Annotated in this window: 95 protein-coding genes and 3 pseudogenes (2 of these 98 running past the window's edge); 27 read left to right on the top strand and 71 right to left on the bottom strand. The window is 73.0% G+C overall.

The annotated features are described in order from the left end of the window. Nucleotides 1–789: the 3' portion of an N-acetylglucosamine kinase gene (locus ACSMXW_RS35240; RefSeq protein WP_485802435.1), read on the top strand. It extends 117 nt beyond the left edge of the window; only the last 789 of its 906 coding nucleotides appear in the window; the start codon falls outside the window, past its left edge; it ends in the stop codon at nucleotides 787–789. A 179-nt stretch (nucleotides 790–968) separates the two neighbouring features. Here ACSMXW_RS35240 and ACSMXW_RS35235 read toward each other — a convergent pair whose 3' ends face one another. Next, on the bottom strand, nucleotides 969–2,678 hold the full coding sequence (locus tag ACSMXW_RS35235; RefSeq protein ID WP_485802433.1) for a glycoside hydrolase family 9 protein: 1,710 nt from the start codon (nucleotides 2,676–2,678) through the stop codon (nucleotides 969–971). Between the two features lie 179 nt (nucleotides 2,679–2,857). Between ACSMXW_RS35235 and ACSMXW_RS35230 the strand changes: the two genes are divergently transcribed. Further along, nucleotides 2,858–3,613, top strand: coding sequence for a ThuA domain-containing protein (locus tag ACSMXW_RS35230; protein ID WP_485802431.1), 756 nt, complete (start codon nucleotides 2,858–2,860; stop codon nucleotides 3,611–3,613). 178 nt (nucleotides 3,614–3,791) lie between these two features. Here ACSMXW_RS35230 and ACSMXW_RS35225 read toward each other — a convergent pair whose 3' ends face one another. The 9 genes from ACSMXW_RS35225 to glgA form a co-directional block, all read right to left on the bottom strand. Next, complete coding sequence (locus ACSMXW_RS35225) at nucleotides 3,792–5,177, bottom strand: MFS transporter (RefSeq protein ID WP_485802429.1); 1,386 nt, start codon at nucleotides 5,175–5,177, stop codon at nucleotides 3,792–3,794. Continuing rightward, the gene (locus ACSMXW_RS35220; RefSeq protein ID WP_485802427.1) at nucleotides 5,177–6,442 is read right to left on the bottom strand and encodes an amidohydrolase family protein; all 1,266 of its coding nucleotides are present in this window, start codon (nucleotides 6,440–6,442) and stop codon (nucleotides 5,177–5,179) included. The genes ACSMXW_RS35225 and ACSMXW_RS35220 overlap by 1 nt, the downstream gene beginning before the upstream one ends. A 28-nt stretch (nucleotides 6,443–6,470) precedes the next feature. After that, nucleotides 6,471–7,469: an aldo/keto reductase gene (locus ACSMXW_RS35215; RefSeq protein WP_485802426.1), complete on the bottom strand. Its 999-nt coding sequence runs from the start codon at nucleotides 7,467–7,469 to the stop codon at nucleotides 6,471–6,473. 32 nt (nucleotides 7,470–7,501) lie between these two features. After that, nucleotides 7,502–8,233: an SCO6745 family protein gene (locus tag ACSMXW_RS35210; RefSeq protein WP_485802424.1), complete on the bottom strand. Its 732-nt coding sequence runs from the start codon at nucleotides 8,231–8,233 to the stop codon at nucleotides 7,502–7,504. Nucleotides 8,234–8,550: 317 nt separating this feature from the next. Continuing rightward, nucleotides 8,551–9,495, bottom strand: a complete 945-nt coding sequence (locus ACSMXW_RS35205; protein WP_485802422.1) for a TIGR03619 family F420-dependent LLM class oxidoreductase — start codon at nucleotides 9,493–9,495, stop codon at nucleotides 8,551–8,553. Between the two features lie 71 nt (nucleotides 9,496–9,566). Beyond that, the gene (locus tag ACSMXW_RS35200) at nucleotides 9,567–10,823 is read right to left on the bottom strand and encodes an MFS transporter (protein WP_485802420.1); all 1,257 of its coding nucleotides are present in this window, start codon (nucleotides 10,821–10,823) and stop codon (nucleotides 9,567–9,569) included. 232 nt (nucleotides 10,824–11,055) lie between these two features. Continuing rightward, a complete protein-coding gene (locus ACSMXW_RS35195) occupies nucleotides 11,056–12,768 on the bottom strand; it encodes an ABC transporter family substrate-binding protein (protein WP_485802418.1) in 1,713 nt (570 codons plus the stop codon). A gap of 153 nt (nucleotides 12,769–12,921) precedes the next feature. Then, on the bottom strand, nucleotides 12,922–13,335 hold the full coding sequence (locus tag ACSMXW_RS35190; protein WP_485802416.1) for a hypothetical protein: 414 nt from the start codon (nucleotides 13,333–13,335) through the stop codon (nucleotides 12,922–12,924). Between the two features lie 43 nt (nucleotides 13,336–13,378). Next, a complete protein-coding gene (gene glgA, locus ACSMXW_RS35185) occupies nucleotides 13,379–14,629 on the bottom strand; it encodes a glycogen synthase (RefSeq protein ID WP_485802415.1) in 1,251 nt (416 codons plus the stop codon). A gap of 396 nt (nucleotides 14,630–15,025) precedes the next feature. On the opposite strand from glgA, the gene ACSMXW_RS35180 reads away from it, so the two are divergent. Then, on the top strand, nucleotides 15,026–16,390 hold the full coding sequence (locus tag ACSMXW_RS35180) for a helix-turn-helix domain-containing protein (protein ID WP_485802414.1): 1,365 nt from the start codon (nucleotides 15,026–15,028) through the stop codon (nucleotides 16,388–16,390). Here ACSMXW_RS35180 and glgB read toward each other — a convergent pair. The 25 genes from glgB to ACSMXW_RS35055 form a co-directional block, all read right to left on the bottom strand. Continuing rightward, entirely contained in the window at nucleotides 16,378–18,813 is a 2,436-nt protein-coding gene (gene glgB / locus ACSMXW_RS35175; protein WP_485802412.1) for a 1,4-alpha-glucan branching protein GlgB, read from the bottom strand. The two genes, ACSMXW_RS35180 and glgB, sit on opposite strands and share 13 nt — an antisense overlap. A gap of 43 nt (nucleotides 18,814–18,856) precedes the next feature. Next, a complete protein-coding gene (locus ACSMXW_RS35170) occupies nucleotides 18,857–20,356 on the bottom strand; it encodes a maltokinase N-terminal cap-like domain-containing protein (RefSeq protein ID WP_485802410.1) in 1,500 nt (499 codons plus the stop codon). After that, on the bottom strand, nucleotides 20,353–20,823 hold the full coding sequence (locus ACSMXW_RS35165; RefSeq protein ID WP_485802408.1) for a nuclear transport factor 2 family protein: 471 nt from the start codon (nucleotides 20,821–20,823) through the stop codon (nucleotides 20,353–20,355). The genes ACSMXW_RS35170 and ACSMXW_RS35165 overlap by 4 nt, the downstream gene beginning before the upstream one ends. A 138-nt stretch (nucleotides 20,824–20,961) precedes the next feature. Then, on the bottom strand, nucleotides 20,962–22,461 hold the full coding sequence (locus ACSMXW_RS35160; protein WP_485802406.1) for an MFS transporter: 1,500 nt from the start codon (nucleotides 22,459–22,461) through the stop codon (nucleotides 20,962–20,964). A 15-nt stretch (nucleotides 22,462–22,476) separates the two neighbouring features. Beyond that, the gene (locus ACSMXW_RS35155) at nucleotides 22,477–22,977 is read right to left on the bottom strand and encodes a nuclear transport factor 2 family protein (protein WP_485802404.1); all 501 of its coding nucleotides are present in this window, start codon (nucleotides 22,975–22,977) and stop codon (nucleotides 22,477–22,479) included. After that, complete coding sequence (locus tag ACSMXW_RS35150; protein WP_485802403.1) at nucleotides 22,974–23,870, bottom strand: alpha/beta hydrolase; 897 nt, start codon at nucleotides 23,868–23,870, stop codon at nucleotides 22,974–22,976. The genes ACSMXW_RS35155 and ACSMXW_RS35150 overlap by 4 nt, the downstream gene beginning before the upstream one ends. Next, the gene (locus ACSMXW_RS35145; protein WP_485802402.1) at nucleotides 23,857–25,917 is read right to left on the bottom strand and encodes an alpha-1,4-glucan--maltose-1-phosphate maltosyltransferase; all 2,061 of its coding nucleotides are present in this window, start codon (nucleotides 25,915–25,917) and stop codon (nucleotides 23,857–23,859) included. The genes ACSMXW_RS35150 and ACSMXW_RS35145 overlap by 14 nt, the downstream gene beginning before the upstream one ends. Continuing rightward, nucleotides 25,914–26,699 carry a TMEM175 family protein gene (locus ACSMXW_RS35140; RefSeq protein ID WP_485802401.1) on the bottom strand — a complete coding sequence of 262 codons (786 nt, stop codon included), beginning with the start codon at nucleotides 26,697–26,699 and terminating at the stop codon, nucleotides 25,914–25,916. Before ACSMXW_RS35140 ends, ACSMXW_RS35145 begins: the two co-directional genes overlap by 4 nt. 34 nt (nucleotides 26,700–26,733) lie before the next feature. After that, nucleotides 26,734–27,435, bottom strand: coding sequence for an SDR family oxidoreductase (locus tag ACSMXW_RS35135; protein ID WP_485802400.1), 702 nt, complete (start codon nucleotides 27,433–27,435; stop codon nucleotides 26,734–26,736). Beyond that, the gene (locus tag ACSMXW_RS35130; protein ID WP_485802399.1) at nucleotides 27,432–28,139 is read right to left on the bottom strand and encodes an EthD domain-containing protein; all 708 of its coding nucleotides are present in this window, start codon (nucleotides 28,137–28,139) and stop codon (nucleotides 27,432–27,434) included. Before ACSMXW_RS35130 ends, ACSMXW_RS35135 begins: the two co-directional genes overlap by 4 nt. Nucleotides 28,140–28,162: 23 nt before the next feature. Further along, nucleotides 28,163–28,756: a DJ-1/PfpI family protein gene (locus tag ACSMXW_RS35125; protein ID WP_485802398.1), complete on the bottom strand. Its 594-nt coding sequence runs from the start codon at nucleotides 28,754–28,756 to the stop codon at nucleotides 28,163–28,165. 33 nt (nucleotides 28,757–28,789) lie between these two features. Then, nucleotides 28,790–30,460: a thiamine pyrophosphate-binding protein gene (locus ACSMXW_RS35120; RefSeq protein ID WP_485802396.1), complete on the bottom strand. Its 1,671-nt coding sequence runs from the start codon at nucleotides 30,458–30,460 to the stop codon at nucleotides 28,790–28,792. A gap of 39 nt (nucleotides 30,461–30,499) precedes the next feature. Further along, the gene (locus ACSMXW_RS35115; RefSeq protein WP_485802395.1) at nucleotides 30,500–31,327 is read right to left on the bottom strand and encodes a type 1 glutamine amidotransferase domain-containing protein; all 828 of its coding nucleotides are present in this window, start codon (nucleotides 31,325–31,327) and stop codon (nucleotides 30,500–30,502) included. 154 nt (nucleotides 31,328–31,481) lie between these two features. Further along, nucleotides 31,482–31,790 carry a muconolactone Delta-isomerase gene (locus tag ACSMXW_RS35110; protein WP_485802393.1) on the bottom strand — a complete coding sequence of 103 codons (309 nt, stop codon included), beginning with the start codon at nucleotides 31,788–31,790 and terminating at the stop codon, nucleotides 31,482–31,484. Between the two features lie 73 nt (nucleotides 31,791–31,863). Then, nucleotides 31,864–32,901, bottom strand: coding sequence for an ankyrin repeat domain-containing protein (locus ACSMXW_RS35105; protein ID WP_485802391.1), 1,038 nt, complete (start codon nucleotides 32,899–32,901; stop codon nucleotides 31,864–31,866). Then, entirely contained in the window at nucleotides 32,898–33,356 is a 459-nt protein-coding gene (locus ACSMXW_RS35100; RefSeq protein ID WP_485802389.1) for a nuclear transport factor 2 family protein, read from the bottom strand. Before ACSMXW_RS35100 ends, ACSMXW_RS35105 begins: the two co-directional genes overlap by 4 nt. A gap of 94 nt (nucleotides 33,357–33,450) precedes the next feature. Then, a complete protein-coding gene (locus ACSMXW_RS35095; RefSeq protein WP_485802388.1) occupies nucleotides 33,451–35,607 on the bottom strand; it encodes an AGE family epimerase/isomerase in 2,157 nt (718 codons plus the stop codon). After that, nucleotides 35,604–37,748, bottom strand: coding sequence for a glycogen debranching protein GlgX (gene glgX / locus ACSMXW_RS35090; RefSeq protein WP_485802386.1), 2,145 nt, complete (start codon nucleotides 37,746–37,748; stop codon nucleotides 35,604–35,606). Before glgX ends, ACSMXW_RS35095 begins: the two co-directional genes overlap by 4 nt. A gap of 319 nt (nucleotides 37,749–38,067) precedes the next feature. Continuing rightward, on the bottom strand, nucleotides 38,068–38,766 hold the full coding sequence (locus ACSMXW_RS35085) for an SDR family oxidoreductase (protein WP_485802384.1): 699 nt from the start codon (nucleotides 38,764–38,766) through the stop codon (nucleotides 38,068–38,070). Between the two features lie 28 nt (nucleotides 38,767–38,794). Further along, on the bottom strand, nucleotides 38,795–40,120 hold the full coding sequence (locus tag ACSMXW_RS35080; protein ID WP_485802382.1) for a nucleotidyltransferase family protein: 1,326 nt from the start codon (nucleotides 40,118–40,120) through the stop codon (nucleotides 38,795–38,797). 374 nt (nucleotides 40,121–40,494) lie between these two features. Further along, a complete protein-coding gene (locus tag ACSMXW_RS35075) occupies nucleotides 40,495–41,550 on the bottom strand; it encodes a bile acid:sodium symporter family protein (protein WP_485802380.1) in 1,056 nt (351 codons plus the stop codon). Between the two features lie 200 nt (nucleotides 41,551–41,750). After that, nucleotides 41,751–42,617 (bottom strand): isocitrate lyase/PEP mutase family protein, encoded by an 867-nt coding sequence (locus tag ACSMXW_RS35070; RefSeq protein ID WP_485802378.1) that lies wholly within the window; start codon nucleotides 42,615–42,617, stop codon nucleotides 41,751–41,753. A 682-nt stretch (nucleotides 42,618–43,299) separates the two neighbouring features. Then, complete coding sequence (locus ACSMXW_RS35065; RefSeq protein WP_485802376.1) at nucleotides 43,300–43,482, bottom strand: hypothetical protein; 183 nt, start codon at nucleotides 43,480–43,482, stop codon at nucleotides 43,300–43,302. A 95-nt stretch (nucleotides 43,483–43,577) separates the two neighbouring features. Continuing rightward, nucleotides 43,578–45,089, bottom strand: a complete 1,512-nt coding sequence (locus tag ACSMXW_RS35060; RefSeq protein WP_485802374.1) for a SulP family inorganic anion transporter — start codon at nucleotides 45,087–45,089, stop codon at nucleotides 43,578–43,580. Between the two features lie 73 nt (nucleotides 45,090–45,162). Beyond that, nucleotides 45,163–45,756 carry a carbonic anhydrase gene (locus ACSMXW_RS35055; protein ID WP_485802372.1) on the bottom strand — a complete coding sequence of 198 codons (594 nt, stop codon included), beginning with the start codon at nucleotides 45,754–45,756 and terminating at the stop codon, nucleotides 45,163–45,165. 893 nt (nucleotides 45,757–46,649) lie between these two features. Between ACSMXW_RS35055 and ACSMXW_RS35050 the strand changes: the two genes are divergently transcribed. Then, nucleotides 46,650–48,227 (top strand): MFS transporter, encoded by a 1,578-nt coding sequence (locus tag ACSMXW_RS35050; RefSeq protein ID WP_485802371.1) that lies wholly within the window; start codon nucleotides 46,650–46,652, stop codon nucleotides 48,225–48,227. Between the two features lie 92 nt (nucleotides 48,228–48,319). Here ACSMXW_RS35050 and ACSMXW_RS35045 read toward each other — a convergent pair whose 3' ends face one another. The 4 genes from ACSMXW_RS35045 to lnt form a co-directional block, all read right to left on the bottom strand. Then, on the bottom strand, nucleotides 48,320–50,494 hold the full coding sequence (locus tag ACSMXW_RS35045; RefSeq protein WP_485802370.1) for a helix-turn-helix domain-containing protein: 2,175 nt from the start codon (nucleotides 50,492–50,494) through the stop codon (nucleotides 48,320–48,322). Nucleotides 50,495–50,710: 216 nt separating this feature from the next. After that, nucleotides 50,711–51,544, bottom strand: coding sequence for a 3-hydroxybutyrate dehydrogenase (locus ACSMXW_RS35040; protein WP_485802369.1), 834 nt, complete (start codon nucleotides 51,542–51,544; stop codon nucleotides 50,711–50,713). Between the two features lie 76 nt (nucleotides 51,545–51,620). Further along, entirely contained in the window at nucleotides 51,621–52,100 is a 480-nt protein-coding gene (locus ACSMXW_RS35035; protein ID WP_485802367.1) for an NUDIX hydrolase, read from the bottom strand. A gap of 9 nt (nucleotides 52,101–52,109) precedes the next feature. Beyond that, complete coding sequence (lnt, locus tag ACSMXW_RS35030; RefSeq protein WP_485802365.1) at nucleotides 52,110–53,795, bottom strand: apolipoprotein N-acyltransferase; 1,686 nt, start codon at nucleotides 53,793–53,795, stop codon at nucleotides 52,110–52,112. A gap of 301 nt (nucleotides 53,796–54,096) precedes the next feature. On the opposite strand from lnt, the gene ACSMXW_RS35025 reads away from it, so the two are divergent. Further along, nucleotides 54,097–55,137 carry an O-antigen ligase family protein gene (locus ACSMXW_RS35025; protein WP_485802363.1) on the top strand — a complete coding sequence of 347 codons (1,041 nt, stop codon included), beginning with the start codon at nucleotides 54,097–54,099 and terminating at the stop codon, nucleotides 55,135–55,137. 230 nt (nucleotides 55,138–55,367) lie between these two features. Here ACSMXW_RS35025 and ACSMXW_RS35020 read toward each other — a convergent pair whose 3' ends face one another. Both ACSMXW_RS35020 and ACSMXW_RS35015 read right to left on the bottom strand, forming a co-directional pair. Beyond that, on the bottom strand, nucleotides 55,368–55,922 hold the full coding sequence (locus tag ACSMXW_RS35020; RefSeq protein WP_485802361.1) for a hypothetical protein: 555 nt from the start codon (nucleotides 55,920–55,922) through the stop codon (nucleotides 55,368–55,370). A gap of 67 nt (nucleotides 55,923–55,989) precedes the next feature. After that, nucleotides 55,990–56,784 (bottom strand): glutamate racemase, encoded by a 795-nt coding sequence (locus tag ACSMXW_RS35015; RefSeq protein WP_485802360.1) that lies wholly within the window; start codon nucleotides 56,782–56,784, stop codon nucleotides 55,990–55,992. Nucleotides 56,785–57,149: 365 nt separating this feature from the next. Between ACSMXW_RS35015 and ACSMXW_RS35010 the strand changes: the two genes are divergently transcribed. The 5 genes from ACSMXW_RS35010 to ACSMXW_RS34990 all read left to right on the top strand — a co-directional run bounded on the left by ACSMXW_RS35010 (nucleotide 57,150) and on the right by ACSMXW_RS34990 (nucleotide 63,735). Beyond that, on the top strand, nucleotides 57,150–58,367 hold the full coding sequence (locus tag ACSMXW_RS35010; RefSeq protein ID WP_485802358.1) for a glycosyltransferase: 1,218 nt from the start codon (nucleotides 57,150–57,152) through the stop codon (nucleotides 58,365–58,367). Between the two features lie 542 nt (nucleotides 58,368–58,909). Then, nucleotides 58,910–59,410, top strand: a complete 501-nt coding sequence (locus ACSMXW_RS35005) for a DUF6643 family protein (RefSeq protein WP_485802356.1) — start codon at nucleotides 58,910–58,912, stop codon at nucleotides 59,408–59,410. 56 nt (nucleotides 59,411–59,466) lie between these two features. Continuing rightward, nucleotides 59,467–60,291, top strand: a complete 825-nt coding sequence (locus ACSMXW_RS35000) for an MOSC domain-containing protein (RefSeq protein WP_485802354.1) — start codon at nucleotides 59,467–59,469, stop codon at nucleotides 60,289–60,291. A gap of 265 nt (nucleotides 60,292–60,556) precedes the next feature. Further along, nucleotides 60,557–61,162 carry an Rv1733c family protein gene (locus tag ACSMXW_RS34995; protein WP_485802353.1) on the top strand — a complete coding sequence of 202 codons (606 nt, stop codon included), beginning with the start codon at nucleotides 60,557–60,559 and terminating at the stop codon, nucleotides 61,160–61,162. Nucleotides 61,163–61,284: 122 nt separating this feature from the next. Then, a complete protein-coding gene (locus ACSMXW_RS34990; protein ID WP_485802352.1) occupies nucleotides 61,285–63,735 on the top strand; it encodes a right-handed parallel beta-helix repeat-containing protein in 2,451 nt (816 codons plus the stop codon). Nucleotides 63,736–64,294: 559 nt separating this feature from the next. Here ACSMXW_RS34990 and ACSMXW_RS34985 read toward each other — a convergent pair. Further along, entirely contained in the window at nucleotides 64,295–66,622 is a 2,328-nt protein-coding gene (locus ACSMXW_RS34985) for a hypothetical protein (protein WP_485808498.1), read from the bottom strand. A gap of 436 nt (nucleotides 66,623–67,058) precedes the next feature. On the opposite strand from ACSMXW_RS34985, the gene ACSMXW_RS34980 reads away from it, so the two are divergent. Further along, nucleotides 67,059–67,970, top strand: a complete 912-nt coding sequence (locus ACSMXW_RS34980) for a DeoR/GlpR family DNA-binding transcription regulator (RefSeq protein ID WP_485802351.1) — start codon at nucleotides 67,059–67,061, stop codon at nucleotides 67,968–67,970. A 250-nt stretch (nucleotides 67,971–68,220) separates the two neighbouring features. Here the strand turns inward: ACSMXW_RS34980 and ACSMXW_RS34975 are convergent, their stop codons facing one another. After that, a complete protein-coding gene (locus ACSMXW_RS34975) occupies nucleotides 68,221–69,366 on the bottom strand; it encodes a PLP-dependent cysteine synthase family protein (RefSeq protein ID WP_485802349.1) in 1,146 nt (381 codons plus the stop codon). 351 nt (nucleotides 69,367–69,717) lie between these two features. Between ACSMXW_RS34975 and ACSMXW_RS34970 the strand changes: the two genes are divergently transcribed. Then, a complete protein-coding gene (locus ACSMXW_RS34970; protein ID WP_485802348.1) occupies nucleotides 69,718–70,035 on the top strand; it encodes a hypothetical protein in 318 nt (105 codons plus the stop codon). 443 nt (nucleotides 70,036–70,478) lie between these two features. After that, on the top strand, nucleotides 70,479–71,036 hold the full coding sequence (locus ACSMXW_RS34965; RefSeq protein WP_485802346.1) for an ATP-binding protein: 558 nt from the start codon (nucleotides 70,479–70,481) through the stop codon (nucleotides 71,034–71,036). Nucleotides 71,037–71,260: 224 nt separating this feature from the next. Here ACSMXW_RS34965 and ACSMXW_RS34960 read toward each other — a convergent pair whose 3' ends face one another. Then, the gene (locus ACSMXW_RS34960) at nucleotides 71,261–71,539 is read right to left on the bottom strand and encodes an SHOCT domain-containing protein (protein WP_485802344.1); all 279 of its coding nucleotides are present in this window, start codon (nucleotides 71,537–71,539) and stop codon (nucleotides 71,261–71,263) included. A 410-nt stretch (nucleotides 71,540–71,949) separates the two neighbouring features. On the opposite strand from ACSMXW_RS34960, the gene ACSMXW_RS34955 reads away from it, so the two are divergent. Together ACSMXW_RS34955 and ACSMXW_RS34950 are read left to right on the top strand one after the other, a co-directional pair. Next, complete coding sequence (locus ACSMXW_RS34955) at nucleotides 71,950–72,534, top strand: DUF4865 family protein (protein ID WP_485802342.1); 585 nt, start codon at nucleotides 71,950–71,952, stop codon at nucleotides 72,532–72,534. A gap of 231 nt (nucleotides 72,535–72,765) precedes the next feature. After that, complete coding sequence (locus tag ACSMXW_RS34950; RefSeq protein WP_485808496.1) at nucleotides 72,766–73,713, top strand: phosphotriesterase family protein; 948 nt, start codon at nucleotides 72,766–72,768, stop codon at nucleotides 73,711–73,713. Nucleotides 73,714–73,789: 76 nt separating this feature from the next. On the opposite strand, the gene ACSMXW_RS34945 is transcribed toward ACSMXW_RS34950, so the two are convergent. Further along, nucleotides 73,790–75,025, bottom strand: a complete 1,236-nt coding sequence (locus tag ACSMXW_RS34945) for an ROK family protein (RefSeq protein WP_485802340.1) — start codon at nucleotides 75,023–75,025, stop codon at nucleotides 73,790–73,792. Nucleotides 75,026–75,445: 420 nt separating this feature from the next. Continuing rightward, nucleotides 75,446–76,189, bottom strand: a complete 744-nt coding sequence (locus ACSMXW_RS34940) for an alpha-ketoglutarate-dependent dioxygenase AlkB (RefSeq protein WP_485802338.1) — start codon at nucleotides 76,187–76,189, stop codon at nucleotides 75,446–75,448. Between the two features lie 186 nt (nucleotides 76,190–76,375). On the opposite strand from ACSMXW_RS34940, the gene ACSMXW_RS34935 reads away from it, so the two are divergent. Next, nucleotides 76,376–77,170, top strand: coding sequence for an ArsR/SmtB family transcription factor (locus ACSMXW_RS34935; protein ID WP_485802336.1), 795 nt, complete (start codon nucleotides 76,376–76,378; stop codon nucleotides 77,168–77,170). A 253-nt stretch (nucleotides 77,171–77,423) separates the two neighbouring features. Here ACSMXW_RS34935 and ACSMXW_RS34930 read toward each other — a convergent pair whose 3' ends face one another. Together ACSMXW_RS34930 and ACSMXW_RS34925 are read right to left on the bottom strand one after the other, a co-directional pair. Next, nucleotides 77,424–78,296 carry a class II fructose-bisphosphate aldolase gene (locus ACSMXW_RS34930; protein WP_485802334.1) on the bottom strand — a complete coding sequence of 291 codons (873 nt, stop codon included), beginning with the start codon at nucleotides 78,294–78,296 and terminating at the stop codon, nucleotides 77,424–77,426. A gap of 210 nt (nucleotides 78,297–78,506) precedes the next feature. Next, on the bottom strand, nucleotides 78,507–79,397 hold the full coding sequence (locus ACSMXW_RS34925) for an SIS domain-containing protein (protein WP_485802332.1): 891 nt from the start codon (nucleotides 79,395–79,397) through the stop codon (nucleotides 78,507–78,509). A 370-nt stretch (nucleotides 79,398–79,767) separates the two neighbouring features. Between ACSMXW_RS34925 and ACSMXW_RS34920 the strand changes: the two genes are divergently transcribed. The 3 genes from ACSMXW_RS34920 (at nucleotide 79,768) to ACSMXW_RS34910 (ending at nucleotide 83,375) form a co-directional block, all read left to right on the top strand. Beyond that, complete coding sequence (locus ACSMXW_RS34920) at nucleotides 79,768–80,550, top strand: DeoR/GlpR family DNA-binding transcription regulator (RefSeq protein ID WP_485802330.1); 783 nt, start codon at nucleotides 79,768–79,770, stop codon at nucleotides 80,548–80,550. 408 nt (nucleotides 80,551–80,958) lie between these two features. Beyond that, nucleotides 80,959–82,461, top strand: a complete 1,503-nt coding sequence (locus tag ACSMXW_RS34915; protein ID WP_485802328.1) for an MFS transporter — start codon at nucleotides 80,959–80,961, stop codon at nucleotides 82,459–82,461. Between the two features lie 185 nt (nucleotides 82,462–82,646). After that, a complete protein-coding gene (locus ACSMXW_RS34910; protein ID WP_485802326.1) occupies nucleotides 82,647–83,375 on the top strand; it encodes a maleylpyruvate isomerase family mycothiol-dependent enzyme in 729 nt (242 codons plus the stop codon). A gap of 184 nt (nucleotides 83,376–83,559) precedes the next feature. On the opposite strand, the gene ACSMXW_RS34905 is transcribed toward ACSMXW_RS34910, so the two are convergent. The 3 genes from ACSMXW_RS34905 to ACSMXW_RS34895 form a co-directional block, all read right to left on the bottom strand. Beyond that, nucleotides 83,560–84,225 carry a response regulator transcription factor gene (locus ACSMXW_RS34905; RefSeq protein ID WP_485802324.1) on the bottom strand — a complete coding sequence of 222 codons (666 nt, stop codon included), beginning with the start codon at nucleotides 84,223–84,225 and terminating at the stop codon, nucleotides 83,560–83,562. Beyond that, nucleotides 84,222–85,766, bottom strand: coding sequence for a sensor histidine kinase (locus ACSMXW_RS34900; protein ID WP_485802322.1), 1,545 nt, complete (start codon nucleotides 85,764–85,766; stop codon nucleotides 84,222–84,224). Before ACSMXW_RS34900 ends, ACSMXW_RS34905 begins: the two co-directional genes overlap by 4 nt. Before the next feature lie 487 nt (nucleotides 85,767–86,253). After that, complete coding sequence (locus tag ACSMXW_RS34895; RefSeq protein ID WP_485802320.1) at nucleotides 86,254–87,456, bottom strand: geranylgeranyl reductase family protein; 1,203 nt, start codon at nucleotides 87,454–87,456, stop codon at nucleotides 86,254–86,256. A gap of 355 nt (nucleotides 87,457–87,811) precedes the next feature. Here ACSMXW_RS34895 and ACSMXW_RS34890 point away from each other — a divergent pair, with 355 nt between their 5' ends. Both ACSMXW_RS34890 and ACSMXW_RS34885 read left to right on the top strand, forming a co-directional pair. After that, nucleotides 87,812–89,164: a M20/M25/M40 family metallo-hydrolase gene (locus ACSMXW_RS34890; RefSeq protein ID WP_485802318.1), complete on the top strand. Its 1,353-nt coding sequence runs from the start codon at nucleotides 87,812–87,814 to the stop codon at nucleotides 89,162–89,164. A gap of 654 nt (nucleotides 89,165–89,818) precedes the next feature. Then, nucleotides 89,819–90,448, top strand: a pseudogene (locus ACSMXW_RS34885) (MBL fold metallo-hydrolase); the annotation flags it as partial. 98 nt (nucleotides 90,449–90,546) lie between these two features. Here the strand turns inward: ACSMXW_RS34885 and ACSMXW_RS34880 are convergent. From ACSMXW_RS34880 to ACSMXW_RS34845, 8 genes and pseudogenes are all read right to left on the bottom strand, one after another. After that, nucleotides 90,547–91,581 carry an NUDIX hydrolase gene (locus ACSMXW_RS34880; RefSeq protein ID WP_485802316.1) on the bottom strand — a complete coding sequence of 345 codons (1,035 nt, stop codon included), beginning with the start codon at nucleotides 91,579–91,581 and terminating at the stop codon, nucleotides 90,547–90,549. Between the two features lie 192 nt (nucleotides 91,582–91,773). Continuing rightward, complete coding sequence (locus ACSMXW_RS34875; protein ID WP_485802315.1) at nucleotides 91,774–91,992, bottom strand: holin; 219 nt, start codon at nucleotides 91,990–91,992, stop codon at nucleotides 91,774–91,776. Between the two features lie 448 nt (nucleotides 91,993–92,440). After that, nucleotides 92,441–92,998: pseudogene (locus tag ACSMXW_RS34870) on the bottom strand (glycoside hydrolase family 25 protein); the annotation flags it as partial. 311 nt (nucleotides 92,999–93,309) lie between these two features. Beyond that, entirely contained in the window at nucleotides 93,310–95,049 is a 1,740-nt protein-coding gene (locus ACSMXW_RS34865; protein ID WP_485802314.1) for a right-handed parallel beta-helix repeat-containing protein, read from the bottom strand. A gap of 58 nt (nucleotides 95,050–95,107) precedes the next feature. After that, the gene (locus ACSMXW_RS34860; protein WP_485802313.1) at nucleotides 95,108–95,983 is read right to left on the bottom strand and encodes a DUF6807 domain-containing protein; all 876 of its coding nucleotides are present in this window, start codon (nucleotides 95,981–95,983) and stop codon (nucleotides 95,108–95,110) included. Between the two features lie 189 nt (nucleotides 95,984–96,172). Continuing rightward, entirely contained in the window at nucleotides 96,173–96,373 is a 201-nt protein-coding gene (locus ACSMXW_RS34855; protein ID WP_485802311.1) for a hypothetical protein, read from the bottom strand. 15 nt (nucleotides 96,374–96,388) lie between these two features. Further along, complete coding sequence (locus ACSMXW_RS34850; protein WP_485802309.1) at nucleotides 96,389–97,408, bottom strand: extracellular solute-binding protein; 1,020 nt, start codon at nucleotides 97,406–97,408, stop codon at nucleotides 96,389–96,391. A 291-nt stretch (nucleotides 97,409–97,699) separates the two neighbouring features. Continuing rightward, a complete protein-coding gene (locus ACSMXW_RS34845; RefSeq protein ID WP_485802307.1) occupies nucleotides 97,700–98,728 on the bottom strand; it encodes a LacI family DNA-binding transcriptional regulator in 1,029 nt (342 codons plus the stop codon). Nucleotides 98,729–98,967: 239 nt separating this feature from the next. Between ACSMXW_RS34845 and ACSMXW_RS34840 the strand changes: the two genes are divergently transcribed. The 5 genes from ACSMXW_RS34840 (at nucleotide 98,968) to ACSMXW_RS34820 (ending at nucleotide 103,190) form a co-directional block, all read left to right on the top strand. Beyond that, entirely contained in the window at nucleotides 98,968–99,180 is a 213-nt protein-coding gene (locus tag ACSMXW_RS34840; RefSeq protein ID WP_485802305.1) for a hypothetical protein, read from the top strand. Nucleotides 99,181–99,247: 67 nt separating this feature from the next. Next, a complete protein-coding gene (locus ACSMXW_RS34835) occupies nucleotides 99,248–99,418 on the top strand; it encodes a hypothetical protein (RefSeq protein WP_485802304.1) in 171 nt (56 codons plus the stop codon). 241 nt (nucleotides 99,419–99,659) lie between these two features. Next, nucleotides 99,660–100,811 (top strand): acetamidase/formamidase family protein, encoded by a 1,152-nt coding sequence (locus tag ACSMXW_RS34830; RefSeq protein ID WP_485802302.1) that lies wholly within the window; start codon nucleotides 99,660–99,662, stop codon nucleotides 100,809–100,811. Between the two features lie 258 nt (nucleotides 100,812–101,069). Then, complete coding sequence (locus tag ACSMXW_RS34825; protein ID WP_485802301.1) at nucleotides 101,070–101,828, top strand: DUF899 family protein; 759 nt, start codon at nucleotides 101,070–101,072, stop codon at nucleotides 101,826–101,828. A 651-nt stretch (nucleotides 101,829–102,479) separates the two neighbouring features. Then, nucleotides 102,480–103,190: a hypothetical protein gene (locus ACSMXW_RS34820; protein ID WP_485802299.1), complete on the top strand. Its 711-nt coding sequence runs from the start codon at nucleotides 102,480–102,482 to the stop codon at nucleotides 103,188–103,190. 25 nt (nucleotides 103,191–103,215) lie between these two features. Here ACSMXW_RS34820 and ACSMXW_RS34815 read toward each other — a convergent pair whose 3' ends face one another. The 4 genes from ACSMXW_RS34815 to ACSMXW_RS34800 all read right to left on the bottom strand — a co-directional run bounded on the left by ACSMXW_RS34815 (nucleotide 103,216) and on the right by ACSMXW_RS34800 (nucleotide 107,518). Next, nucleotides 103,216–104,139, bottom strand: a complete 924-nt coding sequence (locus tag ACSMXW_RS34815; RefSeq protein WP_485802297.1) for a carbohydrate ABC transporter permease — start codon at nucleotides 104,137–104,139, stop codon at nucleotides 103,216–103,218. Beyond that, entirely contained in the window at nucleotides 104,136–105,047 is a 912-nt protein-coding gene (locus tag ACSMXW_RS34810; protein ID WP_485802295.1) for a carbohydrate ABC transporter permease, read from the bottom strand. The genes ACSMXW_RS34815 and ACSMXW_RS34810 overlap by 4 nt, the downstream gene beginning before the upstream one ends. Before the next feature lie 52 nt (nucleotides 105,048–105,099). Next, complete coding sequence (locus ACSMXW_RS34805) at nucleotides 105,100–106,365, bottom strand: ABC transporter substrate-binding protein (protein WP_485802294.1); 1,266 nt, start codon at nucleotides 106,363–106,365, stop codon at nucleotides 105,100–105,102. A 193-nt stretch (nucleotides 106,366–106,558) separates the two neighbouring features. Then, on the bottom strand, nucleotides 106,559–107,518 hold the full coding sequence (locus ACSMXW_RS34800) for an ROK family protein (protein ID WP_485802292.1): 960 nt from the start codon (nucleotides 107,516–107,518) through the stop codon (nucleotides 106,559–106,561). A gap of 134 nt (nucleotides 107,519–107,652) precedes the next feature. Here ACSMXW_RS34800 and ACSMXW_RS34795 point away from each other — a divergent pair, with 134 nt between their 5' ends. After that, nucleotides 107,653–108,699 carry a LacI family DNA-binding transcriptional regulator gene (locus ACSMXW_RS34795; protein ID WP_485802290.1) on the top strand — a complete coding sequence of 349 codons (1,047 nt, stop codon included), beginning with the start codon at nucleotides 107,653–107,655 and terminating at the stop codon, nucleotides 108,697–108,699. Nucleotides 108,700–109,150: 451 nt separating this feature from the next. On the opposite strand, the pseudogene ACSMXW_RS34790 reads toward ACSMXW_RS34795, so the two are convergent. The 8 genes and pseudogenes from ACSMXW_RS34790 to ACSMXW_RS34755 all read right to left on the bottom strand — a co-directional run. Continuing rightward, nucleotides 109,151–109,428: pseudogene (locus ACSMXW_RS34790) on the bottom strand (protein kinase domain-containing protein); the annotation flags it as partial. Nucleotides 109,429–109,431: 3 nt separating this feature from the next. Beyond that, the gene (locus tag ACSMXW_RS34785) at nucleotides 109,432–109,578 is read right to left on the bottom strand and encodes a hypothetical protein (RefSeq protein WP_485802289.1); all 147 of its coding nucleotides are present in this window, start codon (nucleotides 109,576–109,578) and stop codon (nucleotides 109,432–109,434) included. 116 nt (nucleotides 109,579–109,694) lie between these two features. After that, a complete protein-coding gene (locus ACSMXW_RS34780) occupies nucleotides 109,695–110,960 on the bottom strand; it encodes a DUF6986 family protein (protein ID WP_485802287.1) in 1,266 nt (421 codons plus the stop codon). A 466-nt stretch (nucleotides 110,961–111,426) separates the two neighbouring features. Continuing rightward, on the bottom strand, nucleotides 111,427–112,389 hold the full coding sequence (locus tag ACSMXW_RS34775) for an electron transfer flavoprotein subunit alpha/FixB family protein (RefSeq protein WP_485802285.1): 963 nt from the start codon (nucleotides 112,387–112,389) through the stop codon (nucleotides 111,427–111,429). Nucleotides 112,390–112,492: 103 nt separating this feature from the next. After that, nucleotides 112,493–113,278, bottom strand: a complete 786-nt coding sequence (locus ACSMXW_RS34770; RefSeq protein WP_485802284.1) for an electron transfer flavoprotein subunit beta/FixA family protein — start codon at nucleotides 113,276–113,278, stop codon at nucleotides 112,493–112,495. Nucleotides 113,279–113,527: 249 nt separating this feature from the next. After that, on the bottom strand, nucleotides 113,528–114,043 hold the full coding sequence (locus ACSMXW_RS34765; RefSeq protein WP_485802282.1) for a flavin reductase family protein: 516 nt from the start codon (nucleotides 114,041–114,043) through the stop codon (nucleotides 113,528–113,530). A 191-nt stretch (nucleotides 114,044–114,234) separates the two neighbouring features. Further along, complete coding sequence (locus tag ACSMXW_RS34760; protein ID WP_485802280.1) at nucleotides 114,235–114,636, bottom strand: TlpA family protein disulfide reductase; 402 nt, start codon at nucleotides 114,634–114,636, stop codon at nucleotides 114,235–114,237. Nucleotides 114,637–114,872: 236 nt separating this feature from the next. After that, a protein-coding gene (locus tag ACSMXW_RS34755) for a threonine aldolase family protein (RefSeq protein ID WP_485802278.1) crosses the window boundary here: on the bottom strand, nucleotides 114,873–115,343 show its 3' portion. The gene runs 600 nt beyond the window's last position; only the last 471 of its 1,071 coding nucleotides appear in the window; its start codon lies off the right edge, out of view — the gene reads right to left on this strand; its stop codon occupies nucleotides 114,873–114,875.

Raw genomic sequence — 115,343 nt, 5'->3', positions numbered from 1 at the left:
CCCGTCGGCGCCGCGGCGAGGCGGCTGGTGGCGGAGGTGAGGGCGGCGGTGCCCGGCGGGGACGAGATCGCCGCCGTGGGGATCGGGGCGCAGGGCTGTGACACCCAGGAGCACTGCGCCCGCCTGGCAGCGGCCGTGGAGGCGGAGGGCGGGGTGCCGGCGGCGGTCGTCAACGACGCCGCCCTGCTGGTGCCGGCCGCCGGACTGGACCACGGGATCGGCCTCATCGCGGGCACCGGCTCCATCGGCGTCGGGACGGACGCCGCCGGGCGGGTGCTGTTCGCGGGCGGCTGGGGCTGGGTGCTCGGCGACGAGGGCAGCGCGCCGGCGATCGTACGGGAGGCGACGCGTGCGGCACTGGCCGCGCACGACGCGGGGCTGGGCGACGACGGGCTGATGTCCGCGCTGCTGGCGCACTTCGGTGCCGTGGACCCGCCCGCGCTGGCCCGGAGCGTCAACGACCGCCCGGAGCCCGGGCACTGGGGTCCGGGCGCGCCGGCCGTGTTCCGCGCGGCGGACGCCGGATCCGCGCTCGCCGCGCGGGTGGTGGACGAGGCCGCGGGGCACCTGGAGACGCTGGTGACCCGGCTGACCGCCCGCGGCGCCGTGGGGGCCACGGTCGTGGCGGCGGGCGGCGTCCTGGTGCGCCAGCCGCGGCTCGCCGACGGTCTCAGGGACCGGCTGGCGGCGTCCCATCCTTCGCTGACGCTGCGGGTGCTCGGCGTGCCGCCGGTCGCCGGCGGGGTGGTTCTCGCGCGTCGTCTGCTGGACGCGCGGGCGCGCGGGTGAGCCGTTGTGGTGCGGTGCGCCGAGTTCTCGGCCTCTGCGTTTCCCGCCTACGGCGGGCTGTCGCGCCCAGCCCCCTTGCGGTTCTCGGCCACGCACCGGCCGGCGGGGGCTGAGCGCACAGTCCCCCGCGCCCCTGGACGGGGCACCCCCGATGCGAAGGCCGCCCGGGGGCCTCGGGGTCAGCGGGCTGCCGAGGAGGCCAGGAGGAACCAGGCCGAGTGGGGGATCCACTGTTCTGCCCAGCGCCAGGTGACGCCCTTGGCGACCTCCTCGGGGGGCATGAAGGCGATGTCGTGCTCGTCATCGATGCCGGCTGTGATGCCGTTCAGGATGCCGCCGGGGACGTTCTGGTAGATGGCGGAGTACTCGGCCTGGTTACGGCCGCGGCCCTGCATCATCGAGCTGTCGTAGGGGTTCAGTCCGAGCACCCACTGGAGCTGGTCCTCGGCCAGCACCCGCAGCCGGTCCCGCAGGCCCTCCTCGCACTCGGGCAGCGCGGCGGCCCGCAGGGCCGCGTAGGCCGTGGAGCAGATCCCCGCGTTCTCGCCCTGCCACCAGTAGCCGGTCTCGTTCTCGTGCGGAAAGAAGAAGCTGGTGCGCGGCTCCCCGCCGAGCGGCTGGACCAACTGGCGGGCGCAGCCGAAGGGGTTGGCGACCTCGTCGGCCAGGAACACGGCGTCCCGGGCCAGGGCGAGCGCGGTCGACCTGGCCCGGCCTGCGAGCGGCGAGCCGGGGCAGACCTCGGCGAAGCGCAGCAGGGCCACGACCGGCAGGCCGGGCTCGGCCGCGTGGAAGAACGGCCGGCCCTCCGCGTCGCCGCGCAGATGGCCGAAGCCGCGCCCGGAGTCGGTGTAACGGTCGGCGAGCGAGGCGGCGCGGCGCTCGGCCGCGGCCAGGAACGGCGCGCGGTCGGCCGCCTCCGAGGCGGCGGCGAGCTCGGTCGCCGCGAGCAGCGCGCAGTAGTCGTCGAGGACGGTCTCGGTGCCGTCGTACAGGTACTCCGTGTTGTGCTCCTCAAGGTGCACGAAGCCCCGCCGGGCAGCGGCCAGGTACTCGCCGGAGGTGAAGTCGCCGTGGTCCTCGGCCGTGGACGCGCGGGCCAGCGCCGCGATGGCGAGGCCGCCGCCCATCCGGTAGGCCGCCTGCCAGCGCTGGGTGCGGACGCTGTCCTGGAGCGGGGCGTTGATGACGCGTTCCTTGAGATCCTTGGTGAGCGCGTCGAAGATCGCCGTGTAGAAGTAGCCCTCCGGGGACTGGAAGCGGACCAGGAAGTCGGCGCCGTGCAGGCCCTCGTCGCGCAGCCGGGCGCTCAGGGCAGTCGCCAGCTCCGGGTGGGTGGTGCGCAGTTCGTCGCGCGCGGCGAAGAACGCCCACGCGCACAGCGGAGTCTGCTGCGGGCTCATCATCCGCGTGTAGTTGAGGTGGCTGAGGAACTTGCTGAAGTCGCCGGAGGCGTCGAGCCAGCCGCCCCGGGCGTCCACGGTGCGGCCGGAGTCGTCGTCGTAGAAGCGGGCCGCACGGTCCTTGCGGTCGATCTCGCCGCTGGAGCGCACCGCCTTGAAGTAGTTGACGCAGTCGGAGAGTGTCGCGGCCTGCAGGCGCCCGGGGCCGATCGGGAAGGGCTCGGAGCGGTGGGTGCCGTCGGGGGTGCGGATCTCGACGCGGTAGCTGCCGGGGGTGCCGACGTGGCTGAAGTCGATGCGGCGGAAGGTGCCGAGGGACCACCGGTCCACGGTCTGCTCCGGGCCCGGCGTCAGCTCGGTCCGGGAGCCCGTCGCCGTCTCGACGAGGGCGGCCGCCAGGACCTCGGTGGGCTCCGGGCAGAGCACCACCGCTTTCTTCGACGCTTCTGTGTTGTATCCGAGATGACTGGTCAGGACGGTCGGCACTGCTGCTCTCCCGGGGTAGCGCGGATGCGTTCGGACGCTACTCGGTGTCCGCCCGTGGTACAAGTGGTATCGTCTTGGATCTTTATTGGTATCTCTTGGTATTGCCCCTGCCTGGTATCGTCCCCGTCGGATGTGACACCGGAGGGAGCGTGTGACACCCGAGGGACCGGAGGTAGGCGTTGAAGCTGCGAGCAGTCCCGTCCGCGCTGGTGCTCGTGGACGGCACGGACCTGCACCACGACCTGATCGGTGCCGCCCTGGCGCTCCAGGAGATCGTGATCGAGGCGGGCATCCCCGCGGCACGCGGTGTGGGCGTGGGCAGGTTCACGGACCCGATGCCGGCCACCGCGGAGGCCGATGTCTATGTGCTGTACCTGTCAGGGCCCCGCTTCGACCCGGCCGAGCAGCGGGCGCTGTCCGCCCTGGTGGCCGAGGAGGGCAAGGGCGTGGTGGCCGTGCACGCCAGCAATCTCTTCGGGTTCGGCCCCGGCGGCGTCGAGGCGGACCGGGCGGCCATCGACCTCGTGGGATCCCGCTACCTCTCGCACGGCGACGCGGGCTCCGAGGGCCGTTTCGACGTCCGGGTGCGCCCCGGCCACCCGGTGACCCGTCATCTGGACGACTTCGCCATCGACGACGAGTACTACCTCATCGACTGTGTGGCGGGGCTCGACGTCCTCGCCGAGCGCGACACCCCCGGGGGCCCGCAGCCGGTGGCCTACGCCCACGCGCACGGCGCGGGCCGGGTGTGCTACACGGCCCTCGGCCACGACGCCCGCGCCTGGGGCAATCCGGGGTTCCGCCAGCTGCTGCGCCAGTCCGTCCTGTGGGCGGCGGGCGTCGCCGGGGAGGACATCGCCTCCTGGTCCACCCGGTGGCCGCTGGGGAACGGGCGCTTCATCGGGGGCGGGCCCGCCGGCCATGGGCCTCGGTGACACCGCGGCCGGCTTCCCGACTGGCCCATGAGCGTCGATGACACCCGGGCCGGGACCGGCGGCCTGTCAGGGACCGGCGCGGGCACCGGCCCGCGCGCCCGGTGGCGTGGCGGTGAGGCGCCCACCGACGTGTTCGGTCCTCCCGGCGCGGTCGGGAGGGGCCCCGGGCCGCGCCAGGTCACCCGGCCGCCGGCGGGGCCCCTGACGCGGCCGTGCCGGACGGGTCGGGCGCACCGCCCGTCCGCGGGCGGCCGGACGCCACGCGTACCGCCGCCGGTCCGGGCCGGTGCAACGGCCGTTCCGGGTGCACGAACCGCCACGTGACCGCGGAGAGCAGCCCCGCGCAGCCGAGGACGGCCAGCGCCGCGTCCCAGTCCGCACCGGCGTCGACGAGCAGGACGGTGAGCATCGGCCCGGCCGCGAGAGCGACGTTGCCCCAGGTGGTGGTCCAGCCGGTGAGCACGGCGGCATAGCGGCCGGAGAGGTCCTGGCAGCAGGCCCACACCTGCACCTGCACGACGCCGAGGGCGCCCAGGCCGGCCGTCAGGAACGCGATCGTCGTCCAGGGGCCCGACGCGTACGCGGCCAGCATGAGGAACGCCCCCGCGGCGACGCTGCCGCCCGCCGCCAGCGGCACCCGGGCGGCCCACAGCGAACCGGTGCGACGCAGCAGCCGGTCGCCGACGGCGCTGGTGACCAGGGCGGTCAGCAGCATCGCGAGCCACGGCAGCGAGGCGCCGAAACCCATCCGCGCGAGGGAGAAGTCACGCGCCTGCACCAGGTACGTGGGCAGCCAGGTCACATAGAAGCCCTGCATCAGGCAGAGCAGCGCGTACTGCGCGCCGAGGGCCCAGAACTGGCCCGAGGAGGCGAAAGCCCGCCAGCGCAGCCCGGCCGGATGCCGTTCGGCGGGGCGGCCGGCGGTGATGTGGGCGAGTTCCGCCCTGCCCACCCAGGGGTGTGCGGCGGGGGTGTCCCGCATCAGCAGCCACCAGGCCGTGGCGATGACCACACCCACCGACCCGTACCCGTAGAAGGCGGCCTGCCAGCCGAGGGCCGAGACGATCCAGACCGTCAGCGGTGTGCCGATGACGGGGCCGAGGTACAGCCCGGCGAGCATCAGTGAGTTGCCGCGCGCCTGCTCCGCCTTGGGGAACCAGCGCGACAGCGTGAGGACCGCGGCGGGCATGTCGGCGGCCTGGCCCGCGCCGAGCAGCGTCCGCAGGGCCGTGAGCGTGACGAGGCCGCTGCCGAACGGCGTGAGCAGCGTGAACACCGACCACCACAGCGACGCTGCGGCCAGGGTGCGCCGCGGTCCGAACCGTTCCGCGGCCAGTCCGCCGGGGATCTGGAAGGCCGCATACGTCCAGAAGAAGCTGGTCAGAACGATGGACATGGCGCCGAGCGAGAGGCCCGTCGCCTCCTGGATCATGGGCGAGGCGACCGTCATGGCCGACCGGTCCAGGCTCATGACGAGACTCATCGGAAGCAGCAGGGCACCGGTCAGCAGCCACCGGATCCGGCCCGGTCGGGCGGCCGTGGACCGTGCGGGGCGGGCCGCCATCAGACGCTCCCGACCGTGTGGCCGGCCCCGACAAGGCCCTCCGCCGCCCCGCCCAGGGTGACGCCCGCGCGGTAGACGGCCACCAGGTTGCGGCTGTCCGTGATCCGCACCGTGGGATCGCCCTCGGTCACCACCAGGTCGGCGCGCGCTCCGGCCGCGATCCGGCCGCGGTCGTCCAGGCCGAACCGGTCGGCGGGTGCGGAGGTGGCGGCGGCCAGCGCCTCGGTGGCGCTCAGGCCGGCGCCGACCAGCAGCTCCAGCTCGCGGTGGAGACTCGCCCCGTGGGCGGTGCCCGGAGCGCGTGAGTCGGTGCCGGCGAGGACGGTGACGCCGGCGTCGGCGAGCGCGCGCACGGAACGCGCGGCGTGCTCGGGCCGGTGGCGGGGGTCGAGCGGCGCGGGGGTCATGACGGAGCGCAGGCGATCGAGCGCCTCGGCACTCAGCCGGCGCCGGATGCGGGGGTCTTCGGCGAACCGCGCACCGCCGGGCACCTGGCAGAACGATTCCGCCATGGTGAGGGTGGGCACGGTGAACGCGCCCGAGGCGGCGACCAGCGCCACCTCCGCGCTGCTGAGGGCCCGGTCGAACGGCAGGTGGGCGAGTCCGTCGGCGCCGCTCGCCACGGCGCGGACCGCCGAGGCCGCGTCGGTGGCGTGCGCGAGCACGAGCAGTCCGCGGTCGTGGGCGGCCGCCACGAGCGCAGCCAGGACCGGCTCCGGCAGACCGGGCCGCCCCGGCTCGCCCGGCACGCCGGAGGCGAACACCTTCAGGTAGTCCGATCCCTCGGCGATGCGGGCCGCGACGAAGCCGGGGGCGTCCTCCGGGCGTTCGACGGTCGGGAAGGGCGGGAACAGGCCCAGGCCGACCATCTGGCAGGGGTGGCCGCCCGGGACGGTGGCGCCCGTGCCCGCGGAGCGCAGGTCGGCCACGTCCGGGCGCCGCGCCGACTCGGCGCGCAGCTGCGGCAGTTGCGCCGGGTCGGCGAACATGTCGAGTTGTGTGGTGACGCCGAAGGCGAGCGCCTGCGCCGAGGCTCCGGGCGCGATGTGCACATGGGCGTCGATCAGGCCGGGCAGCAGGGTGCGCCCGGCGCCGTCGAGGACGGCGGTGCCGGCGGGGGCCTCGATGCGGGGTCCCACGCCGGCGATGTGTGCCCCGTCGACGAGTACCCGGGTGCGCTCGGTCACGCCCTCGCCGTCGAACACGCGGATCTCACGGAAGAGCACCCGGCGGGGCCCGCCGGGCCTGCTGCTGGGTCGCGTCATCGGCCGGCTCCTTTCCACGCCCGGGGCGTCAGTAACGGGCGCCGGCCGCGCGGGGGAGCATGTCGAGCCGGTGCAGGTCCTCGGCGGTGAGGCGGATGTCGGCGGCGGCGGCGTTCTCCTCCAGGAACCGCCGCCGGTCACTGCCGGGTATCGGCACGATGTGCCCGCCCTTGGCCAGCAGCCAGGCCAGGGCTATCTGCGCGGGCGTGGCACCGTGCCGGGCCGCGACCTCCTTGACCCGCTCGACGATGACCTGGTTGGCGTCGATGGCGTCCTGGCGGAAGCGGGGGTTGCCGGCGCGGAAGTCGCCGTCGGCGAAGGCGGCGGTGGTGATGGCGCCGGTGAGGAAGCCCCGCCCGAGCGGCGCGTACGGCACGAAGCCGGCGCCGTGCGCGGCGCACCAGTCGACGATGCCGTCCCGGCCCTCCCTCTCCCCTTCCTCGGCCGGCCAGGCACGGCGCCCGAGCGGCTCCCTGGTCCACAGGGACATCTCGGACTCGACCACGCCCACCGGGTGGATGCGGTGCACCGACTCGGCCTGCTCGACGGTGACCTCCGACAGCCCGAGCCGCACCACCTTGCCCTCGGCCACCAGCTCGGCCATCGCCCCCCAGGACTCCTGAAGCGGCACATCGGGGTCGATGCGGTGCAGGTAGTAGAGGTCGATGACGTCGGTCTCCAGGCGCTTGAGGCTGGCCTCGACGGCGCGGCGTATGTGGTCCGGCCGGCCGTTCGGGCGCATGGCCAGCGTCGCCCGGTCCGTGACGACCATGCCGACCTTGGTGGCCAGCGTGACGCGGTCGCGCAGGCCGCGCAGGGCCCGTCCGACGAGTAACTCGTTGTCGCCGTCCGAGTAGACGTCGGCGGTGTCCACGAGGGTGACGCCACGGTCCACGGCGGCCCGGACGATGCGGACGTACCTGTCGACGTCCGGGTCCGTCCCGCCGTAGGCCCAGCTCATTCCCATACAGCCGAGCCCTATCGCGCCGACGGCGGGGCCCTCGCTGCCGAGTGTGCGTTGCTGCATCGGTTACTCCTCCAGGCGTGGGATGCGCGGCGTCACAGGGTGGCGTCGAGCAACTGGTCGAGCAGAGCGGTGAGTTCGTCCCGCTCCTGCGGGGCGAGCGCGGCGAAGACGGGCGCGGTCAGGTGCTGGGTGCGCTCTTCCGCGGCCTCCCAGCGCAGCACCGTCTCGGCCAGCCGCTCCGCGGGGATCGGCCCCGGCCAGCCGAACAGGTCCATGACATACGGAGAGCGGTGGCGCACGGCGTCGCCGACGTCCAGCCCCTCGGCGACCACGGCGGTCATGTGCCGGGCACCGCGCACCTCGCGCAGCAGGTTGAGTTCGGCGAGCAGCCGGGCCCTGGGTCCGGCGGGCCGGGGCAGGGCGCGCACGGCCGCGAAGACGGGGGCGAGGACGGGCGAGGCGTCCTCGACGACGCGGTGCAGCAGTTCGGCGGCGCGTACGGCGGGGAAGTCGTCCGGTATGTGCTCGTCGGCCCATGCGTCGCGGCACGCGGCGAACGCGGCGGCCGCCTCGGCGCGGGGCAGGACGTCGCGGCTGCGCTCCCACGCGGTGCGCACGGCGGCCGGGTGCACGAACGTGAACGCCGCGGTGACGACGTCGGCGTGCACGTCGCCGAGGACGCCGCCCCGCCCGGCGAAGTAGAAGTCCTTGCCGGCGAAGCCGAGTTCGGCGCCGCGCGCGGTGGTCTTGGCGGCGAACATGTACCCGGCGGGGATTCTTCGCACCGGGTCCTCGGTCGCGCGGGCGGTCTCCAACAGGTCCATCGTGATCCCTTCCGGATCGTGGCAGGGCGTGGTGGGGCTGGGCATGGTGAGGACGCCGGTGTGGGTGGCCGACGGGCGCCGTAGGGGGCCGCGGGGCCGGCGGGACCGGCCTGCATACGGCGGCGGACGGGGCTCCGGGCCACCCACCGCCCGGCCTGCGAAGGCCCACCACCGGAGCCGGAGTCCGAGGCCGGGCGCCGGGGCCCGGGCCACCGTGGCGCCGGCCACCGGTGCCGGGCCATCGCGGCCTTTTCGCTCGCCGCGCTCTCCGCCCTGCCGCGGCCCGGGCGCCCAGGCGGCCCTGCCGCTCGGCCCTCTCAGGCGCCGGCGCCCGGCGCAAGCGCCTCCAGGGCCTCTTCCGCACGGGCCATCGAGCGCCGTGGGTCGGCGTCGGGGGCGCAGATCTCCTCGTCGAAGTTGAGGTCGACGAAGAGTTCCGTGACGCCCTGTTCGGCGAGCCGGCCGAAGTCGCCGCGGATCTGGTCGAGCGTGCCGGTCAGCGGCGCCCGGTCCCGACCCGCGTCCGGACGCACGCTGGTGGACCCACGGCACACGATGCGTACCAGGTCGGGGTCCTTGCCCGCCTCGGCCGCGGCCTCCTTGACGACCCTGATGGCGCGGCCCATCTGCGCCAGGTCGGCGAAGCTGGGGCTGACCCAGCCGTCGGCGATACGGCCGGCGCGGCGCAGCGCCTTCTCGGTGGTGCCGCCGAGCAGCACCGGCAGCCGGGGCTGGACGGGCCGCGGCAGCACCAGGCCGCGCGGCATCTCGGTGAACTCGCCCTTGAACTCGGAGACCTCGTGCTGCCAGATCTGCTGCACGACGCTCAGATACTCGGTGGTGCGGCCCACCCGGCGCTCCATGGGAACGCCGATCGTGCGGTACTCCTCCTCGGACCAGCCGGTGCCGACACCGATGTCGATCCTGCCGTCGGAGACCAGGTCGAGCTGGATGAGCTGCTTGGCGAGCATGGCGGGGGCGTAGAACGGCATGTTGATGACCGCGACCCCCAGCCGGACGGTGCGCGTGTGGGCCGCCAGGTAGGCGAGCGACACAATGGGTTCGGGGACCTCGCGGTAGGGCAGGCGCCAGTGCGGATCGGTGCTGTCGAGCGGGTACATCAGGCGGGCGAAGGTCCACAGTGACGCGTACCCGAGCTCCTCGGCGCGCCGTGCGATGCGCACCTGGTTGTCCGGTGTGGCCCAGGGCCCCGAGAACGGGACCCCGAAACCTGTCTTCAAGGGTGTGGGCGACGTCGACATGGCCGGCTTCTCCTCGTACGGATCGGAGGAATCGGGTGGGACGGCTGGCGTGCCGCCGCGGTGGTACCCGCTCAGGAGCCGCTGACCACGGCGGGGGCGCTGCGCCGCGCGATGGTGTGCCCCATGAGCACCGTGGCCGCACCGGCCACCGAGGAGACCGCGGCGATGCCGACCGTCGTGGAGATGCTGGTGAGCGAGACCAGCGCACCGAACGCGAGCGGGGCGATGGCGGCTCCGCTGAACAGGCCGATCTGCATGGCGGCCCCGGCGCGGGAGGCGTCGCCGGGCAGCAGCCGCATGGTGGCGGCGAGCAGCAGACCGGTCCAGCCCCAGCCGCCGGCCACGGCGATGGTGGCCCCGATGACGAACGCGGTCGGTGTGTCGGCGGTCATGACGGCGAGCCCGACCGCGCCGCTGAGCATCATCAGGGACACGATGAACGGGTTCTGCCGGGGCGCCCGGTCGGCGACCGCCCCGACCAGCACACGGACGGCGACGGCCACGGCACCGGCCGCGGACTGCAGGGCTCCCGCGGTGGACGTGGTGATGCCGGAGTCCGTCGCGATCTGCACGAAGTAGGAGGCTGCCACGTTCACGCCGAGCGTGCCGAGGCCGGCGGCGAGGGTCCACAGCCACAGGGCGGAGTTCTGCGCACGGGTCGCGGTCGGCGCGGTGCGGGCCGCGGGCGCGGCGGGCGTGCTCCGGCCCGGCGCGGCGGCCGGACTGCCCTGCTCGGAGCGGCGCCGGGTCAGCGGGGCCAGCAGCGCGGTGACCGCCGCGACGATCCCGCCGACGACCATGGCCGCGCGCCAGCCGTGCGGGGCCGCGACCAGCGAGACGAGCAGGCCGGGGATGAGCGGGGCGGCACCGAGCGCGGCGCCCACCAGGCCGGTGGCGAGCGAGAGCCGGCCGGCGGGGATGGCGGCCGCGATGTAGCGGCCGGCCGCGGGCTGCACCAGGGCGTTGCCGAACCCGGCGACGGCCATCAGCACCCCGAGCAGCACCGGCCCTTCGGCCCGTGATCCGATGAGCAGTACCACTGCGGAGCAGCCGCTGATGAGCAGCATCACGGTCGGCACGGGCAGCCGGGGCACCAGCCTCTTGGTGAGGAAGGAGCCGAGGGCCGACACGGCGAAGAAACAGGCGAGGACGAGGCCGAACGCGGTGGTGCCGATGTGCAGCCCGTCCTCGATCGGTCCTGCCAACGATCCCAGCGCAAAGCCGGGCAGAATGCCGGCGACCGCGACGAGGACGACGGCGGCCATGCCGGCCCAGTCGGCACCGGTCGCGGCGCGCTCGCCGTCCACGGTCCCTGCGGTGGTGGTCATCAAGGGTGCCCTTCCAGAGTTCCGGAGCTCCGACGCACTCCATGCAACAATCGCAGTAATGTTCAGTCAACGAGTACATGACTGGCCCCGCATGTCGCTTCTGACACGCCGCCAGGGAGCCGGGCACGGACACCCGGGAGCCGGGGCACGGACACCCGGGAGCCGCGGCACGGACACCCGGGAGCCGGGGGCACGGCCACCAGGGGTGCACCGGGCGGCGCACCGCGCGGGCTCAGGACCCGGCGCCCTCGCGCAGCCAGCCGACGCGGGTGAAGTCGATGGTCCCGAACCCGGCGGCTCCGTAGTTCGCGAGACGGGAGCGCACCGCGACGATCTGCGGGCGCTCGTAGAGTTCCAAGGAGTGACCGCTCGACCAGATCAACCGGTCGGCCTGGTTGTAGAGGGCGGCGGCCCGCCGGGGGTCCAGCTCCTCGGTGGCCCGGCGCAGCAGGGTGTCGACGCGCGGCGAGGAGATCCGCCCGTAGTTCTCATAGCTGTTCCCGCCGGCCGGCTGCCGGTAGGAGCCGCGCGCGCTGCTGGGGAAGATCCGGCCGATGTACCGGTACATCACGAGGTCGAAGTTGCCCTTGGTCACGTAGTCCGGGAAGTACGCCTCGTCGGGGACGCGTTCGATCGTCATTCCGATGCCGACCTCGCGCAGCATGTGCTGGACGAGTTGGGCGTAGTCCTTGGCCAGCTCGTTGGCCCCGGCCTGGATCACGAACCGCAGCCGCAGGGTCCTGCCGTCCTTGCTGCGCAGCCCTGCCGCGCCGCTCCTGCGCCAGCCCGCGGCGTCCAGCACCCTGCCCGCGGCGCCGGGATCGTACCGGCCCTCGGCTCCCGCGTTGTTCCGGTAGCCCGGCTGGCCGGGCATGAAGAAGTGGTTGCCGAGGACCGGTACGGACACGGGCAGGCCCTTGGAGACGACATCGGCGATCAGGTTCCGGTCGACGGCCTCCAGCACGGCCCGGCGGACTCGCACGTCGTGCAGCGGCCCCGAGCGCCCCGACAGCGTCAGATGGGCCTCGTCCCAGGTGGCGGCGGTCCGTATGACGCTGTCCCGGGCCCGCTTCGCCTGCCTGTAGTCATCCGAGGTGGAGAGGGCGACGGCGTCGATCTCGTCGTTCTGGTACGCCTGCAGGGCCGCCTCGGGGGTGAGGGTGCGGAAGACGATCCGGTCCAGCTTGGGCCGCTCGCCCCACCACGAGGGGGACGGCCGCACGATCACCGTCTGCGTCTTGGTGTCGACGCCGCTCAGCCGGAAGGGACCGCCGGTGATCGGCGCGGCGTTCTTCCACGAGGTGTTGAACTCCTTCGGGGTGCCGTAGGCCGCCGCCGGGTAGAGCGGGCTGAACAGCTTCCGCCAGTCGGCGTAGGGCCGGTCGAAGGTGACGATCACATCATGCGCGCCGCGACCGCGGGCGACCGAGCCGATCTGCTCGTAGCCCGTGCTGTCCTGTGCGAAGTAGTGGGGATCGCGCCCGTCCAGTGCCCGCCCCATGGCCGCGAAGTCCCGCCAGGAGAAGGGTGTGCCGTCGGACCAGCGGGCGCGTGGGTTGAGCCGGTAGGTGACGCGCATGGGATGGGTGGAGGTGACACGTGCCGAGGCGAGGTAGTCGTGGTCGGGCGTGGCGCGGCCCTCGGCGTCCCGCTGGAAGAGCACGGGCTCGACGAGCGCCGTGATGTCGGAGACACCCTCGATGCCGCCCTCGGCGTGGTGGGAGTTGAACTGGGGCGACCACAGCGACATGGCGAGCGTGAGGACCCCGCCCTGCCGGATGCGGGAAGTCGGCTGGGCACCCACGTCCTCGGCCATCGGGGCCGCCGACTCGGCGGAGCCGGGGCTGTCGGAGTCGGACGGGCCACAGGCGGTGGCGGCGGTGAGCAGGAGGGCGAGAACGAGCAGCCCGCGCGGCGTCCACCGCCGCGCGAACCAGGCGTGCAACGGTGACTCATGTGTCCCGGCCGGTATCCGCACACGCCTGATGGCCCTCGGCATGTCTCCCCCATCGTCGATTTGAGACCACATCAGATCTGATTCGATCGGATGTCGACAATGGCATGCCCTTCATTGGCTACTTCCTTTCGCTTCTGACCGTCAGGGCAGGCCTTCCAGTCGCCGCTCGCGCCTGACACCCCGGGCGCGGACCGCCCACTCGGCACACCCCAGCAGCTCCTCCCGGGGCAGTCCTCGCATCGCCTCGCGCATCTCCTCCTCGGTGGCGTACGCGACGAGCATCGGGTTGAGCCGGTACACGCCATCCCCCTCGGGCCGCACCAGCGCGCAGCGGCCCAACGCCCCGATGGCCCTGCTGACCGAGGCGCGCTCCATCCGGAGGTCGTGCGCTATGCGGGCCTGGGTCGCCCGAACGTAGCCACCAGGGCGCTGCGAGCCGATGAGCCACATCAGGACACGGAAGACACCCCCCGACAAGGAGAGCGCCGAGAGCGCCCCGAGACCGGCGTCGGGGATCGACCGATACCGACGCCGCACGCTTTGCACCTCTGTCATGAGGCTACCTCACACATAGATCAACTCCCTGTCACTTGTTGATTTACAGAAGGTTATCGGAAACGACACGTAAAGAGGTTTCTGTGCCGTTGCCATGCGATGTTCGACGTGCCGCGAGGACATCTTTGTAGACCCGGGCCGTGGCCTCGGCGATATTTCGCCAGGAGAACTCGGAGCAGGCACGCTCACGGCCGGCCCCACCCAGCTTCGCGGCGAGCCGGGGGCGCTTGAGCAGGTCCGACACGGCGGATGCCAGCCGCTCGGCGAACCCCCCGGGGTCGCGCGGTTCACCGGTCGCCGGCTCCTGTGCGCCGATGGGCACGAGGACGCCGGTCACACCGTCGTCGACGACCTCCGGGATGCCGCCGACCGAGGACGCGACGACGGCCGTGCCGCACGCCATGGCCTCCAGGTTGACGATGCCCATCGGCTCGTACACGGACGGGCACACGAACACCGCGGCGTGCGTGAGCAGCTGGCGCACGGTGGCCTGGTCCAGCATGCCGTCGATGCGGATCACACCGGTGCGGGCCCTGCGCAGCGCCCGCATCAGCTCCTTGGTCTCCGCGGCGATCTCCGGGGTGTCCGGACGGCCACAGCACAGCACGAGCTGCACGTCGGGCGGCAGCGTGAACGCTGCCCTGAGCAGGTGCCCGAGCCCCTTCTGCCGGGTGACGCGGCCCACGAAGACGACATAGGGGCGGGCGGGATCGACGCCGTGGTGCAGCAGGGCGTCCTCGTGCCGGTCGGGCCGCCACGTGTCGGTGTCGACGCCGTTGTGGATGACGTGCACCCGCGCGGGGTCGAGCCCCGGATAGACGCGGAGAACGTCGTCCCGCATGGCACGCGAGACCGCGACGACCGCGTCGGCGTCCAGCACGGCCGTGCGTTCCAGCCAGGAGGACAGGGCGTACCCGCCCCCCAGTTGCTCGGCCTTCCAGGGCCGGGACGGCTCCAGACTGTGCACCGTCATCACATGCGGGATGCCGTGCAGCCGGGCGGCGATATGGCCCGCCGCGTTGGCGTACCAGGTGTGGCTGTGGACCAGGTCGGCGCCCGCGGTGTCGCGCGCCATGAGCAGGTTCGCACCCAGGGTGCGCAGGGCGTCGTTGGCCCCGTCCAGCTCCCTGGGCGGCAGGTAGCCCCACACCCCGGGCTCACCCCTCGGCCCGTCCATGCAGCGCACTCTGACGTCGGCCAGGTCACCGAGGGCGCGGCTCAGCTCGGCGACGTGCACGCCGGCGCCTCCGTAGACGTGGGGCGGGTACTCGCGGGTCAGTAGGTCGATGCGCATGAGAAACCTTTCTTCACGGAGTCAGCAGCATTCGCCGCCGCCGGTGGTGTCGCCCTCCGTTCCCGACAGCGTCTGCCTTTGTCCGCCCCCACCCCCGGAGCCGAGCGACGGCCCGGCAGGAATCAGAACTGCCATCAGCACTGCGACCGTGACTGCGACAAGAAGAATCGTTCTCGACATGAGCCCCCCTCCGAACACATACGCGAACGTTGACTGTGTCAGTCAACCATTGTCACGCAATGAGTCAAGGATGAAATTCGGTCGAGGTTGTAGCCATGTCTGGCCGTCGCGTTTATCCTGGTTCGCACTTGTGCACTTGCTTTACTGACTGGTAAATTGACCTGATCGTTCCGGTCATGCGGGGGAGTGCGTGAACAAGTCATGGGAGGTGTCCGCATGGAGGACATGATCAGTGGCGTGGGGGAACGCGTGCGCCGACTGCGTATGGAACGGGGGCTGAAACAGCAGGACCTGACCTCCGAAAGGATCTCCGCCAGCTACATCTCTCTCATCGAGTCCGGCAAGCGGATGCCCTCGGACTCCGTGATGGCCACCCTCGCCGCCAAGTTGGGCTGCACCGTCGAGCACCTGCGCACCGGCCGTTCCGAGAACGACACCGAACACGCGCAACTCAAGCTGCTGTTCGCTGAAATGGCCCTGCGCAACGGAGAGAACGGCGAGGCGCTGCGCACGTTCAGCGATCTGCTCAGCCACCAGACGTTGCTGGACGCGCCGGCCAAGATCCGTGCCCGCTCCGGACAGGCTGCGGCGCTGGAGAAGCTGGGCCAGCGGGAGGCGGCCATCCCGCTGCTCCAGGAACTGCTCGAGGACCCGTCGGTGGTCGCGGGCTCCGCCGAGTGGTGCCAGATCTCAGTGGCCCTGTGCCGCTGCTACAAGGACGTGGGCGACCTCGCCAGCGCGGTCGAGGTCGGGGAGCGGGCCGTCAAGGAACTGGACTCGCTCGGCCTGGAGGCCACGGCGGACCACATCCAGCTCGGCGCCACGCTGATGGGTGCCTACTTGCGGCGGGGCGACCGCGTCCGTGCCCAACTGCTCGCCGACCGCCTGCTGCCCATCGCGGACCAGACCGGTGCCCACACCGCCAAGGGCGCCATCTACTGGAACGCCGGCATGGTCGCCGAGTCGCGCGGCCGCCTCCGCGAGGCCCTCGCCCTCACGGAACGCGCACTGGCGCTGATGTCCGAGGGAGACAACGTCCGGCACGTGGCCCAACTGCGCCACCGCACCGCCTGGCTCCTGATGCTCAACGAGCCCCCTGACCCGGCCCGCGCGCTGGCCCTCCTGGAACTGGCCCAGTCGGCACTGACCGAGGTGGGCAGTATCGAGAGCCGGGCCGACTGCCTCGGTGCCATCACGCTGGCCAAGCTGATGCTCGGCGACCTGGACGGAGCCACGGAGGCGGCCCAACAGATCATCGGCCTGCAGAAGAACGGCCCCGGCGAGTTCACGGCATTCGCCCGCATCCGCCTCGGCGAGATCGCGCTGGTCCAGGGGCGCACCTCCGAGGGCGAGGCCTACCTCAAGGCCGCCGCGCGCGAGCTCGGCCAGATGAAGGAGCCCAAGGCCAAGCTGTGGCGCGCCCTCGCCGACGTCTGGAACCGCCACGGCAACACCCAGGCCGCCCTGGACGCCTACCAGCGGGCGCTGGACTGCGCGAACGTCCAGCGGTACCCGGCCCCCGGCGAGGCACCCGCCTCCGCCTGCGACCACGGCTCCGCCACCGCCGGTTACGCCCCCTGACCCTCATCGGGCTCCCGCCGCGCCGCCGCCAGCCACACCGTGGCCAGCGGCGGCAGCAGGAGGGTCACGGAGCCCCCCGCGTCCGCCGCCATCAGGGCCCCGACGCCCTGGTGGCGGCGGAGGCCGGAGCCGCCGTACCCTGCGTCGTCCGTGTCCAGGACCACCTGCCAGTTCCCCTCCCCCGCCGGGAGGCTGACCCGGAACGGACGCGGTACGGGGGCGAAGTTGGCGACCGCCGCCACCGCGCCGGAGCCGTCGCCGGACTGCCGCACGAAGGCGTACACGTTGTCGTCCGCCGCATCCGCCGCCAGCCAGCGGAAGCCGGCCGGTTCCGAGTCCAGCCGCCACAGCGCCGGGCGGGCCCGGTACTCCCGGTTCAGGTCGCGCACCAGGCGCCGCACACCGCGGTGGTCGGAGTGAGCCGGCCAGTCGTCGCCCAGCACCCACCACTGCGGGCCCGCGTCGTGGTCCCACTCGGCGCCCTGGGCGAACTCCTGCCCCATGAAGAGGAGTTTCTTCCCGGGGTGCGCCCACATGAAGGCCAGGTACGCACGGAGCGTGGCACGGCGCTGCCACCAGTTGCCCGGCACCTTGGCCACCAGCGCGCCCTTGCCGTGCACGGTCTCGTCGTGCGACAGGGGCAGGACGTAGTTCTCCGTGTACGCGTACGCCATCGCGAACGTCATCTCGTGGTGGTGCCAGCGGCGGTGCACCGGGTCCCGCGAGAGATACCCGAGGGTGTCGTGCATCCAGCCCATGTTCCACTTCAGGCCGAAGCCGAGGCCGCCCGTGTCGGTGGGGCTGGTGACACCGGGCCAGGCCGTGGACTCCTCGGCGATCGTGAACACACCGGGGTTGCGGCGGTAGACGGTGGCGTTCATCTCCTGCAGGAAGCGCACCGCGTCCTCGTTCTCCCGGCCGCCGTGCGCGTTCGGCCGCCACCGGCCGTCGGGGCGCGAGTAGTCCAGGTACAGCATGGAGGCGACCGCGTCCACCCGCAGGGCGTCGATGTGGAACTCCTCGCACCAGTAGAGGGCATTGGCGACGAGGAAGTTCCGGACCTCGGGGCGGCCGTAGTCGAACTCGTAGGTGCCCCAGTCCGGGTGCTCGGCGCGCAGCGGATCGTCCGGCTCGTACAGCGGCGCGCCGTCGAAGCGGGCCAGGGCCCAGTCGTCGCGCGGGAAGTGCGCGGGCACCCAGTCCGCGATCACCCCGATCCCGCTCTGGTGCAGGCGGTCCACCAGGAGCCTGAAGTCGTCGGGGGTGCCCAGGCGTGCCGTGGGCGCGAAGTAGCCGGTGACCTGGTAGCCCCATGAGCCGCCGAACGGGTGCTCCATCACCGGGAGCAGCTCGACGTGCGTGAAGCCCAGGTCCCGTACGTACGCCGGCAGGTGCTCGGCCAGGTCGCGGTAGGTCAGGCCGGGGCGCCAGGACGGCAGGTGCACCTCGTACACCGACACGGGCGCACGGTGGCACGGGCGGTCGGCGCGGTGCGCGAGCCATGCGGCGTCGCCCCAGCGGTAGGCGGAGTGCGTGACCACCGACGCCGTCTCAGGAGGTGCCTGAGCCGCGCGGGCGAGCGGGTCGGCGCGCCGCACCACGCGCCCGTCCGGCGCGGTGATCTCGTACTTGTAGCGGGTGCCGGGGCCGACGTCCGGCACGAACAGCTCCCACACGCCGCAGTGGCCCAGCGAGCGCATCGGGTGGGACCGCCCGGACCAGCCGTTGAAGTCGCCGATGACCCGGACCCCGGCGGCGCGCGGCGCCCAGACGGCGAACGATGTGCCGCGCACCGCCCGGCCGGTGCCGGGATCCAGCTCGCGGACGTGGGAGCCGAGCACCCGCCACAGTTCCTCGTGGCGGCCCTCGGTGATCAGGTGGCGGTCCAGCTCGCCCAGGGTGGGCGGGAAGCGGTAGCCGTCGTCCTGCTCCATCGGGGCGGCCCCCGGCCAGGTGACCACGAGCGTGTAGTCGGGGACGGAGCCGTCCGGCGCCGCGGGGAGCACGCCCCCGAACAGCCCGCCGTGCAGGTGCGGAAGGTCGACGTCGCCGTGTGCGGTGCGGGCCGCCACGCGCTCCGCCAGCGGGCGCAGCGCGCGCACCACGACGCCCCCGGGGCCCGGGTGGGCGCCGAGGACGGCGTGTGGGTCGTGGTGGCGCCCCGCGAGGAGCCGGTCCCGTTCGGCGGCGGCCACCTCGGCGGTCGTGCCTGCGGTGCTCCGGGCGGTTGGGGGTGGGGCGGACTCGGCGGTCCGGGCCTCGGCGGTCTCGATGGGCACGGCCGCCCCGGTCCCGATGGCCCGGGCTGGCCCGCTCCCGGGGATCCGGGGCCGGGTCGGCTCGGCGGTCGGTGCCTGGGCGGCGCTCGGTCCAGGGGCGGCGGTCGGTGCCGGGGCGGTCTCGTGCCGGAGGAAGGTCGTCACGGGAGTGCGGGTCCTCAACTCGTCGCGGGGATGGGGACAGTGCTCAGCGGCCCGCCGTCATGCGTCGTATCGCCGACAGGGGCGTGGTCAGCCATCGCGGCCGGAACCTGGCCTCGTACACGGCCTCGTAGACCGCCTTGTCGAGCTCGAAGGCCAGCAGCATCAGGGGGTGGCTGCGCGGATCCACCGCCGGTGCGGAGACATAACCGGCACAGAAGGCACGGCGGTGCAGCTGCGTCCAGGCGCGCGCCCGGCGCGTCAGCGTGACGGGGGCGAGGTCCGGCGCGTCTGCGTCCAGGCCGCGGGCGCGCAGTTCGCCGCGCAGGGCCTCCTGGACGGCGTAGTCGAAGGAGCGCAGCATGCCCGCGACGTCGCGCAGGACATGCTGGAGTCCGCCGCGCTCCGCGGCGGCGCGGGCCGGCTCCCCCTCGAAGTCGATGACGCGCCAGCCGTCGGGCGTGTGCAGCGCCTGGCCGAGGTGGAGGTCACCGTGGATGCGCTGCAACGGCGTGGCGGTGCCCGGGGCTGCCAGGCACGCGAAGTCCTGGTACAGGCCCGCGATGTGGTCCATGTACGGGGCCAGCTGCGGCACGCGGTCCACCGCCTCGTGCAGCCGCAGGGTCATCAGGCGGCTCTCGCGCCGGATCCAGGGTCCGTCGGCCGGTTCGGACCCGAACGCCTCGGCCAGGGCGCGGTGGACGCCCGCGACCGCCGCGCCGAGCGCGCGGGTCGCCCCGACCGACGAGCTGAAGGCGGTGGACTCCTCGCCGAGGAAGTCGGCGGCGTCCCGCACGGCCCTGTCCCATCCGGTGCCGTCGGCGGGCAGGTACTCCAGGAGCAGGCCCAGCGTGTGCGGAACGCCCTCGTCCGTGGCGCGTATCTCGCCCACCAGGGCGGGCACCAGCGGCGTGCCCCGCTCGGTGAGCACACGCAGGACCTCGGCCTCGGTGGACGGCCCGGGCTCGGGCCTGCGGTACAGCTTGAGGAGCAGGCTGTCGCCGTAGACGACTCCGGTGTTGCTGGCCTGGACGGGCAGTGGACGCGGCCGCAGGCCGGTCGGCAGGGGGTGGCCGAGTGTCAGGTCGACGTGCAGCGGGCCCGCGCCGCCGGGGCGGCGGCCGGCAAGCTCCCGCAGGAGTACCGACATCATCTCCTCGGCCTCGGTGGCCTCGTACAGCCACCAGTCGGCGCGCGGCCCCTCGGCGAGCCGCCCGACGACGGCGCCGTCCGCGAGGTGCGGACGGGACCGGGCGAGCCCGAGGAGGAGCTGGTAGCCGCGCGGCGCGGCGGCCCCGGAGTGCCGGGCGTCGAGCAGGGCGTGCCACAGCTCCGGCCCGGAGGAGCCGTCCGTGCCGATGCGTTCCAGGGAGCGCAGGCTCAGGCCGTCCAGACAGCCGTCGTCGTGGGCGAACCAGCGGCGCGTCGGCAGCCAGGGCCGCAGCAGCGGGGCGAGGGTGTCGACGAGTGGGCCCGCGGCCCGCGCCGCCGCCACGGGGGCGGCGGCGCAGACACAGTCGGTGGGCACGGGCAGGGTCGTGGTCACGTCGTCTTACTCCCCTCCTCGGCGGCCAGGGTCAGCAGGTGCTGGTTGCCCTCGCTCCCGGTGGCCGTCATGACGAGCCCCGAGATCCGCCAGCCCTTCGCGCCCCGGTGCAGGGTGAAGCGGTAGTGACCGCGCAGGGTCCACTGGGGGTCGCCGCCCCGGACCGAGGCGAGCCGGTGCACCGCCTGGAACTGCGCCGTGCACACCGCGTTGTTGCCGTCGACCTCCACGAGGTGGTTGGTGACCAGGTGCTGGGTGGCGTCGAGGTTGCCGAGCAGCGCGGCCCAGTTCGCGACGAGTTCCTTCGGGGCGATGGTGGCGGGCTCACCGCCCTGCAGGCTGGTGTAGTCGAGCAGCACCAGCTCGGCGAAGATCTCCTCCAGCCGGTCCCACTGGCGCATGTCGGTGTACCAGGCCATGCGGGTGCAGGTGTCGATGATGTCGAGACGGTCGGCGACGTCGGTCACGTGTCTTCCTTCATGTGTCGGTGCGTGTGGTGCTTCACGTGTTGGTGTGTTGGTGTGTTGGTGGTTGACGTGTTGGTGCGTGTGGTGGTTCAGGTGTCGGTTGCGTGTGGTGGTCGGGGTGTCGGTCCGTGTCGTGCGTCAGGGATTCGGTGAGTCGGTGCGGAGGGTGTCGGCGCCGCTCGGGGCGCGCCGGCCGGCCGGCGGGCGCGGCACGACCGGTTCCCGCCCGTGCGTCCGGCCGCGGTCCGCGTGGCGGAGCCCGACCAGGGCCGTGGCCAGGCCCAGCGCGGAGAACAGGGCGCCGGCCAGGAACGCCCTGCGGTAGCCCGCCAGGCCACCGCCGGCGGCGGTGAGCACGGCGGTCAGGGTGGCGGTGCCGATGCCTGCGCCAATCTGGTACGAGGCCGTGATCAGGCCGGACGCCACGCCCTGGTGGCCGTCGCCCACACCGCTGACGCCCGCGATGTTGACCGTCGGGAACAGCAGGCCGTTGCCGATGCCCTGGATCAGCACGCCGGGCAGCAGGACCGCGGCGTAGCCGCTGTCGGCGCCGATGCGGCAGAACAGCACCACACCGATGCCCTGGGCGAGGGCGCCGAGGACGACGACGCGGCGCAGGCCCCAGCGGCCCACCAGGGTGCCGCCCGCGATCCGCGCGGTGAGCACGATGACGATGCCGAGCGGCAGGAACGCGAAGGCGGTCTCCAGGGCGCTGTAGCCCATGGTCTCCTGGAGGTAGAGCGTGGCGACGAACTGCCAGCCGATGGTGGAGCACGCCCAGGCGACGGCGACCAGGTTGGCGCTGGACAGCACGGGCGAGCGGAACAACGACAACGGCACGAGCGGCGCCCGGTGGCGGTGCTCGACGGCCACGAAGGCGACCAGGCACAGCACGGCGCCGAGCAGGGCGGCCACCGTGCCGGGTGAGGTCCAGCCCCGCTCGGGGGCCTGCACCAGGCCGTAGATGAGAAGCATGATCCCGGCGGTGACGGTGAGGGCGCCGGGCAGGTCGAACCTGCCGGCGGCCCGCTCCCGGGGTGGATCGGGGGCGATCAGCGGGGCCCCGGCGACGACGGCGAGTGCCACCACGCCCGGCGTGAGGAACACCAACCGCCAGTCCACCTCGGTGAGTACCCCGGACAGCACGAGGCCGAAACTGTAGCCGCCGGCGCCGGTCATCGCGAACACCGCCAGGGCGCGGTTGCGTTCGGCGCCCTCGTGGAAGGTGGTGGTGATCAGGGACATCGCGGCCGGCGCGGTGAAGCCGGCCGCGACGCCCTTCAGCACGCGGGTGGCCACCAGCAAACCGCCCCCGGTGAAGACGCAGCCGAGCAGGCTGGCCACGGCGAAGACGAGCATCGCGACGACGAAGGTCCTGCGCCGTCCGAGGATGTCCGCGGTGCGGCCGCCGAGCAGCAGGAAGCCGCCGTAGCCGACGGTGTACCCGGAGATCAGCCACTGGAGGCCGCCGTCGGAGAGGCCGAGGTCGGCCTTGATGCTGGGCAGCGAGACGCCGAGCAGGGACGTGTCGAGGGCGTCGAGGAAGGCCGCAGCGCACAGGATGAGCAGCGACAAGTGCCTGCGGGCGCTGCCGCCCGGCGTGGCCCGGCCGGCGGCGGTCGAGTTGAGCGTGGCCATCGGTCTTCGTTCCCGTCAGTCGGCGTAGGTGAGGTCGGCCCGCACGATGCGGTCGTCCTCGATGGCGAAGGCGTAGTGGGCGCGGAACCCGCCGGGGCCCGCCGGGGCGACGTGCACGAGCAGCGTGGTGCCGCCCCGCCGCGGCGTGGCGTCGAGCACGGTCAGCTCGCCGCCGATCACCTCGCGGGCGGCCCAGGCGCGCACGGCGCCCCGGCCGCGGAACTCCCGGCCCGGCTCGGTGACCACCGGATCGTCCGAGAAGGCGGCCATCAGCGCGTCGAGGTCCTCGTCGGCCACCGCGTCGACGTACGCACGCGCCGCGGGCGGCAGAGAGCCGAGGGCCGCGGCGGCGGAGCCCGTGGACGGCGCGGCGGCCGGCGGGCCCTGCGAGCCGGCCGCGGCTCGGCGGGTCTCCTGCTGCCCGTCGGCGGGCAGCAGGAGCACGGCGGCCGCCGCCGCGCCGCCCGCCAGGACCGCGATGACCACTGCCGTGCGCAGGCGCGGTGCCCGGATCACGCGCCGGCCGCCAGGGTGCCGCCGAAGTGCCGCACCACGTGGTCGAGGGCACGGGTGACGGTCGGTTCGTCGTCGTAGAAGTCGAACTGCGTGCCCTCGGTCCAGACCAGCCGGCGCGCGGCGGGGCGGCGGGCGGCGAACCGGCGGGCGCCGTCCGGGATGGCGGCCGTCTCGCTGTGCACGAGGAGGGCGGGCTGGGTGAGGCCGTCTGCCGCCGGCACCGGGTCGAAGGCGAGCCACTCCGGCCAGGCCATCACGGCGAACCGGTTCGGCCACTGCGGGATGGCTCCCCGGTCGCTCCTCAGGTAGTAGTCGAAGGGCCCGTACATCGCGGCTGCCGGGTCGTCGGCGCTGGCGGCGGGCACGTAGTCGACCTCGCCGGTCTCCCGGAAGCGCTCCCGCGCCTTCTCACCGGCGGCGATGCGCTCCCGTACGCCTTCGGCCCCGCCGTACAGGGCCTCGACCAGCTCGCCGTCGTGCAGCCAGGGCGCGACCAGGGCGACGGAGCGCACCTGCGGCAGGCCGGCGGCGGCGACGGCCGTGTAGCCGGCGCCCGCGCAGATGCCGAGGGCGCCGATGCGCTCGGCGTCGATCGCGGGGTGGCCGGCGAGGAAGGCGGCGGCGGCGCGGATGTCGCGGATCTTCTGCGCGGGCGACTCGACGTTCCGCGGGCTGCCACCGGACTCTCCGTACCCGGTGAAGTCGAAGGCGAGCGCGGCGAAGCCCAGGTCCGCGAGACGCCGTGCGTAGTGGCCGGCCATCTGTTCCTTGACGGTGAGCCAGGAGCCGGAGACGACGACGGCGGGCAGCCCGCCGGTGCCCTCGGCGGGCAGGTGCAGGTCGCCGGTGAGCGTGGTGCCGTGGCTGGAGAAGGTGATCTTACGCACGGGCATGAGGGGTGCCTTCCTTGCCGGAACGAAGGGTGAGCAGGTGCGCCGGGTGGCGCCCGGGATCCAGGCGTACGTACGCCTGGTGGCCCCAGGTGTAGGTCTCGCCGGACAGCTCGTCGTGCCAGGTGAGCCGCTCGGGGGCGAGGCCGGGCACGGTCGGGTCGAGCCGGACCGTGGCCTCCTGGGTGTGGTGCGGGTCGAGGTTGACGACGACCAGGACGGTGTCGCCCCGGGTGTGCTTGGAGTACACGAGCAGCGCGTCGTTGTCGCAGTCGTGGACGTGGATGTTGCGCAGGTGCTGCAGGGCGGGGTGCGCCCGGCGCACGGCGTTGAGCCGGGTGATCAGCGGGGTGATGGTGCGCCCCTCCCGTTCGGCGGCGGCCCAGTCGCGGGGCCGCAGCTGGTACTTCTCGCTGTGCAGGTACTCCTCCGTGCCGGCCCGCAGCGGTGTGTTCTCGCAGAGTTCGAACCCGGCGTACATGCCCCACGACGGGGAGAGCGTCGCGGCGAGGACGGCACGGACGCCGAAGGCGGGGCGGCCGCCGTCCTGCAGGTACCCGGGGAGGATGTCCGGTGTGTTGACGAAGAAGTTGGGCCGCAGGTAGGCGCCGGTGCCGTCCGTCACCTCGTGGATGTACTCGGTGAGTTCCCGCCTGGTGTTGCGCCAGGTGAAGTAGGTGTACGACTGCTGGAAGCCGCCGGCCGCGAGCGCCCGCAGCAGTGCGGGCCGGGTGAACGCCTCCGCCAGGAAGATCACGTCGGGATCGGTCGCGTTGATCTCGGCGATCACGCGCTCCCAGAAGAGCAGCGGCTTGGTGTGCGGGTTGTCGACCCGGAAGACGCGTACGCCGTGCGCCATCCAGAGGCGCAGCACGCGCAGTGTCTCGGCGAGGATGCCGTCGAAGTCGTGGTCGAAGTGGACGGGGTGGATGTCCTGGTACTTCTTCGGCGGGTTCTCGGCGAAGGCGATGGATCCGTCGGCGCGGTGCGCGAACCACTCGGGGTGCTCGGTGACCCAGGGGTGGTCGGGCGAGCACTGCAGCGCGAAGTCGAGCGCCACCTCCATGCCCAGGGCCCGGGCGCGGCCCACGAAGTGGTCGAAGTCCTCGAACGTGCCGAGGTCGGGGTGGATCGCGTCGTGGCCGCCGGCCGCCGAGCCGATCGCCCAGGGCGATCCGACGTCGTGGGGGCCCGCGGTCTCGGTGTTGTCGGGCCCCTTGCGGTGTGTGCGGCCGATGGGGTGGACCGGCGGCAGGTAGACGATGTCGAAGCCCATCGCCGCGACGGCCGGCAGCCGGTCGGCGGCGGTGCGCAGCGTTCCGCCGGTCGGCGGCCCGTCCGGGTCCAGCCGGGCGCCCTCGGAGCGCGGGAACAGCTCGTACCAGGAGCCGTACAGGGCACGGCGCCGCTCCACCAGCAGGGGCAGCGGCCGGGATGCGGTGAGCAGGTCGCGCAGCGGGTGGCGGCGCAGCACGGCGGTGACGCCCGGGGCCAGCGCGGCCGCCAGGCGTGCGCCCGGCTCCCGCCGGGGGTCGGCGAGAGCGCCCGCCGCGGCGCGCACCAGGTCCCGGCCGCCGGAGTCGGGCATCCCGGCCGCCGCGCGCAGGTACAGCGCGGCGCCCTCGGCGAGTACGAGGTCGGTGTCTATGCCGGCCGGGATCTTGATCGCGGCCGCCTGCTGCCAGGTGGTCAGCGGGTCGCTCCACGCCTCCACCGTGTAGGTCCAGGTGCCCTCGCGGTCGGGGGTGACGTCGGCGCCCCAGCGGTCGGTGCCGGGCGCCAGCTCGCGCATCGGGGTCCACGGGCCGGGGCGGCCGTCGGGGTCGACCAGCAGCACGTCGGCGCCGACTGCCTGGTGGCCCTCGCGGAACACGGTGGCGCTGACCTGGAAGGTCTCCCCCGGCACGGCCTTGGCGGGGCGCCGGCCGTGTTCCACGAGCGGCTGCACGTCGCGGATCGGGATGCGTCCGGCGGCCCGGGACCAGCGCGTGGCGGTGCGCGGGGCGGCCGGCTGTGCGGCGGCGGCAGGGTGCGGTGCGAGCGTCGTCATGTCGTCCCCCTTCGCCCGCACACATGGCAGGGGACGCTCGCCGGGGCCGCGGGCAGCGCCGGGCGGGTCATGGCAGTCTTCTCGTCCTGTGGCCCGGTCCTGACCTGCTGCTCCGGGTGCGCGCCGAACACCTCAACCATGTACATGATCAGGAGCACGCCGAACATGGTGAGGCTGGCGACCGCACTGAGCAGACCGACCACGGTCGCACCCAGGTACATCACCGGACCCCGCAAGAAGTGCTTGCCGAGCGCACTGGCCTGCTCGACGGTGATCGTCTCGCCGAGGTGGCGGTGCCCCCGCGAGGCGTAGATCCAGATGGCGTTGAACGGGATGCCGCCCAGGGTGAGCGTCAGGCCGTACACGATGGCGGCCGTGCGTTCGCCGTGCCCGGTGCTGAGTGCCTCGGCCAGCAGGTCGGCGGGGAACGGGATGAACGCCACGTCGAGCAGGAGGAAGAGGTTGAGCACCAGCAGGGTGCGGTCGACCTTGCGGATGTGGAACAACATCGTGTGGTGGTTGGTCCACACCACCCCGATGATCAGGAAGCTGATGAGGTAGGCCAGGTACGACGGCCACATGTGCAGCAGGGCACGGGCCAGCGAGCCCTCGGCCCTCGGCACCTTGATCTCGATGACGAGCAGGGTGATGGCGATGGCGAACACGCCGTCGCTGAAGGCCTCCAGGCGCGACGAGTCGACCTCCACCACGTCTTCCGCTTCGGGATGGCGGTGCTGGTGGTGAGGCGGGTGGGTGGGGCGGTCCGGCACGGTCTCCTCCATGTCGGTCTCGGTCGGTGCGGCGCCGGGGCGGGTGTCACCAGGGGATCGGCCGGCGTTCCCGGAAGAAGCCGCCGGTGGGGCCGGAGTCGGGCAGCGCGGCCAGCCAGACGACGGTGTCGGCGCCCTGCTCCGCCGTCAGCGGGGCGGCCCGGCCGCCCATGCGGGTGCGCACCCAGCCGGGGCACACGGCGTTGACCTTCACGTCCGGCGGGACGCTCGCCGAGACCGCCAGCGTCAGCGCGTTCAGGGACGCCTTCGCGATGCCGTAGGCGGCCGGCCCCGGGACGCCGTCGGTCAGCGACCCGAGGCCCGAGGAGACGTTGACGACCCGGCCCCAGCCCTGCCGGACCATGGCCGGGACGAACGCCTGGCAGGTGCGGAAGGCGCCCAGCAGGTTGACGTCCAGGGAGTGCCGCAGCCGGCTCTCGCCGAGCGAGAAGAAGGGCTCCGTGGGGTGAACCCCGGCGTTGTTGACCAGGATGTCCACCGTGATTCCCGCGGACTTCAGACGCTGCGCGCACGCCTTGACGCTCTCGGGCTCGGTGACGTCGAGCACCTCGGCCCGGGCCGTGAGGCCCTGGGCGCGCAGGCGCTCCACGGCCTCCCGGCCGCGCGCGGCGTCGCGCGCGGCCAGGACGACCCGGTGGCCCCGGGCCGCGAGCTGCCGGCCGGTCTCCCAGCCGATGCCCCGGTTGCCGCCGGTCACCAGGGCGGTGCGCTGCCGTTCGACGGTCATACGGGGGCGCTCTCCGAACCGATCAGCCAGTGCTCCCGGACGGCGAGCCGGTGGCGGTAGCGCGGCTCGGTGAACTGGGCGAGGTCCTGCTCGACCTGTTCGAACTCCGGCGACCCGACGGCCCTGCGGAGCGCCTCTTCGCCGGGGAAGGAGAACAGGTGGGCCGCGTCCAGCGGCGCCTCCGTCACCGCGTAGGCGCCGTCGCGCGTGAAGCACTGCATATAGCGCTCCAGGCCCGGCACCTCCAGGGCGAGCTTGGCGTGGGCCTCCAGGCTGCGACCGCGGAACTCCGCCACGGTGCTGCCGGCGGCACGCTTGAGCAGCACGATCAGCTTCACCGGGTGCGGGGCGCCGGCCGGGCCGGCGCGCAGGACGTGCGCGTCGGTGTCCAGGACGACGGTGCGCCAGAACGCGGCCCAGTTGGGCTCGTCGCGGCGCGCCCCGTCGAGGAACTCGGGGGTCTGCAGCGACGCCAGCTGCTCCTCCTCGTCGGCCAGCCAGATCTCGGCGACGCCGCTCCACAGCGGGTCGTCCTCGCCGCCGGCGGTCCTGCCGGGCAGCGGGATGCGGGTGTCGACGCAGTACTTGCGGATCTGCGGGATCTTCGCGGCGTAACGGGGACCGTGCACCTCGACCCAGTAGCGCTGGAAGTCCTGTTCGCTCATGCCCGGCCTGGGGTGGGCGAAGATCAGTTGGTGGATCACTGTTGTCTCCCGGTCGTGGGCGGTCAGGCGGCCGCGGGCGTGCGGGCCGCGCGCCGCGCGGTGAGTTCGATGAGGGTGCGCGCGAACAGGTGGCAGTGCGCGCCGGTGCGCGCGGTGACCAGGTCGCCGTCGACCACGACGTCCTGGTCGACGTAGATGCCGCCCATGTTGCGCAGGTCGCCGAGGAGGTTGTTGTGCACCACGGCGCGCCGCCCGCGTACGGTCTCCGGGATCGGTGCGGCCAGCCACATGCCGTGGCAGATGATCCCCTTGACCAGGTCGGGGTCGGCCATGGCGCGGCGCAGCAGGTCGGTCGCCGGCGGCAGCACATCGGGGTGCTCGGTGTAGCGCAGCCGGTCGGCGACCATTCCGGAGGGCACGATCAGGGCGGAGTACTCGGCGAGCCGTTCGTCGTCCAGGTCCTCAAGGCTCTCGCTGACGGTGAAGGGCATCCGGTGCTCGTGCCCCTGGAACATCAGCTCGTCATTGCCCCACAGACGGCTGAGGAAGTGCACCTCGGCGCCCTCCTCGGGGAACCGCTGCTGGTAGTAGAGGATCTCGGGTTCGTAGAAGTCGTTCTCCAACAGGACGGCGATCTTGTGTCCGGTCAGGCGCATGAACGCGCTCCTTGTCTGGAAGCCGGGCGGTGCTCAGCCCTGGCGGCCGGTCATGAGGTGGATCAGGAACGGGCCGGGGGCGGCGAGCATCGTCCGTACGGCATCGGCGACCTGGTCGGGCTTGGCGACGGTCAGGGCGGGCACGCCCAGGGAGGCCGAGAGCCCGCTGAAGTCGATCTGCGGCGACAGGTCGAACAGGGCCGGGAAGTCGTGGCGCGCGATGTCCTGCCGGCGCCAGTACTGCTCGATGTTGTCCTTGAGCAGCTCGTAGGCGCCGTTGTCGCAGATGACGAACTTGGCGTCGACCCCGTGCCGGGCCGCGGTCCACAGCGCCTGGATGGTGTACATGCTGCCGCCGTCGCCGGTGACGCCGACGACGGTGCGCCCGGGGTGTGCCAGCTTGGCGCCCACGGCCCCGGGGATGCCGATGCCGAGGGAGCCGCCGCGGGTCTGGAACCAGTGCCCGGGCCGGGTGGGCGGCAGGTGGCGCAGCAGGTCGGGCTCGCTGGTGAGCGCCTCCTCGAAGACCACGGCGTCGGATGGCAGGCGGCGCCCCAGTTCCTCGAAGAACACCGCCGCGGGCATGGGCAGTCGGTCGGCGCGTGCCCGGTCGGCGGCCTTCTCCCGCTCGGTCCGCTCCCGCTTGCGTACGGCGAGGAGTTCGACGCGGGCCGCCGCCGCCCGGCGCTGCTCCGGTGTCATACGGCTCCGCAGCGCCCGGGCGAGTGGGCCCAGGGTCAGCCTGGGGTCGGCGACGACACCGAGGTCGACCGGGAAGTTCTTGGCGATGGCCTCGCTGTCCAGGTCCACGTGGACCACCGGCGCGCCCGGCGCGAAGACACCGTCCAGCGCCGGATACACCTCGGGGAACACATAGGTGCCACAGATCAGGACGGCATCGGCGGCGGCCGTCACACGGCTGCTGTGCTCGCCGAACATATGGCCGAGCTGCCCCTGGTAACAGGGGTGCAGGAAGGACAGGTTGACCTCGGCCTCGTCGGCGCCCCACACCTCGGCGCCCCAGGTGGTGGCCAGCCTCCCGAGCTCGCGCTGCGCGCCGGAGAAGTGGACACCGTCGCCGACGAGCACCAGGGGGCGCTCGGCCCCGGCGAGCAGCGCGGCGGCGTGCGCGACGGTGTCCCGGGACGGGGCGACGGCGGTGTCCAGGTGGCTGGTGGGCACGGCGGGCTCGTCGGTGGGGCGGTCCATCACGTCGGCGGGCAGCACGACGAGCACCGGTCCGTAGGGCGGGGTGGCGGCCGTCTTCATGGCCCGGCGCAGCGTCCGCAGGGTCGAGCGGGGCTCCACGACCCGGGTGGCCCACTTGGTGACCGGGCGCGCCATGCCCACCAGGTCGGCGGCCATCTGACCCTGCATGTTCTCGTAGGCGAGACCGGCCTCGCCCACCAGGACCACGATCGGGGCATGGCCGCGCATCGCCTGGTAGAGCATGCCGATGCCGTTGCCCTCGCCGACGCCGGAGTGCAGCTGGACGACGGCGGGTGCGCGGGTGGCGCGGGCGATGCCGTCGGCGATTCCGACGGCGACCCCCTCGTGCAGGGTCAGGACGTATTCGATCTCGGGGAACGTGCGCAGCTCGTCGAGGAACCCCTGCTCGACCGTGCCGGGGTTGCCGATCAGGTGGCGCACGCCGTCGGCGGCCAGCTGTTCGAGCAGGGCGACCCGTGCGGGCCTGCTGGGCATCGCGGTGCCTCCTTGCTGGTCAGGGTTGGTCGCGGCCGCTCAGAAGCCCCACCGGCGCAGCCCCTGCTCCAGGACCTCGACCATCTTCTGGCCGGTGAGGTAGGAGTCGGGCGTGGAGCGTCCGGTGATGAACGGGTAGTCGACGACGACGGACGTGGTGCGGCCGAAGTTGCCGATGTAGGCGCCGTCGGGGGCGGTCGCGTCGCGCAGGATGTACTCCAGCGGGTACGGCGGCGGCCCGATCACGAAGTCCGTGTTGAGGAACCCGGTGCCGTCCTTGTAGTCGTACTCGATGCAGTGCCCGGTGACGTGCTTGTTGCGGATGATGCTGGTGCGGTTCTCCTGATCGCGGGCGAAGGCGAGGCAGGCGACGCCGTAGCACTCGGCGCCCACGGGCCTGTCGAGCGCGTGGAACGCCAGGACGAGCGCGTGCACCCGGGCGTTGTTGGCGAGATCGACGAGGGGTCCCGAGCCGCCGACGATGAGGATCGCGTCGTACGTCTGCTCGATCTCGGCGCGGATCTCCGCCAGGCGCGTGTGGTACGCCTCCCATCTGCGCAGCCAGTCGCTGTCGCTGCGGTAGGGCGCCTCGGGCAGCCAGGACGACAGGTCGAGCGGGTCGTCGAGCCGGTCGGAGGCGTCCAGGGCGCGGACCTTCGCGGCCATCTCGGGGGTGGTGACGCTCCGGCCGAGCGGCGGGTCGACATAGTCGGGGTCCATGCTCGGCGGAAGGGCGTGGGCGCGCTTGCCGGTGGGCGTGGCGAAGGTGACGCGGTAGCCGGCCTCGTCGAACGTCTCCAGGGGGCCGACGAGTTCCTCGCCCCAGTAGCCGTACTCGGAGAGCACGAGAAGGATGTGCTTGCTCACGGAAGTCTCCTCTTGGATGAGCGGACGCGCGGGGCCGGGCCCGCGGCGGGCCCGAGCACGGGCCGGGGCAGCGCCCGGGAGCCGGGGGCGGTACGCGGTGGGCGTGGGCCGCGGCCACCGCGGGCAGGGGCCGGGCGCGGCGCCGGCGGGCGGGTCAGACCCGGTAGCGCTGCTTGACGTCCTCGGCGAAGCCCAGGTAGTCGCGGAGCGGCCACACCTTCTCGAACTCCAGGTACTCGCGCATGGGCAGCCGGCCCAGGGCGGTGCGGTCCAGCTCCTCGGCGTCGGGCGAGTCGATGATGGCGATCACGCGCTTCTGCGCGGCGACCTTCCAGATGCCGACGCAGAAGCCGGACTCCACGGTCTCGGCGGCGTGCTCGGCCTCGTCCTGTTCGATCTCCCACAGCTCGTCGAGGGTGATGCGGCCCTCGTGCTTCCACTTCATCTGTACGTAGAACAGCATGCGAACTCCTGTGTAGAGGCGGGGAAGCCGGGCGCGGCGGCGGTGACTGGGGGCCCACCGCGGCGCCCGGTCCTCAGGTGGCCTGCCGGCCGCCGCGCAGCGCGGCGGTGAGCGGGTGGTTCCCGCCGAACTCGTCCGCCGCGAGGTCGGCCGGGAGCTTGCCGTCGTGCCCGGCCAGGTCGGTGCGGGCACCGGCGGCCAGCAGGATCCGCACGCACTCCTCGTAGCCATGCCAGATGGCGTCGTGCAGCGGCGTGTAGCCGTTGGTCGCGCCCTGGAAGTCCAGGTCGACGCCCGGGTGGGCGACCAGGAGCCGGGTGATGTCGGCGTGGCCGTTGTAGACCGCCTTGTGCAGCGGTACGGCGCCGAAGCAGGGCTCGATGGCGTTGACGTCGGCGCCCGCGCCGAGGAGCACCTCGACGATCTGGGTGTGTCCGTCGCGCGACGCCACCAGGAGCGGTGTGTGGGCGTCGTTGAAGCCGTTCAGGTGCGGGAAGCGCTCGTCGGGGGCGGCACCCGCGGCGAGCGCCGCCCGGGCGCCGGCGGTGTCCCCGGCGGTGACCGCGGCCATCAGGCGCTGGGCCTCGACGGCGGCGCCGTCCTGTGCGCGCCGCCGCTTGAGCAGTCCGTCGGCGCGCTGCAGCAGGTCCTTGCCCCTGGTGTTGACCTGGAGCTCGTAGTCGAAGTGCTGCTGGAGGGTGAAGCCGTAGTGCGTGCTGAGTTCCAGCCCCGCGCCCTGCTCGAGGAAGTACTCGACCAGCTCCGGGCGCTTGTACCACAGGGCGTCCATCAACGGGGTGTGCCCGGTGGTGGGCGCCACGGCGTCCACGAACGCACCGGCCTCCACCAGGGCGCGGGCCACCTCCAGGCTGCCGCTCTGGCATGCCTTGTGCAGGGCGGTGGCGCCGGCGCGGCTGTCGGCGGTGAGCGGATCGGCGCCGGCCTTCAGCAGGACCTCGACCGTGGCGGCGTCACCGCGGCCGGCGGCGGCCATCAGAACGCTCAGTCCGCTCGCCGTGTCGCGGGTGTTGGGGTCGGCACCGGCCGCGAGCAGCTCCGCTGCGGCAGCGGTGTCCCGGGCGTTGACCGCGGCGATCAGCGCGCCGCTCATGCGGCCTCCTCGGCGGGGGCCTCGCCGCGCAGGGCGCGCACGATGCGGGACGGGTCGGTGTAGGACTTCCAGCGGACGATCCTGCCGTCGCGGACGGTGAGCCACTGGATGAACTCGATGTCGAACGGCTGCCCGGTGGCCTTGACCACGGACTGCTCGTGGATCACACCCGCGGCCTCGGTGCCGTCGACGCTCAGGCGCACCAGTTGCTCGGAGACGACGTCGACGTCCCCGGTGAACACCGTGAGGCTGGCGAGGACCGCCTCGCGGCCGTGCACGGTGCCGATCCACTTCATGTCGTCGTTGTAGCCGGGCACGATGTCGTAGTTGATCCACTCGACGTCGTCGGCGAGGCAGTCGAGCGCGGTCTCGAAGTCGCCGCCGGTCAGGGCGGTGAACCAGCGCTGCGCGACCGCCCTGGTGGCTTCGGTCGTGGTGATGTCCGTCGGGCTCATGCGTACTCCCGGTTCGGTGGTGTCGGCGTACGGAGCGGGCCGGTCGGCCCCCCGGTGGGTTCCAGGCGGGGATGGGCGGGGATGGGCGGCGCCGTCACGGCGCAGGCTGCGGGTCCTCCAGGACGAAGGCGTCGGTGGCCAGCAGGGCCCTGGTGACGTCGGGCAGCGCGCACCCCACGATCACGAAGTCGGTGTCCAGGCCCATCTTGGCGCGCTGGAAGAGGAGTTCGTTGATGGCCGGGCGGCAGATCTCGGTGACCTCGCACAGGTCGAGTTCGACGCGGCTCGGCGCGGGCTCCAGGGCCTCGCTGACGACATGGCGGAACTTCTCCAGCTCCGACAGGTCGATGGCGCCGCGCAGCCTGACCCGGGCGACCTCGCCGTCGTACTCGCTGCGCGCCCGCAGTTTCATACGGGTCGGCGAGATCTCGGCCCGCACCCGCACGGGTTCGTCGTGCTCGGGCAGCCGGACGGTGAGCAGGCGCGCGTCGAAGTCCTCGTGCGGCGCGCCGTTCACCCAGACCCGGCTGAGCTCGACGCTGCCGGGCGGCAGCAGGTCGGGGGCCACGTGCAGCACCCGGCCGGGCAGGTCGCCGGGGTTGGGCCGGAAGTGCAGGGTGAGGGGTTCCTCGGTGAGCAGCAGGCCGATGTAGGCGGCGGCCAGGTAGCACAGCTCCATGGAGTGGTAGCCGGCCATGGAGTGGCTGCCCTTGAGCCGCTCGGTGCCCAGCAGGTACGGGATGCCGTTGGCGAGCACGTTGAAGTAGACGCCGCCGTCGTCGTAGTCGAGGAAGAAGGCGTTGTGGAACGCCGCCGCCTCGCGGGCGAGCCTGCGGTGCTCGGGGTCGCTGGTGGTGCCGGCCAGGATCAGGTAGGCGAGGATGGCCTGCTCCTGCTGCCACCACGCCTTGCGGTCGTGCCAGACGAGCCGGTGGATTCCGGAGTCCGGGTCGGGGGTGCGCTCGACGACGTCGTACCAGCCGCCGCGCAGTTGGTCGCTGCCGACGGCGGGCATGATCTCGGCGATCCGCTCGGCCGTGCGCGTGTAGCCCTCCTTGGGCCGCAGGGAGTTGATCCGCGTCAGGTTCCAGGCGATCTTGAGGTTGTGCCCGACGACGGCCCGGTTCTGCTGCCAGCCCCAGGTCTTGTCGTGGCTCCAGTCCTCGTGGAAGCGCTCCTGCACGAACGGGCTCGCGGGCTCGTCGGGCAGGTGCGTGACGATGCAGTCCGCGGTTTCCTCGAGCAGCGCGGCCAGGTCCTCCCGGCCGGTCGCCAGGTAGGCGTTGATGAGGTAGGCGGGTGCGTGGTCGCCGATGGAGTTCCAGTTCTTGCGGGCCCGGTTGCCGCCGAGCGAGTCGGCGCGCGGGTCGAGGGTGACCGGGTCGATGTGCGAGAAGAAGCCGCCGTGCCGGTCGTCCCGGAAGTAGCGGTCGAACAGCACGAGGGTGCGGTCGATGTCCTCGAGGATCCGGCGGTCGCCGGTGATCCGGTAGGTCTGGGTGGGGCCGGCGAGCGCGTAGATCTGCTCGTACATGGGGATGGCGTCGTAGTCGTCGCCGAACTCCGAGGCGAACACCTTGCGCTGCCCGGTCGGGGTGATGTCGATGGCGTGGTACCAGTAGGTGAAGCCCTCGCGGTCGTCGGTGACCCGCATGTGCTCGCGCAGGTACGCGGTGCCCGACTCGGCGGCCTCGAGGAAGCGGTCCTCGCCGGTGAGCAGGTAGGCGGTGGCCAGCCCGTAGACGAGGCGCGAGATGGTGTCGGTCTCCTGCCTGATGTCCTGGTCGGCGAAGTCCGGCAGATGGGTGCCGGAGAGGGTGAGCTTGGTGCGGAAGTTGCGCCAGTCGTATGTGCCGTCGGGGAAGTGGCCGCGCAGGTAGAAGTCGGCCACCTGGACGGCCTGCTGGATCCACCAGCCGGGCCGTTCGAAGACGTAGTGGCCGCGGCTCTCCTCGGGGAAGGTGAGTTCCTTGGCCTCGAAGCGCTCGTTGCCGTCCCAGCGGTAGAAGATGCCGTGCACGAAGACGAAGCGGCCCTCGGCGAGCATGTCCCGGGTGGCGCCGGTGGTGTCGCGATAGCCGTCGCCGAGGTTGCGCACGATCCGGGAGATCACGTTCTCCGCGAGGTGCACGGTGAACTCCCTGCCGTCCGAGGTGCGCAGGCCGAAGTGGTCCTGGGACGGCGAGTATGCGGTGACGTACCCGGCGACCAGGTCGGAGTCGGTGCGCCGGGTGCCTGCGGGTGAGCTCATCGGATGGTCTCCCCATCGTCGGGCAGGGCGGCCAGGAGTACGACACTGCGGCCCTGGGCGTGGTAGACGGTGCCGTCGACGGGCCGCTCCTCCCCCGGGGCCAGCACGTCGTCGGGGCTGGCGTGAGCGGTGTCGAGGACGCGGGCCCAGCGGTGCCCCGCGATCTCGGGCAACTCGAAGTCGAGGCCCAGGTGGTACATGTTGAGGATCAGGTGGAGGTCGGGGTCCTGCTCGTCGCCGGCCAGGGTGAGCGCGAGGACGCGGGCGTGCGGGTCCTTCCAGCCGGGCCGGTGCAGGGCGGTGCCGTGCCAGGCGACCTCGGGCACGCCCCGGGCATTGGTCTCGGCGGAGAAGAACCGGTTGGCGCGGAAGGTCCGGAACCGCTTGCGCAGCGCGAGGACCCCCTGGAAGTAGCCGCGCAGGTCGCGCGCCTTCTCGGCCTGCTCCCAGTCCAGCCAGGACGTCTGGTTGTCCTGGCAGTAGGCGTTGTTGTTGCCGCCCTGGCTGTTGCGGAACTCGTCGCCGGCCAGGAACATCGGCACACCCCGGCTGAGCATCAGGATGGCGGCGAAGTTCTTGATCTGGCGGAGCCGCAGGCGGTCCACCTCGGGATCGTCGGTGGGTCCCTCGACGCCGCAGTTCCAGCTGAAGTTCTCGGCCGCGCCGTCGGCGTTGCACTCGCCGTTCGCCTCGTTGTGCTTCTCGTTGTAGCTGACGAGGTCGTTGAGGGTGAACCCGTCGTGGCAGGTGACGAAGTTGATGCTGTTGGTGGGCACTTCCCCCTGCGGCCCGTAGAGGTCGTCGGATCCGCCGAGTCGCTTGGCCACCTCTCCGATCACGCCCGCGTCGCCGCGTACGAAGCGCCGCACGTCGTCGCGGTAGGGGCCGTTCCACTGCGCCCAGCGCTTTCCGGGAAAACGGCCGACCTGGTACAGGCCGCCGCCGTCCCACGGCTCGGCGATGATCTTCGTCTCGGCGAGGGTGGTGGACAGCTCGATCCCCCACAGCACCGGCGGCACGTCCAGAGTGCGCCCCATGGGACCGCGGGCCAGCTCGGACGCCAGATCGAAGCGGAACCCGTCGACGTGATGCTCGCGCACCCAGTACTCCAGGGACTCCAGGATCAGCTTGGTGGCCATCGGGTGGTTGGCGTTGATGGAGTTGCCGCACCCCGTGAAGTCCATGTAGTGGGCGCGGTTCTCCGGCCACAGGTGGTAGTACGCCTCGTTGGCCTGGCCGCGGAAGCTGATGGTGGGCCCGAACTCGTTGCCCTCGCTGGTGTGGTTGTAGACCACGTCGAGGATGACCTCGATGCCGGCCCTGTGCAGCGCCTTGACCATGTCGCGGAACTCGGTGATGTGGGTGGCCAGGTGGGGCGACGTGCAGTAGCCGGTGTGCGGGGCGAAGAAGCCGTAGGGGTCGTATCCCCAGTAGTTGGGCAGCCGGGTGCCGTCGCCGAGGGTGCGCAGCACGTGGTGCTCGTCGAAGTCGAAGACGGGCATCAGCTCGACGGCGGTGATGCCGAGTTCCCTGAGGTACGGGATCTTCTCCACGACCCCGGAGAAGGTGCCGGGGCTGGCCACCCCCGAGGTGGGCGAGGAGGTGAAGCCCCCCACGTGCATCTCGTAGAGGACGGTGTCGGCCATGGGGGTGTGCAGTGGGGTGTCGCCCTCCCAGTCGTAGTCGTCGAGGTCGACGACGAGCGAGCGCATCGAGCAGGCGACGTTGTCCTCGGCGCTGGTGGCCATCACCCTGTCCCACACCGAGTTGACGTTGGCGCAGGCGTAGGGGTCGAGCAGCACCTTCTTGTGGTTGAAGCGCGTGCCGATGCCGTGGGTGTCCACCGGCCCGTCCATCCGGTAGGCGTAGACCTGGCCCGCACGCAGGCCGCGGACATGGCAGTGCCAGAAGTGGAAGCTGCGGTTGGCCACGGGGTCGAGAGAGATGACGCGGGCCGGTTCCGGGTCGTCGCAGCGGTCGAAGAGCAGCAGGTCGACCCGGGTGGCGTGCTCGGAGAACACCGAGAAGTTGATGCCGTCGTCGTCGACGGTGGTGCCCAGGGGCTGGGGACGGCCTCTGGTCACGACGGACTCGTCGGCGCCAAGGACCTGCCGCTGGTGGGCAGGGCTCTCGCCAGGCATGTCATCACATCCTGATCAGCGCAGGGGGTGCGCACATCGGGGGCGGGTGAGCGGGGCACCGGCGCTGGTCGGGGCGCCGGTGATGGTGCGGGACAGTGGTGGCGGTCGGGGCGCTGGCGACGGTATGGGCGCGCCGGTGGCGGTGGCGGTGCGGGGCACCGATGACGGTGCGGGGGTGACGGTGCTGGGCACCGATGACGGTGCGGGAGTGGCGGTGCTGGGCACCGATGACGGTGCGGGAGTGGCGGTGCTGGGCACCGATGACGGTGCGGGAGTGGCGGTGCTGGGCACCGGTGGCGGTTGCGGGCACCGGAGCGGGTCAGGGCACCGGCAGCGGGTCGGGGCGCAGAGCGGCGAACAGGGTCCGCCACTCGTCGGCACCGCGCTGGGGCGCGCCCGACTCGTTGTAGATCTCGAAGGTCTTGCCCACGGCCTCGTCGTCGCGGAGGGCGTACAGACAGGCCTCCGCGACGTCGTGCCGGCTGACCCGGCCCTCGCCGCGGTCGCCCTGTTCCAGGCGCACCCTGTTGGCGTGTCCGGGCACATCGGTCAGCCAGCTCGGGCGGACCACGGTGGCGTCGAGGCCGCTGGCACGCACGGCGTCCTCGCCGCGCAGCCGCCAGTCGAGCAGGTGTCCGTAGGAGTTCATCGGGTGGTCCCCGCGGGTCACGTAGATCTGGCTGACCAGCACGAAGCGGGGCTGTGCCGCCTGGGCGCCGGCCAGGTCGAGCACGCTGCGCACGCCCTCGTACACCGTGGCGCGCGGGGAGTTCGGCCCGTCGTCCTCGGTGCCGGGCTCGACGCAGAACACGACGGCGGCACAGTCGCGCAGCGGCGCGGCCAGGGAGCGCGCGTCGCGCACGTCGCCCTGGTGGTACTCGGCCTCGGGCGGGACATGGCGCCCCGGTTCGGGACGCCGGCCCACCACGCGTACCCGTTCGCCACGGTCGGTGAGACGGCGGGCGAGCAGCCGGCCCGTGCGGCCGGTGCCGCCGATCACCACGGTCGGTCCGTCCATCGCTTCCTCCTGGTTCACCGTCGCCGGGTCAGACCCAGCGCAGTACGTCGGCGGGCTCGGTCAGACGGGTGCCGTTCGGGACGCCGGAGAGCGCCGGCACCCGCAGCCTGGGGTGCACGCTGATGCCGGCGAGACGCACGCCGGCGCTGAGCCGGGCGCCGTCGCCGAGGGCGGTGTTGCCCTCCAGACGGGCGGGCCGGCCGCGTGCCGAGTCCACCTCGGACATGGGGCCGAGGTAGGTGTCGGTGATCTGTGCGAACGGCCCGACGACGGCGCCGTGGCCGACGATCACCCGGTGCAGGCTGGCGCCCTCGTGCAGGTCGACGCTGTCGCCGATGTCCGCGTGCGAGAGGTGCACACCCGGCCCGATCTCGACGTGCTGGCCGATCCGCACCCCGGAGCCGATGGTGACCACACCGTCCTCGATCTTCTGAGCGAGCGTGGTCCCGGTGGCGGAGTCCTTCGCGTAGAGGCTGCTCTCGTGGATCCAGTACCGCGGCGAACGGCTGGTGGGCTCGCCCAGCAGGCCGTTGAGGGTGGCATAGCCACCGCCCAGCACGTCGCCGACGGCGGTCAGGTAGTCGTCGACGGTGCCGAGGTCGCCGAGGGCCGCGATGGTGTGTGCGGCGACGGGGTATCCCCTGTCGACCAGCCAGGGCAGCAGGTGCAGCCCCCAGTCCAGGCGCTGCCCGGCCATCCGCAGCAACTCCGGCTCCCGGGCGATGACCCGGATCCGGGCGCAGTCCACCAGATACATGCCGGCGCTGGTGCGCACCCGCTCGGCACCGGGGAAGACCCGGTGGAGCCGCTCCAGTCCGGGCTTCTCGACGAAGCCGAGGATCCGGGCGCCGTCGGAGCGCATGACGCCGTACTTGCCGGCGACCTCCCTCGGTGCCCGCTCCACCGAGGCCACCGTCACCACGGCACCGGTGTCGCGCTGGGTGGCCGCCATCTCGTCGAGCGAGAAGTCGAAGACCGAGTCGACGGGCAGCACGAGCGCCTGCTCGTCAAGGTCCCACTGCTCCAGGTTGTGCAGTGTCGCCGCGCCCGACCCGACGTTGTACCGGTCGAGCCGGGGGCGCGAGTACTGGATCTCCACGCCGTAGCGCTCCCCGTGCCCGAGCAGCAGCTGGATCTGGTTGCGGTTCTCCAGCCCCTGGGCCACCACGTAGAAACGCCGGATGCCCTGTTCCCTGCAGATGTCCACGACCCACTCGACGAGCCGTCGACCGGCGAGCGGGATCAGGGCCTTGCTCCGTACGTAATCGGCGGACTCCAACGTCACGGGCTGCGCCCGCTCCCCCCGTCCGCCGGCCAGAATGATGCCGACCGTGTTCTGCCTCGTGCTGCCCATCCCACCCCTCCGTGAGTGCCGAACAGCGTCGAACATCCATACAACAAGTCGAGTCATATGGAGTCAATCAGCCAGTCAAGGCACTGTGTGCCCGTCACGACACACCGGGAACTCCGCGCGACCGGACGGCGTCACCGCTGGTGAGCGGCGCGCCCGTCCGGAAGGAAGGGGGATGAGCCGTGAGGGCGCCTGGAGCAGGGCACGCCGGGCGCGCCGGGCGCTCAGCCGTCAGAGCACTGGACGGCTCGTCGATGCCGTCGGCGAGCACCACCGGACAGCGGGCGCCCGCTGTCCGGCCCCGCCGCCGGGAGCGCCCGTCACGCTGTTCACCGGAAGTGCCGCCCGGTGATGTCCGTGCCGGCCGGCACCCGCCGTCATCGCCGCAGGCCGGGGGCGTGCCGCGGGGTATCGGACGCGGGCTCCGGGGTACCGTCCGCCTGGTCGGCGGCGCGGGCGCGGGACCAGCGTCGGGCGAGCGCGGCACAGGTCATCAACTGCATGGTGTGGTACAGCATCAGCGGCAGCACGATCAGGCTCACCTCGGCCTCGGCGAACAGCACCGTGGCGATCGGGAGGCCGCTGGCCAGGCTCTTGGTGGCGGCGCAGAACACCACGGTCATCCGGTCCTCGCGAGGGAAGCCGAGCCACCGGGCGGACCGCTCGGCAAGCCCCAGCACCAGTGCCAGCAGCACCCCGCAGAGCGCCACCAGGAACAGCAGGCGCGGGGTGGAGACCCGGCTCCAGATGCCCTCGTTCATGCCCTCGCTGAACGCGGCGTAGACCACCAGCAGGATCGAGCCACGGTCGGTGAGGGTGGTGAGCAGTTTGTGCCGGGAGATCCAGTTCGAGATCCAGCGGCGCACCATCTGCCCGGCGAGGAAGGGCAGAAGCAGCTGGACGACGATGTCGATCACGCGCTCGGCGGAGAAGTGGACGGCACCGTCGCCGTCCCGCAGCAGCAGTGCGGCCAGGGCCGGGGTGAGGAGCACTCCGAGCATGTTGGAGAAGGACGCCGAGCAGATCGCGGCGGCCACGTTGCCGCGCGAGATCGACACAAAGGCCACGGACGACTGCACCGTGGACGGCAGCAGGCACAGGAAGAGCACCCCGGTGGCCGACTCGCTGCCGAGCAGGGCCGTCGGCAGCAGGCCGGCGGCCAGGCCGAGCAGGGGGAAGACCGCGAACGTGAACAGCATGATCGGCACGTGCAGGCGCCAGTGCCGCAGTCCGGCCAGCGCCGTCTCGCGGGAGAGCCGGGCGCCGTAGAGGAAGAACAGCAGCCCCACCGCCACCTTGGTGGCGGTGTCGAGCACGTCGGCCGGTGCGCCGCGGGCCGGGACGAGCGCCGCCAGACCGACCGTGGCGAGCAGCGCCACGACGTACCAGTCGATGCGGCGCAGCAGACTGTGCGGGGCGGTGAGAGGGGACATCGACAGAGCCGGCCTTCCGGGGAGGACGGGACATGAGCCGGGGACATGGGGAACCAGGGCACGGGCTGATCGACGTCTCACCCCCGCGCCCCTCCGCGCCGCGCCGCGGGACCGGCGCGCGTCATACCGCGGAAGGGCGGGGCCCCGGGGCCTTGGCGGCTCGGCCGGAGCCCCGCCCGTGTCAGCGAGGTGCGCGGCCGTCAGCCGACGACGGCCTCGGCGGGAGCCCGGTCGTGGTGCCGGCTGATGTTCTTCTCCAGCAGGGCCAGGGACTCCGGGACGCCCACGCTCTGCGGGGTGTGCTCCGGAAGCCGGCCGTCCGCGCCCTTCAGCTCGGTCAGCGCCCTGTCGATCGCGGTCTGGGCCGCGAACAGGCACGGGGTGCTGTAGATGGCGACGTTCACGCCCAGCTCGGACAGCTCGGGCAGGGACAGCCGCGGTGACTTGCCGCCCGCGATCTGGTTGAAGAGCAGCGGCTTGTCACCGATGACCGCCCGCACCTTGCGGATCCAGTCCACACTGCGCACGCCGTCCACGAGGATCACGTCCGCGTTGGTCGAGGCCAGCGCCTTGGCGCGGCGCAGGATCTCGTCCTCCTCGGTGGCGTCGGTACGGGCCACCACCACCAGGTCGCGGCGCGACTCCAGCACCATGGTCAGCTTCTCCAGATACTCCTCCAGCGGGAGCACCTGCTTGCCGTCCACGTGTCCGCAGCGCCGCGGCCGCTTCTGGTCCTCCAGGATCACCCCGGAGGCGCCGATCGCCTCCAGGTGCTGCACGACGTGGCAGGCGGTCTCGGGATCGACGTATCCGTCGTCGATGTCCACCAGCAGGTGCTGCCTGGGGAAGGCCAGGCGCAGCCGCTGCACGAAGTTGACGATGTCGGGCCAGGCGATGAACCCGATGTCCGGCAGTCCGTAGTGGGAGGCGGCGAAGCCGAAGCCGGAGACGAAGATGCCGTCGTAGTGCTGGGCCGCCACCGACGCCGAGAACATGTCGAAGACGCCGATGAGCGGGGTCGTGCCGTTTTCGGCTATCGCAGCGCGTAGCCGACTGGGGTGATTCACGGGTACTCTCCCGGGTGTTGGTTACGTTGACGTGTGTCCTGCCGGCCTCTGCCTGCGAAGCTCCGGCCGGCGACGGTGGCACAACGCGTCAGCGGGCTGTGCCGGGGGCTTGTGCCGCGTCGTGCGGCGCGCCCCCGGCCTGTGCGTGGTCCTGTGCCGTTGCCAGCGACTGCATGCGTGTACGCACCTGTCCGGACGAGACAGGGGAAGACGCGCTCTCGAGGTTCCCCTGCAGGGAAGAGAGTGTCAGGTAGAGGTCGGTCGGCACTGACCGTCAACACCTGATCACTTTCAGGAGCAGATTAACCAAGAGCTGGTCATGCAACAACAAGTTCCAGGTAAACAGGGGCGCCATCGATGATTTTCCGTCGATCGGCAAGAGAGCCCTGAGCAGGCATTCAAGGCCGTACGGACGTGCCGCCCCAGGCCCTCAGTGCGACCGGCAGTGCCACGACCACAGATGACCCGTCACCCGGTCGGTTGCACCGGCGCCCGGAGGTTGTCGTATGCGCGACCCGTTCACGGCGGCGCTCCCTTTGCGCTTCTTGACACGCCTTCTGCTCCTCTTCCTGCTCCGTCCGGCAACGTCCGCCACGCGGCGCTCCGGCGCCTCCCGCTCCCCCTGTCCGCTCGCGGCCTCCGGCGCCAACGGAACCGTGGAATCAGCAGGTCACCACGGATGTCACCCGGCTTGCTCCGCCGTGGTGGCGGTCGTCTCGGCGGTCCCCTCCTCGCCGTCCGGAGGCGTCACCCGGGTGTCGCCGGTGTTCTCGTCACCCTCTTCACCACCCCTTTCCAGGGCGAGTTCTCTGGCTCGCTTCTCCGAGTACAACCGCATTTCAGCCTCTGACCTGAGTTCGAACACCGTTGCCTCCTTCGAGGTTCTCCGTGCTGCGGGGTGCCGTGGTGCGCTGCCCCTCGCCCGGTGCGGGCGAGGGGCAGCGGAGAGTGGGTTCTGCCCTATGGCCGTGCGGCCGGGTCGGGGGCGGTCGCGCGTTCGAGATGAACGGCCGGCCGGGCCTGCGCGAGCGTCCCGATCGTGGTTCCCCGCTGCTGTGCCCAGTTCTCCAGGGTCGTACGGCAGGCGTGGTCGAGGTGGCGCAGCTCCGACAGGTCGAGCTCGACCGGGTGGTCGTGCGGGAGCCCCTCGAGGGTTTCGAGCATGCGGGGCAGGCGGAGGAAGGTCGCCGAACCGGTGATGGCGACGATGAGGCGGCCGTCGGTCGTCTCGTGGACGTCGAGGTGGATGTGGGAGGTCTCCCAGGCGGACTTGACCACGGCGAGGACGAGGCCGACGAGGACGCCCTCGAACATGTTGGTGGTGATGATGCCGATCGCGGTGACGGCGAGGACGAGGGCTTCGCCGCGGTGTGTACGCCACAGGGGCAGGAGTTCCCTGACCGGGATGAGTTTGCAGCCGGCGTGGATGAGCACCCCGGCGAGTGCGGCCAGCGGGATGATGCCGATCGCGGCCGGGAGGAGTGCGGCGAAGAGCACGAGCCAGAGTCCGTGCAGGACGCGGGAGAGCTTGGTTCTGGCTCCTGCCTGGACGTTGGCGGAACTGCGCACGATGACGGCGGTCAGGGGCAGTGCCCCGAGGACGCCGCAGATGGTGTTGCCCACACCCTGGGCCATCAGCTCCTTGTTGTAGTCGGTCCGCGGGCCGTCGTGCATGCGGTCGACGGCGGCGGCGCTGAAGAGGCTCTCGGCCGAGGCGATGAGCGCGAAGGCGAGCACCGTACCGAGGGCGGCCAGGCTGCCCAGCGAGGTGAAGTCGGCTCCGCCGGGCGGCTGGACGGCGGCCAGCAGCCCTTGCACCTCGACGCGGGGCACCGACCATCCGGCTGCCGCCGTGGCGGCGGTGGCCAGGGCGACCGCGGCAAGCGGTGCGGGGACCAGCTGGGCCCGGGACGGGAGCCTCTTCCACAGCACGAGGACGGCGATGGTGGCCGCCCCCACGGCGAACGCGATCAGGGCGTCGCCGGAGGTGGCGATCTCGGTGACCAGGTGGGGCAGTCCCGCGATCTTGTCGATTCCGGAGCGGGGCTGCCGGACGTCGGCCATGGTGTAGAGCTGGCCGAAGATGAGAACGAGTCCGATGCCGGCGAGCATGCCATTGACGACGGCCACCGATATCGCACGGAAGAGGCGGCCGAAGCGCAGGGCTCCCAGCACGAGTTGGATCACGCCGGCGGCCATGACGATGGCCCCCAGGGCGCCGAGGCCGTATTCGTGCACGGCCTCGAAGACCAGGACGGTGAGGCCGGCGGCGGGCCCGCTGACCTGGAGGCTGCTGCCCGGCAGGAAGCCGACGACCAGACCACCGACGATGCCGGTGATCAGGCCCAGCTCGGCGGGCACCCCCGAGGCCACGGCCACGCCCACGCACAACGGGAGGGCGACCAGGAAGACGACGAGGGAGGCCAGGACGTCACGCCGTAGATGGACGGGCTTTTTGAGGTTGAAGAGCATCAGTGGAATTCCTCGCACAGGGGAGGCGGAAGGGAAGAGGTACTCGGCTGCCCGTGAAACGGGCGGATGCGGGTCACAGCGGCCGGAAGGACTTGTCGCCCGGCCTGTACTCCTTCACGACTCCGGTGTGCACCTCGTAGTACCAGGCGTGCGTCGTCAAGGCCCCCTCTCCGATCCGTTCCGCGACGCAGGGGTGGGTGCCCAACCGCTCCAGCTGAGCGACCGCGTGGCGCTGGACGGCCTCCGCGAGGTCGGGGGAAGGGGGTGCGGCCGTCTCGGGCCGCGATGCCGCGTGCTCCAGCCAGCCCTGGACGGCCGGGATACCGGAGAGATCGTCCTCGCTCACCAGCGCGTTGACCGCGCCGCAGTGGGAGTGTCCGCACACGATCACATCGCGGACGCCGAGCACCCGCACCGCGTACTCGATGGTGGCCGTCTCGCCGGTGGGGTGGTCACTGCGGTATGCGGGCACGATGTTGCCCGCCGTCCGTAGTTCGAACAGTTCACCCGGCCGGGCGCCGGTGATCAGCGAGGGCACCACACGCGAGTCGGAACAGGTGATGAACAGCGCATCAGGGCGCTGACCCGCCTCAAGGGCGCGGAACTCCTCGGCACGCTCCCTCACATGGGTCGTGAATGATCGTGCGTTGTCAATCAGGGACTTCATGGTGGCCTTTCTCCTGCGTCCACGAACCTGCGTCCGGGCGCGGTGTGTTCAGGTCATCAGCGGAAGGGACGGGGACCGGCGTGCCCGAAGGACGGGACAGCCGGGTTCTCGCGTCATCGTCGACGCGAAGAGGTGGTTCGGTGGCCGCGCCCGCTACGCGGAGCGCGTCACCACCGCGCGGCAGCAGGCGCGGCACCGTCTGTGGCCCGGGAGTGACCGTGCCCACCGGTGCCGGCAAGCGCCTGACGTCCGCCGCCACTCCATCAGCACAATCTCCCCCGGATACGTAGTGACCGTCGGTCAGGCCTCTTATGGGCCACCGCGTCAACGCGACAAGACGGTCGCTTGGTGCTACCGCGAACATCTCTTTGCCTGGAGATTACCTCACGACCGGAGGTCAAGTCACAGTAAAACGCTGCTCCATATGGGTGATTGACGCATGCCCGACCGTGATGCGCTCGGGCGTGCGCCCCCATTGCGCCATGTGGAAGAGCGCTACCCCCGCGCGCGGTGCACGGCGCCGGAGCAGCGCGAATCGTCCGGGCGCCCGGCCGAGCGGTCCCACGCCCGGCCTGCGCCCGCCGATGTGGCCGCGGTACCCGCCCGGCGGGCACGCGGCGCCCCCAGCCCCGTCGGACGTATCAGGAAGCCGGGGCCCCCTCCCGCTTCCCGGGGCCTGCGTCGGTTGCGCTGATTACGTTTGCGATGTCATCGCGTGCGGTGTCCTCCCGGGGCGGTGACGCGCCGCCATCCGCAGTGCGGTTTCGGTCATAGAGACCGCACGCATACGCCGCCCCTGAACTATGGCGTCCCGCCATATGTGCGCCCGATGTGCGTGTTCCTACCTTGTGCCGACACGTAGTCCTCCTCTCCCACGCCTGGATGTGGTGCACATGGCCTCTGCAGCAGCCGCTCCCCCGACGCCGGCGAAGCTTCCCCGGATCGTCGCCGCGAGCCTCGTCGGCACCACTGTCGAGTGGTACGACTTCTTCCTCTACGGGTCCGCCGCGGCCCTGGTCTTCAACAAGCTCTTCTTCCCCGACTCGGACCCGCTCGTCGGCACCCTGCTGTCCTTCCTCACCTACGCCGTCGGCTTCGCCGCCCGGCCGCTCGGCGCCCTGGTGTTCGGCCACTACGGGGACCGGCTCGGCCGGAAGAGGCTGCTGGTCGTCAGCCTGCTGACGATGGGCGCGGCGACCTTCGCGATCGGGCTGCTGCCCACCCATGCCACGGTGGGCAGCGCCGCCCCCGTGCTGCTCACGGTGCTGCGCCTGGTCCAGGGGTTCGCGCTCGGCGGTGAGTGGGGCGGTGCCGTGCTGCTGGTCTCCGAGCACGGCGACGCACGGCGCCGTGGGTTCTGGGCGTCCTGGCCGCAGACCGGCGCGCCCGCGGGCCAGCTCCTCGCCACCGGGGTGCTGTCGCTGCTGACCTGGCTGCTGTCCGACGCCGCGTTCGGGTCCTGGGGCTGGCGGGTGCCTTTCCTGCTCTCCGGAGTGCTGGTCGTGATCGGTCTGTGGATTCGTCTCTCCGTCGATGAGTCCCCCGTCTTCCAGGCCGCCCTCGCGCGCGCCGAGGCCCGCAGGGCGGCCGAGGCCGCCGCGGCCGTCGTGGGGAGCGAGCGGCAGGCGGCGGCCGGGGGCACCAGGGCGATGGCCACGGCCACGGCCGAGAGGCTGCCCCTGGTCGGTGTGGTGCGCGAGCACTGGCGCGACGTGCTGGTGGCCATGGGCGCCCGGATGGCGGAGAACATCGGCTATTACGTCATCACCGCGTTCGTCCTCGTCTACGCCACCACGTCGGCCGGGGTGTCCGAGCAGACCGCGCTCAACTCCGTGCTGATCGGCTCCGCCGTGCACTTCGCCGTGATCCCGGCGTGGGGCGCGCTGTCGGACCGGATCGGCCGCAAGCCGGTGTACCTGCTCGGCGCGGCGGGGGTGGGCGCGTGGATCGTGCCGTTCTTCACGCTGGCCGACACCGGCTCGTTCGGCGCCCTGGTGCTCGCCGTGACCGTCGCCCTGATCCTGCACGGTGCCATGTACGCGCCGCAGGCGGCGTTCTTCGCGGAGATGTTCGCCACCCGCATGCGGTACTCGGGTGCGTCCATGGGCGCGCAGTTCGCGTCCGTCGCGGCCGGCGCGCCGGCACCGCTGATCGCCACCGCACTGCTCGACGACTACGGCAGCTCCACCCCCGTCTCCCTGTATGTGATCGCGGCGGCCGTGGTGACGCTCATCGCGGTGGGGGTGGCCAAGGAGACCCGGCACCGCGATCTGGAGGACGTGACGGCCGACTCGGGGCGCGGGCCGACGGGCGCTCCCCCCTCGGACGCCGGCACCTCCACGTCCGAGGCAGGCGGCTGCTCTGAGGCCGGCAACTCCGCCTCTGGTGCCGACGCCGTCGCGGACACCGCTGCGGACACCGCTGCGGACACCGCTGCGGACACCGCCTCCGCGCACACGCGCTCGGCGTGACGAAGAGCGCCGCTCCACCGGCATTCCACCGCCACTCCACCGCAGCCCCACCCGGCCGGGGCGCCCTCCCGCCGCGGGGTGGCGCCCCGCGCTCAGTCCCCGTCGAGCGCCGGCGCCAGCCGGTGCAGGCGCAGCGCGAGCTGGATCTCCAGGGCGCGGCCGGGGCTCTGCCAGTCGGCGCCGAGCAGGCGCCCCACCCGCTCAAGACGCTGCGCCACCGTGTTCACGTGCACATGCAGCTCGTCCTTGGTGCGGGCCGGGCTCATTCCGCAGGCGAAGTAGGCGTCCAGGGTGCGGACGAGATCGGTGCCGCGCCGCCGGTCGTAGTCGACGACGGCGCCGATGCCGCGGCGCACGAACCCGGATATGTCCCGGCTGTCGGCGAGCAGCAGCCCGAGGAACCCGAAGTCCTCGGCGGCCGCGCCCTGACCCGCGCGGCCCAGCAGCCGCAGTGCGTCCAGGCAGCGGCGGCTCTCCGCGTACGCGGCGGCCACCGCGTCGGTGCCGGCCGCCAGCCCGGCGACGGGGCCGGACGCGCCGACGGTGACCGCCTCGTGCACGGCCGTGCCCAGCCGCCGGGCGACACCCCGGGCCAGCTCGGCCGCGGTGCCGCGGGCGGCGAGCGGGAGCAGCAGCACGGTGCCGCCGTCCCGGGCCGAGGCCAGGCCGTGCCGGGTGGCGGCCAGGTGGGACGCGGCGGACCACAGCCGGCGCCGGGCGTCGGCCTCGGTCTCCGCGTCGGCGTGCTCGCCGCCCAGCCGGGCGGCGAGCACCACGTGCGTGGCGTCCGGGTCCGCGCCCAGCCTGGCCGCGCGCTCCCGCAGCAGGCGCGGGTCACGGTCGCGGGCGTCCAGCAGATCGTCCAGGAGCTCCCCGCGGACGCGCTGTTCGGCGTCGGAGGCGGACCGCCGGGCGAGCAGCAGCAGGGAGGTGACCATCGCGGCCCGCTCCAGGGTGCGCTGGTCGACCGGGTCCAGGCGGGGGTGGCCGTGCAGGACCAGCGCGCCGAACAGTTCGCCGCCCGCGGCGACGGCCGCGATCCAGTCCTGCCCGTGCCGTACCGCGTGCCCGTCCTGCGCGGAGGCCGTCAGCGCCCCCTGGGCGGAGCCGGTGAGCGCCCCCGCGGGCGCGGCGGAGGCGTCGGTGAACTCCACCGTGCCGTCCAGCACCTCGGAGACGGCGGCGGCGACGTCGTGCACACCGCCGCCGCGCAGCACCAGCTCGGTGAGCCGGTCGTGGACGTCGGAGGCGCGCTCGATGACGCCACTGCGGTCCCGGATGATCTCGTTGGCCCGCTCCAGGCCGCCCAGCGCCTCGCGGGTCTCCGACAGCAGGTGGGCCGTGTCGATGGCGGCGGCCGCGAGCGCGGCGAAGGAGCCAAGCAGTGCGATCTGCTCACGCTCGAAGACCCTGGCCCGCCGGTCCGCCGCGAACAGCACCCCGATCACCTGGGGGCCGAGCTTCAGCGGCACCCCGAGGATGGCGACGAGACCCTCCTCCGCGACACCGGTGTCGATGGTGCGGGTGTGCTGGAAGCGGGCGTCGTTGAAGTAGTCGTCGGTGACATAGGGGCGGGCGGTCTGGGCGACCAGGCCGCCGAGGCCCTCCCCCATGCCGAGCCTGAGCTGCTGGAAGCGGGCCGCGACAGAGCCCTCCGTGACGCGCATGTACGTGTCGCCCCGCTCCGGGTCGTTGAGCGTGAGGTAGGCGACGTCGGTGCCGAGCAGGGAGCGGGCGCGCTGCACGATCGCCTGCAGGACGACATCGAGATCGCGGAGGCCCGCCAGGTCGTGCGCGGTCTCGAAGAGCGCGGACAGCTCGGCCTCGCGGCGCCTGCGTCCCTCCAGCTCCGCGCGGACCCGCAGGGCGAGCATCTTGGCACGCTCCAGGGCCGCGATCCGGCCGGCGGGCTGCCCGGCGGCACGGGCCCGCAGCACCGGCTGCTCGTACGCGTCCGCCGGGGCGTCCCGCGTCAACAGCTCCAGGAAATCAGGGGACTCCAGGGGGATCGAGAGCTCGGGCAGCTCCGGGGGCCCCGGCCGCTCCGCGGACCCCGGCCGCTCCGGAGGCTCCGGCCGCTCCGGGGTCTCCGGCGGCTGTGGGGACTGCGAGCGCTCGGTGAGACCCGGGGATTCCCCACCCTCGGCGGCCCCGCCCGCCGCACCGGGCCCATCCTCCTCCACGGCCCGCCCCCGCCCGCCCGTCTCCGCACCCGCACCGGACCCGCCGGCCTCCCCCGCCTCTCCCGACTCGCCGATCTCCCCCATCTCTCCGATCTCTCCGGCCTCTGCGGCCTCTGCGGCCTCTCCGCGCCCACGCGGATATGCGGCACGGGCCGGCCGTGTCTGCGTGCCGATGCTCCGAACCCGCCCGGCGGTGTCCGGCCTGTCGCCCTCGCGTTCCATGGTCACCAGGATTACCTGCCGTACGCCGGACCCCGCCACCCCTGTGGATAACTCCCGGTGCCGTACCGTCCGGAGGAGTCAGTGCGCCGTCCAGCCGCCGTCCAGCACCAGAGAGGTGCCGGTCACGAAGGACGCGGCGGGCGAGCACAGGTAGGCCACGGCCTCGGCGACCTCGTCGGGCTCCACCAGGCGTTTGACGGCGCTGTCCTGCAGCAGCACCTCGGTGAGGACCCGCTCCTCGGGGATGCCGTGGGCCTTCGCCTGGTCCGCGATCTGCCGTTCGACCAGGGGGGTCCGGACATAGCCCGGGTTGACGCAGTTGGAGGTGACCCCGTGCGCGGCGCCCTCCAGGGCGGCGGTCTTCGACAGGCCCTCCAGACCGTGCTTGGCGGCGACATAGGCGGCCTTGTACGGCGAGGCGCGCAGCCCGTGCACCGAGGAGATGTTGACGATGCGGCCCCAGCCCTGGCCGTACATGTGCGGCAGGGCGCCCCGGATCAGCCGGAACGGCGCCTCCAGCATCACGGTGAGCACCGTGTGGAACACATCCGGCGGGAAATCCTCGATCGGCCGCACGAGCTGGAGCCCCGCGTTGTTGACGAGGATGTCGGTGCCGTCGGCGCTGGCCTCGGCGGCGTCCAGGTCGGTGAGGTCCAGGGTGAGCGTCTCGACGCCGCCGGGCAGTCCGGCCGACTCGTCGCCGAGGGTGCCGAGGCCCTCCGCGTCCCGGTCCACGGCACGCACCGCGGCACCGGCCGCGGCGAGCCGCAGCGCACAGGACCGGCCTATGCCGCTGGCAGCCCCGGTGACCAGCGCGGTGCGGCCGGCGAGGCCGGGGCCGGCGCCTTGGGAGTCCGCGGCCGTCGAGGTGACGAAGGGAACGGAGGAGCTCGGTGTGCTGGGCGCGGTCATGATCCGACCCTAGACAGTCGCCTTCGTACGACCCATATGGGCACCCCCCATACTTCACACGTCACCGGTGGGCACTTCACACGTCACCGGTGGGCTCGAACCATGTGGGGGCATCGGCCAGGGCCTGCTTGATCCGGAACAGTCCCGTCTCGTGCAGTTCCGGCAGCGCGTCCACCGGGAACCAGCCCACTTCCACCGACTCGTCGTCGTTGACCCGCGCCCGCCCGCCCACGGCCCGGCAGCGGAAGGTGATGTCCATGAACTGGCACTGATCGCCGTTCGCATAGGTGACCGGCTCCAGTGCCTGCACCAGGACGACGCGCTCGGCGACGCAGTGCACCGCCGTCTCCTCGTACACCTCGCGCACCGCACACGCCGCGGGCTGCTCCCCCGGGTCCGGGATGCCGCCGATCACCGACCACTTCCGGTTGTCGCTGCGTCGCCCGAGGAGGACTCTGCCGTCGTCGTCGAAGACGATCGCGGTGACGCCGGGAAGCCAGAGCAGCTGGTGGCCGGCGGTGGCCCGCACGGTCCGGATGAAGTCAGGAGTAGCCATGGCCCGACCCTAACGGCCCCCGCCGCCGTCGCCAGGGTGCGGCCCCGGGTCCCGGGCGGGGTCTGCCGCCGGCCCGCCCGCCGGGCGCGGGACCGCGCGCCGGGCCCGTACCGAGGCCGTCACCGCCCAGCCGAGGCCGCCCGCCGCCACCAGCACGAGCAGGCCCTCGGGGAGCACGCCGAGGCGGGTCGCGGGGGTCAGCGAGGAGCGCAGCGGCACCTTGTCGACCAGGGCGTCGGCCGTGAACATCGCCGTCCTCGCGACGATCCGCCCGTCCGGCCGGATCACGGCGCTGACGCCGCTCGTCACCGGGACGGTGACGCTACGGCTGTGCTCCACGGCCCGGATCCGGCTCATGGCGAGTTGCTGGTAGGTCATCTCGCTGCGGTCGAACGTCGCGTTGTTGCTCGGTACGGAGATCATCTGCGCCCCGTCGCGCACGGTGTCCCGCACGGCCCAGTCGAAGGCCGCCTCGTAGCAGGTGGCGAGGCCCACCTTGGCACCCGCCATGGTGAAGACGCCCGGCTTGGTGCCGCGGCTGAAGTCCTGCGGCACCATCCCGACGTCGCTGCTGAACGCGCTGACGAGGGACCGCAGGGGGATGTACTCGCCGAACGGCTGGATCTGCCGCTTGTCGTAGGTGTCCGTGGGCCCCTTGGCCGGGTCCCACAGGATCTGCTCGTTGAAGAGCCTGCCGTCGCTCTTCTGGACGACGCTGCCCACCGAGACGGGCGCCCCGATGTCCCGGACCGCGGCGTCGATCTCGGCGCGGGCGTCCGGGTTGGTGAACGGGTCGATGTCCGAGGAGTTCTCCGGCCAGAGCACCAGGTCGGGGCGGGCCACCTTGCCGGCCCTGATCTGCGCCGCGAGGCGTTCGGTCTCCCGTACGTGGTAGTCGAGGACGGCGCGCCGCTGGGCGTTGAAGGCGAGCCCGGCGCGTGGCACGTTGCCCTGGATCACCGCGACGGTGACCTCGCCGTCCTGGGCGGCGTCGCTGACCAGCGGCAGGGCGGCGAACCCGGCCGCGACGGGCACGGCGACGGTGAGCAGCGCGGCCGTCGCGGCACCACGGCGCAGCACCCGGGTGCGGCGGGCACCGAGCACCTGGCGGACAACCTCGTGGAGACCGAAGCCGCAGAGCACCACCGCGAAGCCGAGCACCGGGGTGCCGCCGACCGCGGCAAGCGGCAGGAACACCCCGTCGGCCTGCCCGAAGGCGATCTTTCCCCAGGGGAAGCCGCCGAACGGCACGCGTGCGCGTGCCGCCTCCCCGGCGATCCACAGGGCCGCGGCCCACACCGGCCACACCGGCAGCCGGGAGACCACCGCCACGGACGCGCCCACCAGTGCGATGAAGCACGCCTCTGCGGCGACCAGCGCCAGCCAGGGTCCCGGCCCGACCTCCACGCCCGTCCACACCAGCAGCGGCAGCAGGAACCCGAGCCCGAAGAGGTAACCGAGGCCCGCCCCGGCCTTCCAGCCGCGGCCGTGCAGGCACCAGCCGAACACCGCGAAGGCCGGCAGGGCCAGCCACCACAGGTCGCGCGGCGGGAAGCTGATGTACAGCAGCACACCCGCCAGCACCGCGGCGGCCGCCGGGACCAGGCCTCTGACCAGGAGTACGAGCCGCGTGGGGGACACCGGGGCCTGCGGGGGCGGGTCCGTGTCACGCACGGAAGTGGCGATGGCGGTCACCCGGGGAGTGTACGGCGCGTCACCGCCGCGCCCGCGGGCCGGCCGCCGCCGTGCCGGCCAAGGCCTCCGGACCCACCGTCGCCGACCGGCCCCCGCACGCACCTTCTCCGTCATTTCCGCATCGTTTCTTCCCTGCTTGTCCACAAACCGACGCATCAACCACTACCGTGTGCGCAAGTCCCCGATGTGCAGCCGTACCGGTGGGAGCCGTGCCGGTGGCGCCGATCGGGGCCCGTCAGACGTCGGGGGGCGACGGGTGGGGTTCACGGGGCGGTGGGTGGGGGCGGCAGGGCGGACGGCGGTGTCCGCTTCCGCGGTTGCGGACGATCGCCGCGGCGGGGCGGATGCCGTGGGCATGGTGGTGCTCGGCGGCTGTGCGGCGTGGTCCCTGGTGACGGCCGCGGCCACCGGCGGCAGACCGGAGGGCATGCTGCTGGCCGTGCTGGCGGTGGCGGCCGGATACGCGGGCGGACGGATCGCCGGGACGGTGCTGCCGGTGGCGGCGCCCGCGGCCGGGGCGCTGGCCGGGGGCATCCTGATGGCGGCGGCGCCGGGCGCCCCGCATCCGTCGCCCGCCCTGCATCCGCCGGACGGCCCGCTCCCACTCGGGGACACGGCGGGCACGGCCGCCGTCTGGGTGCTGTGCGCGGGTGCGGCGTGTTGTGCGGCCGCCACCGCCGAGCGGCCCGGAGTGCGCGTTCTGCTGCGGCTGCCGGCCGCCGCGCTGGTGCCGGCGGCGGCACTGCTGGGCTCGCCCGCGGGTGCCGTGGGCGCCCTGGTGGTGCTGGTGTGCTCACTGGTGGCCGGCCGGGTGCGCAGGTCGTGGGGGCTCGCGGCCCTCACCGCCGTCTCGGCGCTGGCGGCGGCGGCCACCTGGGGCCTTGCCTCCGGCACCCTGCCGCCCGGCCTGTCGGCGCCCGCGGGGGACGTGCTCGGCGCGCACCGCCTGCTGCTGTGGCGGGACGCGGCCCGGCTCGCCCTCGACCATCCGGTGCTCGGTGCGGGGCCGGGCCGGTTCGCCGATCTCGGTCCCGAGGCCGCGGCGGCCCCGGCGGCGGACGGCAGGCCGCATTCGGCACTGCTGCAGCAGGCGGCCGAGCAGGGTTTCGTGGGGGTGCTCCTGCTGGCCGCGGCTCCCTGCTGGGCGCTGCACGCGCTGTGGCGCTCGCCGCGGCCCGCGCCCGTGGTCCTCACGGCGACCGCCGCCCTGACGGTGCTGGCCGGGCCGGCCCTGGCGGGCAACGCCCTGAGCTTCACCTCGGTCACGGCCGGCGCCGGCCTCCTCGCGGGCGTCGCGACGGCTCGGCCGCTGGGGGGCGAGCTCGACGCGTTCCAGTCGTGACGGGGCCGCCCCGGCGCGGGGCGGTCGCGTGGGGCGCCGGGCGGTCGTGGACATGCGCCGGGCGCGGCGGGGCGCAGGAGGTCGTTGGAGGTCGTTGGAGGGGTCGGACGAGGTGCTGTCAGGCCCGGCGGACTCGGATGGACACCGTGAGGGGCTTGCTTCGGCCGGCCGTCAGGCGGGCATCGGACGCCCGTGCGGAGCCGAACCGTCGGGCCGGGGTCCGCCGGGCGTCAGGCGGGCGTGCCCGGTGCGGTGCGGCCGAGGTGGGCCCGGATGAACCTGACCGCGGCCTCGGCGTTGTCCACGGTGACCGTGAACCGGTGGCCGTCCCCCAGGACCAGCACCATGCCCTCACCGCGCCGCACCACCACGGCGGTGCCCTTGCCGGGCCGCCACCGGTACCCCCAACCGCCCCACTGCCGGGGCGTGACCCGCGGTGCGAAGGTGGCGTCCACGACATGGGAGAGCAGGATCCGGCGGCGCGGCACGCCGATGTGCCCGCAGCGCACCTCGAGGCAGTCCTTGTCGACCTTCACGGCGACGTGCACGAAGGCGAGCGTGCCGTACAGCATCAGCAGACCGGCGGCGATGCAGCCGACGACGGCCACGATCAGGGCGGGCAGTCCGGAGGCCCATCCGGGGTCGACGGCGAGCTCGACGCCGAGTGCGAGACAGGCGGCACCGCCGGTGGCGAGCAGCCACTGTGCGCGGTTGGTCGCTCGTCCCGTCCAGATTGCCGGCAGCGCTTCGCTGGAGCCGCGCGCACCGTGGAGGTGGTGCCTCATGTCACGAGAGTACCCAGGTTCGGCACCGGCGGCAGCGGATCCCGCTCGGGTCACGCCACGGCGCGGGTCACCGCACGGGGCTGACGGCGGCGAGCTGCCGGCCCTCTGGGTAGGCCAGGGCCTCGGCGGGCAGCGCCGCCTCGCGGCCGCTCAACAGCACGGTCAGACCGCCCGGCTCGCGCCCCGCGGTGTCCGGTCCGGTGGGCTGGACGCCGATCCTGCGCAGCGCCTGGGCGGCGACGGCACCGGCCGAGCCGTGCATGACGAGGGGCGGCAGGCCGTCCCGCTGCACGGCGGCGCGGATGCGTTCCGCGACCAGTTCGTAGTGCGTACATCCGAGCACGACGGCGCGGGTGTCCTCGGGTGTGCGTTCCGCCGCGGCGGCGACGGCCGCGGTGACGGCGGACTGGTCGGCGTACTGGACCGCCTCGGCGAGCCCCGGGCAGGCCACCTCGGTGACCGCGACGCCGGCGGCGAAGTCGGCGATGAGCCGGCGCTGGTAGGCGCTGCCCGTGGTGGCGGGCGTGGCCCAGATGGCCACCGGGCCGCCGCCCGCCGCCGCCGGCTTGATCGCCGGAACGGTGCCCACCACGGGCAGCGCCGGCTCCAGGCGGGCGCGCAGCGCGTCCAGGGCGTGTACGGAGGCCGTGTTGCAGGCGACGATCAGCACGTCGGGTCCGAGGGCGGCGGCCGCCTCCGCGGCGGCCACGGCGTGCGCCGAGACGTCGTGCGGGGCGCGCGGGCCCCAGGGCATGCCGTCCGGGTCGCAGGAGAGCACCAGGTCGGCGTCGGGTCGCAGCCGCCGCACCGCGGCGGCCGTGGGAAGCAGTCCGAGTCCGGAGTCCACGAGCGCGATCTTCACCCCGCCACCTTAGACGATGGGTCCTGACAGGACCCGGCCGAGCCCCGACCGCGCCGGGCCGGACCGGCAAGCCGTCGCCGTCCCGGAGGGCGGCCCCCGCCGTGCGCCCGGACCACCAGCCGGTGGGTGGCTGGTCGCCCGGCTCCCCGCGCCCCTCATCGGCGCGCAGCCCCCGCCGCGAAGGGGGCGCGAGGCTGTGTCGATGTGCGGCTCGGCCGCATGGTCGCGCCCCCGGCCACACCGTCAGGTCGCCCCCCGTCCCGAAGGGCCGGCCCCTGCCGTGCCCGGACCACGGGCCCGTTGGTGGGGCGCGCTTCGGCGGGCCGGACTGGGCGGCCCGCGGACCGTGGGGCAGACTGCGGCGGGTGAGCGTCTTGACGGGAATCGCCCTCGTATCACTGGTCGGATGGCTGTGGCTGCTGCTGGGCCAGGGGTTCTTCTGGCGCACCGATGTGCGCCTGCCGCCGCGGGGGGTGCCGCGCGAGTGGCCGCAGGTGTGCGTGGTGGTGCCGGCCAGGGACGAGGCGGAGGTGCTGCCCCGGAGCCTGCCCTCGCTGCTGGCCCAGGACTACCCGGGCCCCGCCGAGGTGTTCCTCGTCGACGACAGCAGTTCGGACGGCACCGGCGACCTGGCCAGGGCGCTGGCCGAGCGGCACGGCGGGCTGCCGCTCACCGTCTCGTCACCGGGCGAGCCGCCCGCCGGCTGGACGGGCAAGCTGTGGGCGGTGCGGCACGGCATCGGCCTGGCACGTGCGCGTGCGCCGCGGTACCTGCTGCTCACCGACGCCGACATCGCCCATGCGCCGAGCAGTCTCAGGGAGTTGGTGGCCGCGGCCGAGAAGGGCGGATTCGACCTGGTGTCCCAGATGGCGCGGCTGCGGGTGGCGAGCGCCTGGGAGCGGCTGGTGGTCCCGGCCTTCGTGTACTTCTTCGCGCAGCTCTACCCGTTCCGGTGGATCGGTGTGAGCGGGTCACGGACGGCGGCAGCGGCGGGCGGCTGCGTCCTGCTGCGCGCGGAGGCCGCCGACCGCGCCCGGGTGCCGGACGCCATCCGGCAGGCCGTGATCGACGACGTCTCGCTGGCGAAGGCGGTCAAGCGCACCGGTGGCCACATCTGGCTGGGGCTCGCCGACGGGGTCGAGAGCGTGCGGCCGTACCCGCGGCTGCACGACCTGTGGCGCATGGTGTCGCGCAGCGCCTATGCGCAGTTGCGGCACAACCCGCTCGTCCTCGCCGGCACCGTCGTCGGTCTCGCGCTGGTGTACCTGGTGCCGCCCGTGGCGCTGGTCGGGGGGCTCGTCGCGGGCGGTACGGGCAGCGCGGTCGCCGGGGGCCTGGCGTGGCTGGTGATGGCGGGGACGTACCTGCCCATGCTGCGCTACTACCGCCAGCCCCTGTGGCTCGCTCCGCTGCTGCCGTTCACCGCCCTGCTATACCTGCTGATGACGGTGGACTCCGCGGTGCAGCACTACCGGGGCCGGGGGGCGGCCTGGAAGGGCCGTACGTACGCGCGTCCCGACGCCGGTCCTGAGGCGGCGTCAGGGGCCGGGACGACGACCGAGGCCACGCCCGGGCAGCACTGACACGGCAGCCGGCCGGCGGGACGGGAGCCGGGGCCGTTCCGCTCAGGCACGGACCGGGCGGGGCACGCTCGTCGTCGGCGCCCCGGCACCGGGCGGGGGCGGACCGACGGCCGGCACGGCGCCCCGCGCGGCGGGCACGGTGCGGCCGCCGCCCGCCGGGCTCGCGGCCCGAACGGCGGCCCAATTCGACGCGCACGGCAGGTGACCCACCGGCGCATTCGAACTCTCCTTCATTGACACGTCCGCCCGCACTGCACACCGCCGTGGCCGAAGAGATTCGTTCACCCTTTCGCATTCCCGCGGACTCCGCTTTTTCGGGGGCGCCGCGGGCCCGCACAGGCGCGTCGGGAGACCGTCCTGTGACGGTCGTCCGACCGACGGGTAACCCTTCTGGAGCTTGGTCTTTACGCCATTCCTACGTCGCCCGGCGACCGTTTTCCCCACGTTCGCTCGCATTGGGGATCCACAGCTGTGCCCCACCCCCAAAACAACCCTCTTATCGGTCTCCCCAACCAGCACATCGTGGGCTTAACTTATGAGGCATGACCTCCCCCCGCTCCACTTATGGCGGCGGTTACTACTCCGCGCCGTCCTTCCCGGACACTCCGATCTACGACTCCCTGGTCGCAGAGCGGGGCACCCCGCAGATCGCCCCGATCCGCGTTCCCTCGGCCTACGAGGCCCCCGGCAGCCATCTGCCCGCGCTCCCGTCGGCACTTCCGGCCCTGCCCGCGGGGCCCTCCTCGCAGGCCGCGGTGCCTCCTCAGTACGGCGGCGGCTATCAACCGGCCCCGCAGCAGGCGCCCCTGCACCAGGCACCGTCTCCGTACGTGCCCCAGCAGCCGGCCCAGCCGGCACCACCGCGCGGCTACCAGGGCGGCTATCCCCAGCCGCAGCGGCCCGCACCGGCCGGCACGGGCTACGAGGCCATGCGTCCCGCGGCGCCCGTGCGCCCGGCCGCGCCGCGCCCCGCGGCCCCGCGCCAGGCACCGGCCCCGGCCGGCTACGAGGATCCGTACGACAGGCAGTACCGCGGTTACTGAGTGGCCGCGAGCGCGGCCCGGCCCGGAGGCCGTCCGCCGGCTGGCAGAATGCCGCTATGCCGAACCCCGCGCTCGCGTCGCTGCACGTGTATCCGCTCAAGGCCGTGCGGGGCCATGCACCCCGGGAAGCGGTCGTGGAGCCGTGGGGGCTCGCGGGTGACCGGCGCTGGATGCTCGTCGACGACGCCGGCCGGGTCGTCACCCAACGCTCCCATCCGGGCCTGGCACTCGTCACCGCGCAGCTGCTGCCCGGCGGGGGGCTACGGTTGTCGGGACCGGGCCGGGACGCACTGACCGTCGAGGTGCCCGCCTCCGGCGACACCGTCGTCGCGCAGCTCTTCCGGGACAAGGTCGAGCTGGTACCGGCCGACCTGGCGGCGCACGCCTGGTTCAGTGCCCACCTCGGCGAGGACGTGCGCCTCGTGCACCTGGACAGGCCCGCGACGGCCCGCGCCATCGACCCCCGGTACGGGCGCCCCGGAGAGACCGTCTCGCTCGCCGACGGCTACCCCCTGCTGCTCACCTCCCTGTCCTCGCTGGACGCCCTCAACACCCTCGTCGCGCAGGGCGCGCACGCCGCCGAGGGGCCGCTGCCCATGAGCCGGTTCCGGCCGAGCGCGGTCGTCGAGGGCCTGCCCGCCTGGGCGGAGGACGACTGGGAGCGCATCGCCGTCGGCGAGGTCGTCTTCCGGGCCGCCGAGCCGTGTGGGCGCTGTGTGGTGTCCACCACCGACCAGGACAGTGCACGGCGCGGCAGGGAACCCCTGCACACCCTGGCCGCGTACCGCAGGTTCGGCGACAAGCTCGTCTTCGGGCGGCACCTGGTACCGGAGACCACCGGCACCCTGCGGCTGGGCGACCCGGTCACCGTTCTCGCATAGATTCGGCCATACATCCGGCCACCGTGACCGCGCAGGCGCCGGACTCCCAACGCGCCCCATGAGCCGTCGCATAGCCTCGCCCCGCTCGGGAACCCGTCGGGCCGGCACGGACGTTCACAGGACGCGGCCGGGAATCCGACAGGACGGCTGTGGAACCGGCAGGATGCCGGTGAGGGGCGAGCGTGATCTGGCTCTCTCTTCGCGTCATATGGGTGTGGACCGTGCCGTTCGAGGCCAAGACGGACGCGGAAGGGGGTGCAGGGCTGTGCGAGCGATCGTCGGGCTCTGGCGTTGGCGGCACAATCCGCTGCGCCGGAAGACCGATCTCCTCGAATCCTGGGTGGCGCTGACGGCCGCGGTGCTGATCGCCGTCGCCGCCCCGGTCGCCGGAGTGGTGACGGGGACGCTGAGCGAGCAGGCCCTGCTGCGATCGGTTCACCAGCAGCACCTGGAGCGCCACGCGGTGCCGGCCGTGGTGGTGCGCACGGTCCGGCGGCCCCCCGTGGACCCCGACCCGGAGACCGTGGCCGCGCGGGACGCGCACAGCCGTGTGATCGCCAGCTGGCGGGCGCCGGACGGCACCCCGCGCACCGGCCCCGTCATAGCCGACCTGAAGAGCCCCCGCGCCGGCGACCACTTCCCCGTCTGGACCGACCGGCACGGCCACGTGGTCGCCCGCCCGCTGGACCCGGTCGCCGCGAGCACCCATGCGGCGCTGGCCGGCTTCGGCGCGGCCGCGGCCTTCGCCGCCCTGGTCGAGGCCGGCCGCCGGGTGGTCCTCTGGCAGATGGTCCGCCGCAGGTACGCACGCTGGGACCGGGCATGGGAGAAGGCCGGTCCCGACTGGGGCAGGACCGGCACCGGAAGCTGACCGGGCCCCGGACTGGGTCAACTCCCCCGCCGTACACACGCTACCGTGGAGCCGGCCGGCTCCACGGCACTCCTCCGGCACTCTTCGCCGACCGAACCACGAGGTGGGGGACAGAACACCGCATGGCACAGGGCACGGTCCAGGTGACGCACACCGGCACATCGCGGTGGCGGCGCCGCGCGGGCGAATACGCCTCCCTCACGGCGGCCCTGGAGGCCGCGGTGGACGGTGACGTCCTCACCATCTCCGCCGGCACCTACCGCGAGAACCTGCTGGTGCAGCGCGCGGTGACGCTGCGCGGCCCGGAGGGCTCCCCCGGCTCGGTGCGCATAGCGCCCGCCGACGGTGTGCCTCTCACCGTGCGCGCCTCCGCGGTGATCCAGGACCTCCAGGTGGAGGGGCAGGACGCGGCGGCCCCCGCGCTGCTGGTGGAGGACGGCACCCCCGACCTGTCCGGGCTGCGGATCGTCACCCGCTCCGCGACCGGCATCGAGGTGCGCGGCGGCACCGCCCGCCCCACCGTCCGCAGGTGCACGATCGACAACCCCGCGGGCATCGGCATCGCCGTGCTCGACGAGGCCGGCGGCCTCTTCGAGGAGTGCGAGGTCGTCGCATCCGGCCAGGCGGGCGTGGCGGCACGCTCCGGCGCGCATCCGCGTCTCGAACGCTGCCGGGTGCACCACACCTCGGGCGCGGGCCTGTCGGCGACCGGCGAGCACACCGGCCTGGAGGCGGTGGGCTGCGAGGTGTACGAGGTCAAGGGCAGCGGTGTGCAGGTCACCGGCCGGGCCGGGGCGTTCCTCACCGACTGCGATGTGCACCGCACCACGGCCGACGGCATCACCCTGGACACCGACGCGGTGCTCACCCTCGCCGACTGCCGCATCCACGACGTCCCGGAGAACGCGGTGGACCTGAGGTCCCGCTCGGTCCTCACGCTGACCCGCTCCACGGTGCACCGCTTCGGCCGCAACGGCCTGTCGGTGTGGGACCCAGGCACCCGTGTCGACGCCAACCAGTGCGAGATCCACGAGAGCACGGGCGACTACCCGGCGGTGTGGGTGAGCGACGGAGCGACGGCCGTGCTGGAGGCCTGCCGGGTGCACGACGTGCCGGACGCGTTGTTCGTACTCGACCGCGGCTCCCGGGTCGACGTCGTCGACAGCGACCTCTCCCAGGTGCGCAACACCGCGGTGTCGGTGAGCGACGGCGCCACCGCGCAGCTCGACGACTGCCGCATCCGCGACGCCGCCACGGGCGCCTGGTTCCGCGACCACGGCAGCGGCGGCACGCTGTCCGGGTGCACGGTCGACGGCACCCAGACCGGCGTGATCGTCACCAAGGGCGCCGACCCCACCGTCGAGCGCTGCACCATCACCTCCCCCGCGGAGGCCGGCTGCTACGTCTCGGCGGGCGGCCGCGGCAGCTTCCTGAACTGCCGGGTCACCGACAGCGGCGGGTACGGCTTCCACGTCATCGACGGCTGCCGCACCACGCTCCGCAAGTGCCGAACGGAGCGGTGCACCCGCGGCGGCTACGAGTTCGCGGACGCGCCGGCCGGCCAGGGCGGCGGCAGCGGCCCCACCGTCGAGGACTGCACCAGCGACGAGAGCGCCGGCCCCCGGACCGCGATATCCGAGGCCGCGGTGCAGCCGACGGCGTCGGCGGGGCTGCTCGGCCAGATTCCCGCCCAGCGCACCGCGGAGCAGCAGCCCTTCCCCGCCGCGCCCGCGGCGCCGCCGCAGGCCCCCGAGTGGCCGGCGCGCAGCCCCAAGGACGTGCTGGGCGAGCTGGACGCGCTGGTGGGCCTGGAGAGCGTCAAGCGAGAGGTGCGGGCCCTCACCGACATGATCGAGGTGGGCCGACGCAGGCAGCAGGCGGGCCTCAAGGCGGCCTCGGTCCGCCGCCACCTGGTGTTCACGGGCTCCCCGGGCACCGGCAAGACCACGGTGGCCCGGCTGTACGGCGAGATCCTGGCGTCGCTCGCCGTGCTGGAGAAGGGCCACCTGGTGGAGGTGTCCCGGGTGGACCTGGTCGGCGAGCACATCGGCTCCACGGCCATCCGCACCCAGGAGGCGTTCGAGCGGGCCCGCGGCGGGGTGCTCTTCATCGACGAGGCCTATGCGCTCTCGCCGGAGGACTCGGGGCGGGACTTCGGCCGGGAGGCCATCGACACGCTCGTGAAGCTGATGGAGGACCACCGCGACGCCGTGGTGGTGATCGTCGCGGGCTACACGGCGGAGATGGAGCGGTTCCTGTCGGTCAACCCCGGTGTGGCGTCCCGTTTCTCGCGCACCATCACCTTCGGCGACTACACGCCCGCGGAGTTGCTGCGGATCGTGGAGCAGCAGGCGGACGAGCAGGAGTACCGGCTCGGCCCGGGCACCGGCGAGGCCCTGCTGAAGTACTTCACCGAGCTGCCCAAGGGTCCCGGGTTCGGCAACGGCCGCACGGCACGTCAGACGTTCGAGGCGATGGTCGAGCGGCACGCGGGCCGGGTCGCCCAGCTGGCCGAGCCGAGCACGGACGAGCTGACGCTGCTCCACCCCGAGGACCTTCCCGAGCTGCCCTGAGCTCCTCCGCCGGAACTCGTGGCTGCCTGCCCTGAGCCTCCCCCACCGGGCCTTACGGCTGCCTGCCCTGAGCCTCCCCTACCGGGGCCTGCGGCTGTCCGCGCTGAGCGGCGCCCTCTCAGGCCGGACCGTGGCTGTCCGCCTGAGTGGCACCCTCACGAAGGCTTTGCGGCTGTCCGCCAAGGTGGTGCCCCCAACAGGAGGCTCGCGGCTGCCTGCCCTGAGCCTCCCCTACCGGGGCCTGCGGCTGTCCGCGCTGAGCGGCGCCCTCTCAGGCCGGACCGTGGCTGTCCGCCTGAGTGGCACCCTCACGAAGGCTTTGCGGCTGTCCGCCAGGGTGGCGCCCCCACAGGGGGGCCGAGGTCGCCTGCCCACAGCGGTACCCCAGAGGGAGCTGTGGTCGCCCGCCTTGAGCGGTGACCTCGCCGGATGGCCGCCCGCCCTGGCCGCCGCCCCCTCGCCGGCACCAGGCACATGGAGGGGGCCACGCGAGGGGCGCCCCCTGCGCGGGCGCACGTCCGCGTATGCGGTCGCCTGCCCCCGGCCGGCGACCCCGCCGTCACCGGACTTGTGGCTGCCTGCCCGGATCGCCCTCGCCGGCCTGTGGATGCTCCTGGGGGTCGTCGTCGGTGACCACGGCCACCCCGCCGATGTCCGCGGCTGTCTCCTCGGCGCCCGGGCGCTGGTCGGGCACGGCGGGCCGCAGCCGCGCCAACAGCAACGCCCGCTCCTTCGCGAAGGCGGGGTCGGCCTGGTAGTCGCCGTGCCCGAGGATCGGCGCCGGCAGCGGATGCAGCTGAGTGCGCCCGTAGGCCAGCGGGTCCTTGAAGGCGGGTGCGTCGACCCGCGGGCCACCCTCGCCGGGCAGCCGGACGGGGCCTCCGATGGGGTCGGTGGCCCGGTGCAGATTGCGCCAGCAGACCACCTCTCGGTGGAGCCCTTCGAGCGCCTCGGGGCCGAAGTGGGCCGGGAACCACCGCCCGTAGAGGCGTTCCAGCGGGGAGCCGTAGGTGAGCAGTGCCACCCGGCCGCGCATCGCGGGCTTCAGCTGCCAGGCCGCCGCGGCCGCGAGCACACTGCCCTGGGAGTGCCCGGACAGCACGAGGCGGCCGCCCGTGAGCCGTGTCCAGGTCGCCATGCGCCATGTGAGGTCGGGTACCGCGCGCTCGGCGTAGCAGGGGGGCGCGAAGGGGTGTGCGGCGCGCGGCCAGAAGGTGCCGACGTCCCACAGGATCCCTATGGTGCGCCGGGCGGAGACGTCCTTGTAGGCGCGCCGGCCCCAGGTGACGAAGAGGATGAACCCGAACCCGATCAGCCAGGAGCCGAGTGCCTGCGCCGTCTGCGCCGTACCGTCCACGACGGCCCCCGCGCCCTGGGCGGCGCGGCTGGGCACCTCGCCGGTGGCCCACGCGCCGGCCAGCGCGCCCGCGCCCAGCAGCAGGGTCACGGTGGAGATGATGCCGACGGCGAGGGGCGCACGGTCGGTGAGGGCGGCGCGGGCCCGGGTGGCGGCGATCTGGCGGGTGCGCGCCGGGTCCTCCGGCTCGTCCGGGTAGTCGGCCCGGACCCGCGCCAGACCCCGCCGGGTACGGACGGAGGTGCGGACGGCGAGCCAGCCGGCGAGCACCAGCAGGATCACCAGCAGCGGCGGGATCACCGAGGCCTGCCAGGTCAGCAGCACCGGCGGGCCCGCGATGGTGCCGCCCACGCCCGGGCTCCCCGAGCCGTCCACCCAGTCGGCGACGCGCTGCGCCACGCCACCCGTCATCACGCCGCCCAGCGCACAGGCGAGCATGGCGACGGCGGGCCCGCCGAGGCCGCGCAGCACCGTGCGGGTGTCGGGCGAGCCGCGGTGCAGCGCATGGGCGACCACGGCGAGCACGACCACCAGCACGCCCTGTACGAGGGCGATGCCTCCGAAGGTGGCGTCGCCCGGCAGCCGGCCGGCCGACTGCCAGGCGGGGCGGGACCAGCCGGCGTACACCAGGGTGAGCACCAGCACGGCCAGCGCGGCCAGCGGCAGCGCCCGCACCAGGGCCCGGTCGAGGTCGTGGTCGAGCCGCATCTCGCTGCGGCCCCTGCGGGCCACCACCCAGACGACGGCGCAGGCCCCGGCGATCAGCGTCCCGTCCAGGACCCGGCCCAGCGCGTCCAGCGCCACCGGGCCGCCCGGGGCCCGGTCGAAGCGGGCCGCGGAGGTTCCGACGGCGGCGGCCACGGTCAGCAGGCCGGCGGCGGTGTGCGCCGCCCGCAGCCGGGCCACCAGGCGCCGCCCGTACCAGAAGCCCGGCCGGCCGAGGGCGGTGTGCACGTCCTCCTCGGGCTCGCTCCCGCGGGGCAGCGGCTGCGCGGACTCGTAGGCGCTCCAGGTGCGGTGGGAGAGGTACCACAGGAGTGCGGTGAGGGCCGTCGGCACCAGCGCGGCGAGGGCGAGACGGCGGCCCGGCTGGGTCCACCAGCCGTGGTGGAACAGCTCCGGGGAGAGGAACCGCAGCCATGCGTGGTCCTGCGCGCACGCGCGCGTGCCTGCGCACTGCCAGGCCGCGAGGTCCAGGGCGACCTCGCAGGCGGCGGCGACGAGCACCACGGTGAGCGTGAGGCCGGTGAGCCGCACCAGCAGGCCATACGCGCTGACCGCCCCGCCGCGCCCGCGGCGGGTCCTGGGACGCATCCAGTGGGCCAGGTTGACCACCATGAACGGCAGCAGGAGCAGCCACAGCGCGCGGGAGCCGTTGCCCGAGGTGAGGTTGCACCACACATAGGCCTCGGGGACGGGCTTGTCGCGGTACTCCGCGGGGTGCTGCTCGGCGTCGACGTCGTCGGCCCTGCGGTAGACGGCGGCGGTCTCGTCGCCGGTGACGCGGACGGTGCGCGGGTCGCCGAGCATCTCCTCAGGGGTGGTGCCGCCGACGCCGTGCACCAGGAGTTCCAGGGCGGTGCCGTCCGCGGACGCTCGGCTGCCCGCCGTGGGGCCCTTCGTGGCTGCCACAGTTCTGCTTCCCCCCGGTCCCGCGTATGGGTGATGTCCGCTCCCAGGATCCCCGTCCGGCGCCGCCAGGTACACCTTCCGTCACGGAATCTCCCCCCTGGGTTCGGGTGTTGGTCCGAATCCCGCCGTCCGGGCGGGCCGCTCGGCGCCCCGGCCGTGGGTGGGGCCTCGGCGGGAGCCCCGGTGCCCGGGGCGGCGCGATTGTCGGTGGCGCATGCGAGGATGAGGGATCCTGAAGGGCGGATTGCGGCGGATCGACGGCGAACGGCAGCAAGGTGAACGAAGACGGCACAAGGCACCACGGCACAGCGCGCGGCGAGAGGACCCCGGCGGCGTGAGCGAGAACCAGAACCTGCTGGCCGAGCAGCGCCGCGCCCTGATCCTGGACGAGGTGCGGCGCCGCGGCGGTGTCCGTGTCAACGAGCTCACCAGGAAGCTCGGCGTCTCCGACATGACGGTCCGCCGTGACCTGGACGCGCTGGCCCGCCAGGGGGTCCTGGAGAAGGTGCACGGCGGCGCGGTCCCCGTGCTGGAGGCCAGCACCCACGAGCCCGGCTTCGAGGCCAAGTCGGGTCTGGAGCTGACGGCCAAGGAGGACATCGCCCGGGCCGCCGCGGCCCTGGTGCAGCCCGGCACGGCCATCGCCCTGTCCGGCGGCACGACGACCTTCGCGCTCGCCCACCATCTCCTGGACGTGCCCGATCTGACGGTCGTGACCAATTCGGTGCGGGTGGCCGATGTGTTCCACGCGGCGCAGCGGACCGCGGGCCAGCGCCAGGGCGCGGCGACGGTCGTGCTCACCGGCGGGGTGCGCACCCCGTCCGACTCACTGGTCGGCCCGGTCGCCGACCGTGCCATCGGCGAGCTCCACTTCGACATGCTCTTCCTCGGTGTGCACGGCATATCCGTGCAGGCGGGCCTGTCGACGCCCAATCTGGCGGAGGCGGAGACGAACAGGCGTCTGGTGCGCTCCGCCCGCCGTGTGGTGGTCGTCGCCGACCACACGAAGTGGGGCACCGTGGGTCTGAGTTCGTTCGCCGCGCTGTCCCAGGTGGACACCCTGGTCACCGATGCGGGGCTGCCCGAGGAGGCGCGTGCGGAGGTCTCCGAGCAGTTGCGGCGCCTGGTGGTGGCGGGCACGTCCGGAGCGGGCGCACCCGGGTCCGGTGACCAGGCGTCCGCCGCCCCGGGCGAGGGCGGCGGCGCGGAGGCCGCGGAGGCCGCGGAGGCCGCCGCAGGCGGCTGACGAAGCGCTGCGGGCCGGCGGGCTGCCCCGGAGGGGGCGTGCGGTCGCCGTCTCGGCGCCCACGGCCGGATACCGTCGCCGGGCCCGTCCCCCGCCCGAGCTCGCCCCGCAGCCCTCACGCACCGCCACCGGCCCCCGAGCGTCGCCCACCGCAACCGGCCCCCGAGCATCACGCACCGGTGCCGACCCCGAGCATCGCCCACCGGTGCGGCTCACAGTTCGCCACCCACCCCTGCCGGCCTCGGGATCCTCACCCGCCGGTGCCGCCCGGCCAGCCCCCCGTGGTCAGCAGCGACTCGATCGCGGCGGAGTACGGGGTGATGTCCAGGCCCTGTCCGGCCAGCCAGCCGTCCGCGTAGTACTTGTCGAGGTAGCGGTCACCAGGGTCGCAGAGCAGCGTGACGACGCTGCCGGTGCTGCCGTCGGCGACCATCTCCGCGACGATCTTCAGTGCGCTCCACAGCCCGGTGCCGGTGGAGCCGCCGGCCTTGCGCCCGATGGCCGGCTCCAGCGCGCGCACGGCGGCGACACTGGCGGCGTCCGGCACCTTCATCATCCGGTCGATGGCGCCGGGCACGAAGCTGGGCTCCATGCGCGGCCGGCCGATGCCCTCGATCCGCGAGCCCCGGTCGCAGGTCACGTCGGGGTCGCCGCTGGTCCAGCCGTCGAAGAAACAGGAGTTCTCCGGGTCGGCGACGCAGATCCGGGTGTCGTATTGCATGTAGTGCACGTAGCGGGCCAGGGTGGCGGAGGTGCCGCCGGTGCCGGCCGTGGCGACGATCCAGGCGGGCTGCGGGTAGCGCTCCAGCGCCAGCTGACGGTAGATCGACTCGGCGATGTTGTTGTTGCCGCGCCAGTCCGTGGCGCGCTCCGCGTAGGTGAACTGGTCCATGTAGTGGCCGCCGGTCCGGGCCGCGAGCGCCGCCGACTCCTCGTACATCGTGCGGGGATCGTCCACGAAGTGGCAGGTGGCGCCGTGGAATTCGATGAGGCGGCACTTCTCCGCGCTGGTGGTGCGGGGCATCACCGCGATGAAGGGGACGCCGATCAGCTGCGCGAAGTACGCCTCCGAGACGGCCGTGGAGCCGCTGGAGGCCTCGATGACCGGCCGGCCGGGGCGGATCCAGCCGTTGCACAGGCCGTAGAGGAAGAGCGAGCGGGCCAGGCGGTGCTTGAGGCTGCCGGTGGGGTGGGTGGACTCGTCCTTCAGGTAGAGGTCGATGCCCCAGGTCTCCGGCAGCGGGAAGCGCAGCAGATGGGTGTCGGCGGAGCGGTTGGCGTCGGCCTGCACCTTGCGGACGGCCTCGCGCAGCCAGGCGCGGTAGGCGGGGTCGCTGCGGTCGACGTCCCGGGTGTCCGTCAGGGCGGGGGCTGCTTGCGGAGGGGTGGCACTCACCGGTCGGCTCCTCTGTGTCGCGTCGGCCGCCGGTCCGGCTCGGGCATCCGTACGACCTCGTGGGTGGCCTGATGATAGACATCCGCCGAGCGCATCTCACCTGCGGAAACACCCCACAGGGCGGACTGGTCCGGAGCCCGGTGGGCGGCTTGGCGCGTCGCGGGCGCCCCCGGCGCGCGGGCGCTCCCCTTCCGTGCGCCCGGCCCGCCCACGTACACCCTGGCGCCCTACCACGGGTACGGGCACACTGCTGACACGGGAACATTCCCGGTGGTAGCCGCGTTGGAACCCTGTTCGGGTGCCTCCTTGGAGGCCCCCGGACGCGCACACCTCGTACCCAAGGGGGGCATCATGGCGGAGCCGGAGTTCACGGCGGACCGGGTTCGGATCGACAGGCGCCTGCGGTCGCTCACCCGGGCAGGTCAGGTCCGCATCAACGACGGCCGGGTGGAACTGCTCAACAGCCACGGCAGCGAGATCGACAGCGCGCCCGTACAGGCGGTACGCGCGGGCAAGGCGTGGTTCTCCTCGGGCGACAGCGCCTCGGCCGAGGTGAACGGCACGCGATACACACTGACCATGGGCGACGACACGGCGGACGCCACACAGGACGGCCGCGCCCGCCGCTTCATCGAAGCCGTCCGCAGAGCGGGGGGCCGCCGCCCCTGACGGCGGCCGTCCTGTGAGGGGTGGGGCCGAGCCCCTTGCGGTTGCCGCCGGGCCCACGGCCGGTTCGGCGCACGGTTCCCCGCGCCCCCGGCGCGGAACCTTCGGGTACGCACGGAAGGGACGCGGGGAACCGCGCTGGTGCTGCCTCCCACGCCGTTCAGGCAGTGGAGGACGGCCACGACGAGACCGTCGTCCCGCCACCCGGCCCAGCGAGGCTTCCTCCACCGCGAACCCACCGGGCCCGGGCCGGGCAGACCCACCGTTCAGACGCCCCCCGGTTGCACGCCGGTGTGACATGAGTCACGCTTGACTCATCTCACTCAGGGTGCACCGGCCATCACGCTGCGAACCAGTCACGCGCCGGTCCTCCAGCAGGCGGTCGCCCGCCGCAGCCGCCGCGCTGGCGTCTTCTTCCGGAACCTCGAATTCGGGGAGTCGTGGCCGTGATCAGCCAGCCAGGAAGGCACTGCACGGTGGAGCTCCAGGCCCTGCCGTCGCGGATCGGACAGGTCCGCAGAATCGTCTCCGCACAACTGCGCCACTGGCGTCTCGACGCCTTGATCGACCGGGCTGCGCTCGGCGTGACCGAGTTGCTGACCAACGTGCACCGGCACGCACGCCCGGACAAGACCTGCACCGTCGACATGGAGCTGCACCTCGACCGGCTCACCGTCTCCGTGCACGACCACGATCCCCGGCTGCCCCGGATGCACGACGCTGAGCCGTACCAGACGTGTGGTCGCGGGCTCGCCATGATCGCCGCCATGTGCGAGAGCTGGGGGGCACGGACGCAGGGCGACGCCGGAAAGATCGTCTGGTTCACGCTCCCGGTGCCGATGACCGCGCCGCTGACCGCCACACTGCCCGTCTACGGCGCCGCCACCACGGGCCCGTTCGGGAGCACGGCGGATCTGGTGGGCCCGGCGAACCTGACAGACCTGGCCCACGGCCCGGCCGGCCCGCACGGCAGAGCCGTGGCCCGCTCCACCGTGCTGGGCTGAGTCGAGCGGGACGCGGCGCGGTTCCGCGCCCGCCGAGCGGGGCCTGGGTACCGTCCGGTGCCGCGCCGGCCGAGCGGGCCGGGGCATGCCCCCGTGCCGCGCAGGCCGGCCAGGCCGGACACGGACGGCGGTGCGCGCCGGTGCCGTACCCCTCGACGGACCGGCCGCCCGCGCCGTGGGCGCCGGCGCCCACGGCGGCAACCGGAGGCGTCATGCGGGCGGCGTTACAGGGCGCCGCCCTTGCGGTGCCGGCCGAACTGCTCGTCCAGGACGGACAGCCGCCGCCAGTACTCGTCCTCGTCGATCTCGCCGGCGGCGAAGCGGCGGCCGAGCACTGTGATCGGCGAGTGCTCCTCGGCGCCGAGGCGCCACGGCCCGCGGTGGCCCCGGAGGCCGGCACGGCGCAGGACGGTGATCACGCCGACGACGGCGGCCGCCCAGAGCAGCGGGAAGAACAGCACCCACGGCCCGGGGCCGTCGTGTGCGAAAGCCAGTGTGTTCATGGGGAGTCATCTCCTCGGCGGGCGAGCGCGGCACCGCCCTCGCCGGTGGCCGGCGGACCGGGACCCGCACGGGGCCGGCCAGCCGGACGGTGGTGTCGGTTACGGTCCCGAGACTCGCTCGACAGGGGTGCCCACGTCGTCGTACGGGCAGCGGCCGTGCGCCTACCACGTCGGGAGTAGCCCTGCCGCGTACGGCTGCTCCCGGGCCGTGGGAGGCTCGGCGGCCGATCGCCGCTCCCGCGATCGTCGGCACCGGACCCCGCTCTCGGCCGCCGGTGATCGCGAGGCCCCGTCCGACGCCCGATCCGGTGAGTGTACCTATCGATAGGTACACTCACCGGGCGTGGTGGCCCCGACCTGCCGGGAGGGCCACGGACCCCGGCCCACGGGCCGTTTGAGGAGGCATCGGCATGCACGCCATGCAGTACGAGATCACGCTGCCCGCGGACTACGACATGGCCGTCATCCGCGGTCGCGTCGCCGCCAGGGGCCCGCTCCTGGACGGCTTCGCCGGCCTCGGTGTGAAGGCGTACCTGCTCAGGGAGCGGGGCGTACACGGCTCGCCGGTGAACCAGTACGCGCCGTTCTACCTGTGGAACGACCCCGAGGGGATGAACGCGTTCCTGTGGGGCTCCGGGTTCCGCGGTCTCGTCGAGGACTTCGGCCGGCCGCCGGTGCTGCACTGGACCGGCCTCGCCTTCGAGGAGGGCAGCGCGTCGGACGCCGCGCCGGTGACCGCTGTGCGGCGGCGCGAGCAGGTCCCCGCCACGGCGCCGCTGCACACGCTGGTGGAGGAGATGGCGCGCGAGACGGCTAGCCTCGCCCGCCGGGACGGTGTGGTGTATGCGGCACTCGCCGTCGACCCGCGCCACTGGGAGCTGGTGCACTTCTCGGTGTGGGCCCATGACACGCCCGAGCAGGAGGGTGAGGTGTACCGGGTGCTGCGTCTGTCCGCGCCGGAACGGCACCTGCTGACCGCGGGCCGGCAGTGGTGAGCGCGGCCGCCCGTGACGGGCCGGCCACGGCGCGGACGCGGCGGGCGGCCGGAGCGGGTCCGGCCCACGTGCGGGTCCGAGGCCACGAACGAGGACGGGGAGACGACGGAGAGCGGGGACACGGTGGAGAGCGCGGACACGGGTGCGGACGAGGACAGGGGCGCGAGCGGGGACAGGGGTGCGAGCACGGCCGGCGGCACGAGCGGGGCGGGCGGCGGAGGCGTGAGCGGCATGGCCGGGTCCGGGGGTTCGGACGGGGTCGGCGGCGCGTCGGTCAGGACCGTGACCGGCGATGTCGCGCCCGGCCTCCTGGGGCCCTGCGACGCGCACGACCACCTGTTCTTCCGCAGCCCCCGGTTGCCCGGCGAGGAGCTGGACGACGTGCCGTCCGCGGCCGCCGAGCTGCGGGCGTTCCACGCGCTGGGCGGCCGGGCCGTGGTCCAGTGGACCCCGCACGGCCTGGGCCGGCGCGCCGGGGACCTGGCGGCGCTGGCCCGCGACACGGGGGTGCGGATCGTGGCGGCCACCGGGCTGCACCAGGCGGTGCACTACCCGCCGGGCCTGCTCGACGCGCTGCGCCCGGGCGGCCGCCTCGCCGAGGTGTTCGTCCGCGAGCTCACCGAGGGCATCGGGACGTCGGACGTCCGGGCCGGCCTGATCAAGGTCGCCGGCGGCTTCCACGCGCTGGACGGGCACGCGCGCTGGACGATGCGCGCGGCGGCCGAGGCGCACCACGCCACCGGCGCCCCCGTCGCCGTCCCCCACGAACTGGGCACCGGCGCCCTGGACGTGCTCGACCTGCTCTGCGACGACCTCGGGGTGTCGCCCGACCGGGTGATCCTGGGGCACCTCAACCGCTGCCCTGACCCGGTGATGCACCGCCAGGCCGCCGAGTCGGGCGCTTTCCTCGCCTTCGACGGCCCGTCACGGGCCAACCACGCCACCGACTGGCGGATGCCGGACGCCGTCGGCGCGCTCGCCGACGCCGGTTTCGCCGACCGGATCCTGCTGGGTGCCGACACCACGACCGCCACCGCCCGCTCGGTGACGGGCGGCCCCGGCATGCCGTACCTGCTGCGCGGGGTACGGCCGCGGCTGGCGGCCACCCTCGGCGAGGAGCTGACGGACCGCATCCTCACGGAGAATCCGCGGCGGGCCTTCGCGGTGCGGTGGCGCTGAGCCACGCCCAGGAGGCCGCCCGCCGACCGGGGGCCGCCCGCTGACCGGGGCCCTCGCGGGCGCCGGCACGCGGGGCTCAGCCCGCGAGGGCGGTGAGGGGGTCGTCGAGCACCGGCTGCCAGGCCAGCTCGGCGGCGCCCACCAGGCTGTTGTGGTCCAGGGTGCATGGCAGGATCGGCACTCCGCCGCTGTCGCGGCCCCAGAGGCTGCGCTCGGCGACCACGGCGCGCAGCCGCTCCGGGTCGGCGGCGAGCAGCTCGCGGTGCAGGCCGCCGAGGATGATCCGGTCGGGGTTGAGGATGTTGACCAGGCCGGCGAGCCCGAGGCCCAACCGGTCGATCAGCGCGCCGGTGACGGCCCGTACGTGCGGGTCGTCGTACTCCTCACGGAGCAGCGTCCTGGCCTGGTCGAGCAGGGAGGGCTCGGGGCCGGGGGCACGGCCGGCGTCCGTCAGGAGGGCCAGCGGGTCGGCCTCCACGTCCAGGCAGCCGCGGCTGCCGCAGTGGCAGGGACGGCCCTCGGGGTTGACGGTGAGGTGGCCGACCTCCAGGGCGAGACCGGAGCTTCCGGTGTGCAGCCGCCCGTCGAGTACCAGCGCTCCGCCGACGCCGCGGTGTCCGGTGGCGACGCAGAGCAGGTCGCGTGCGCCGCGCCCCGCGCCGTGCCGGTGCTCGGCGAGCGCGGCGAGGTTGACGTCGTTGCCGCAGAACGCGGGCCCGGTGATGCCGGCGTCGCGGACCTGCCTGGCGAAGATGTCCCGCACCGGGGCGGCCACGGGCCAGGCGAGGTGCAGCGGGTTGAGCGCGGTGCCCTCGGGCTCGGCGACCGAGGACGGCACGGCGAGGCCGGCCCCGATGCACCGCCGGCCGGCCTCCCGCAGCAACCGCGCGCCTGCCGCCACCACCGCGCCCAGCACCTGCGCCGGGTCGGCTTCGACGGTGTCGCAGCCGGGCGAGGTGGCGACGATCCGGCCGCCCAGGCCGACGAGGGCCGCCCGGTATCCGTCGGCGTGCACCTGCGCGGCCAGCGCCACGGGACCCTGCTCGGCGACGTCGAGACGGTGTGAGGGGCGGCCGTGCGCGCCGGCCGACGCGGTGGGCCGGACGTCCACGCGGATCAGGCCGAGGGCCGCCAGCTCCGCCGCGACCGCCCCGGCCGTGGCGCGGGTGACACCGAGTTCGGCGGTGAGCACGGCACGGGTCGGGGCGCGGCCGGTGTGCACCAACTCCAGCGCGGGGCCGAGTGCGCCACGCCCCCGCTCCAGCCGGGTCTGCGTGGGCCCCGTGGCGCGGGGGGCCGCCTTGCCGTTCATGTGAGCGAGTCTCCCATGATCAGGGGGTGCTGCCGCCGCCCGTGGCGGGACTCGGACACGGTACGGGAGGCCGGTCTCCGGCGGAACGGGCCGCGTGAGGGAACCGGGGGCGCGGGTCCGCGGCCGTGTCGTCGGGTCGGCGCGGAGCACCGGGCGGCGGGCGCTGGGCGGCGGGCGCGGCGAGAACGAGGGGTGATCGGCCCCGCCGGGCGGTGGCCGTTCGGCGGGGTCGGCCTGCGGGTTCGGCGCCGCGGGATGCAGGTCCGGCGCCGTGGGCCGGGGCGCCGTGGGACGGGGGCCTTCTCGGCCGTGGGGCGGGGCGCCGGCGCCGCGTCGAGGGCCTGGCATCACGCCGTGAGGCCGTGTCACGCCGTGCGTGTCACGCCGTGAGGCCGTGTCACGCCGCAGCGGCCGCCCTCGTCACGGCGCCGCGGGCAGCCCGCTGACGCGCAGCGTGATGTTGAGCCGGCCGTGCAGCCCGAGCGCCGGCGGGGCGGTGCCGGGCTCGATGCACGGCACCCCGTGGTAGGCCCCGCGCACCGGGCCGCCGAACACGAACACGTCGCCGCTGCGCAGCCGGACGTCGGTGTAGGGCCGCCCGCGCGAGGCGGTGTTCCCGAACCGGAAGACGCAGGTGTCCCCGAGGCTGACCGACACCACCGGGGCGTCGGACCGCTCGTCGCCGTCGCGGTGCATGCCCATCCGGGCGTCGGCGTCGTAGTAGTTGACGAGGGCGATGTCGTAGGGCTCCGTGCACGGCCCGGCCGCGTAGGCGCTCTCCACGGCCCGGCGGGCGAGCTCGCCCAGCCCGGCTGGGAACGGCTTGACGGGGGCGCCGTCGCCGTCGACCACGGTGCGGGCATAGCCGTACGGATACCAGTGCCAGCCCAGGCAGACCTGCCGGGCGCTCATGGTGCCACCGCCCGGCGTGCGGACGGTGCGCAGGCCCGCGGGCGGGCGGGCCCAGTCCCGGCACGACGCGAGGAGCGCCTGCTGCTCGGCGGCGGACAGCAGGCCCGGGAGGTGGACGGCACCCGGGGTGAGCACGCGGGGGCCGTGCGGGTTACCGGCTGGGTCGGTGCCGCCGGCCGGGCTCGGAGCGGGCCGGACGTCGTCGCGTGGGAAGAGTGCTTCGTCGCTCTCCGCATGCGTGGTCCGGCGCATCCGTCCGGCCTCCCCGTGGTCCCGTCTCTCCGGTCTCGTCCTGGCCGTCATGGTCGCACGGTGACCCGTGGTCCTGCCCGGTCCCCCGCTCCCCGCACTCGATTGACATGCAGCCTGCTGGCTGCCTTTAATAAAAAGGCAGCCAGCAGGCTGCATATACCAGAAGGGCCGAAGACGGGATGCGCGATGGACGAGGTGTTCAAGGCGCTGGCGGACGCCAGCCGCCGCCGGCTGCTGGACAGCCTGGAGAACCGCAACGGCCAGAGCCTGCGCGAACTGTGCGCCGGTCTTGAGATGGCCCGCCAGTCGGTCAGCAAGCACCTGGCCGTCCTGGAGTCCGCCGGACTGGTGACCACACGGCGCCGCGGCAGGGAGAAGCTTCACTACCTCAATGCCGCGCCGATCAACGCCGTCGCGGACCGGTGGATCAGCCGGTACGACCGGGAGCGCGCCCATGCGCTCGCCGATCTGAAGACAGCATTGGAGCAGAAGCCGATGGACACCACCCCCTTCGTCTACGTGACGTACATCCACACCACCCCCGAGCGGCTCTGGCAGGCGCTCACCGACCCGGCGTTCACCCGGCGCTACTGGGGCCCGGCCCTGGAGTCGGACTGGCGCCCGGGCTCACCCGTGGTCTGGGACGGCGAGGGCGGAAGGATCGCGGACCCCGAGCAGATCGTGCTGGACGCCCAGCCGGGCCGCCGCCTCTCCTACACCTGGCACACCTTCACCCCCGAGTGGGGCAGGGCCTCCGGGCTCCCCCAGGACGTGCTCGACCGGATCCGCGGGGAGCGCCGCTCGAAGGTGACGTTCGAGATGGAGCCGGCGGGCGAGATGGTCAAGCTGACGGTGATCCACGACGATCTGGAGCCCGACGGCACCGTGCGCGAACTGATCCGCGAGGGCTGGCCGGCGCTGCTGTCCAGCCTCAAGACGCTCCTGGAGACGGGCGAGCCGCTGCCCGAACCCGCGCGGTGACCGACGACCGGCTGCGCGGACGACGGCGTGCGGGCGCGGGCGGGGCCGGCGCACGGACGTGGGACGGAACGCGGACGCGACGACGGCACGCCGGCCGGGCGCCGGAGCCTGGACGCGGCGGCCGCGCACCGTCGTCCGCGCCGGGTGCGCCCGGCCCCCGGCCGAACCCGGTCGGATCCAGCCCCGGTCCGGCCGCACCCGCCCGTCCACTCCGCACCCGCCCCACCGGCCGGACACGCCACCCTTGGCCTCCCTACGGCGCCGCGCTCACCACGCCCATCAGCCGCGTCACCGTCTCGGTCATGGCTTCCCGGCCCGCGGCGAGGTAGGGCCTGCAGTCGACGGTCTCGGGGTGGGTGGCGAGGAACCCGCGGAGGGCGGCGGTCATCGCGAGGTTGAGGGCCGTACCGATGTTGACCTTCGCGACGCCGCCCCTGACGGCGGCCGTGAGCTCCCCGTCGGGCACCCCCGAGGAGCCGTGCAGCACCAACGGGACGCCCGCCGCGGGTACCAGCCGGCCCAGCAGGTCGTGGTCGAGGGCGGCGGTGCGCCGGGTCATGGCGTGCGTGCTGCCGATCGCGACGGCCAGCGCGTCCACGCCGGTGCCGGTCACGAAGGCCCGCGCCTCCTCCGGGTCGGTGCGCGCGCCCGGCGCGTGCGCGTCCAGCGGCGGCGCGGGGGGCCCGCCGGCGGCGGCCTTGCCGCCCACCTCGCCCAGCTCCGCCTCGATCCACAGTCCACAGGCGTGTGCCCAGTCGGCGGCCGCCCGGGTGGCGGCGAGGTTCTCCCGGTACGGCAGCCGGGCCGCGTCGTACATCACGGAGCTGAAGCCCGCGTCGGCGGCCTGCCGCAGCAGCTCGTCGCTCTGTACATGGTCGAGGTGCAGGGCGACGGGCACCGAGGCCTGCTCCGCTGCCGCGGCGGCGGCCCGGGCCAGCGGCAGCAGCCGCCCGCCGCGGAACGCCACCGCGTTCTCGCTGACCTGGAGGATCACGGCGGACCCGGCGGCCTCGGCGCCGGCGACGACGGCCTCCACGTGTTCGAGCGTGATGACGTTGAACGCAGCCACGGCGGTCCGGGCTGCCGCGGCACGGCTGACCAGCGTGCCGGATGCTTCGAGGGGCACGGCCCCTCCTTCCCTTCGTAGGACGGGGGTCGGGCGACGGCCGGGAGCTGCCTGGGCCGGGGGCGCACCGGGCGGGGCCGGCCCGCGCTCAGGCGCGGGAGGCCTCGCACCCTGGGCGTGGCCTCCGCACCCTGCGGGCGGGCGGGGCCGCGGCCTGAGGTGCGGGGACCGCAGCCGGTGTGCGACGGCCCCGGCCGGGCGCCGGGGACGTCAGGACGCGGGTCGCGTCAGGATCACCGAGCGGCTGAGGTGGCGCGGCTGGTCGGGATCCACACCACGGGCCGCCGCGACGGCGACCGCGAGGCGCTGCACCCGCACCAGCTCGGCCAGCGGGTCCAGCTCCCCCGCCACCCACGTCGCACCGGTGGCGCGCACCTGTCCGGCCAGTCCGCCGGGGGCCTCGCCGAGCATCCAGGTGGCGGTGCCCCGGGTGGCGATGCTGATGGGGCCGTGCCGGTACTCCATCGCCGGGTACGCCTCGGTCCAGCTCAGCGAGGCCTCACGCATCTTCAGCCCCGCCTCGCTGGCGAGGCCCACGGTCCAGCCGCGACCCAGGAAGGTGAACTGCGTGCAGTCGACGAGGCCGTCCGGCAGCGGGTCCGCAAGGGCGGTGCGGGCGTCCTCGACGACCGCGTCGGAGTGCAGGCCCAGGTGGGCGCGGAGCAGCGTCAGCGCGGTGGTGGCGAAGCGCGTCTGGACGACCGAGCGCTCCTCGGCGAAGTCGAGCACCACCGACTCGTCGGCGGCCTCCATCACCGGGGTGCGGGGGTCGGCGGTGATCGCTGTGGTGAGGGTGCGGCCCTTGAGCGCCGAGAGAAGGTCGAGGACCTCCGTGGTGGTGCCCGACCGGGTGAAGGCGACCACCCTGTCGTACCCGCGACCGGCCGGGAACTCCGAGGCGGGGAAGGCATCCGTCTCGCCCTGCCCGGCGCCCTCGCGGAGCCCCGCGACCGCCTGCGCCATGAAGTACGAGGTCCCGCAGCCGACGACCGCGACCCGCTCGCCCGCACTCGGCAGCACGGCGGCGTGCCGGTCCGCGAGTGCGGCGGCCCGCGCCCAGCACTCCGGCTGGCTGATCAGCTCGTTCTCGACATGACTCATGCCACGCCTCCCTCAGTGTGATTGTTTCTGCAAGTTATAGGCACGTTACAAGCATGATCAAGCATGCCCGGCGGCGCACTGCGCTAGGGTCACCGACGTCGGACATCCGCGGGCCGGCACGAGACGTGCCCGCCCGCGGACCGGACCGGCCCGGTTCCCGGGCCGGTCCCGGGCATTCACCTGCCCGGGACCGAACCTGCGGACCCCTGCCGGGAGTGGCCCGGGACAGGACCGACCGACCCGGGGCCACGAGGCCGGGACCGGCCGTGGGGCAGCAGGGCCGGGTCGTGAACCGCCCGGAGCAGGACGGCCGGGCCGGGACCGGCCAGGCCAGGAACTGAGCGCCGGTGGGCGCGGAGGGAGGCACGGCATGTCGCGCGACGCCCGCTGGCAGGAGCTGCTGGAACTGCTGGTGGAGCACGGCCGGCTGGACGTGGAGGAGGCCGCCGCCCGGCTCGGGGTGTCGGCGGCGACCATCCGGCGCGACTTCGACGGGCTTGCCGAGCAGCAGATGCTGGTGCGCACCCGGGGCGGCGCCGTGGCGCACGGCGTCTCGTACGAACTGCCGCTCCGCTACAAGACCGCCCGGCGCGCCTCCGACAAGCAGCGCATCGCCGAGGCCGTCGCCTCTCTCGTCGCTCCGGGTGAGGCGGTCGGCCTGACCGGTGGCACCACCACGACGGAGGTGGCCCGCGCCCTCGCCGTCCGCACCGACCTCGCCTCCGGATCGCCCGCCCTGACCGTGGTCACCAACGCGCTCAACATCGCCACCGAGCTCACCGTCCGCCCGCAGTTCAAGATCGTGGTGACCGGAGGGGTGGCCCGTGCGCAGTCGTACGAGCTGATCGGCCCGCTCGCGGACGGCGTGCTCGGCCAGATCACGCTCGACGTCGCCGTGCTGGGGGTGGACGGTCTCGACCCGGCACACGGCGCCACGGCGCACGACGAGGCGGAGGCCGCCATCAACCGCCTGCTGTGCGAGCGCGCCCAGCGGGTGGTGGTCGCTGCCGACTCCAGCAAGCTGGGCCGCCGCGCCTTCGCCCGGATCTGCGCCACGGACCGGGTGGACACGCTCATCACGGACGCCGCCGCGCCGCCCGAGACACTGGCTCGCTTCGAGGACGCGGGCGTCGGCACGGTCGTGGCGGTGTGACCGGACGGCCCGCACGGATACCCGTGGCGACCACGCGCCGACGCCGGCGCGGCTGCGCACCGACGCCCGCACAGCCGCGCGATCACGCCCGTGGCGGCCGGCCCGATGCCCGTGCCGTCGCACCGACGCCGTAGAGGCCACGCGCCGACGCCCGTGGCGGTCATCCGCCCACGCCCGCAGCGGCCCGCATGCCGATGCCCGTGACGATGCCCATGCCGGGGACCCGCCCTGCGCGTGGGCGGCCGGACGGATCATGCCTTGGCGGGTCGGCTGCCCACAGTGGCGGCGGCCGTGGCGCTCTGACGGGCGTCGGCCGGTCGCTGTGCCCGCGCGGGCGCCCGGGGGTTCCGTCGGGGACGCCGTGTCAATTCCCTTGCCGGGCTGGGAGCGCTCTCCTAGTCTGATTTTGTGCCGATACTAAACAAAACCGGGAGCGCATCGCCGCGCGACCCGGACGCGCTCGCCCTGACCGGACTGCGCGCCGCGGTGACGGTCTTCTTCGCGCTCGACGGGTTCTTGTTCGCCGGCTGGGTGGTGCGCATCCCGGCCGTCAAGGAGCAGACCAACGCGTCGGCGAGTGCCCTGGGCCTCGCGCTGCTGGGAGTCTCGGCGGGCGCGGTGGTGACGATGATGTTCACCGGCGGGCTCTGCCGGCGGTTCGGCAACCACCCGATGACCGTGACCTGCGGCGCGCTGACGTCCCTGGCCGTGGCCCTGCCTCCACTGACCCACTCCGCGGCGGCGCTCGGCGGGGTGCTGTTCGTGTTCGGCGCGGCCTACGGGGGTCTCAACGTCGCCATGAACAGCGCTGCCGTGGACGTCGTCGCGGCCCTGCGGCGGCCCGTGATGCCGAGTTTCCACGCCGCGTTCAGCCTGGGAGGAATGCTGGGCTCGGGCCTGGGCGGCCTGGTCGCGAGCCGCCTCTCCCCCACGCGGCACCTCTTGGCGCTCGCGGTGATCGGCCTGCTGGTGACGGCGGTGGCGGGCCGCACCGTCCTGCGGCACACGGCGCCGGCGCCCGGGACGGGCGCGCGGGGCGGCGACGTCTCGGGCGCGGAGGCGGAGAGGGCCGCGGGTGCGGTGGATGCGGCGGCAGGTGTTCCGGTGCCCGGGGAGGCGGGTGTTGCGGCGGCAGTCCCGGTGCGTGAGGTGACGGGCGCCGCGGTTGTCCCCGTGCGCGACGAGGCGCGCACGGGGACGCGCCCGGAAGCGGGTGCGCGGGGGCGCACGGAAGCGGGTGCGCGGGGGCGTGAGGAGACGGCCGTGCGGGGCGCCGGAACCGGAGCCGGGGGCCCGGCCCCCACGGCACCCGGGTCCGTTTCCGGGCCTGCCGCCGGAGCACCCTCGGCGCGGCGGCTCGACGGCGGGACGCGCGGCCTGGTGTTCGTGTTCGGCCTGATCGCGCTCTGCACCGCCTACGGGGAGGGCGCGCTCGCCGACTGGGGCGCGCTGCACCTGCAGCAGGACCTGCTGGCGGACGCGGGCGTCGCGGCCACCGGATACGCGTCCTTCGCGCTGGCCATGACCGTCGGCCGGGCCACCGGCACCGCCCTGCTCGAACGGCTCGGACGGACCCGCACACTCGTCGTGGGCGGTTCCACGGCAGCGTTCGGGATGCTGCTCGGCTCCCTGGCGCCCGCACTGTGGGCGGCGCTGCTCGGGTTCGGCGTCACCGGCCTGGGCCTGGCCAACATCTTCCCCGTCGCCATCGACCGGGCGGGCGCCCTGGCCGGGCCCAGCGGGGTCGCCGCCGCCTCCACGCTCGGCTACGCCGGCATGCTGCTGGGTCCGCCCGCGATCGGCTTCATGGCGGACTGGTTCTCCCTGCCCACCGCGCTGACCAGCGTGGCCGTACTGGCGGCGGTGGCCGCGGTGGTGGGGTACGCGACGCGGCGGGCGGCACCGGCCTGAGCCCACCGAGCGGGCCCCGGCGGGACAGGGCACGGTTTCGCCCCGCGGCCAGCGCGCACACGACACGCCAGGCGGCACAGGGGTGCAGGCCCCGCCGGGGAAGACGGGCTTCCGGCTTCCGCCAGGAGCCGGTGCGCCCGACGTGCGCCGTGGTTGTGGCGCCCCCGCGGGGCAGAATCCCCCCCATGGAGACAGCCGATCACATAGAGAACCTGGTCCGGCAGGGCGAGGCCATGGCGCGGGCGGCAGCCGCGGCGGGCCTGACGGCCGCGGTGCCGACCTGCCCCGGCTGGCAGGTCGCCGATCTGCTGCGGCACACCGGACAAGTACACCGCTGGGCCACCGCGTATGTCGCCGAGGGACTCACGTCGTACCGTCCCCAGCCTCCCGCGCCGGACGGCGGCACGGACCTGCTCTCCTGGTTCGGCGACGGACATGCCGCGCTCGTCGCGGTGCTGCGGTCCGCCCCCGAGGACCTGGCGTGCTGGACGTTCCTGCCCGCGTCGTCCCCGCTCGCGTTCTGGGCACGCAGACAGGTGCATGAGACGGCGATCCACCGGGAGGACGCCGAGTCCGCGCGCGGCAGACGGGCCGAGGACATCGGCGCCGACCTGGCCGTGGACGGCATCGACGAACTGCTCACGGGCTTCCACCGGCGCTCCCGGAGCGAGGTGCGCACGGTCCGGCCCCGGGTGCTGCGGGTGCGCGCCACGGATACCGGCGACACCTGGACGGTACGGCTGTCCTCCGAGCCCCCGGTCACCGAGCGGGACACGACGGCCGAGGCGGACTGCGAACTGTCCGGCCCCGCCGCCGAGCTCTACCCGGCCCTGTGGAACCGCCGCCCGGTCCCCTCCGTGAGCGGCGACCCCGCGCTCGCCGAGCTCTGGCGGGAGCGCTCCGGTATCGGGTGAGCAGGACGGCGCCTGGGCGGGGTCACGCGGCCGGCCCGGCGGCACGGCATGCCGGACGACGTACGCGACCGGGCGGCGCGGCATGCAGGCGGTGCGCCCATCCCCCCGGGGCGGCGCACAGAGCGCATCGCACCGCCGGACGAACCGGGTCCGCCGGGGCGGCGCGCCCCACGGGTCCCTGCGCTCAGCCCAGCCAGCCGGGCCGCACCAGCCCGGACTCGTAGGCGAGTACGACGAGTTGGGCGCGGTCGCGGGCACCGAGCTTCACCATCGTCCGGCTGACGTGCGTCTTCGCGGTGAGCGGACTGACCACCAGGCGGCGGGCGATCTCCTCGTTGGACAGGCCGATGCCCACCAGCGCCATCACCTCCCGCTCGCGCTCGGTGAGGTCGGCGAGCGACGCGGCGGCCGCCGGCTCCTTGGAACGCGCCGCGAACTCGGCGATCAGCCGGCGCGTCACCCCCGGGGACAGCAGCGCGTCCCCACCGACCACGGCGCGCACCGCACGCACCAGTTCGTCCGGCTCGGTGTCCTTCACCAGGAACCCCGACGCGCCCGATCTGATCGCCTCGAAGACGTACTCGTCCAGCTCGAAGGTGGTCAGCATGACCACCTTGACGTCGGCCAGCTCCGGGTCCCCGGTGATCCTGCGAGTCGCCGCCAGCCCGTCGAGCACCGGCATGCGGATGTCCGTCAGGACGACGTCGGGGCTCAGTTCGCGCACACGCCGCAGCGCCTCCTCGCCGTCGGCGGCCTCCCCCGCGACCTCGATGTCGCGCTGCGCATCGAGCAGCGCCTTGAAACCCGCCCTGACGAGCAGCTGGTCGTCGGCGAGCAGCACCCGGATCAACGGTCCTCCTTGAGCGGCAGTTCGGCGGACACCGTGAAGCCGCCGTCGGGGCGCGGGCCCGCGTCGATGGTGCCACCCAGCGCCGCGGCACGCTCCCGCATCCCCGCGAGGCCGTTGCCGCTGCCACCCGCGTCGGTGGCGGTGGCCGGACCGTCGTCCTCGATCCGCAGTCGCAGGGCACGCGGCCCGTACCGGACGTGCACGCGCGCCTGCCGCGATCCGGAGTGCCGCACCACGTTCGTCAGCGCCTCCTGCACGATACGGAAGGCGGCGAGGTCCAGCCCCGGCGGCAGCGCGGGGGGCGCGGCCGCGGCGGAGCGGCCGGCGGGGCGGCCTGCACAGGGGCCTGCGGAGGGGCCTGCGGAGGCGGAGACGGACGGGGCGATGGCAGGAGCGGGGGCGGAGACCGCGTCGGGCCCGTCGCCGGCGGCGGCCCCGGCCGCGCCACCGCCGCTGTCAGCGTCTCCGTCACCGCCGCTGTCAGCGTCTCCGCCTGCATCGGCATCTGTATCCGTGCCCGTGCCTGTGCCTGTGGCTGCGGCTGCGGCTGCGGCTGCGGCCACGTGTGCGTCCGCTTCGGCAGCTGCGACGCGGGTGTCCACATGCACGGTGAGGCCCGCGTTCGCCGCCTGGTCGACGAGTTCCTGGAGGCGGTCGAGCCCGGGCGCGGGCGCTTTCGGCGCGTAACCCGGCGCACGCAGGGTGTCGAGCACCTGGCGTACCTCGCCCAGCGCTTCCTTACTGGCGGTCTTGATGGTGGTCAGCGCCGTACGGGCCTGTTCGGGGTCGGCGTCCAGCAGCGCCAGGCCCACACCGGCCTGCACATTGATCACGGAGATGCTGTGCGCCAGCACGTCGTGCAGCTCGCGGGCGATCCTGAGCCGTTCCTCGTCGGCGCGCCGCCGCGCGGCCTGCGCGCGCTCGGCCCGCTCCCGCGCCCACTGCTCACGCCGTACGCGGACGAGCTCCGAGACCACGACGACGGCGAGCGCCCACGCCGCGACGCCCACCTCGCTGGGCCAGGGCGTCGGCCCGTCGCCGGACGGCGGCAGGTGGGCGTAGAGCCCGTGGGCGACCAGCAGGTGCCCGGCCCACAACAGGCCGATGGCCCACCAGGCAGCCCTGCGGTGCCCGGAGACGACGGCGCTGAAGCAGCCGAGGGCGATGGTCAGGAAGACGGGCCCGTACGGATATCCGGCCCCGAGGTAGAGGAAGCCCGCGGTGGCCGTGCCGAACGCCACCAGGACCGGTCTGCGCCGCCGCCACAGCAGGACCAGGCCCCCGGCCGCCAGCAGGGCGTTCGCGAACGGGTCCAGCGGCTCGCGCGTGCTCTGCCCGTGGGCGGCGAAGTGGGATCCCGCGAGGACGAAGGCGGTCAGCACCAGCGTGGAGACCCACAGCCGGCGGCCGCCTCGGTCTTGCCCAGCGCCGTCGTCCTGCGCCCGGGCCCACGGCGGTTCCTGCCGCCACCACCGCCACGGCGACCATGGCGGCCCCGCCCAGCCCGGGTCCCCGCCGCCGTGCACGCGCTCCTCTGCCATGCCGCCACGCTAGACGCCTCGCCCGGTGCGCGGCGTCCGACGGGTGGGGTGGCCGGGCGTACTCCCCGGGGAGTAGACGCGGACGGTCCGCCGGAGCCGGAGGGGACGCGGGGCTCGCGCCGCGGGGCTCGCGCCGCGGTACGCGGGTATGGCAGACGCGGTACCCGGATATGGCAACGCGCGGTGCTCGGCCATGGCACCGGTGCGCGGCGGCGCTTGAACGAGGCGGTGAGCGCCCCGCAGACCGTTGCGCACGACGTGCTGACCGGCTCGTGGGCCGAAGGCCGGGGCGCGCTGCGCGGCGGACGGCCCACGGAAGCGACGCAAACGAACCCTGATGGCCCCGGAACGATGAACCCCAGCCGGACACGATCAGCCCGAGGAGCTGCGCCCACGCCGCGACCGCAGCCGCCGCCACCATGGGCGGCCGCCCCGGCGGAGCAGGGTCCACCCGGCTCCCGCGCGCAGGGCGGCCCGAGAGCCGGACCTAGCGGTCCATCGCGTTCAGCACCCGCCCCGCGACCGGATGCGTCCGCACGAGCTCCGCGAGGGACGTCGAGCCGCGCGTTATGCGCGTGAACGCCTTCCAGGCGGGCCGGAAGCCGGTGATCGCGGCGTGGAACATGCCGGGACGGCGCTCGAAGGCGGTGAGCAGCCGCTTGCCGACGCCCATCTCGACGCCGAGTCCCGCCTTGATCGCGAAGGTGTAGTTGAGGGCCTGGCGGCGTGCGTCGACGGCGTCCGGGGCCTCGGCGATGCGTACCGCCCACTCCCCCGCCAGCCGGCCGGACCGCAGGGCGAAGGAGATGCCCTCGCGCGTCCAGGGCTCCAGCAGCCCGGCGGCGTCCCCGCACACGAGGACCCGGCCGCGGGACAGCGGCGAGTCGTCGCTGCGGCAGCGGGTGAGGTGCCCGGACGACATGCTCGGCTCGAAGCCCGCGAGCCCGAGGCGGGCGATGAAGTCCTCCAGGTACCGCTTGGTGGCCGCGCCCTCGCCGCGGGCGGAGATCACACCGACCGTGAGCGTGTCGCCCTTCGGGAACACCCAGCCGTAACTGCCCGGCATCGGCCCCCAGTCGATCAGCACCCGTCCCGCCCAGTCCTCGGCGACCGGCTCCGGGACCGGGATCTCCGCCTCCAGGCCCAGGTCCACCTGGTCGACCTTCACCCCGACATGCGCTCCTATCCGGCTCGCGCTGCCATCGGCGCCGACCACGGCCCGGGCGAGCAGGGTCTCCCCACCCTGCAGCACGATGGCCACCGTGCGCCGGTCGGGCACCGCGGGCCCGTGCTGCTCCACCCTGGAGACGGTGACGCCGGTGCGCAGCTCGGCGCCCGCCTTCTGGGCGTGCATGACCAGCTGGTGATCGAACTCGGGGCGGTTGACCAGGCCGAAGAGCATCTGCGAGGAACGCCGGGTGCGGGTGTACCTGCCGTCCATCGAGAACGTCACCGCGTGCACGCGGTCCCGTAGCGGCAGCTCGAAGCCCGGGGGCAGGGAGTCCCGGGACGGGCCGATGATGCCGCCGCCGCAGGTCTTGTAGCGGGGCAGCTCGGCCTTCTCCAGCAGCAGCACACGGCGCCCGGTGACGGCTGCCGCATACGCGGCACTGGCTCCCGCGGGTCCCGCTCCGACCACGACGACGTCCCACACCTGCCGAGCGTCGTCCGAAGTGTTGTCGCTGCTCACGTTGGTCTACCGCTCCCGATCAAGCTGCCTGGCACACCTTTCCCCGGCATCCTACGGTGGCCCCGGCCGTCGGCCCCTGTGGGAGGATCATCATCATATTCACCAGTGCGCGCAGGCAGCCGTCCGGCACCGTGCGCCGCGGACGCCCCCGGGCGCCCCGGTGCTCGTGCGATCCGGGGCGGGGGATCCACCCGGGGCGTCAGCCGGGCGGGCGTCCGGACGGGCCCTCGTCCGTGGGCCGCCGCCGGCCGTCCGGCGCCGCCCACCGCACCCCGGCCGGGGCAATCGGCCGGGCGGGCAGCCGTTCGGACCGGCCGCCCGGCACCCAGCAGAGCACCCACAAGGAGCGGAATCCATGTCGCCGAACACGATCGCCGAGACCGTCGCCTCCCTGCTGCCACGGGCCAGGGAGGAACTCACGGAACTGGTGGCCTTCAAGTCGGTGGCGGACTTCGAGCAGTACCCGAGGAGCGAGAGCGAGGCCGCTGCCTCCTGGGTGGCCGGCGCGCTGCGCGCCGAGGGCTTCCAGGACGTCGCCCTGCTGGACACGCCGGACGGCACACAGTCGGTCTACGGGTACCTGCCGGGCCCCGCGGGCGCCCCGACGGTGCTCCTGTACGCGCACTACGACGTGCAGCCCCCGCTCGACGAGGCCGGCTGGGTCACTCCCCCGTTCGAACTGACCGAGCGCGACGGCCGCTGGTACGGGCGCGGCGCGGCGGACTGCAAGGGCAGCGTCGTGATGCACCTGCTGGCCCTGCGGGCCCTGCGGGCCGCGGGCGGGGCCCCGGTGAGCGTCAAGGTGATCGTGGAGGGCTCGGAGGAGCAGGGCACGGGCGGTCTGGAACGGTACGCGGAGCAGCACCCGGAGCTGCTGCGTGCGGACACGATCGTGATCGGCGACGCGGGCAACTTCCGCGTCGGCCTGCCGACGGTGACCACCTCGCTGCGCGGCATGACGCTGGTACGGGTGCAGGTGGACACCCTGGAGGGCAACCTGCACTCGGGCCAGTTCGGCGGTGCGGCGCCGGACGCGCTGGCGGCCCTGATCCGCATCCTGGACTCGCTGCGCGCCGAGGACGGCTCCACCACGGTGGACGGCCTCGACGGCGGCGGTTCCTGGGCGGGCCTGCAGTACTCGGAGGCCGACTTCCGCCGGGACGCCAAGGTGCGCGAAGGGGTCGAGCTGATCGGTTCGGGCACCGTCGGCGACCGCATCTGGGCGCGGCCGTCGGTGACGGTGCTCGGCATCGACTGCCCGCCCGTCGTCGGCGCCACCCCGTCCGTGCAGGCGAGCGCGCGGGCGCTGGTCAGCCTGCGGGTGCCACCGGGCACGGACGCGGTGGAGGCGGGCAAGCTCCTGAAGGCGCACTGCGAGGCGCACGCTCCGTGGGGCGCCCGGGTGCGGTGCGAGCTGACCGGCCAGGGCCAGGCCTACCGGGCGAGCACCGACACGCCGGCCTACGCGGCGATGGCGCACGCCATGAGCGAGGCCTACCCGGGCCAGGAGATGCAGTTCGCCGGCAACGGCGGCTCGATCCCGCTCTGCAACACCCTCGCCGGCCTGTACCCGGACGCGGAGATCCTGCTGATCGGCCTGAGCGAGCCGGAGGCGCGGATACACGCCGTGAACGAGAGCGTCTCGCCCGACGAGCTGCGGCGGCTGGCCATCGCCGAGGCGCTGTTCCTGCGGAACTACGCGGGCTGAGCCCCTCCGTCCAGGTCCTCGGCCTCCCCCGGGACGACTGCCCGGTCTCCGCCCGTGGGCGCTCCCGGACCTGCCGTGTCGGCCGCACCCCGGGAGGGCGGGGAACCGCGCGACCGGTCCCCACCGGCAGGTGGTCGGGGTCGGCACGGAGAGGGGCCGGACGGGCGGGACGGAGCCCGCGCCCCGGAGGGAGACCGGGTCTGCCCAAGGCATAGTCCCCTGGCGTCCGGGCCACGCCGCTCTCTACGGTTGCCGCATGGACGACATGGAGGTCATCGAGGTCCGCCCCCGTCTGCACCTGCTGCGTTTCGCCGTGGGACAGGCCTATCTGTGGCGGGACGGGGACGACGAGTTCACGCTAGGGGGTTTCTGATGGATCTCCGTGGCGTCGCGACGCCCGGCACGCTCCCCCACGCTCGGCTGCTCCCCCACGCTCGAACGGGCTCGCGCGGGGGCACCCCCACGCGCGGGGGGACCCCCACTCGCCGCACCGGGCACAAGCCCACGTACGCCCAGTACGAGGACTTGCACCCGGCACTCCCCCAAGCTCTTCGAGCAGGGGGCACCCCCAGAGCACGCACTGGGGGCACCTCCCACGCCCTTGAGGCAGTGGGGGAGCCGCTCCTTCTCCCACGGAGATCCATCAGAAACCCCCTAGTCGACGCGGGAGCGGTCGGCGCGGGCCCGCTGATCGCCGGTGCGCTCGCCGGGCTCGGGAGACATCCGCGTGAGGTCCGGCGGGTGGTGCTCACGCACTTCCACGCGGACCACGCGGGCGGTGCCGGGGAGTTCGCGGCACTCAGCGGCGCGGAGGTGCTGGCGCACCGCCTCGACGCACCTTTCGTGCGGGGTACCGCACAGGGGCCTCGGCCGGTGTACGAGGAGGCGTGGGAGGCGCGGCTGCACGCGGAGGCGCTGCGCCGGCTTCCGCCGTCCTCCGTGCCGCCGGTGCCGCCGGCGGCCGTCCGTGAACTGGCGGACGGCGATGTGCTCGGCTTCGGCGGCGGAGCCCGGGTCGTCGCCGTGCCGGGGCACACCGACGGCAGCATCGCGCTGCTGCTCCCGGAGCACGGGGTGCTCTTCGCCGGTGATGCGGTGGCGGCCGCCCCGGGCACGGGAGAGGTGATCCGGGGAGTGTTCAACCTGGACGGCGACCGTGCCACCACCTCGCTCCGCAGGCTCGCCGCGCTCGACGTCGAGGTGGCCTGCTTCGGGCACGACGGCCCGGTCACCGAGCACGCCGGGCGGGAGCTCACGCGGGCGGCCGGACGGTACGACGCCTGAGCCCCGAACGGGGCTCCCAACCGGCCCTCTCGGACCCCAACCGGCCCTCTCGGCCCCGGACCGAGCCCCGGTCAGCCCCGGGGCCGAACCCCCCGGCCTCAGACCGGAACGCCCGCCTCAAGGTAGACCGCGGCGCCCCGCTCCCGTGCGTGCAGGGCCCAGCGGAGCCGCTCGTAGCGGACGGGCGGGAGCAGGTGTGCGGCCTCCTGCTCGGTGACGAAGCGCCAGTCGCGGAGCTCGGGCCCGGGCAGCAGCACGTCGCGTGCGGTGCCACTGTTCAGCCGCCCACCGTCGAAGAGCAGCCGCAGTCCCCCGAAGCCGGGTGGCGTGGGCAGCTCCCAGTCGACGACCAGCAGGCGGGGCACGTCGTCGAGCCTTATGCCGGTCTCCTCGGCGACCTCCCGCATGCCGGCGCGGGCCGGCGCCTCACCGGGCTCGACGACCCCGCCGGGGAACTCCCAGCCCGCCTTGTAGGTGGGATCGACGAGCAGCACCCTGTCCTGGTCGTCGAAGAGCAGCACCCCGGAGGCGAGGGTCTCCGCGGTGGGCTCGGGGGTCTGCACGATGTCGCAGACGGGCGCGGCGCCGGTGCGCACGGCCTCGGCGATGCGGACCGCCGTCTCGTGGGCCGTGAGGGCGCCGTTGTCGATGAGGTGGGCGTCGGCGGCGAGCCAGGTCGCCAGTGCGGTGCGGTACGGCTGGATGTGGTCGGGGGCCCACTGGCGCGCGTCCATCGCGTCGCCGGGCGGTCCCGGCACCGCACGGGCCGCGATACGGGCACGCAGGATCGTTTCGGCCGGAGTGAGGGCGATATGACGCACCGGAATCCTGCGGGCGGCCAGGCCGCCGAAGATCTCGTCCCGGTACTCCTGCCGGAGCAGCGTCATCGGGACCACCAGGACCCCGCCCACCTCGGCTAGGAGCGCTGCGGCGGTGTCCACCACGAGCCGCCGCCAGATGGGCAGGTCCTGGAAGTCGCTCACCTCGGCGAGGCGCTTGGGCGGCAGCAGGCAGGACAGCCCGCCGCCGATGATCTCGGGGTCGAAGAGCGTGCTGTTCGGGATCAGGTCGATCAGTTCCCGTGCGGTGGTGGTCTTCCCCGCACCGAACGCACCGTTGATCCAGACGATCACGGTTCCCCCTCTTCTGTCGGCCCCCTGTGGCTTGCCCGCAACACCCTGCCATGGAAACCAGCCGCTGATCAGATCACCTGCCACGGGGCCCGCCGGGCAGCTGCCTCCTTCCCCGGGCCGGATCGCCGGCATGGCCGCGGCCCGGACGCAGGGCCGGTGTGCGCTCAGGCGTCGGTCTCGCGCGGGGTGCGCTCAGGCGCCGGTCTCGCGCGGGGTGTGCTTGGCCTGCCAGCCGCTGAGGAACGTCAGCGCCGGCGGCGCCGCGGCGAGGATGACGGACTGGAGCCACTCGGGCAGTGAGCCGAGCAGGCCGGCGTCGGAGACGAGGGCGTTCAGCAGGGCGATGACGACGCCGACCACCAGGGAGGCCGCCGTGGCCGCAGTGACCTTTCTCTCGACCGGTGCGGCCATCTCAGTCCTCTTTCCAGACCATGGCCTTGAGGACGGCGGACGTCACGGTGACCGGGGTGTCCTGGAAGGCCTTGATCCGGATCCGCATCTGCCGGCCCTTGCCGACCCTGCCGACGATGGGCACGATGCCGAAGGTGCCGCCCTCGGTGCCGATCAGCTCCGCGATGGGGTGGTCGGCGACGTACTCGCCGTCGGAGTCGCACTCGGACTGGCGGACCTGGAACTGCGTGCCGACCGGGACACCGGAGAGCACCAGGCTGACCTGGCCGGTGTAGCGGGCGGCGCCGCGGACGAACACCGAGCCGTCGTTGGCGTGGCCGCCGGGCTCGTCGGTCCACTCCTTGGTGAACTCGATGGCGTCCCAGTCCTGGCCGGGGTGGAGGGTGAAGGGCTTGTCGATGCCGAGGTTCACGTACTGGGGCATGTCGTCCTCCGTCGATGATGCTGTGCCGGTGGCCCACTTCCGCAGGGCGGACCTGCTGGAGAAGTTCCCGATGTTGGTGTCGACCGGCTTGCTGGTGTACTGGTGGAACACCCACGGCGCCTTGATGCCCGGCCGGCCGGGGTGGCCGTTGTAGTCGGCGATCCACAGGCCGTCCCCCGCGAAGGAGGTGCTGTCGTGGTTGAGCCAGAAGTCGCGGTTGCAGTAGAGGCCCACGCGGTGCTTCCTGCCGCGCAGGCGCTGCACGGCGCGGATGAACGCGTCCTTCTCCGCCCCCGAGGCGCGGGTGCCCGACGAGGTGTTCTCCCAGTCGACGAAGAGCAGGTCGCCCTCGACGGAGACGCACTTGTCCACGAAGTACTCTGCCTGGGCCTGGATGTTCCCCGGCCACAGGAAGTGGTAGAAACCGACCACACATCCGGCGTCACGTGCCCGCTTCGCCTGCGCGGCCTGCTTGGGGTTGATGTAGGAGCGGCCCTCCGTGGCCTTCACGATGACGAAGTCGAGTCCACTCGTGGAGAAGCCCGTCCCCTGGTAGTCACTGACGTCGATCCCTTTGATCACAGCGGCTCCCTTGCCTGATGGGCGGTACGACGCCTGCCGTGACGCACACCCCGTGACCCCCGTCGCTGCCGTCGGCCCCGTCACGCCCCGGCATGCCGTCATTGTCGCCGTCAACTCGACACTCCACCAGTCGCTTTGACGACGCGGCGTGTCACCGGGAGACGCTCCCGCCGTTACTCCGGGTGTGTGCCCGCTTCTCCCCCGGGGCCAAACGGGGGCACTGTGCAACGGTTCGGCAGCGCTCGTGCCGCAGCCTGGTTCCCCTGGGCGCGGGCCCTGGGGAACCAGGCTGCGGGGTGCCGGGCGGGGCGTCAGTTCTCCACGGCGCCGATGTCCGGCGCACCCCGGTACAGCCTGGCGCCGCGGTAGTCGCGGCCGCCGTTGTCCGCGATGGTGAGGCCGGCGCCGATCAGCGGCGACGGCTTCTCGGGGGCGAAGGCCAGGGCGGTGCCGAGCTGCGGGCCCGTGCCGGCGGTGCCGTAGGGGCCCGTCACGCCGGGGTTCCGGAAGCGGGGGTCGCCGGTGCGGGCGTGGGTGTCGGTCGCCGGCACGGGCAGGGGCGCGCCCGAGTAGACGTTGTTGTCGTAGGTGATGGTCTCACTCGTCGTCAGGCCGGCGTCGGCGACAACCGAGTGGAACACGTTGTTGCGCAGGTCGTAGCGGGCCGCCAGCGAGGAACCGTAGCCGTATACGAGGTAGTGGCTCGACGGGTTGTAGACGGTGTTGTTGTAGACCTCGGCGGAGGCCGCCCTGTCGGAGTGCAGGTAGACCGGGTAGCGGGTGTTGCCGCTGACGATGTTGTAGCGCACGGTGACGTCGCCGAAGGCGAACTGGCAGAGCAGCAGGCCGTCGCCGTTGTCGTGGACGAAGTTGTACTGGATGACGGCCCCGGTCGTGCCCTTGTCCGCGTCGATGCCGTTGGAGTCGGCGCCGTTGGCCTTCTGCTCCGTCCGGTAGACCTCGTTGTGCTGGATGGTGACTCGGTCGGAGAAGTACGTCTCGATGCCCGACGTGCCGGCCCTGTCGACCACGTTGTGGTCCACCGTGGCGTCCCTGACGTCGGTCAGGTAGACGGCGTCGCACCCGTAGTCGGTGTCGGCCTGGGTCAGGTAGTTGTTGCGGATCGTGACGTTGGTGTGCGGCGCGAAAGCGGTGTCCGACGCGGATGTGCGGGTGCCCCATCCGGTCGCCTCGGCGATGGTGTCGCCGTTCTGGTCCTTGCCGTCGCCGGTGTACTGCTTGACGACGATGCCCGCGAAGGACGTGTTGCGCACCGTGGAGTTCCGCACGGTGATGTCGTTGAGGACGGTGGGTGTGGCGGGCGGATCGGTGATGTCGGGGACGGTCGTGTCGAACACGATGCCGCCCGTCTTCTTCGAGCCGTCCCAGCCGGTCTGGAAGTGGATGCCGGGCGCGTCGTCCGACACCGATCCGCCGATCCAGTTGACCTCGCCGCTGACGTCGTGCACGTCCACGCGGTCGACGACGAAGTGGTCGAGCTGCCGGGAGTCGTCCCCGGAGATGTGGATGCCGCGCAGGTCGCGCAGGTTCTCGCCCGGTGTGCCGGTGGCGGGCACGGTGTTGCTGACGTCGAGTTCCCGGATCGTCCAGTACTGCTGGTTCCAGAGTCTGACGGCGTCGGCGACCGTACCGGCGCCCTTGATCGCGGGTTTGGGCCCGGAGCCGTACGCGCCTATGGTGATGGGGCTCGACGCGTCGCCCGATCCCTTCGGCCACAGCTGACCCCGCCAGCTGGATCCGGCCTTGAGCAGGATCCTGTCGCCCGGGTGGAACGTGGTGAGGTTGACCTTGCCGAGGCTCCGCCACGCCGCGCTCGGTGACGTTCCCCGCGCGCTGTCGTCGCCGGCTGCGGCGTCGACGTAGTAGACGGTGCCGGCGGCCCGGGCGGCGGGCGGTGCCGCGCCCGCGGCGGCGGGCAGTGGGGCGCCGACCGTGCCGGACGCCGCGAGGATCAGCGCCGCCGCGAGGGTGCCGACGCGGCCGAGCGCCCGCCCGGACCGGGGCGGGTGGGAAAAGGCTGTCCACCTCATTGGGTCGTCCCTTTCGGTGTGGTGATGGTGATGGTGATGGTGATGTCGGTGGCCGGTGTCACAGGACGAACTCCTCTGCGAGTGCCTCCAGTTCGTCACGTTCGAGGCCACGGTCGACGAACACGAAGCGGTGCCGCAGGTTCAGGGTGTCGCCCGGCGCCAGCGTGATCTCGGCGTCGAAGGCCGGGGACGGGTTGAGGGCGGCGAAGGCACTGCTGCGGGCGAACCACTTGATCGGTACCGGCGCGGAGGACGTCCCGGCACAGGCGAGCACGGTCGCGGCGCCGTCGATGCCGTCGTGTTCGCCGGTGAGGGCGGCCCAGGGTGCCTCGGCTCCCATCAGCGCCTCGCCCGCCATGCCGCCCGCGGCGACGACGTCCCCGCCGGTCCAGGAGCGTGGCCCGCGCCAGAACAGGCCGGCGTATCCGGCGTTCGGACGTCCGTGTGTGGTGGGGCTGCCGAGGTCCAGCGGCTCGCGGTGCACACTGGTGAGGTCGGTGGTGAAGTCCAGCGCCCAGCTGCCGCGGCCGGCGTCCGCGCCGTGGAAGCGCAGGGTGCGGGTCTCGTCGAGCCATGCCTCCCCGGTGGAGGCGATCCAGTCCAGCGCCTCCACCACGGACACCTCGGTGCCCTCGGTGTGCTGCGTGTCGAAACCGCGGTGCTGCTGCCGGCCGTGGTTGTCGCGCCGGACGTAGCCGTGCCCGGGTGCGCCCTCCTCGAAGGTGGGCCCGCCCCAGAAGTTGTCGCCCGACAGGTGGGACCACGTCATCTGCAGGCCCTTGTGCCAGCGGTGGTCCCAGGGACGGTAGACACCCAGGGGTGCCCCGGACAGGGTCGTGAGGGGGTAGAGGTAGGGCTTGGGTGACTCCTCGAGCGGGGTGTCGGGCCGGTACACGTAGTGCGCGACGTCCGTCGTGCCGACGGTGACGACCAATTCGGTGGCGGCGTCGTCGTGGTGGAGGATGAAGAGCTCGGGCCCAGCAGGGCGACGAACTCGCCGCGCGCGAGTTCCAGGTCCAGGTGAGCGAGGGCCGTTGCGGGCGCCTTGGGGTAGCTGCGGGTGACCCCCGCATCGACAGCCTCTCGAAGCCCACGGCGGGCTTGCTCACGGTCGTGGCCACGCTCAGCCACCCACCTTGGATCCGATGGTGCGCTGCCACAGGTCGAAGGCCTGCTGCATCGCGCCGGGCGTCAGCGGGGTGCGGACGGTTCCGGTCCTCAGCGCGGTGGGGAAGAAGCCCGGCCGGCCCCACTTCTGTACGAAACCGCTGACGGCAGAGCCGGAGTCGGCCGTCGTCACGTCCTTGTCCGCCGTGGTCAGCACGCCGGTGGTGAGACGCTACCGCTGGGCCGCCGGCTGCACCATGGCCGACTCCAGCTTGAGGTCCACGTACAGCGTCTCGGCGCTGACACCCTTGGGGATCATCGCGAAGTGCCCGTCGCTGAGCCAGTTCTGGTCCTTGAAGAGGGTGATGCCGGTGCGCGCGGGCCACGTGCCGGTCCTGCGGTTGGAGATGTCGTGGGCGACGATCGTCGGGATCACGTCGAGCTGGCCGGCGCCGAACTGCTGGGCGAGCAGTGTGGAGCTGGCCGGGTAGCTGGTGATGTACCGGCCGAGCTCCCGCAGATACGCCCAGGTCTTGTTCCAGCCCTTCACCGGGTCGATGGGGTCGGAGTCGCCCAGCATGTAGGGCAGGGCCTGGATGAACGCCCGGCCGGATCCCGAGCCCGCGGGCTGGGCGTAGCTGAACTCGCCCCTGTGCCGCTTCGCCCAGGCGAGCAGGCGCTGCGAGGTGTTCGGTGCCGCGGAGGCCTTGACCTTGGCCGGGGTGTAGTCGATGAAGGGCCCGTTCGGGTCGTAGTTGATCAGTACGCCGTAGCCGTCGGACGACTTCTGGAAGTCGGCCCTTGGCGTGTCCCGCATCTTCGGCAGCTCGGGAAGCGACCTCGCGTGCGCCGGGAGCTGCTTCATGAGCAGGTTCTGCCGCTCGGCCGCGCCCAGCACGTCGGGACCCCCGAGGAGCAGCGAGGTGTCGACGGAGCCGCCGTTCTGCTGGGCCTTGACCTTGCCTGCGACGTCGGGCGCGGCGGCGGTCTGGTAGCTGACCTTCGAGACCAGGTCGGGGTTGGCCTTCACAAAGGCGTCGATGGCCGCCTTTCCACCGCCGGTGAGGTCACCGCCGCCGTCCAGGACGGTCAGGGCGATCGGCTTCGACGGCTTCTCGGGCGTCACCGGCCCCGATGAGGAGGAGCCTTTGTCGGCGCCGCACCCGGCCAGCGAGGCGGCCGCCAGGGCGGAGACGGTGACTCCTGTCAGGGCACGGACACATCTACCCGGTCCAACACGTCGTCGGATCATGTCTTTCCTTCTCCGGCACGTCGACGTGCCACCAGAGCGCCGGCTCGCGGGCATGCGGCCAGGGGGATGGGATCAGCGGGAGAAATGGGGTGCTCACCGACGTGACGCGGCGGCAACCTGAACGTAGTGATCGATCACCTTTTGCGTCAAGACTCACGGAGGTGATCGATCACCTTTCCCTCTGGCAACCATCAACTGCAAACAGAGGCAAGGGAGACGGGCGCGGGAGTGACTCCTGCTACCCCCTCAGAAGTGACTCCAGCTCCCGCTGAGAGGGGGCGGCCTACCCGCCTAGCAGGGTGCGACCCCGCTGGAACCACGCGGTATCAGTTCGAAGAAATCGCAGAAGTTAATCCCTGGATCCGGATCGTTCCTGATCCGCGCGAGCAGGGCCAGCATCGCCTGACGGCCCAGGGTCTCCCGATCGAGCTTCACCGTCGACATCGTCGGCCGGAAGTACTGGGTGAACTGCTCGTCGTCCCAGCCGAACACGCTCACGTCCTCCGGCACGCCGACGCCCCGGTCCTGGAAGCCGCGGATGACCCCCATGGCCACGTAGTCGTTGGCCGCCAGCACCGCCGTCACACCCGAGTCCGCGGGCAGGTCCCGGGCCGCCTCGTAGCCGGAGCGCACCGACCAGTCCCCGTCGACGATGCCGTACGACTCCAGGCCGAGCCTCTCCACCGTCGCCGCGTACACGGCCCGCCGGTTGCGCGCCGAGGCCCAGTCCTGCGAGCCGGCCACGTGCAGGAACCGCCGGTGGCCCAGGTCCGCGAGATGGCGCACGATGGCCTCGGCGGGACTGCCGTCCGCGAGCGCGCCCCGCGAGTGCATGTTGTCGTCGTACTCACCGAAGACGACGATGGGCCGGGGCTCGCCGTTCTGGCTCTCCGCGACCTCGCCCAGCGGCGCGAACGACAGGACGCCGTCGGCCTGCTCGGAGTCGAGCAGCGACAGCACACCCTCGGCGCGCCGGGCCTCGCCGCCCTCCAGGCCGACGACGTCGGTCGTGTAACCGGCCTCGTGCGCCGCGGCCGAGGCACCGCGCAGCAGCGGGATCGGAACGAAGCTCGTCAGCTCGGGCAGGATGACCGCGATCCGGTTGGACCGCTGCGTCCGCATCGACCGGGCGATGAGATTCGGGCGGTAGTTGAGCTCCGCCACGGCCTTGTCGATCTTCTCCCGGGTGGTGGGCTTCAGGCCGCCGTTGTTCTTCAGATACCGTGACACGGTCTGGTGGGACACCCCGGCCCGCCTGGCGACCTCCCAGATGGTCGCCCGCTTCCTCTTCGGACCCGCCGCCTCGGTGCCACTGGCCATCCCGCCGCTTCAACCCTTCCGATGCCTGCCCGGCGGGCCCACCGCCCCCGAGACGTCAGCGCCGCGCCTCATCCCGCCCAGCGACCACCCCGAGCATAGAACGACGGCTCGGATGCCCGGCGCCCTCGGGACGAGCCCGTCGGACACGGGTGCCCAGCGTCCTCGTGGCGGGCCCGTCGGGCGGCTCGCGGTCGGCGCGCACATCGGGCGCTGGCCGGGGACGTGGGGCCGGGACCGGGGTGGACGTGGGTCCGGGGCTCGGGGTGGACACCGACCCGGCCGTCCGGGGACCGTCGTCCTTCGTCGGCCAGTCGGTGATCGACGGCGCGGACTGGGAGAAGCACACCAATCCGCTCTTCGCGTTCGACGGCTGTCTCGACACCGGAAGCCGACACGGCGACGCGCCCGAGACCGGCATCTATGCGCGGCAGTGTGGCGTGATCCCCGAGTGACATACCCCACCCGCAAACGGCGTGTTTTTCGGCGGCGCTTGTCAGTGCTCCCGCATAGGCTGAACGCATGACCGACACGCCCGACACCCGGCTGTCCGCCGGAGAGCTGAACCAGCAGATTCGCGATCTGCTCCTGCGCTCGGGCGGCCGACTGAGCGACGAGCAGCGGGCCGAGTATCAGGAACTGCTCCAGGAATGGGCGGCAGCCGTGCGCGCGAACGTGGTGCGGGCCGCTTAGGACCCGCTCTCCGGCTCCGCCGGATACTCCGGCGGAGCCCGGCCGTTCGAGCCTGCCGCCCCGGCCGCGATCCCCCGGACACGTCCCCCGGTGTGCCCGCGCCCGCGTGAGGGAAAAGGGAAGGCGGGGCGTAGTGGCGGGGCACGGGATCAACACCTTGGACATGTCCCGGCCCCGGCATCGGAAACTCCGGCGGACCATCGTCCCGTCCCGTTACCGATCCTCTGGCATGGAGGTACGTGTGCACCATCCCATCCTCAAGGGCCGGCGGAACTCCAACGACCTCGCGCGCATCAGGCTCAGCCGGCGGCGCGTGCTCCAGGCGGCCGGGACCTCGGTGGCCCTCGGCACGGCGCTCGGCGTGGCGCTCCCGGGCACGGCCGGTGCGGCCGCCCGGAGCACCAAGGGACGCAAGAAGTACGACGTGCTGCTCAGAACCAGCAAGGAGAACGCGCTCTGGGGCTGGTTCCCCACGAGCCGCCCGTCCGTGCTCACCGTCCCGTCCGGCACCGTGGTGAAGATCGACGCGGTGAACCAGTCCGGGGTGTCCGCGAAGGACGGCCCCGTCGCCTACTTCGAGGCACTCGGCGTGCCGGCCGACCAGGTGCTGCCGGAGCTCGCCGACATCGCCACCATTCCGAGGACGCCCGGTTCCAGCGGACACGTCCTGACCGGCCCGCTCCACGTCGACGGCGCCGAACCGGGCGATGTGCTGGAGATCAAGATCCTCGACGTCGCACCCCGCGTCCCCTACGGCGTGAACAGCACCGGACCGGGCAGCGGTGTGCTCCCCCAACTGCTCACCGAGCCCTCGGCCCGGCTGCTCACCCTCGACAGGCGCAAGCGCTACTACCAGTTCGCACCCGGCATCCGCATACCCTTCCGCCCCTTCGCGGGGATCACCGGTGTGGCGCCGCCCACCGAGGCGGGCTTCGTCTCGGCGAACCCGCCGGACCGGTGGGGCGGCAACCTCGACCTCAAGGACCTGACGGCGGGTGCCACGCTGTACCTTCCGGTGTTCCAGCCCGGTGCGCAGTTCTACATCGGCGACACACACGGCGCCCAAGGACACGGCGAGATCGACCAGACCGCCGTCGAGCACTCGATGTCGTTCACCGCGAAGTTCACGGTGCGCAAGGGCGGGCAGCTCACCTACCCACGGGCCGACCTGCCCGGCCACACCGTGGCGATGGGCATCGACGCCGACCTGGACATCGCCCTCCAGGTCGCCGCGACCGAGGCCGTCCGCTGTGTGCGCGAGGCCACGCACGGCTCGCTCAGTGACGCGGACGCCTATGCGCTGTGCAGCCTCGCCGTCGACTTCGTCATCGCCGAAGCGGTCGACGGCAACAAACTGGTCGCCGCCTACATCCCGAAGTCGCTGCTGCCCTGAGGGGATCGGCTGCGTGCCGTGGTGCCGGACGGGCCCGGCACCACGGCACGCACGACAGGCCCCCGCTTGTGGGAGCCGCCCGTCGGGGCCGGCCTCACCCCTTGGTCTGAGCTGCTCGATGGATCTCCCCATGTGACAGTGGTCGATCGCTTCGCGATGATCTCGTCCGGCGTTGCGACGGCTGCAGGCGGTTCGTGGCCGGCCTGCCCGTCTCGGTCCTTGCCGATGATTTTCTGCGGGCCACGGAGTCCGTACGGCATGACTACTGCGAACAAGCCGTCCGTCGTTTCTCGCCCGGAGTGGCTGGCCGCCATCGACACCGTGCGCGCCCGGGAGAAGGCGCACACCCGGGAGGGCGATGCGATCGCCGCCGCACGGCGGCGGCTGCCCATGACCGAGGTGGACCCCTCGACCCCGCTCGTGGGCGGCGACGGCGAAGTACCCCTGATCGACGTCTTCGAGAGCCGCACCCAGCTATTCGTGTCGTATCACATGTGGCATGACGGCCACGCCGCAGCCGACCAGTGCGAGGGCTGCACCTTCTTCACCGGCCACGTCCGCGAACTGTCCTATCTGCACCAGCGTGACGTCACCTTCGCCGTCTTCTGCCAGGGCTCCTACCCGGAGTCCGACCGCTACCGCCGCTTCATGGGCTGGGAGATGCCCTGGTACTCCGTGCCCGCCGAGTCCCATGAACGGCTCGTCGCCGGCCGTAACTTCGGTATGAAAGCGTGCTACCTGCGTGACCAGGACCGCGTCTACGAGACGTACTGGACCACCGGCCGCGGCGTGGAGCCTATGGCGTCCTCGTACGGCATCCTCGACATGACCGTCTACGGGCGGCAGGAGACCTGGGAGGACAGCCCGGCGGGCTGGCCGCAGCCGTACGAGACCCGCGGCGAGCAGTTCCGCAGGGATGGACGGCCGACCGCGCAATGGGCACGGATCGCAGCCGGTCGCGACGACGACCTCGGCGGCGCGACTTCTCCGGCGGTCAGCTCAGGCTGCTGCAGCTGAGCCTGAGGCCAAGAGGCAGAGCGGACCACCGCCCGATGACAGCCGTGGGCACAACACATGTGCCCACCGCGCTCCGCTCTCGCCCGATCTGTCACTTCTTGAACGGTGCACCGCCTGGGGAGGAAGCATCCCTGGCCGTTTTCGAGAATCCTCATCATCCTCCAGCGTGATCCGTGACCGCTGGGCAAGCGCCTGGGCCGTCGTGCGGCGACGCACCCAGCCCTCCAGCACGGCCCTTTGGACATCGGTCACCAACAATGGCGGAACCTTCGGACCTGGACGACAAGAGAAAGACGCGGCAGCGTCACAGTCCGGCTCGACGGGCAGGCCGGCATCCAACAGAGCGTGCGTGCGCTCACCCCCGCCATCGCCAAGTTTCTGAGCGGTGGCGGGTGGTTCCACGCTGGACGGACGAGATCATCACCCCTGACTCGTCCGCCGATCCGGAGGGAGGCTTCCGTGCCCGGATACATCGAGGACCGCTGGTACGACGCGTCCTGACCCGAAGACCGGAGAGCGCCGAAAGACCGCGCCACGGCATGGGCAAGCGGTACCGGGTCGCCGGCATCCCAGGCGTGCGCGACCGATCCTTCGATCGGCTCATCGGGCCCGAGGGCGCGAACGCATGGCTCGCCAAGGCGCAGCACGAGAGTGAAGGAGCTTGAATCCGCTATCGGCGGCGGAACCGCGTTCGCCGCTTGGGGCTACCTGTCCACCATCCTTGAGTGCGCGATCGACGACGAACGGATCGCACGCGACCCTTGCAAGGCGAAGACGGTCAAGCCCCCAGCCCGGCCCGAGGGAAAGGCCCGCGCGTGGGAGGCCGACCAGCTTGCCGCGGTGCGCGCCGCTCAGCACCCGCGCTACCAGATCCTGCTGGACATCGGGGTCGGCGCCGGGCTGCGTCAGGGTGAAGCTCTGGGCATCGATGTCGATACCGACTTGGACTTCGAGATCCGGGTTTCTGCATGTGCGAAGGCAGGTGAAGCGGGTCGCGGGCAAGCTTGTCTTCGGGCCGCCGAAGTACCGGCGCGAGCGCTCCGGCGGCACACCTACGCCTCAGTACAACCGGATGCGCGGGAGAACCCCGTGGCAGTCCCGAAGTGGCTGGGACACAAGGACGCCTCGACGACGTTGCGCATCTACGCACACTTCATGCCGGCCGCCGACGGGCGTGGGCGCGAGGCGATGGACACCTGGTTCTCCCTCATGCAGACGAGCCAGAAAAAGATCTCCCCAGACGCTCGCCAGGGCTCCGAGAAACAGTCGACCGAGGGCGCGTCGGGCACTGTCGTGATCCCCTCTTCGCGACTCGCGGAGGGCGTGGCAGAGCCGACAGAGGCCGACGCTGCCACGCCATGAGTGGCACGTTTTCCCAGCTCAGGCCTCACCCCTTACCCGACCCCAGCGTCAGCCCCGCGATGAAGTGCTTCTGCAGCAGCAGGAAGACGACGATGGTGGGCAGGGCCACCAGGACGGAGCCGGCGGCCAGCAGGTTGTAATCGGTGAAGAACTGCCCGCGGAGATTGTTCAGCGACGAGGTGACGGGGAGTTTGTCGGGGTCCGAGATGAAGATCAGGGCCCAGAGGAAGTCGTTGTAGACCCAGGTGAATTCCAGCGTGCCGAGCGCGGCGAGCGCGGGGCGGCACAGCGGGAGGGTGATGCGCCAGAACTGGGTCCACACCCCGGCGCCGTCCACGATCGCCGCCTCGGTGATCTCCTGTGGGAGCGTGCGCATATAGCTCGCCAGCACAAAGACGCAGAATCCCAGCTGGAATCCGATGTGCACCAGGATGACGGCCCAGTACGAGTCGTACAGGGTCATCGAATCCGACATCCACCAGGGCAGCGGAATCCGGTTGAAGAGCACGTACAGGGGGGTGACGATCACCTGCTGGGGCAGCAGGTTGCCCGCCGTGAAGAGCATCAGCAGCAGGACGCTTCCGCGAATCCGCAGCCGGGAGAGGGCATAGCCGACGAAGGCCGCCAGGAAGAGCGTGATCAGCACCGCGGGCACGGCGATGATCAGCGTGTTGACGAAGTACCTCCCCATGCCGGACTCGGTGAAGGCCCGCTGGTAGTACGTGAAGGAGAGATGCCTGGGCAGCGAGAAATAGCCGTACTTCGCCGTCTCGTCGTACGGCCGCAGCGACGCGTAGACGGCGAGCAGCAGCGGCGCGAGAAAAGCGAGCGAGACGGCGAGCAGGAAGATGTGCACGCCCCAGCGGCCGCGGCGCGCCGGGCGCCGGCCGGAGCCCCGGGCGGCCGGGCGGAGCGGCGCCGGGACGGTGGTGCCGAGCGGGGTCGTCATCTCTCCCGGGCTCCTTTCAGCTCTTGGACCAGGAACGTCACCACGAAGCCGAGGGAGACGGCGAGCAGGACGACCGCGATGGCCGAGCCGAAACCGATTCGGCTGGCCTCGCCGATGATGTTGTCCGTGATGAGCACGGAGAGCAGCTCGAGGCCGTTGCGGCCCTTGTTGACCGCGTAGACGATGTCGAAGGCGCGCAACGCCTCGATGACGGTGATGACGCCGACGATGACGTTGACGGGGCGCAGGGTGGGAAAGGTGACGCGGAAAAAGGTCTGGCGTGCACTGGCGCCGTCGATCGCCGCCGCCTCCGCCAGCGCGGGATCAACCGCCTTCAGACCGGCCAGGTAGAGGATCATCACATAGCCGACGTGCCGCCAGCCCGCGGCCAGCAGGATCATCCAGATATTGAGGTGCGGGTCACCGAGCCAGTCGATCGGGTCCTGGGGGTTGCCGAGCATGGTGTTCAGCGCGCCCTGGTCGGTGCCGAGGATCAGCTGCGCGATAAAGCCGACGACGGCGAGTGAGAGCACCACCGGCATATAGATGACGGACTGGTAGAAACGGCTGAAGCGGACGCCACGGTCGATGAGGACGGCCAGGAAGAGGCCGAAGGGCGTGGCGACGAGACCGAGAAATCCCAGCCACAGCAGGTTGTGCCGGACGGCGGGCCAGAAGGACGGATAGTTGTGGATGAGGTTGTCATAGTTCTGCCCGCCGACCCAGTGGATGTCGCCGATGCCGTCCCAGGCCGTGAACGACAGTCCCACGGAGGCCAGGGTCGGGCCCCACACAATGGCGAGATCGAGCAGCACGGATATGCCAAGCAGCGCGCCGAGCACCGCGAGATCGCGGCGCGTGAAACGCCGCGATCTGCGTGTGGGACGCCGCGCGGTTTTCAGCGGCACGTCGTCGGTTCCTCCCTGTCGGCTGCCCGCCGGGCGCCGGCCGTCTCCCCGGTCATCCGACGGGCTGGGAAAAGATGGTCTTCTTCTGCCGCTCGATGCCGTTGACCAGGCCGTCGACATCCTTCGGATTGCCGATGAAGTCCTGAATTGCCTTGATCATCACCGTGCTGGCGAAGTCGGGGCGGGTGTCGCGGTCCATGAACTGCGATATCTGCTTGGCGTTCGAGACCAGCTCGACGGATTTCTTCTGCAGGGCGCTGTACTTGGATGTGTCGGCCCCGTCGTTGACCGCGATGTTGTTGGGGTCGCCGGCCAGGTAGATGTCCTCGGCCCCGGGGGTGCCGAGGAAGCGCAGCAGGTCCTTGGCGGCCGCCACGTTCTTCGACTTCCTGGCGATCAGGAAGCCGTCGATCGGCGCCTCCACGGCGTCCTGGCCGTAGGCGGGGTCGATCTCCGGGAAGGCGAAGAAGTCGATGTCGTCACGCTCGTTCACGGGGAACTGCTGGCCGGGGTGGGGCATGCCGAAGACGGCCATGCCGCAGGTCCGCTTCTGCAGCCCCTGGGCAGCCTCCTGCCAGGTCCTGCCGTTCGCGGCCGGCTGGCAGTACGGCAGCAGTTCGCGCCAGAGGTCGAAGACGTGCTTGACTTTCGGATCGGTCCACGACTCCGTGCCGGCCATCAGGGACTTGTGGAAGTCGTATCCGTTGGCCCGGAGATTGATGTAGTCGAAGGTGCCCATCGCCGGCCAGCCGTCCTTGTCGCTGAAGGCGACGGGCAGCTTGTCCTTGTGCATCCGCCTGGCCAGGGCTATGAAGTCGTCCCAGGTCTTCGGCTGCTCATAACCACGCTGCTTGAACAGGCTCTTACGGTGGAAGACGGCCCACGGATAGTAGTAATAAGGCACGAAGTACTGCTTGCCGTCCCTGGACGACTGCGCCTTGATGGCCGGCGAGAATCCCTTGAGGTCCCGCCACACATCGCTGATGTCGACCAGCAGGCCCTTCTGGGCGAAATACTGCATGCGGTACCCGGCGAACCACATGAAGGCGTCGTCCGGCCTGCCCTGCAGATAGCGGTTGATGTTCTCCTGGAAGTCCTCGTGGTTCTGGGTGTTGACCTTGACCGTCTTCCCCGACTTCTTCTCATAGGCGTGGAAGGCGTCGGCGAATGCCTTCTTGGGCACCGCGTCGGACGCGTTCGAGCCCATCGTGACGGTGTTGCCGCCCCCCGGGCCCTTTCCGCAGGCGGCCAGCAGGCCGGGCAGCGTGACGGCGCCCGCCGCTGCCGCCGTGCTACGCAGCAGGACCCGTCTGGACACCGGAGGTGTCCCGCGCCCTACCGCACTCCGCCCGTTGCCTGGATCCCGGAACGATGACTGCGCCATGTCCCCTCCTCGGGGTCGCTCATCCTGTCGAACACGAGATCTGGATCTCACTGCCAAGCGATCAGCGCGTCAAGAGTTTTGACCGGGCTCGGGAGTAAACGCTTTCCCCCTACGGTGCCGCCGGCCGTCAGCCGCCGACGTGCGCCGTGGCCGCGTCCGGCGCGGCGTGCAGCGCGGCCGCGGCCGCGCCCACCAGCCCGGCGTCCGTCCCCATCTGCGCGGGTGTCACCGTCAGGCGCTGTACGAAGGAGAGCGTGGCGTAGTCGCGCAGGGCCCGGCGCAGCGGTGTGAACAGCACCTCACCGGCGCCGGCGACGCCCCCGCCGATCACCGCGATGTCGATCTCGACCAGGGTGGCCGTCGCGGCGATCCCGGCGGCCAGCGCCTGCGCGGCCCGCTCGAACGACGCCACCGCGGGCGGATCACCGGCGCGTGCGGCCTCGGCCACCGCGGCCGCCGAGGCATCGCCGTCCGAGCCGGGCCGCCAGCCGCCCGCCAGGGCGCGCCGGGCGATGTTCGGGCCGCTCGCGATGCGCTCCACGCACCCGCGCGCCCCGCACGGGCACGGGTCACCGTCCAGGTCGACGCTGATGTGACCGATGTGGCCGGCGTTCCCCGTCGGGCCCGGGTGCAGCCGGCCGCCCAGCACCAGGCCGCCGCCCACGCCGGTGGAGACCACCATGCACAGGGCGTTGTCGTGGCCGCGGGCCGCGCCCTGCCAGTGCTCCGCCGCGGTGATCGCGACCCCGTCGCCGATCAGTTCCACGGGCAGCCCGCCGGTGACCGCGCGTACCCGCTCCACCAGGGGGAAGTTCCGCCAGCCCGGCACGTTCACCGGGCTCACGGTGCCGGTGGTGGCGTCCACCGGACCCGCGCTGCCGATGCCGAGCGAGCCGGCTCTGGGCCACAACGGCGAGCCGGTCAGGTCGCCCAGCACCTCCTCGACGGCACCCATGACGGTATCGCCATTCTCCCTGGCGGGCGTGGGGCGCTGGGCGCGCAGCAGTATCCGACCGCCGCCGTCCACCAAGGCTCCAGCGATCTTGGTGCCGCCGATGTCCAGCGCGGCGACGAGGTCCGTGTGCATCAGGTGAGGTCTCCAGGTGAAAGGGCAGGCCGGAGATTGGGTCGAACCAGTCTCTCCTGCATCTGACAACGTTGTCCAGGCCGTATGCTCGACGCCACATCCTCATACATTCATGAACGACAGGACAGATCACCGTGGCCGAGACCACCCGCAGAGCCGAGACCCGCTACGGCAACCGTCCGACGATGAAGGACGTAGCCGCACGCGCCGGGGTCGGCCTGAAGACGGTCTCCCGGGTGGTCAACGGCGAGCCGGGTGTGACGGCGGACACCGAGCGCCGGGTCCAGGAGGCCATCGAGGCGCTGAACTTCCGGCGCAACGACTCCGCGCGCGTCCTCCGCAAGGGGCGGACCGCCAGCATCGGCCTGGTCCTGGAGGACCTGGCCGACCCCTTCTACGGGCCGCTCAGCCGGGCCGTGGAGGAGGTGGCACGGGCACATGGCGCCCTGCTGATCAACGGATCGAGCGCCGAGGAGCCGGAGCGCGAGCAGGAGCTGGCGCTGGCGTTGTGCGCCCGGCGAGTGGACGGGCTGCTCGTCATCCCGGCCGGTGACGACCACCGCTATCTGGAGCCGGAGATGCGGGCGGGCGTCGCGACCGTCTTCGTCGACCGGCCCGCGGGGCGGATCGACGCGGACGTCGTGCTGTCCGACAGCTTCGGCGGCGCCCGGGATGGTGTCGCCCACCTGGTCGCCCAGGGGCACCGCAGGATCGGCTTCATCGGCGACCAGCCCCGGATCCACACCGCCGCGGAGCGGCTGCGCGGCTACCGGGCCGCGATGGAGGACGCGGGCATCGCCATCGACGACTCCTGGATGTCGCTGGGGGTCACCGACCCCGAGCGGGTCCGGCGGGCCGCGGAGGAGATGCTCACCGGGCCCGACGCGGTCACCGCGGTCTTCGCCGGGAACAACCGCGTCACCGTGACCGTGGTGCGTGTGCTGTCCGCGCTGGCCGAACGGGGCCGCCGGGTCGCCCTCGTGGGCTTCGACGACTTCGAGCTCGCCGACCTGCTTCAGCCCGGTGTCACCGTGGTCGCCCAGGACTCCGCCCAGTTGGGCCGCACCGCGGCGGAGCGGCTGTTCAGCCGGCTTGACGGGGTGTCCCTGGCGCCGGAGCGCATCGAGTTGCCGACCCGGCTCATCACGCGGGGCTCCGGGGAGATTCCGCCGGCGTTCTGACTCTGCCCGACCCGCCGGCCTTCGGCGGGTGTGTGCCGCGAGAGCGGCGCGGGGAACTGCGCGATCAGCCACGACGAGACCGGAGGATCTCCACCGGCCGAAGGCGGCTGCTTCTGCCGTCGGCGGCCACCGGCCGCTGGGTTTTCCACCGACCGGTTGATTTCCGCCGACCAGTCGGTTTCCACCGGCCGGTGGGTTTTCTCCCGTCTGCCACCCACCCGCCGGTGGTGTCGCGCGCGCAGTTCTCCGCGCCCTCTTCGGACGCGCCTCGGCCCCGGCTGATCGGGGCGTGCCCGGCCGCGGGCCGAACGCGCGTCGGAGCCAGGGCTGAAGGCGTGTCGGAGCCGTCAGCAGGTGGGCAGTCCTGGTATCGGCTGGTCGTTGTCGCCGCCCTGGAGGTACACGTCGCCGACGAAGACGTTCGTGTTGCCGCTGTCGTCGTCCGTCCTGGCGCGTCCAGCACCTCGGCGCCCACGGCGGCCGCCTCGCCCGGGGCGAGAGTGCCGCGCTCACGCAGTGCGTCGTCGAGCGAGGGGCCGTCGATCAGCTCCATCACGATGAGCGGGCGGCCGTCGGCGTCAGCGATGTCGTGCACGGCGACGACTCCGGGGTGGCGCACCCGGCCAGGGCGCGGGCCTCGCGCTGCATCCGCACCGTGAGATCGGAGAGCTCACCGGGCGCGGCGTCGGTGTACGTCCGCAACTCCTTGACGGCGACCTCGCGGCCCAGGACCTAGTCCACGGCGCGCCAGACCACGCCCATGCCGCCACGGCCGAGCTGCCCGGCCACCCGGTACCGGCCGGCGAGCAGCCGCCCGGTGCCGTCCGTCCGCCCGTACTCCCCCGAAGAAACTCCCGCACCGTCCCTGTCACGCGTCAACGGGGCAACAGCCTACGCGGCACCACTGACAGGACCGCAGCCGCCGGTCCCCCGGGGGTACTCCCGGGAGCTGCCGGGTCCTGGGAAATGCCGGCGGCCCCGGAGCTGCCGGCGGGTCAGGCCGGGCGGGCCCGTGGCGCGGTGTGCGCCTCCAGGTCGGCGCGGGTGAGGCCGGTGTGGCGGGCGACCTCGGCGATGTCCAGGGCGCCGCAGTCCAGGCCGCGCAGGAGGTGGCCGGCGAGCGCGCGGGCGGTGGCGGGTTCGTCCAGCACACCGCCGCTCGTGCGCCGGGTGTAGGCGACCAGGCGGGCGGCGGCCGGTGCGAGGCCCTCGCGGTAGAAGGCGAACACGGCGGCGTACCGGGTGGGCAGGTGGCCGGGGTGCATGTCCCAGCCCTGGTAGTAGGCGCGGGCCAGGGCGCGGCGGGTGAGGCGGTAGTGCAGCCGCCAGGCGTCGTGCACGCGCGCGGTGGGCCCGACAGGCAGCACGTTGGTGGAGCCGTCGCTGAGGCGTACGCCGGTGCCCGCGGCGGCGACCTGCATCACGGCCTTGGCGTGGTCGGCGACGGGGTGATCACCGGCCTGGTGGGCGGCGCTGACACCGAGGGCGGCGCTGTAGTCGAAGGTGCCGTAGTGCAGTCCGGTGGCGCGACCCCGCGCGGCCTCGATCATCCGGGCGACGGTGGCCGTTCCGTCGGCGGCGAGGATGGCCTGGCTGGTCTCGATCTGTATCTCGAAGCCGATCCGCCCGGCGGGCAGGCCGTGGGCCTCCTCGAAGGCGTCCAGTACCCGGGCGAAGGCGGCGACCTGCCCGGTGTGGCTCACCTTCGGCAGGGTGAGCACCAGTCCTGCGGGCAGACCGCCGGCGGCCATCAGGCCGGTGAGGAAGATGTCGAGGGTGCGGATGCCGCGGTCGCGCACGGCGGCCTCCATACCCTTGGGCCTGATGCCGGTCCACGGGGCGGCGGTGCCGTCGGCGTACGCCTCGGCCGTCAGCCGGGCGGCGCGGGCTGCCGCCGCGTCCTCCTCGGCGTCCGGGCGGATGCCGTAGCCGTCCTCGAAGTCGATACGGAGGTCCTCCACGGGCTCACGTGCCAGCTTGGCCCGCACTCGGTCGTGGACGGGCCCGGCGAGTTCGTCGGCGAGGCCGAGGACGGCGGCGAAGGAGGCGGCGTCGGGGGCGTGCTCGTCGAGTGCCCGCAGGGCCTGCTCGCCCCAGGAGCCGAGGGTGGTGGCGGTGAGGGAGTCGGCGGGGACGTAGACGGTGTGGACGGGCTGGCGGGTGCCCGGGTCGCCGGGGTAACGGCGCGCCAAGTCCGCGTCGACGGGGGCGAGGAGGGCGTCGATGTCCTCGCCGAGGCCGGCGGGGAGAGAGGTCGTCACGTTCTCCTGAGGGACATGCTCCTGGGGGAGGTACTCCTGAGAGGCGCTCTTCTGCGGGACGCTCCCCTGCGGGGCCATGGCCTGCCTCCGATGCCGCTGGACGACGATCCGCGTGCCGGAATCAACAGTCCGTTGAAGAACGTAACCGCAGCCGTGGGCGGCGTCAATGACGGCGCGGACCGGGGCGGTCCGGACCGCTCCGGAGCGGCCGGGGCGGCACGGCCAGGGCGGCACGGCTCAGGCCGGGGCCGCGCGGTGGTGGTCACCGCGCGGCCCCGGCCCGTCGATCGCCTCCCGGCGCGCCCGGACGGCTCCCCGAGCGTTCCCCGGGCCCCCGGGGTCCCCCGGGCGTCTCCGTGGTCGCCTTCGGACGCCTTCGAGGTCCCGGTCCCTTCGGCGTCCCGATTCCTTCGGCGTCCCGATCCCTTCGGACGTCCCGGTCTCTTCGGACAGCCCCTGGAGGACGTCAGCCCTTGCGGGCGGTGACCTCCTCGGTGAGCTGGGGGACGACCTGGAAGAGGTCGCCGACCACGCCGTAGTCCACCAGGTCGAAGATCGGGGCCTCGGCGTCCTTGTTGATCGCCACGATGGTCTTCGAGGTCTGCATGCCCGCCCGGTGCTGGATGGCGCCGGAGATTCCGGAGGCGATGTAGAGCTGCGGCGAGACGGTCTTACCGGTCTGGCCGACCTGGTGGGAGTGCGGGTACCAGCCGGCGTCGACCGCGGCGCGCGAGGCCCCCACGGCGGCGCCCAGGGAGTCGGCCAGCGCCTCGATGACCGCGAAGTTCTCCGCGCCGTTCACACCGCGGCCGCCGGAGACCACGATCGCGGCCTCGGTCAGCTCCGGGCGACCGGTGGACTCGCGCGGGGTGCGTGCGACGACCTTGGTGCCGGTGGCCAGCGCGCCGAAGGTGACGTCCAGCGGCTCGACGGTGCCTGCGGCGGGCGCCGGCTCGACCGGGGCGGAGTTGGGCTTGACGGTGATGACGGGGGTGCCCTTGGTGATACGGGACTTGGTGGTGAACGCCGCCGCGAAGACGGACTGGGTGGCCACCGGGCCGTCGTCGCCGGGCTCCAGGTCGACGGCGTCGGTGATGATGCCGGAGCCGATGCGCACCGCGAGGCGCGCGGCGATCTCCTTGCCCTCGGCCGAGGACGGCACCAGGACGGCGGCCGGAGAGACAGCCTCGTGGGCGGCCTGCAGGGCGTCCACCTTGGGCACGACGAGGTAGTCGGCGAACTGAGGGGCTTCGGCGGTGAGGACCCGCGCCGCGCCGTGCTCGGCGAGCGCGGCGGCGGTGTCCCCGGCGCCGGGGCCGAGGGCGACGGCGACCGGCTCGCCGATCCGGCGGGCCAGGGTCAGCAGTTCCAGGGTGGGCTTGCGGACGGCGCCGTCCACGTGGTCGACGTAGACGAGAACTTCAGCCATGGGATTGCTCTCCTGCGAGTACGAAGTGGCTCGGGCGGGTGAGGGTGCAGCGGCGCGACGGCCGGGCCGCGCTCGGACGGACCTCCGCGCGGCCGGGCTGCGGCTAGATGAACTTCTGCTCCGCAAGGTAGGCGGCCAGCTGCTTGCCGCCCTCGCCCTCGTCCTTGACGATCGTGCCGGCGGTGCGGGCCGGGCGCTCCGTGGCGGAGTCGACCTGCGTCCAGGCGCCCTTGAGGCCGACGTCGTCGGCGTCGATCTCCAGGTCGTCCAGGTCGAGCGCCTCGACCGGCTTCTTCTTGGCGGCCATGATGCCCTTGAAGGACGGGTAGCGGGCCTCACCCGACTGGTCCGTCACCGACACGACCGCGGGCAGGGACGCCTCGAGCTGCTCGGAGGCGGCGTCACCGTCCCTGCGGCCCTTCACGGTGCCGTCCTCGACGGAGACCTCCGACAGGAGGGTGACCTGCGGCACGCCCAGGCGCTCGGCGAGGATCGCGGGGAGCACGCCCATGGTGCCGTCCGTGGAGGCCATGCCGCAGATCACCAGGTCGTAGCCGGTGCGCTCGATGGCCTTGGCGAGCACCAGGGAGGTGCCCATGACATCGGTGCCGTGCAGGTCGTCGTCCTCCACGTGGACGGCCTTGTCGGCGCCCATGGAGAGCGCCTTGCGCAGCGCGTCCTTGGCGTCCTCGCCGCCGACGGTGAGCACGGTGATCTCCGCGTCGTCCGCCTCCTCGGCGATCTGGAGCGCCTGCTCCACCGCGTACTCGTCCAGCTCCGACAGCAGTCCGTCGACGTCGTCACGGTCGACGGTCAGGTCCTCGGCGAAGTGCCGGTCGCCGGTGGCATCGGGCACGTACTTCACACAGACAACGATCCTCAAGCTCACGCCGGCTCTCCTACTGCGTCGTCAATCCTTCGGCTGCCTTCTGCAGGCAGCATAAGCGCCTGAAGCGGCAGATCCCGGTCGGGGCGACCGCGCTTACGAGCGCAATATTACTCGCCAGTACACCCAAGGTGATTCCCCCTGAGCAAGCGCTTTGAACTGTGACGTTCACAACGCTGCGTAACCGAGGAGGCCCGTGCGCCGGCGCGCGGGGCTGCTGTTACGTGCGGGTTCGGCGGGCGGCCAGGGAACTCAGTCGCGCAGCGTGCGGAAGCCGCCCTCGTGGTAGAGCAGGGGCCCGCCGGCGCCCGTGGGGTCGCCGGCGACGGGCTCGGCCAGGACGATGTGGTGGTCGCCGGCGGGCACCCGGGCGCTGATCCGGCAGACCAGCCAGGCCGGCACGTCCGCCAGCACGGGCACGCCCTCGGGGCCCGGGCTCCACCGGGTGGGCGCGGCGAACCGGTCGGCCCCGCTGCGCGCGAAGGTGGCGGCGAGCTCGCGCTGGTGCTCGCCCAGGATGTGCACGCCTATGTGCTCGGCGGTGGAGATCACCGGCCAGCAGGACGCGGTGGCACCGATTCCGAAGGATATGAGCGGGGGTTCCGCGGAGACCGAGGTCAGCGAGGTGGCGGTGAAGCCGACGGGGGTCTCCCCCCGGGCGGTGATCACGGCGACGCCGGCCGCATGGCGGCGGAAGACGGCGCGCAGCAGGTCGGTGGCGGCTGTGGCGGGGAGCCGGGGCGTTTCGAGGCCGGGCGTGGCCGTCATGCGGGTGTCCTTCTGCCGAGGCGGGGAGATGGCCGGTTCCTTGGCTGCTCAGCAGGCCGGACAGCGGGCGCTGGCGGTGCGGGCGAGATCCACGTGGACGCGCGCGTACAGGCGGAGTTCTCCGGGCATGCGCTCAGGCTGACCATCGGTGCCGGGTGCGGTCAAGTCCGCCCGGGCGGGCGCGTGGCGGCTCACCGGGCGCCTGCCGGGGACTGGGTGCCGGGGGATTGCACGGCCTCGCCGAGGGCGGCGATCACATCGGCACGGCGCGGCAGGCCCGTGGCGCGGCGCACCACGCGTCCGGTGGCGTCCAGCACCAGGACGGTGGGCGTACTGCGGATGTCCAGGGCGCGCACCAGGGCGAGCCGGCTCTCGGCGTCCAGGTCGACGTGCACCACGCCGGGCACCATGGCGGCGACGTCGGCGAGCACCCGCCGGGTCGCCGTGCAGGGCCGGCAGAAGGCGGTGGAGAACTGCACGAGGGTGGCGCGCTCCCCCGGCGCACGGCCCAGTTCCGCCGTCCCGAGTCGCTGTGCATCGTTGTCGTGTCCGCGAGGGACCACTCCCGCTCTCCTTCCGCTTGCCGCCGACACCGAGTGCAGCGCACGGCGGCCGCAGAAGATTCCCGGCGCCCCGGACAGGGCCGAGAGGCCCCTGTGCGGGGCCTCTTGCCGACGGCCCTCGGGGGTAACCACGGGCACGGCCGGCCAACGGCACCCGCAGGGGCCCGGGCCTGTCCTCGAACTCCTGTCCGCCGCGCGACGCCCTGCACGCACCTGACGCCGCGCGGCCAGCGCTCCGGGCGAACGAGGGGAGTTCGACGAAGGACCTAGCGCGCCATCTCCTCCTTGAGTGCCGCCACGAACCCGTCGACGTCCTCCTCGGTGGTGTCGTAGGCGCACATCCAGCGCACGTCGCCGGCGGCCTCGTCCCAGAAGTAGAACCTGTACCGCTTGCGGAGGCGCTCGCTCACGTCGTGCGGCAGCCGGGCGAAGACGGCGTTGGCCTGGACGGGGTACAGGATCTCCACGCCGTCGACCGCCCGGACCCCCTCCGCGAGCCGCTGGGCCATGGCGTTGGCGTGCCGGGCGTTGCGCAGCCACAGGTCCTTGGCGAGCAGCGCCTCCAGTTGGACGGAGGCGAAGCGCATCTTGGACGCGAGCTGCATCGACAGCTTGCGCAGGTGTTTCATGTGCCGCACCGCGCCCTGGTTGAGGACGACGACGGCCTCGCCGAAGAGTGCGCCGTTCTTGGTGCCGCCGAAGGAGAGGATGTCCACCCCGGCGGCGTTGGTGAAGGC

The sequence above is a fragment of the Streptomyces sp. DSM 116793 genome, from assembly GCF_057320905.1.
The sequence above is the reverse complement of the archived record's forward strand: the minus strand, read 5'-3'. Positions and strand labels throughout refer to the sequence as shown.

Bases quoted from the DNA above. Each gene is read 5' to 3' on its own strand.
- ACSMXW_RS35225 (WP_485802429.1), bottom strand. From the start codon at position 5,177: ATGGCGGCCCGCCCCGCACGGTCCACGGCCGCCCGACCGGGCCGGATC.
- ACSMXW_RS35220 (WP_485802427.1), bottom strand. From the start codon at position 6,442: ATGACGCGACCCAGCAGCAGGCCCGGCGGGCCCCGCCGGGTGCTCTTC.
- ACSMXW_RS35215 (WP_485802426.1), bottom strand. From the start codon at position 7,469: ATGCAGCAACGCACACTCGGCAGCGAGGGCCCCGCCGTCGGCGCGATA.
- ACSMXW_RS35210 (WP_485802424.1), bottom strand. From the start codon at position 8,233: ATGGACCTGTTGGAGACCGCCCGCGCGACCGAGGACCCGGTGCGAAGA.
- ACSMXW_RS35205 (WP_485802422.1), bottom strand. From the start codon at position 9,495: ATGTCGACGTCGCCCACACCCTTGAAGACAGGTTTCGGGGTCCCGTTC.
- ACSMXW_RS35200 (WP_485802420.1), bottom strand. From the start codon at position 10,823: ATGACCACCACCGCAGGGACCGTGGACGGCGAGCGCGCCGCGACCGGT.
- ACSMXW_RS35190 (WP_485802416.1), bottom strand. From the start codon at position 13,335: ATGACAGAGGTGCAAAGCGTGCGGCGTCGGTATCGGTCGATCCCCGAC.
- glgA (WP_485802415.1), bottom strand. From the start codon at position 14,629: ATGCGCATCGACCTACTGACCCGCGAGTACCCGCCCCACGTCTACGGA.
- ACSMXW_RS35180 (WP_485802414.1), top strand. From the start codon at position 15,026: ATGGAGGACATGATCAGTGGCGTGGGGGAACGCGTGCGCCGACTGCGT.
- ACSMXW_RS35160 (WP_485802406.1), bottom strand. From the start codon at position 22,461: ATGGCCACGCTCAACTCGACCGCCGCCGGCCGGGCCACGCCGGGCGGC.
- ACSMXW_RS35150 (WP_485802403.1), bottom strand. From the start codon at position 23,870: ATGCCCGTGCGTAAGATCACCTTCTCCAGCCACGGCACCACGCTCACC.
- ACSMXW_RS35145 (WP_485802402.1), bottom strand. From the start codon at position 25,917: ATGACGACGCTCGCACCGCACCCTGCCGCCGCCGCACAGCCGGCCGCC.
- ACSMXW_RS35140 (WP_485802401.1), bottom strand. From the start codon at position 26,699: ATGGAGGAGACCGTGCCGGACCGCCCCACCCACCCGCCTCACCACCAG.
- ACSMXW_RS35135 (WP_485802400.1), bottom strand. From the start codon at position 27,435: ATGACCGTCGAACGGCAGCGCACCGCCCTGGTGACCGGCGGCAACCGG.
- ACSMXW_RS35125 (WP_485802398.1), bottom strand. From the start codon at position 28,756: ATGCGCCTGACCGGACACAAGATCGCCGTCCTGTTGGAGAACGACTTC.
- ACSMXW_RS35120 (WP_485802396.1), bottom strand. From the start codon at position 30,460: ATGCCCAGCAGGCCCGCACGGGTCGCCCTGCTCGAACAGCTGGCCGCC.
- ACSMXW_RS35110 (WP_485802393.1), bottom strand. From the start codon at position 31,790: ATGCTGTTCTACGTACAGATGAAGTGGAAGCACGAGGGCCGCATCACC.
- ACSMXW_RS35105 (WP_485802391.1), bottom strand. From the start codon at position 32,901: ATGAGCGGCGCGCTGATCGCCGCGGTCAACGCCCGGGACACCGCTGCC.
- ACSMXW_RS35100 (WP_485802389.1), bottom strand. From the start codon at position 33,356: ATGAGCCCGACGGACATCACCACGACCGAAGCCACCAGGGCGGTCGCG.
- ACSMXW_RS35095 (WP_485802388.1), bottom strand. From the start codon at position 35,607: ATGAGCTCACCCGCAGGCACCCGGCGCACCGACTCCGACCTGGTCGCC.
- glgX (WP_485802386.1), bottom strand. From the start codon at position 37,748: ATGCCTGGCGAGAGCCCTGCCCACCAGCGGCAGGTCCTTGGCGCCGAC.
- ACSMXW_RS35085 (WP_485802384.1), bottom strand. From the start codon at position 38,766: ATGGACGGACCGACCGTGGTGATCGGCGGCACCGGCCGCACGGGCCGG.
- ACSMXW_RS35080 (WP_485802382.1), bottom strand. From the start codon at position 40,120: ATGGGCAGCACGAGGCAGAACACGGTCGGCATCATTCTGGCCGGCGGA.
- ACSMXW_RS35075 (WP_485802380.1), bottom strand. From the start codon at position 41,550: ATGTCCCCTCTCACCGCCCCGCACAGTCTGCTGCGCCGCATCGACTGG.
- ACSMXW_RS35060 (WP_485802374.1), bottom strand. From the start codon at position 45,089: ATGCTCTTCAACCTCAAAAAGCCCGTCCATCTACGGCGTGACGTCCTG.
- ACSMXW_RS35055 (WP_485802372.1), bottom strand. From the start codon at position 45,756: ATGAAGTCCCTGATTGACAACGCACGATCATTCACGACCCATGTGAGG.
- ACSMXW_RS35050 (WP_485802371.1), top strand. From the start codon at position 46,650: ATGGCCTCTGCAGCAGCCGCTCCCCCGACGCCGGCGAAGCTTCCCCGG.
- ACSMXW_RS35045 (WP_485802370.1), bottom strand. From the start codon at position 50,494: ATGGGGGAGATCGGCGAGTCGGGAGAGGCGGGGGAGGCCGGCGGGTCC.
- ACSMXW_RS35040 (WP_485802369.1), bottom strand. From the start codon at position 51,544: ATGACCGCGCCCAGCACACCGAGCTCCTCCGTTCCCTTCGTCACCTCG.
- ACSMXW_RS35035 (WP_485802367.1), bottom strand. From the start codon at position 52,100: ATGGCTACTCCTGACTTCATCCGGACCGTGCGGGCCACCGCCGGCCAC.
- ACSMXW_RS35020 (WP_485802361.1), bottom strand. From the start codon at position 55,922: ATGAGGCACCACCTCCACGGTGCGCGCGGCTCCAGCGAAGCGCTGCCG.
- ACSMXW_RS35005 (WP_485802356.1), top strand. From the start codon at position 58,910: ATGACCTCCCCCCGCTCCACTTATGGCGGCGGTTACTACTCCGCGCCG.
- ACSMXW_RS35000 (WP_485802354.1), top strand. From the start codon at position 59,467: ATGCCGAACCCCGCGCTCGCGTCGCTGCACGTGTATCCGCTCAAGGCC.
- ACSMXW_RS34990 (WP_485802352.1), top strand. From the start codon at position 61,285: ATGGCACAGGGCACGGTCCAGGTGACGCACACCGGCACATCGCGGTGG.
- ACSMXW_RS34985 (WP_485808498.1), bottom strand. From the start codon at position 66,622: ATGCTCGGCGACCCGCGCACCGTCCGCGTCACCGGCGACGAGACCGCC.
- ACSMXW_RS34970 (WP_485802348.1), top strand. From the start codon at position 69,718: ATGGCGGAGCCGGAGTTCACGGCGGACCGGGTTCGGATCGACAGGCGC.
- ACSMXW_RS34960 (WP_485802344.1), bottom strand. From the start codon at position 71,539: ATGAACACACTGGCTTTCGCACACGACGGCCCCGGGCCGTGGGTGCTG.
- ACSMXW_RS34955 (WP_485802342.1), top strand. From the start codon at position 71,950: ATGCACGCCATGCAGTACGAGATCACGCTGCCCGCGGACTACGACATG.
- ACSMXW_RS34950 (WP_485808496.1), top strand. From the start codon at position 72,766: ATGGCCGGGTCCGGGGGTTCGGACGGGGTCGGCGGCGCGTCGGTCAGG.
- ACSMXW_RS34945 (WP_485802340.1), bottom strand. From the start codon at position 75,025: ATGAACGGCAAGGCGGCCCCCCGCGCCACGGGGCCCACGCAGACCCGG.
- ACSMXW_RS34940 (WP_485802338.1), bottom strand. From the start codon at position 76,189: ATGCGCCGGACCACGCATGCGGAGAGCGACGAAGCACTCTTCCCACGC.
- ACSMXW_RS34935 (WP_485802336.1), top strand. From the start codon at position 76,376: ATGGACGAGGTGTTCAAGGCGCTGGCGGACGCCAGCCGCCGCCGGCTG.
- ACSMXW_RS34925 (WP_485802332.1), bottom strand. From the start codon at position 79,397: ATGAGTCATGTCGAGAACGAGCTGATCAGCCAGCCGGAGTGCTGGGCG.
- ACSMXW_RS34920 (WP_485802330.1), top strand. From the start codon at position 79,768: ATGTCGCGCGACGCCCGCTGGCAGGAGCTGCTGGAACTGCTGGTGGAG.
- ACSMXW_RS34910 (WP_485802326.1), top strand. From the start codon at position 82,647: ATGGAGACAGCCGATCACATAGAGAACCTGGTCCGGCAGGGCGAGGCC.
- ACSMXW_RS34900 (WP_485802322.1), bottom strand. From the start codon at position 85,766: ATGGCAGAGGAGCGCGTGCACGGCGGCGGGGACCCGGGCTGGGCGGGG.
- ACSMXW_RS34890 (WP_485802318.1), top strand. From the start codon at position 87,812: ATGTCGCCGAACACGATCGCCGAGACCGTCGCCTCCCTGCTGCCACGG.
- ACSMXW_RS34875 (WP_485802315.1), bottom strand. From the start codon at position 91,992: ATGGCCGCACCGGTCGAGAGAAAGGTCACTGCGGCCACGGCGGCCTCC.
- ACSMXW_RS34865 (WP_485802314.1), bottom strand. From the start codon at position 95,049: ATGAGGTGGACAGCCTTTTCCCACCCGCCCCGGTCCGGGCGGGCGCTC.
- ACSMXW_RS34850 (WP_485802309.1), bottom strand. From the start codon at position 97,408: ATGATCCGACGACGTGTTGGACCGGGTAGATGTGTCCGTGCCCTGACA.
- ACSMXW_RS34845 (WP_485802307.1), bottom strand. From the start codon at position 98,728: ATGGCCAGTGGCACCGAGGCGGCGGGTCCGAAGAGGAAGCGGGCGACC.
- ACSMXW_RS34835 (WP_485802304.1), top strand. From the start codon at position 99,248: ATGACCGACACGCCCGACACCCGGCTGTCCGCCGGAGAGCTGAACCAG.
- ACSMXW_RS34825 (WP_485802301.1), top strand. From the start codon at position 101,070: ATGACTACTGCGAACAAGCCGTCCGTCGTTTCTCGCCCGGAGTGGCTG.
- ACSMXW_RS34815 (WP_485802297.1), bottom strand. From the start codon at position 104,139: ATGACGACCCCGCTCGGCACCACCGTCCCGGCGCCGCTCCGCCCGGCC.
- ACSMXW_RS34800 (WP_485802292.1), bottom strand. From the start codon at position 107,518: ATGCACACGGACCTCGTCGCCGCGCTGGACATCGGCGGCACCAAGATC.
- ACSMXW_RS34775 (WP_485802285.1), bottom strand. From the start codon at position 112,389: ATGGCTGAAGTTCTCGTCTACGTCGACCACGTGGACGGCGCCGTCCGC.
- ACSMXW_RS34765 (WP_485802282.1), bottom strand. From the start codon at position 114,043: ATGACGGCCACGCCCGGCCTCGAAACGCCCCGGCTCCCCGCCACAGCC.